At 62.9% G+C, this 85,028-nt stretch carries 61 protein-coding genes and 1 tRNA gene; 35 read left to right on the forward strand and 27 right to left on the reverse strand.

Annotation, left to right across the window (positions count from 1 at the left end):
• Positions 1–183: 183 nt before the first annotated feature.
• Positions 184–1,593: an MFS transporter gene (locus AC1DCM_RS22060; protein WP_477519730.1), complete on the reverse strand. Its 1,410-nt coding sequence runs from the start codon at positions 1,591–1,593 to the stop codon at positions 184–186.
• Between the two features lie 294 nt (positions 1,594–1,887).
• Between AC1DCM_RS22060 and AC1DCM_RS22065 the strand changes: the two genes are divergently transcribed.
• From AC1DCM_RS22065 to AC1DCM_RS22080, 4 genes are all read left to right on the forward strand, one after another.
• Entirely contained in the window at positions 1,888–3,300 is a 1,413-nt protein-coding gene (locus tag AC1DCM_RS22065; RefSeq protein WP_442006354.1) for an MFS transporter, read from the forward strand.
• Complete coding sequence (locus AC1DCM_RS22070; protein ID WP_477519731.1) at positions 3,301–5,544, forward strand: molybdopterin oxidoreductase family protein; 2,244 nt, start codon at positions 3,301–3,303, stop codon at positions 5,542–5,544.
• Complete coding sequence (locus tag AC1DCM_RS22075) at positions 5,541–7,103, forward strand: FAD-dependent oxidoreductase (protein ID WP_477519732.1); 1,563 nt, start codon at positions 5,541–5,543, stop codon at positions 7,101–7,103. The genes AC1DCM_RS22070 and AC1DCM_RS22075 overlap by 4 nt, the downstream gene beginning before the upstream one ends.
• Positions 7,104–7,209: 106 nt before the next feature.
• The gene (locus AC1DCM_RS22080; protein WP_477519733.1) at positions 7,210–7,959 is read left to right on the forward strand and encodes an MBL fold metallo-hydrolase; all 750 of its coding nucleotides are present in this window, start codon (positions 7,210–7,212) and stop codon (positions 7,957–7,959) included.
• Between the two features lie 100 nt (positions 7,960–8,059).
• Here the strand turns inward: AC1DCM_RS22080 and AC1DCM_RS22085 are convergent, their stop codons facing one another.
• Positions 8,060–9,469, reverse strand: coding sequence for an NAD(P)H-quinone dehydrogenase (locus AC1DCM_RS22085; RefSeq protein ID WP_477519734.1), 1,410 nt, complete (start codon positions 9,467–9,469; stop codon positions 8,060–8,062).
• Positions 9,470–9,600: 131 nt separating this feature from the next.
• Between AC1DCM_RS22085 and AC1DCM_RS22090 the strand changes: the two genes are divergently transcribed.
• The 4 genes from AC1DCM_RS22090 to AC1DCM_RS22105 all read left to right on the forward strand — a co-directional run bounded on the left by AC1DCM_RS22090 (position 9,601) and on the right by AC1DCM_RS22105 (position 16,050).
• Positions 9,601–10,401, forward strand: a complete 801-nt coding sequence (locus AC1DCM_RS22090) for a purine-nucleoside phosphorylase (RefSeq protein WP_442016810.1) — start codon at positions 9,601–9,603, stop codon at positions 10,399–10,401.
• Between the two features lie 452 nt (positions 10,402–10,853).
• A complete protein-coding gene (locus AC1DCM_RS22095; protein WP_442006260.1) occupies positions 10,854–12,455 on the forward strand; it encodes a glycoside hydrolase family 68 protein in 1,602 nt (533 codons plus the stop codon).
• 93 nt (positions 12,456–12,548) lie between these two features.
• The gene (locus AC1DCM_RS22100; RefSeq protein WP_477519735.1) at positions 12,549–14,204 is read left to right on the forward strand and encodes a glycoside hydrolase family 32 protein; all 1,656 of its coding nucleotides are present in this window, start codon (positions 12,549–12,551) and stop codon (positions 14,202–14,204) included.
• A gap of 100 nt (positions 14,205–14,304) precedes the next feature.
• Complete coding sequence (locus tag AC1DCM_RS22105) at positions 14,305–16,050, forward strand: phospho-sugar mutase (protein ID WP_477519736.1); 1,746 nt, start codon at positions 14,305–14,307, stop codon at positions 16,048–16,050.
• Positions 16,051–16,071: 21 nt separating this feature from the next.
• Here AC1DCM_RS22105 and nirD read toward each other — a convergent pair whose 3' ends face one another.
• Entirely contained in the window at positions 16,072–16,440 is a 369-nt protein-coding gene (nirD, locus tag AC1DCM_RS22110; RefSeq protein ID WP_477519737.1) for a nitrite reductase small subunit NirD, read from the reverse strand.
• A gap of 282 nt (positions 16,441–16,722) precedes the next feature.
• On the opposite strand from nirD, the gene nirB reads away from it, so the two are divergent.
• The 8 genes from nirB (at position 16,723) to AC1DCM_RS22150 (ending at position 27,734) form a co-directional block, all read left to right on the forward strand.
• Positions 16,723–19,368 (forward strand): nitrite reductase large subunit NirB, encoded by a 2,646-nt coding sequence (gene nirB / locus AC1DCM_RS22115; protein ID WP_477519738.1) that lies wholly within the window; start codon positions 16,723–16,725, stop codon positions 19,366–19,368.
• 8 nt (positions 19,369–19,376) lie between these two features.
• Positions 19,377–20,411 (forward strand): uroporphyrinogen-III C-methyltransferase, encoded by a 1,035-nt coding sequence (cobA, locus tag AC1DCM_RS22120; RefSeq protein ID WP_442006265.1) that lies wholly within the window; start codon positions 19,377–19,379, stop codon positions 20,409–20,411.
• Between the two features lie 10 nt (positions 20,412–20,421).
• Positions 20,422–21,579 carry a uroporphyrinogen-III synthase gene (locus AC1DCM_RS22125; RefSeq protein ID WP_477519739.1) on the forward strand — a complete coding sequence of 386 codons (1,158 nt, stop codon included), beginning with the start codon at positions 20,422–20,424 and terminating at the stop codon, positions 21,577–21,579.
• A 180-nt stretch (positions 21,580–21,759) separates the two neighbouring features.
• Positions 21,760–22,791 carry a LacI family DNA-binding transcriptional regulator gene (locus tag AC1DCM_RS22130; RefSeq protein ID WP_477519740.1) on the forward strand — a complete coding sequence of 344 codons (1,032 nt, stop codon included), beginning with the start codon at positions 21,760–21,762 and terminating at the stop codon, positions 22,789–22,791.
• 140 nt (positions 22,792–22,931) lie between these two features.
• A complete protein-coding gene (locus AC1DCM_RS22135) occupies positions 22,932–24,227 on the forward strand; it encodes a sugar ABC transporter substrate-binding protein (RefSeq protein WP_477519741.1) in 1,296 nt (431 codons plus the stop codon).
• An 86-nt stretch (positions 24,228–24,313) separates the two neighbouring features.
• Entirely contained in the window at positions 24,314–25,276 is a 963-nt protein-coding gene (locus AC1DCM_RS22140) for a carbohydrate ABC transporter permease (protein WP_477519742.1), read from the forward strand.
• A 1-nt stretch (position 25,277) separates the two neighbouring features.
• Complete coding sequence (locus AC1DCM_RS22145; RefSeq protein WP_477519743.1) at positions 25,278–26,165, forward strand: carbohydrate ABC transporter permease; 888 nt, start codon at positions 25,278–25,280, stop codon at positions 26,163–26,165.
• 36 nt (positions 26,166–26,201) lie between these two features.
• Positions 26,202–27,734, forward strand: coding sequence for a glycoside hydrolase family 32 protein (locus tag AC1DCM_RS22150; protein ID WP_477519744.1), 1,533 nt, complete (start codon positions 26,202–26,204; stop codon positions 27,732–27,734).
• A 75-nt stretch (positions 27,735–27,809) separates the two neighbouring features.
• Here the strand turns inward: AC1DCM_RS22150 and AC1DCM_RS22155 are convergent, their stop codons facing one another.
• Entirely contained in the window at positions 27,810–29,258 is a 1,449-nt protein-coding gene (locus AC1DCM_RS22155; protein WP_477519745.1) for a sugar porter family MFS transporter, read from the reverse strand.
• 135 nt (positions 29,259–29,393) lie between these two features.
• Here AC1DCM_RS22155 and AC1DCM_RS22160 point away from each other — a divergent pair, with 135 nt between their 5' ends.
• On the forward strand, positions 29,394–30,410 hold the full coding sequence (locus AC1DCM_RS22160) for a LacI family DNA-binding transcriptional regulator (protein ID WP_442016798.1): 1,017 nt from the start codon (positions 29,394–29,396) through the stop codon (positions 30,408–30,410).
• Positions 30,411–30,432: 22 nt separating this feature from the next.
• On the opposite strand, the gene AC1DCM_RS22165 is transcribed toward AC1DCM_RS22160, so the two are convergent.
• Positions 30,433–31,029, reverse strand: coding sequence for a dihydrofolate reductase family protein (locus tag AC1DCM_RS22165; RefSeq protein WP_442016797.1), 597 nt, complete (start codon positions 31,027–31,029; stop codon positions 30,433–30,435).
• Positions 31,030–31,130: 101 nt separating this feature from the next.
• Here AC1DCM_RS22165 and AC1DCM_RS22170 point away from each other — a divergent pair, with 101 nt between their 5' ends.
• The 11 genes from AC1DCM_RS22170 (at position 31,131) to AC1DCM_RS22220 (ending at position 42,968) form a co-directional block, all read left to right on the forward strand.
• Entirely contained in the window at positions 31,131–31,556 is a 426-nt protein-coding gene (locus AC1DCM_RS22170) for a hypothetical protein (protein ID WP_442016796.1), read from the forward strand.
• Between the two features lie 147 nt (positions 31,557–31,703).
• Positions 31,704–34,445 carry a GMC oxidoreductase gene (locus AC1DCM_RS22175; RefSeq protein WP_477519746.1) on the forward strand — a complete coding sequence of 914 codons (2,742 nt, stop codon included), beginning with the start codon at positions 31,704–31,706 and terminating at the stop codon, positions 34,443–34,445.
• Positions 34,442–36,448: a hypothetical protein gene (locus AC1DCM_RS22180; protein WP_477519747.1), complete on the forward strand. Its 2,007-nt coding sequence runs from the start codon at positions 34,442–34,444 to the stop codon at positions 36,446–36,448. The genes AC1DCM_RS22175 and AC1DCM_RS22180 overlap by 4 nt, the downstream gene beginning before the upstream one ends.
• Complete coding sequence (locus tag AC1DCM_RS22185) at positions 36,445–37,533, forward strand: alpha/beta fold hydrolase (protein WP_477519748.1); 1,089 nt, start codon at positions 36,445–36,447, stop codon at positions 37,531–37,533. The genes AC1DCM_RS22180 and AC1DCM_RS22185 overlap by 4 nt, the downstream gene beginning before the upstream one ends.
• Complete coding sequence (locus AC1DCM_RS22190) at positions 37,530–38,531, forward strand: acetoacetate decarboxylase family protein (RefSeq protein WP_477519749.1); 1,002 nt, start codon at positions 37,530–37,532, stop codon at positions 38,529–38,531. The genes AC1DCM_RS22185 and AC1DCM_RS22190 overlap by 4 nt, the downstream gene beginning before the upstream one ends.
• A complete protein-coding gene (locus tag AC1DCM_RS22195; protein WP_477519750.1) occupies positions 38,528–39,010 on the forward strand; it encodes a hypothetical protein in 483 nt (160 codons plus the stop codon). Before AC1DCM_RS22190 ends, AC1DCM_RS22195 begins: the two co-directional genes overlap by 4 nt.
• Positions 39,007–39,489 (forward strand): hypothetical protein, encoded by a 483-nt coding sequence (locus AC1DCM_RS22200; RefSeq protein ID WP_477519751.1) that lies wholly within the window; start codon positions 39,007–39,009, stop codon positions 39,487–39,489. The genes AC1DCM_RS22195 and AC1DCM_RS22200 overlap by 4 nt, the downstream gene beginning before the upstream one ends.
• Positions 39,486–40,847 carry a patatin-like phospholipase family protein gene (locus tag AC1DCM_RS22205; RefSeq protein WP_477519752.1) on the forward strand — a complete coding sequence of 454 codons (1,362 nt, stop codon included), beginning with the start codon at positions 39,486–39,488 and terminating at the stop codon, positions 40,845–40,847. The genes AC1DCM_RS22200 and AC1DCM_RS22205 overlap by 4 nt, the downstream gene beginning before the upstream one ends.
• Positions 40,848–41,007: 160 nt before the next feature.
• A complete protein-coding gene (locus AC1DCM_RS22210) occupies positions 41,008–41,868 on the forward strand; it encodes an FAD-dependent oxidoreductase (protein WP_477519753.1) in 861 nt (286 codons plus the stop codon).
• A gap of 127 nt (positions 41,869–41,995) precedes the next feature.
• On the forward strand, positions 41,996–42,688 hold the full coding sequence (gene deoC, locus AC1DCM_RS22215) for a deoxyribose-phosphate aldolase (RefSeq protein ID WP_477513762.1): 693 nt from the start codon (positions 41,996–41,998) through the stop codon (positions 42,686–42,688).
• Between the two features lie 52 nt (positions 42,689–42,740).
• Positions 42,741–42,968 carry a hypothetical protein gene (locus tag AC1DCM_RS22220; protein WP_442006291.1) on the forward strand — a complete coding sequence of 76 codons (228 nt, stop codon included), beginning with the start codon at positions 42,741–42,743 and terminating at the stop codon, positions 42,966–42,968.
• Positions 42,969–43,029: 61 nt separating this feature from the next.
• On the opposite strand, the gene AC1DCM_RS22225 is transcribed toward AC1DCM_RS22220, so the two are convergent.
• The 7 genes from AC1DCM_RS22225 to mfd form a co-directional block, all read right to left on the reverse strand.
• Positions 43,030–43,839, reverse strand: coding sequence for a PIG-L deacetylase family protein (locus tag AC1DCM_RS22225; RefSeq protein ID WP_477519754.1), 810 nt, complete (start codon positions 43,837–43,839; stop codon positions 43,030–43,032).
• Positions 43,829–44,971 carry a glycosyltransferase family 4 protein gene (locus tag AC1DCM_RS22230; RefSeq protein ID WP_477519755.1) on the reverse strand — a complete coding sequence of 381 codons (1,143 nt, stop codon included), beginning with the start codon at positions 44,969–44,971 and terminating at the stop codon, positions 43,829–43,831. Before AC1DCM_RS22230 ends, AC1DCM_RS22225 begins: the two co-directional genes overlap by 11 nt.
• A 5-nt stretch (positions 44,972–44,976) precedes the next feature.
• The gene (locus tag AC1DCM_RS22235) at positions 44,977–47,961 is read right to left on the reverse strand and encodes a hypothetical protein (protein WP_477519756.1); all 2,985 of its coding nucleotides are present in this window, start codon (positions 47,959–47,961) and stop codon (positions 44,977–44,979) included.
• Positions 47,962–47,996: 35 nt separating this feature from the next.
• The gene (locus tag AC1DCM_RS22240; protein WP_477519757.1) at positions 47,997–49,427 is read right to left on the reverse strand and encodes a glycosyltransferase family 4 protein; all 1,431 of its coding nucleotides are present in this window, start codon (positions 49,425–49,427) and stop codon (positions 47,997–47,999) included.
• Positions 49,424–50,236, reverse strand: a complete 813-nt coding sequence (locus AC1DCM_RS22245) for a glycosyltransferase (RefSeq protein ID WP_477519758.1) — start codon at positions 50,234–50,236, stop codon at positions 49,424–49,426. Before AC1DCM_RS22245 ends, AC1DCM_RS22240 begins: the two co-directional genes overlap by 4 nt.
• 94 nt (positions 50,237–50,330) lie before the next feature.
• Positions 50,331–51,140: a metal-dependent hydrolase gene (locus tag AC1DCM_RS22250; protein WP_477519759.1), complete on the reverse strand. Its 810-nt coding sequence runs from the start codon at positions 51,138–51,140 to the stop codon at positions 50,331–50,333.
• 4 nt (positions 51,141–51,144) lie between these two features.
• Complete coding sequence (mfd, locus tag AC1DCM_RS22255) at positions 51,145–54,777, reverse strand: transcription-repair coupling factor (RefSeq protein ID WP_477519760.1); 3,633 nt, start codon at positions 54,775–54,777, stop codon at positions 51,145–51,147.
• Positions 54,778–54,970: 193 nt separating this feature from the next.
• On the opposite strand from mfd, the gene AC1DCM_RS22260 reads away from it, so the two are divergent.
• The 3 genes from AC1DCM_RS22260 to nhaA all read left to right on the forward strand — a co-directional run bounded on the left by AC1DCM_RS22260 (position 54,971) and on the right by nhaA (position 57,148).
• Positions 54,971–55,468 (forward strand): DUF2505 domain-containing protein, encoded by a 498-nt coding sequence (locus AC1DCM_RS22260; protein WP_431119148.1) that lies wholly within the window; start codon positions 54,971–54,973, stop codon positions 55,466–55,468.
• 1 nt (position 55,469) lies between these two features.
• Positions 55,470–55,691 (forward strand): SCO4848 family membrane protein, encoded by a 222-nt coding sequence (locus tag AC1DCM_RS22265; RefSeq protein ID WP_442006299.1) that lies wholly within the window; start codon positions 55,470–55,472, stop codon positions 55,689–55,691.
• A gap of 158 nt (positions 55,692–55,849) precedes the next feature.
• Positions 55,850–57,148: a Na+/H+ antiporter NhaA gene (gene nhaA, locus AC1DCM_RS22270; RefSeq protein WP_477519761.1), complete on the forward strand. Its 1,299-nt coding sequence runs from the start codon at positions 55,850–55,852 to the stop codon at positions 57,146–57,148.
• 32 nt (positions 57,149–57,180) lie between these two features.
• On the opposite strand, the gene sufU is transcribed toward nhaA, so the two are convergent.
• The 10 genes from sufU to AC1DCM_RS22320 all read right to left on the reverse strand — a co-directional run bounded on the left by sufU (position 57,181) and on the right by AC1DCM_RS22320 (position 71,999).
• Complete coding sequence (gene sufU, locus AC1DCM_RS22275; RefSeq protein ID WP_442006301.1) at positions 57,181–57,633, reverse strand: Fe-S cluster assembly sulfur transfer protein SufU; 453 nt, start codon at positions 57,631–57,633, stop codon at positions 57,181–57,183.
• A gap of 59 nt (positions 57,634–57,692) precedes the next feature.
• The gene (locus tag AC1DCM_RS22280) at positions 57,693–59,021 is read right to left on the reverse strand and encodes a cysteine desulfurase (protein WP_477519762.1); all 1,329 of its coding nucleotides are present in this window, start codon (positions 59,019–59,021) and stop codon (positions 57,693–57,695) included.
• Between the two features lie 133 nt (positions 59,022–59,154).
• Complete coding sequence (locus tag AC1DCM_RS22285) at positions 59,155–61,662, reverse strand: ATP-binding protein (RefSeq protein WP_477519763.1); 2,508 nt, start codon at positions 61,660–61,662, stop codon at positions 59,155–59,157.
• Positions 61,663–62,131: 469 nt separating this feature from the next.
• Positions 62,132–64,795: a helix-turn-helix transcriptional regulator gene (locus tag AC1DCM_RS22290; RefSeq protein ID WP_477519764.1), complete on the reverse strand. Its 2,664-nt coding sequence runs from the start codon at positions 64,793–64,795 to the stop codon at positions 62,132–62,134.
• A gap of 38 nt (positions 64,796–64,833) precedes the next feature.
• The gene (locus AC1DCM_RS22295; RefSeq protein ID WP_477519765.1) at positions 64,834–67,575 is read right to left on the reverse strand and encodes a helix-turn-helix transcriptional regulator; all 2,742 of its coding nucleotides are present in this window, start codon (positions 67,573–67,575) and stop codon (positions 64,834–64,836) included.
• A 143-nt stretch (positions 67,576–67,718) separates the two neighbouring features.
• Positions 67,719–68,303, reverse strand: a complete 585-nt coding sequence (gene pth, locus AC1DCM_RS22300; RefSeq protein WP_442016781.1) for an aminoacyl-tRNA hydrolase — start codon at positions 68,301–68,303, stop codon at positions 67,719–67,721.
• Positions 68,304–68,442: 139 nt separating this feature from the next.
• Entirely contained in the window at positions 68,443–69,015 is a 573-nt protein-coding gene (locus AC1DCM_RS22305; protein WP_442016780.1) for a 50S ribosomal protein L25/general stress protein Ctc, read from the reverse strand.
• Between the two features lie 305 nt (positions 69,016–69,320).
• Positions 69,321–70,301 carry a ribose-phosphate diphosphokinase gene (locus AC1DCM_RS22310; RefSeq protein WP_159697849.1) on the reverse strand — a complete coding sequence of 327 codons (981 nt, stop codon included), beginning with the start codon at positions 70,299–70,301 and terminating at the stop codon, positions 69,321–69,323.
• Entirely contained in the window at positions 70,298–71,803 is a 1,506-nt protein-coding gene (gene glmU, locus AC1DCM_RS22315; protein ID WP_442016779.1) for a bifunctional UDP-N-acetylglucosamine diphosphorylase/glucosamine-1-phosphate N-acetyltransferase GlmU, read from the reverse strand. Before glmU ends, AC1DCM_RS22310 begins: the two co-directional genes overlap by 4 nt.
• A 124-nt stretch (positions 71,804–71,927) precedes the next feature.
• A tRNA-Gln gene (locus tag AC1DCM_RS22320) sits at positions 71,928–71,999 on the reverse strand.
• A gap of 263 nt (positions 72,000–72,262) precedes the next feature.
• Between AC1DCM_RS22320 and AC1DCM_RS22325 the strand changes: the two genes are divergently transcribed.
• Positions 72,263–72,862 (forward strand): TetR/AcrR family transcriptional regulator, encoded by a 600-nt coding sequence (locus AC1DCM_RS22325; RefSeq protein ID WP_442006309.1) that lies wholly within the window; start codon positions 72,263–72,265, stop codon positions 72,860–72,862.
• Between the two features lie 551 nt (positions 72,863–73,413).
• Here AC1DCM_RS22325 and AC1DCM_RS22330 read toward each other — a convergent pair.
• From AC1DCM_RS22330 to AC1DCM_RS22350, 5 genes are all read right to left on the reverse strand, one after another.
• Entirely contained in the window at positions 73,414–75,243 is a 1,830-nt protein-coding gene (locus AC1DCM_RS22330; RefSeq protein WP_442016778.1) for an ABC-F family ATP-binding cassette domain-containing protein, read from the reverse strand.
• 36 nt (positions 75,244–75,279) lie between these two features.
• Positions 75,280–76,272, reverse strand: a complete 993-nt coding sequence (locus AC1DCM_RS22335) for a 4-(cytidine 5'-diphospho)-2-C-methyl-D-erythritol kinase (RefSeq protein WP_442016777.1) — start codon at positions 76,270–76,272, stop codon at positions 75,280–75,282.
• Positions 76,269–77,150, reverse strand: coding sequence for a 16S rRNA (adenine(1518)-N(6)/adenine(1519)-N(6))-dimethyltransferase RsmA (gene rsmA, locus AC1DCM_RS22340; RefSeq protein WP_442016776.1), 882 nt, complete (start codon positions 77,148–77,150; stop codon positions 76,269–76,271). Before rsmA ends, AC1DCM_RS22335 begins: the two co-directional genes overlap by 4 nt.
• Before the next feature lie 26 nt (positions 77,151–77,176).
• Positions 77,177–78,319, reverse strand: a complete 1,143-nt coding sequence (locus AC1DCM_RS22345) for a transglycosylase family protein (protein ID WP_442016775.1) — start codon at positions 78,317–78,319, stop codon at positions 77,177–77,179.
• 294 nt (positions 78,320–78,613) lie between these two features.
• The gene (locus AC1DCM_RS22350; RefSeq protein ID WP_442016774.1) at positions 78,614–79,510 is read right to left on the reverse strand and encodes a TatD family hydrolase; all 897 of its coding nucleotides are present in this window, start codon (positions 79,508–79,510) and stop codon (positions 78,614–78,616) included.
• Between the two features lie 158 nt (positions 79,511–79,668).
• On the opposite strand from AC1DCM_RS22350, the gene AC1DCM_RS22355 reads away from it, so the two are divergent.
• The 3 genes from AC1DCM_RS22355 to AC1DCM_RS22365 are packed head-to-tail and all read left to right on the forward strand — an operon-like array spanning position 79,669 to position 84,815.
• Positions 79,669–80,757, forward strand: a complete 1,089-nt coding sequence (locus AC1DCM_RS22355; RefSeq protein ID WP_442016773.1) for an AAA family ATPase — start codon at positions 79,669–79,671, stop codon at positions 80,755–80,757.
• A gap of 12 nt (positions 80,758–80,769) precedes the next feature.
• Positions 80,770–82,323 (forward strand): DUF58 domain-containing protein, encoded by a 1,554-nt coding sequence (locus AC1DCM_RS22360; protein ID WP_442016772.1) that lies wholly within the window; start codon positions 80,770–80,772, stop codon positions 82,321–82,323.
• The gene (locus AC1DCM_RS22365; protein WP_477519766.1) at positions 82,320–84,815 is read left to right on the forward strand and encodes a transglutaminase TgpA family protein; all 2,496 of its coding nucleotides are present in this window, start codon (positions 82,320–82,322) and stop codon (positions 84,813–84,815) included. Before AC1DCM_RS22360 ends, AC1DCM_RS22365 begins: the two co-directional genes overlap by 4 nt.
• Positions 84,816–85,028 lie beyond the last annotated feature (213 nt).

The raw sequence follows: 85,028 nt of genomic DNA on the forward strand, positions 1-85,028 counted from the left end.
GTACTCCTAAGACGATCAAAAACTTCGAAGAACGCCTTCTTCTTGTCATGGCCGGACCGATTCGGACCTGACGAAGTACCGCTTAAACGAGACACGGTCGTTGCAACTCCCAAAAATTCTGGGTGTTGCAACGACCGCTAGAACCCAAGAAGGTGCGGGGCCGACGTCGTTAATGCCCGAAGGTCAGGCGACGTTGTTCTCGTAGTCCATGTCTTTGGTTTCCTTGGAGATGAAGAGCGCAATAAGTGTCAGCACAGCCATCGCGCTGAGGTAGACGCCCACCAGGACGGTGCTGCCCTTTCCGACTTCCCACAGCCACACGGCAATGAACGGGGCCACGGCTGCACCCAGGATGCTGGAGACGTTGTAGCTGACAGCCGACCCCGTATACCGAACGTTCGTGGGGAACAGTTCGGGCAGCAGAGCACCCATGGGCCCGAATGTCAGACCCATCAGCGTGAAGCCGATAATCAGCAGCGCCATGGCACCTGCGAATCCTGCGCCAAAGAGCGGCACGAACAGCAACCCAAAGACGAAGATGCCCGCGGTCACTGCCAGGAGCGTCTTGCGGCGTCCGAACTTTTCTGCGAGCGGGCCCGCCACCAAGGTGAAGATGCCGAAGAACACCACGCCCGCAATGAGCATCCACAGGAACTCGTTCCGCGTGTAGCCAAGGCCAGGAACGAACGCCGCGGCCGCCGCTTCCGACAAAGGCTTTCCGGCCTTCTCAGCCGCAGCCTGCGCCCCCGCCAGCGTCGGTTTCGTGCCGTAAGTCAGCGTGAAGGTGGTCATCAGATAGAAGAGCACGTACGTGGCCAACATGATGAAGGTACCGAGAATGAGTTGACGCCAGCTGCTCTTGAAGACACGGCCAATTGGCAACTTGGCAACCTCATTGGACTCGACCACCTTGGTAAAGGCAGGAGTCTCGATGAGTTTGAGGCGAACGTACAGGCCAATGATCACCATGACGGCGCTGAGCAGGAATGGCACCCGCCAGCCCCAGGCTTCGAACGCTTCCGGGGAAAGGGTGTAGTTGAAGACCAGGAAGATGATGTTGGCCACGATGAAGCCGATGGGCGCGCCCAGTTGCGGGAACGTTCCATAAATGGCGCGCTTGTTGGCGGGCGCATTTTCGGTGGCCAGCAGTGCTGCACCACTCCACTCCCCGCCCAGGGCAAGCCCTTGCGCAAAGCGCATGACCACCAGGAGAGCCGGGGCCAGAATGGTCCAGCCGGGAACGGCGGCAGTGGGCAGGCAACCAATCAGGAAGGTTGCGATGCCCATGGTCAGCAGGGACGCAACCAAGGTGCCTTTGCGTCCAAATTTGTCACCAAAGTGTCCAAAGATGATCGAGCCCAGAGGGCGTGCGATGAACGCGACCCCAAACACAGCGAAGGAGCTCAGGAGTTGGGTGGTCTCGTTCAGGCTGGGGAAGAACAACCGGGGGAATACGAGGACAGCCGCCGTGGCGTAGACGTAGAAGTCGTAGAACTCGATCGTCGTGCCAATAAGGCTGGCAACAATCACCCGTCCCCGTGAGTTCACTGGCTTAGTGAACTCACCTTCCTTGGATGGTGCTGTGGAAGACATGTAGTAGCAGCTTTCGTTCACACCGGCCGATGCCCCTGGCGAGCCCGCCCGGCGAAGGATTATTCGAGAGTTCAATAATAGTTCCCGCAGTCCATTGACTGGACAACTAAGTCCACGATGCGGACCGATGGAAAAGTCTCATTCTGTGGTCCGGGCCACAATACCTCACCATTCCCTCACGCGCTGGTGACCCCGCCGATAGGGAAATGTCACAGCACGTTTACAAAGGGCGACGGTCCGCGAAACGCGTGAAACCTACCTTGGAAGAACAACGTCCCCCGAAGGAGGCACTCCGTGACTGTTGACCGCACTGCAGAAGAACTGGCCCCCGCCCAGTCCACTGCTACCGCCGTTCCCACCCTTGAACACCGCCCCGGCCGCTGGATCGCCAACTGGGATGCCGAGGACAAGGGCCAGTGGGAAGCCGAAGGCCGGTCCATCGCCAAGCGCAATCTGTACTGGTCGATCTTCGCCGAATTCCTCGGCTTTGTCGTATGGCAGCTCTGGTCGATCGTTGTCGTCCAGCTCCCCGCAGCAGGTTTCAAGTTCGATACCAACCAGATCTTCTGGCTCATCTCCATCCCCAGCCTCGTAGGCGCCACGCTGCGAATCCCCTACACCTTCATGGTGCCGAAGTTCGGTGGCCGCAACTGGACCATCGTCTCGGCACTGCTCCTCCTGATTCCCGCCAGCGGCCTGGCGATCTGTGTTTCCAACCCGGAAACCCCGTTCGGTGCCATGCTCCTGGTTGCAGCCCTCGCCGGCTTCGGCGGTGGCAACTTCGCCAGCTCGATGGCCAACATCACCTTCTTCTACCCGGCCCGCGAAAAGGGCTGGGCACTGGGACTGAACGCCGCGGGCGGAAACCTTGGTGCCGCCGTCGCGCAGCTTGTGGTTCCCATCGCCATCACCCTGCTCGCAGCTGGAACCGTGAACCTGCCGATGGCCGGCATCATCTGGATCCCGCTGATCCTGATCGCCGCATTCGGTGCCTGGAAGTACATGAACAACCTCACCAGCGCCAAGGGTGATGTGGCTGGATCCGTAGCGGCCCTCAAAGAACCGCACCTGTGGATCATGGCCTTCCTGTACATCGGAACGTTCGGTTCGTTCATCGGCTTCGCCGGCGTCTTCCCGAAACTGATCAAGGACTACTTCCCCGATTTCTCCTCCATCCACCTCGGTGCAGTGGCCTTGTCCCTGGCATTCCTCGGCCCGCTGGTCGGTTCGCTGGCCCGTCCTTACGGTGGCCGCATGGCAGACCGCATGGGCGGCGCCCGGATGACCATCGTTTCGTTCGCCTCCATGGCTGTCATCACCCTGACCATGATCTGGACCCTGCCACTGAAGAACTTCTGGTTGTTCCTGACCTTGTTCCTGGTGCTCTTCGTGGCGAGCGGCTTCGGTAACGGCGCTACCTACCGAATGATCCCGGTGATCTTCGCGACCTCCAGCCGGGCAGCCCGCTCAGGCGCCCCCAGCGCCTCAACGGCACGGTTGGCATCCTCCTCACTGGGCCTGATCTCGGCGATCGGTGCCTACGGCGGATTCGTGATCCCTCAGGTGCTGAACGCGTCGAGCTCATCAAGCGGCTCCTACACCCCGGCGTTCTACGGATTTGTTGGAGCCTACGTCCTGATGCTCGCCGTCTGCTGGGTCTGCTACATCCGCCCCGCCCAGAAGCGCAACACGATCGGACACATCTAGATGCCCAACGGCGCCGATACCCACTGCCCCTACTGCGCGCTCCAGTGCGCCATGACGCTGACCCCGGCTGCCTCGGCCGCCGGGGCAGCGCCCGCGCCCTCGTCCGACGCAGCACCGGCAAGCCCTGCCACACCTGCAATACCCGGTGAAGGTGCCGTGCCCCTGGAAGTTTCAGGGCGCGACTTCCCCACCAACCGGGGCGGGCTGTGCCGCAAAGGCTGGACATCGGCGTCGTTGTTGCGTCACAACGGCCGCGTCACCGAACCTATGCTCAAAGGATCCGACGGCGTCCACCAGCCGATCTCCTGGGACCAGGCCCTCATGCTGATCACCGCCGCTGTGAAGGACACCCAGAAGCAGCACGGAAACGACGCCGTCGGAGTTTTCGGCGGTGGCGGCCTCACCAACGAGAAGGCGTACATGTTGGGCAAGTTCGCCCGCCTGGCATTGCGCACCTCACGCATCGATTACAACGGCCGCTTCTGCATGTCCTCGGCGGCAGCGGCAGGCAACCGCGCCTTCGGCGTGGACCGCGGCCTCCCCTTCCCCGTCACTGACCTGGACTCCGCTTCCGTGATCCTCATGCTCGGCTCGAACGTCGCCGAGACCATGCCTCCGTTCGTCCAGCACCTTCAGGGCGCGCGCGACGCCGGCGGGCTGATCGTGGTGGACCCCCGCCGTTCGGCCACAGCGGCTTTCACGGGCGACGGCGGCGGCATCCATTTGCAGCCAACGCCCGGCACAGATTTGGCCCTCCTTTTGGGCTTCAGCCACGTTGTGGTCCACGAAGGCCTGGCCGACACCAGCTACATCGAGGCAAACACCAAGGGCTATGCTTCCGTGGTTCGCAGCCTCAACCCCTTCTGGCCCGAGCGCGTCCAGTCCATCACCGGCGTCCCGGCCACCCTCATCCGTGAGACCGCCCGGCGTCTGGCACAAGGCGCCCGCAACGGCGGCAGCTACATCCTCAGCGGGCGCGGCGTGGAACAGCACGTGGATGGTACGGACACCGCAACCGCTGCCATCAACCTCAGCCTCCTCCTTGGCCTGCCCGGCTCGGCCCGCAGCGGCTATGGCACGCTGACCGGCCAGGGCAACGGCCAGGGCGGCCGTGAGCACGGCCAGAAGGCCGACCAGCTCCCCGGCTACCGCAAAATCACCGATCCCGCCGCGCGCGCCCACGTCGCCAAGGTCTGGGGCGTGGACGAGTCGCTGATCCCCGGAGCCGGCCTTCCCGCCGTCGAACTCCTCAAGTCACTCGGAAAGCCCGACGGCGTCCGTTGCCTCTTCGTGCACGGCGCCAATGTGGTGGTTTCGGCGCCGGACACCAACGCGGTAACCAAAGGACTCCGCAGCCTGGACTTCCTGGTGGTCTGCGACTTCTTCATGTCCGAGACCGCAGCCGAGGCCGATCTGGTCCTGCCCGTGACGCAGTGGGCCGAGGAAGAAGGGACGCTGACCAACCTTGAAGGACGCGTCATCCGGCGTCGCAAGGCAATCACCCCTCCCCCGGGCGTCCATAGCGAACTGTGGCTGATGGCACGGCTCGCGGAAATGCTCGAGGCTCCGTCCATGTTCAGTGATGACCCCGAGACAGTGTTCGAAGAGCTCAGGCTTGCTTCCGCCGGTGGCCTGGCTGACTACTCCGGTATCGACTACGCCATGCTGGATCGCGGCGAAGCTGCCTACTGGCCGTACCCCGTGGGCAGCCAGGGAACGCCGCGCCTCTTCGCTGATGGGTTCGCGCATGCTGATGGCCGCGCCGTCATGGTTCCAGTTACCCCTTCCAAGCGGGCTGTACGTTCGTTTGCGGACGACTCCCTGGCCCTCGCCACTGGCCGCCTCCTGGAGCACTATCAGTCCGGTGCCCAGACGCGCCGCGTGAGCGAGCTGCTGGCGTCCCAACCTCAGGCTAAGCTCCTGATCCACCCTGGCACGGCCGCAGCGCGTGGCATTGCCGACGGCGATTATGCCACCGTGACCAATCAGCGCGGTGAGGTCCTCTGCCGGGCGGAACTCAGCAACTCGGTCCGCCCTGACACTGTCTTCCTCCCGTTCCACTTCCCGGGCCAGGAAAACGCCAACCGCCTCACTGAGGCGGTCACCGATCCCATCTCCGGCATGCCGGAGTTCAAGACCAGCCGGGTATGGGTCCGGCGGGCAGCGTCCACCACAGTGTCAGCGGCGCCAGTCGCCGTGCCTGTCGGATCCGGGCTGCCCCTGCACGCCAAGGAGGCATCATGAGCGAGCGCATTGTTGTTGTTGGATTCGGCCCGGTTGCTGCGCGACTGGTGGACGAACTGCTTCCCGCGGTCCGCACAGGACTCGTGCAACTGCTGGTGGTCGGCCAGGAAGCTGAGGCCGCATACAACCGCGTCATGGTGGCCGAACTCGGCGTCGGACGGACCACTCCTGAGGCCCTGGCCATGGCTGATGCTGCTGAACTGGAGGCCGACGGCGTCGACGTCCGGTTGGGTGTCAAGGTCAAGAGGATTGACCGCGCACGCCAGCACGTGATTCTCTCCGACGGCACCAACGAACACTACGACCGCTTGGTGTTTGCCACCGGCTCCCGGCCGGTCATCCCCAATCTCACCGGCTTGAACCCTGATCCGGCGGGCCCCGTTCTCCCGGCCGGAGTCACCGCCCTGCGCGATCTTCGCGATGCTGCCGTGCTCCGTGAAGCCGTAGCCGGCGGCAAACGCGTGGTGGTCCTGGGCGGTGGCGTGCTTGGCCTGGAAACCGCCCTCGCAGCCGCGGAGGAAGGCGCCCAGGCAACGGTGGTCCACAACGGGCCCTTCCCTTTGGGCAGGAGCATTGACCGCGGCAGCGGATCCGTCCTGACCAGCAGCCTCCGTGCAGGCGGCGTCCGAATGGCCGGGAACGCAAGGTCTACAGGTGTGGAAACCGCTGGTCCCGGCGGATCTTTCTCTGCTCTCCTGCTGGAGGACGGATCGGCGATCGACGGCGACCTGCTGGTCCTCTCCTGCGGCGTCCGCCCGAGGATCGAACTGGCCGAGGGGTGTGGCCTTCCTGTTGCGGCCGGAATACTGGTGGACCACCATCTCCGGACCTACCACGAGCCACATATGTTCGCGATCGGCGATTGTGCCGAGGTCCGCTGCCCTGACGCTTCCTGCCTCGATTGCCGGACCGCCACCGGCCCCTCTGGCTTAATAGGCCCCGGCTGGCGTCAGGCCGAATGGCTGGCTGAATACCTCGTGGTTCTGGCACAAGACGGCCAGGAAGCCGCGGATGCGCTTGAAGCCCTGCCCACGGAAAAGCCCGGCGTCGTGGTCCTGAAAGCACGGGGCATCAACCTGGCTGTTGCCGGCGATAACCAAGCCGATCCATGGGACGAAGAGCTTCTGGAAGCCGGGGCCACTTCTGGCCGGGCACGCCGCCAGATCTCCCAGTGGGCCGACCCCGAGCACGGCCGCTACGTCAAGATGACCACGCGCGGTGGAGTGCTGGAGGGTTTGGTGGCCGTGGGCATGCCCCGGACTGCCGCTGAACTCGTGGTCCTTTTCGAACGTTCCTCGGAGCTGCCAGCGGACCGTTCCCTGCTGCTTCGCCTGGACGGCCCTGACCAGTTGGATGCCGGCGCCACGAGCAACGATCCCCAGCGCACTGTGTGCCGCTGTGCAGGCGTCAGCGCGGCAAGCATTGAGGATTCCGTGCTGGAGGGTTGCAGCACTGTTGGGGAGGTCTCGAAGGCCACCCGCGCGGGCACAGGGTGCGGCGGATGCCACGAGGATATCAAGGGGCTCATCGAGAAGCACTTCCAAGCGGCTGCCGCCTGAGTGGTAGTTCGCCCGGTTCGCGGGAAAGCTGCGGGTTCGTGGGAAGTTTCCCTGCGTGCTCGCACGCTTCCCGCGTATTCGTTGCCGGGGCTTCTAGACTTTCGGGGTGAAGATCTCCGAACCCGCGCCCGGCGTCCACTTTGTTGAAGGACCTGCGTCCAACTGGGTCATTCTCCGGGATGCCCCGGCCTCCGCGGACGGGCCTGCCTTCCTACTGATCGACGGCGGATACCCCGCCGACCGTGACCTGGTCCTCGAGTCCATCCGCCAACTGGGGCTGGATCCCGCCAATGCCAAAGCCATGCTCATCACGCACGGCCATGTGGACCACACGGGCTCCGCGGCGTACTTCTCGCGGACGTTCGGCACGCCCATCCTGTGTTCCCCCGAGGAACTTGCCCACGTTCAGGGCAAGGAGAAGCACCAGGTCACGTTCGGCCAGGTGCTGGTGAGGGCTTGGCGTCCCCGCGTTTTCCGCTGGTTGCTCCATGTCATCAAAGCGAAAGCCCTCCAGGCGGAGCCCGCAACCCGCGCCGAGCCGTGGGACGAGAACAGGCTCCGGAGCCTGCCTGGCCAACCAGAAGCGATCCTCTTGCCCGGTCACACCCCAGGCAATGTTGCTCTACTGATCCCCGGGGCGCAGGCCATCGCCGTAGGTGACACATTTGCCAGTGGCCACCCGATCAGCACAAAATCCGGGCCCCAGATGCTGCACCGGATGTACCACTCGAATCCGGAGACCGCCCTCGCAGCGGCACGCTCCTTGAGCAGCGTCCAAGCCAACGTGATCCTGCCGGGCCACGGTCCTGCGTTGCACCTGCCCCTCGCCGAAGCCATCGCGAGCCTCCAAACGTAGGAAACAGAAACGCCCGTTTCGATGGCTCGCTGCGCATTCGACGTTTCCAACCATCGAATCCGCAGCAAGCCATCGAAACGGGCGCCACAGGAGCAAGAAGCTACATGTGCACGTGCAAGCGGCGCGCTGCCTCCGAGATGGACCCAGTCAGTGACGGGTACACCGTGAAAGCACTGGCGACGTCGTCAACGTGCAGTTTCTGCGTGACGGCCACGGAGATCGGGAAGATGAGTTCGGAAGCGTTCGGTCCCACCACCACGCCCCCAATCACGGTGCCGGATCCCTTGCGGGCGATGATCTTGACGAAGCCATCCTTGGTGTTGCGCATCTTGGCGCGGGCATTGCTCAGCAGCGAGAGCATCACGACGTCGCCCTGGTACTTGCCGGAGGCGAGATCGGCCTCGGAAACACCCACGGAGGCGATTTCCGGGGACGTGAAGATGTTCGACGCCACCTGGTTGAGCTTGAGCGGCTTCACGCCATCACCCATGAAGTGTGCAACCGCGATGCGGCCCTGCATGGCGGCCACGGACGCCAGCGCGAACACTCCCGTGCAGTCGCCGGCTGCGTAAATGTTGGGGGCAGTGGTGCGCGAGACACCATCCACCTTGATGTGCCCGGACTCCGTCAAGGTCACCCCTGCTTCCTCAAGCCCGATTCCGGCCGTGTTGGGGATGGAACCAACGCACACCAGGCAATGCGAGCCGGTGACCACCGATCCATCGCCCAAGGTGACCTTCACTCCGTCGTCCGTCCGCTCAACCGCGTTGGCCCGCGACCGGGACAACACGCGCACGCCGCGGCGCTCGAAGACGCCTTCCAGCAGTTTGGCGGCGTCCGTGTCCTCACCGGGGAGGACCTGGTCGCGGCTGGAAATCAGGGTGACCTTGGAGCCGAGGCCGTTGTAGGCGGAGGCGAATTCGGCGCCGGTGACACCGGAGCCCACCACGATCAGTTCCTCGGGCAGCTCGTCCAGGTTGTAGATCTGGGCCCAGTTGAGGATGCGTTCGCCGTCGGGCTTGGCAGTGGGGAGCTCGCGCGGGTGTGCGCCCACCGCCAGCAGGATGGCATCGGCGTCGATGGTGCGGACGCCTTCAAGGGTCAGGACCTCAATCGTGTTGTTGTCCAGCAATTTGCCGGAACCGATCACGATCTCCACGCCGAGGCGCTCCAGCCCCGCGCGGATGTCGTGGGACTGTCCACGGGCCAGCTCCAGGACGCGGTTGTTGATGTGCTTCAGGTCGGCGCGGGGCTTGGAGCCGCCGCCGTCGCCGTCGAACTTGACGCCCAACTCGTCCGCCTCACCGACGCGGGTCATGAGGTCGGCGGTGGCAATAAGGGTTTTGGAAGGCACGACGTCGGTCAGCACGGCGGAGCCGCCAAGGCCTGCCCGCTCGATGATGGTGACTTTTGCGCCAAGGGAAGCGGCCACCATGGCGGCTTCATATCCTCCGGGACCACCTCCCAGAATCGCGATACGGGGGGAACTGAAGTCAACTTGGGTGGTCACAATCCTCAATTCTCGCTCATTGCAGCGCAGGCTGCCAGTCAGCCAAGCCTCACCCACGGGTGTCGAAAAGGCGTCCCTACCAAATTGCCGCACACGCAAGGTAGCTTGTACCAGTGAGTAACACTGAGCTGATGAACACAGACCCTTTCGAAGCTGCCCGGGCCGCCGCGGACTTCATTGCCGCAGAGACCGGCGTTGAGTCCCACGACGTTGCCTTGGTACTCGGTTCCGGTTGGGCCGAAGCTGCGGATCTCATTGGTGAAACTACGGCCACGCTGAATGCCTCCGAGGTTCCCGGCTTCCACCAACCTTCAGTTGTGGGCCATGTGGGAACCATTCGCTCCGTCCTGACCAAGGAAGGCAAGCGCGCCCTGGTCCTCGGAGCCAGGACGCACTACTACGAAGGCAAGGGTGTCCGCTCCGTCGTCCACGGCGTTCGCACCGCCGCAGCCGCAGGTTGCAAGACGCTGGTCCTCACCAATGGCTGCGGTGGCCTTAATGAGGATTGGACCCCGGGCACGCCTGTACTCATCAGCGACCACATCAACCTGACCGCCACGTCCCCGCTTGAGGGCGCAACGTTCGTGGACCTCACGGACCTCTACTCCTCACGTGTCCGGCAACTGGCCCGCGAAGTTGATCCGTCACTGCAGGAAGGTGTCTACGCCCAGTTCAGCGGTCCTCACTACGAGACACCGGCCGAGGTCCAGTACGCCAAGCGCATCGGAGCGGACCTCGTGGGAATGTCTACGGCGTTGGAAGCCATCGCCGGACGCCATGCAGGCATGGAGGTCTTCGGCATCTCGCTGGTCACCAACCTCGCCGCGGGTATCAGCCCGGTTCCGCTGAGCCACGCCGAAGTCCTCGAGGCCGGCCAAGCGGCAGGCAAGCGTATCTCCAAACTGCTTGCGGAAATCATCGCGAAGCTCTGAAGGCCAACCTCCAACAATCCCCTCCATTACCGCCAGTAGGCCTCCATCGTCTGTGTGACTTGAACCATTTCAAAAGTAAACACACAGCAAATTCTCAGATTAAATCTGATTTATAACGAAACAATTGATTCCGTCGCGGAGTTGTGGCACGCGCACGCGTTGAGAAATGTAAGCGCTTGCACACAGATGTCTGACAATCCGTTTTGGCCTCTGAAACGTGCTTTGATTTGTCCCGCGAAGCCCGTCTAGCGTGGGAGTCGTTCCGGTAAGTCGACGTGCCGGAGCCGCCGCGGCGAGAACCCTGCAAGGGGTTCGCCGCACCTCGAAACGATGGCGTCCCTCGAAGACGCCATCAGCGGATCGAGCGGACGCTGTAGTAGCGAGCCCCCTCCCGGGGGATCAGGGCATGCGCCCCACTCCACGAAGTCCAACACTCCGCGAGAAGAGCAAGCATGAACACGCACTCAACCCTTCAACGGCCGCGCCGCCGTCTGCGACAGGCAGCCGCCCTCGCAGCCGCAGCCAGCGTGGCCGGAAGCATCCTGCTGGTGACGCCGGCTGCGCAGGCCAACCTGCCGGCTGACCCGCCGTCGAGCACCATGCCGGCACCCACGCCCGGCTTCCCACTGCCCTCCGTCCACACGCAGGAGGCGTACGACCCCGCCGCCGACTTCACGTCCAAATGGACCCGTGCGGACGCCAAGCAGATCATGGCACAGAGCAACACCAACGTTGCTCCGGGCCAGAACTCCATGAGCCCCGACGTCACCATGCCGGAAATCCCCAAGGACTTCCCCGCCATGAACGACGACGTCTGGGTTTGGGACACCTGGTCCCTGACGGACGAGAACGCGAACCAGATCAGCTACAAGGGCTGGGACGTCATCTTCTCCCTGGTAGCTGACCGGCACGCCGGCTACGGCTTCGACCAGCGCCACTGGAACGCCCGGATCGGGTACTTCTTCCGCAAGACCAACGCTGATCCTGCCAAGGACAAGTGGAACTACGGCGGACACCTGTTCCTGGACAACACGTCCATCGGCAACACGGAATGGTCCGGCTCCACGCGCCTCATGCAGGGCAACAAGATCAACGTCTTCTACACGGCCACCACGTTCTACGACGTTGCTGAGCGCAACGCAGGCGGCGGCGGCATCGCTCCGGATGCTGTCATTGCGAAGGCACTGGGCAACATCCACGCCAACCAGGACGGCGTGACCTTCGATGGCTTCGAGCACACCAAGCTGCTGGAGCCGGACGGAAAGATGTACCAGAACAAGGCCCAGAACCCGGGCTTCGCTTTCCGTGACCCGTACACCTTCGCGGACCCCGCCCACCCGGGCAAGACCTTCATGGTCTTCGAAGGCAACACCGGCGGCACGCGCGGCGATTACAAGTGCAAGCAGGAAGACCTCGGCTACCAAGCGGGCGATCCCCACGCCGAGAGCCTGAACCAGGTCAACACCACCACAGGTGCCTGGTACCAGACCGCCAACGTGGGCCTGGCTGTGGCCGACAACAAGGACCTCACCAAGTGGAGCTTCCTGCCCCCGATCCTGTCCGCCAACTGCGTCAACGACCAAACTGAGCGTCCGCAGATCTTCATCCAGAACGAAAACGGCAAGAACAAGTACTACCTGTTCACCATCAGCCACCAGTTCACCTACGCCGATGGCATGCGTGGCCCGGACGGCGTCTACGGCTTCGTCGGCAACGGCGTTCGCTCGGACTTCCAGCCGGTGAACAACAGCGGCCTGGCCCTGGGCTCCCCCACGGACCTGAACATGCCGGCCAACGCGCCGGAGGGTCCGGACCCCCGCCAGAATGGTCGTCAGTTCCAGGCTTACTCGCACTACGTACAGCCCGGTGGCCTCGTCCAGTCGTTTATCGACAACGTGGGCGGCGTCCGCGGCGGCTCCCTGTCCCCCACCGTGAAGATGAACTTCCAGGGTGGCGTGACGCAGGTTGACCGCAGCTTCGGCAAGAACGGCCTTGGTCCGTTCGGCTACCTGCCCACCAACGTCCGCGTTGGCGGCGAAGGACTCTACAAGTAGGCCGCAACACCCCCGGCCGTTAGGCCACGGCAGGGGTGCAGGCTCCACAAGGGCCGGCACCCCTGCCACTCCCCAACCCCAGGATCTCTCCCCATGACTTACCCCAATCCCCGCCTGTCCCGCCGTAACCTGCTGGCCGCAAGTGCCGCCGTCGTGGTCGCCTTTTCTGCTGCCGCCTGCACTGCTCCTGCACCGGAAAGCCCCGGCCTGGCAACGGAAAGCCCGACGTCGGCCCCCATCCCGGGCGGCCACCGGCCATCCGTTTCGGATCCGTGGCGGCCCGCAGCCCACCTGACGGCTGAAAAGAACTGGCTCAACGATCCCAACGGCCTCGTCTACCACGACGGGACCTACCACGCCTTCTACCAGTACAACCCGCGCGGGAACTCGTGGGGCAACATGTCCTGGGGCCACTCCACCAGCACGGACCTGGTGCACTGGGAACAGCAGCCTGTTGCCATGGAGGCGAGCCCGCAGGAGGAAATCTTCTCCGGTTCGATCGTGATGGATAAGAACAACGCGTCCGGACTGGGGTCCGCGCAGAACCCGCCCATGGTTGCCCTCTACACCAGTGCCTACGGAAAGAACGGCGTGCTCCCACAAGGTGCGCAGGCGCAATCCGTAGCCTTCAGCCTGGACAACGGCAGCACCTGGCAGAAGTACAAGGGCAACCCTGTCCTGAACCTGGCGCCCACCAACAACAACTTCCGCGACCCCAAGATCACTTGGTACGAGCCCGGCCGATACTGGGTGATGACCACTGTCGTGGCGGACGCGCAGGTAGTGAAGATGTTCAAATCCACGGACCTTCTCCACTGGGACTTCCTCAGTGATTTCTCCGGAGTCGGCGCCCAGGGCGGACTCTGGGAGGTGCCGGAACTCATCCAGATGGACGTAGAGGACTCCACCGCGAAGAAGTGGGTCATGCTGCTGAGCATCAACCCCGGTGGCATCGCGGGTGGCTCAGGCATGCAGTACTTCGTCGGCGAATTTGACGGCACCCGTTTCACGGCCGAGAACGCCGCGCCCGCGGATGCCCCGCTCACGGAATCCCAGTGGCTGGACCATGGCGCCGACTACTATGCGGCAAACTCGATCTCCGGAGCGCCCGGCGGCAAGCCCGTGCTCCTTGGCTGGATGGGCAATTGGGACTACGCCCAACACGTTCCCACCACGCCCTGGCGCGGATCCATGGCAATCCCCCGCGAGCTCACCCTGGTGCGGGGCCAGAAGCGGTTCGAACTGCGATCGGCCATTGCCGGCGTGGCGAGGGAAGCACTCGAACATGCCGGAGGTGAGGTGAAGAGCAAAAACCTCACCGTCGGGCCGGACGTGCAGGATCTTGGCAGTGATTTCGCCCGTCGTACGCAGCTCATTGAACTCGAAATGGACCTTGCCTCGGCTCGGGAAGCAGGAATTCTCCTTCGTCGATCCGCTGACGGCAGCGCTGGCCTGCGTATCTCCTACAACAAGGAAAAGCGCACCGTCAGGGTTGACCGTTCCAAAGCCGGGACCAGCAACTTCTCCGAGAAATTCAGCCCCTACCACGAGGTTGCCCTGCCCTCCTCCGGCAGCGACAGCAAGGTCCGCCTCCGCATCCTCCTGGATTCCTCGTCCGTGGAGGTCTTCGCCCAGGATGGGGCTGCAGTCATTTCGGACATCTTCTTCCCGGACTGGGACAACACGGGATCCTCTGTGTTCAGCATGGATGGGAACACGGACTTCACCGTCCGATCCCGCGCCCTCTAAAGCAACGCGGGGTCAGATATGGCCCATTGCGACTGGATTTATGGGCCATATCTGACCCCGCGTTGCCTTTGACGTGGGCAATGAGGATAGTTTTGTCCCTATGACATCAAGCGATGCCGCCCTTAACCAGCTGCTCACCGACGCCCGCGAATGGGCTTCCCACGATCCGGACCCCACGACGTCGGCCGCTCTCCTTGAGCTCACCGACCTCGCCAGCGGCGGTGACGCAGGAGCAGTCCAGGAATTGGGCGACAGCTTTAACGGCACCCTGCAGTTTGGCACTGCCGGCCTCCGAGCGGCTCTCGGCCCAGGTCCCAACCGGATGAACAGGGTGGTGGTGCGCCGGGCAGCGTCTGGCTTGGCTGCTTTCCTGACCGAAGTGGTCGCTGCAGCTGCGCCGGGTACCCGGCCCCGCGTCGTCGTCGGCTTTGACGCCAGGTATAACTCGGACATTTTCGCGGAAGAGACGGCTGCGATCTTCACTGCGGCTGGCATCGAGACCTTCCTCATGCCTGCAGCGCTCCCGACGCCGTTGCTCGCCTATGCGGTCAGGGCGCTGGATTGCGATGGCGGCGTGATGGTCACCGCGAGCCACAATCCGCCGCAGGACAACGGCTACAAGGTTTATCTTGGCCGGCACGCCGTGACTGAGAGCGGCAGGGGTTCGCAGATCGTGGCCCCGTACGATGCCCAGATTGCGGAAAAGATTGCGGACGTGGGCACCCTGGCGTCGATCGACCTGGCCGCGGCTGGCTGGACAGTACTTCCCAGCTCCATTGCCACGGATTATGAAGCGGCGATGGCAGGTCTGGTGGATGCAGAGCACTTCCCCTCGCGGGACCTGAAGATCGTCCTTACCCCCATGCATGGTGTCGGCGGCGAAACGGCCGTATCCGTGCTGAACGCGGCGGGCTTCACGGACGTCACCCTCGTCGCCGAGCAGGCCGAACCTGACCCCGATTTCCCCACGGTCGCATTTCCTAATCCGGAAGAGCCCGGCGCCCTGGACTTGGCGCTTGCGGCCGCGGCGGACCTGGGTGCCGACATCGTCCTGGCCAACGATCCCGACGCCGATCGGGCCGCAGTTGCTGCGGTTGACCCCGCAACCGGGGCTTGGCGGATGCTGCGCGGGGACGAAGTTGGTGCACTCCTGGGCGCACACATCGTTGCGCGCATGGCTGCCGGCGCCGGTGAAGAACCCCGGGCAGGCGTCTTCGCCAACTCGATAGTGTCCTCGCGGCTGTTGTCACGCATTGCGGCTGCAGCAGGCTACGCACATGAGGAAACACTCACGGGCTTCAAGTGGATTTCGCGCGTTCCGGGACTCACCTATGGGTACGAGGAAGCGCTGGGATACTGCGTGGCGCCGGATCTGGTCCGGGACAAGGATGGCATCTCAGCGGCAGTGTTGATCGCGGAATTGGCGGCAACCGCAAAGGCTGAGGGCAAGACGATCTTCGACACCTTGGATGAGCTGTACCTGGTGTACGGGCTGCACGCCAGTGACCAGTTGAGCATCAGGGTGGCGGACCTCGGGCTCCTGGATGCCATGATGAACCGCTTGCGGGTCAACCCGCCGGAAGCGTTTGGAGGCTCCGGCGTCGAGATTTTCACCGATCTTGCCGAAGGCAGCGAATCCTTGCCGCCCACGGACGGGCTTTTGTACCTCACGCGGGACCAGAGCCGCGTGATCATCCGGCCCAGCGGCACGGAACCAAAGCTCAAGTGTTACCTGGAGGTCATCCAGGCCGTGGAGTCGGCGGCAGAGCTTCCCGCTGCACGCCAAGCAGCGCGGACATCCCTGGACGATGTCCTTCGGGATGTCCGCGAAGCGTTGGGCTTGTAGCCGCCGGAGTCTGGCGGGTTCTTAGAGTTCTACCTCGATGTAGCCATCCACAAGGCGGGTGGCAAAGGTTGCGAGCTTGAGGTCTGGATCGGTGAAGCACTCACCGGTTTCGAGGTCGTAAACCTCTTTGTGCAGCGGCGACGCAATGGTCGGCCGGCTGCCGCGGGACCCGATAATGCCGCGGGCCATGACGTTGGCCAGGGTAGCCGGGTCCTGCTGTGCGACGGCGAAGACTTCGCCGGGTGCGATGCGGAACAACGCTACCTGCCGGTCCTCGATGAGTGCCGCTTCGCCCCAGGCCACTTCGAGTTCGTCCACCGGACACACACGGTGCCATTCGCCAACGGCGGTAGTAGTCAGTTCGTCGGCACGGTCCAGAATTACGGTCATTTCAGCCCCTCTCACTGTGTCCGGGCGCTGGCAATTTCCACCTTCACTCCCCCGGACCGGGCCACGCTTGCGGCCACTCTTCAAAGCTAGGGCGCGGGTGTTTCATCGGGGGTCCGCATTTGTGTCCGGTGCGTAAAAGAGACCTCACACCCCGCGAAATGCGTTCGTGATGCAGAAGTTAAGATCACGAAACAAAAGGGAAACTGAAGCGAAACTGCCCGTCCCTAGGCTGGAAGCACAAGTTGCGGAGATCCGTCTGCAACATCTGCGAAAGGCCCACCAGTGACCGGACACACTTCAAGTACAGAGAACCCGCGCCGCATCGTTGTCGTCGGAGGCGGCCCTGCGGCCCACCGTTTCGCCGACGCAATGTACAACCGCGGTCTTGAAGGCTGGCAGGTTACGGTGCTCACCGAAGAAGCCCACCTCCCCTACGACCGCGTTGCGTTGAGCAAGGCATTGACGGAAATGGACGTTGACCTCACGTTGGGCGAGGCGTCCATGTGGGACCACGAGGCATTGACGCTGAAGACCGGCGAGCGCGCCGTCAAGATCGATGTCGCCGCCAAGAGCGTCCTCACGGCCGCAGGGAACAAGTACGAATACGACCACCTGGTGGTCGCTTCTGGTTCAAACGCTGCCCGCCTGCCCATTCCCGGCAACGAGCTCACTCACGTTTACCGCACGCTTGAAGACGTCTGGGCCATTAACAAGGCCATCGCCGAGCTCACGGAAAAGCTTGGCCGCAAGGTCAACGCAGTCACGATTGGTGGAGGCCTCCTCGGCCTTGAGTCAGCGGCCGGCACGGAGCAGCTGGGCGCCAACCCGATCGTCATCGACGGCTCGCAGTGGCTTATGGCCACCCAGCTGGATGAAGGCGCCGGCCAGGCGATGGGCCGCCTGATCAAGGCCAAGGGCTTCGAAGTGCACAGCGGCGTCTTCCCTTCCGAGGTGTTGTCCGACGACGACGGCCAGGTCACCGGAGTCCTCATGGCCGACGGCCGCACCATCGACGCAGATATGGTGATCGTAGCCATCGGCGTACGGCCCCGGGATGAACTCTTCCGCGCCGCAGAGGGTGAAGAGCAGCTCTTCTCGCTTGGCCAGCGTGGCGGCGTGGTCATCAACGACTACTGCGCCACAGAGGTGGACGGTATCTGGGCCATCGGTGAAGTGGCCAACTTCGAGGGCATGTGCCTGGGCCTCGTTGCCCCGGCAAACACGATGGCCGAGATCGTGGCGGACCGCCTGCACGGCGGTGCGGCAACGTTCCCGGGATTCGATACCGCCACGAAACTGAAGTTGTCCGGGGTGGATGTCGCGAGCTTCGGTGACGCCTTCGCCCGCACCGAGCACTCGCTCGAAATCGTCTATGCGGACCCCGCCCGCGGCGTCTACCAGAAGATCGTCACCACTGACGATGCCAAGACCCTCCTGGGCGGCATCTTCGTCGGCGACGCTTCCCCTTACATGAGCCTGCGCCCGCTGCTGGGACGCGAACTGCCCGCCGAACCCGGCGCCTTCCTGAGCGCTGCCGGTGGCGGCGAGGCACCGGAAACCGAACTTCCGGATGATGCAATCCTGTGCTCCTGCAACAACGTGTCCGCCGGAACCATTCGCGACACCGTCAACGGTTGCGGTGCCTGCGAGGGCAACGCTCCGGTTCAGGAACTCGGCGAGCTCAAGGGCTGCACGCGTGCCGGCACCCAGTGTGGTTCCTGTGTACCCATGTTGAAGAAGCTCCTCGAAGGCGAACTGAAGAAGTCCGGCATCGAGGTTTCCAAGGCCCTCTGCGAGCACATCAGCCTGTCCCGCCAGGAGTTGTTCGATGCCATCCGCGTCCTGGAACTCACCTCCTTCGAGGAGATCATGGCCAAGTACGGCACTGGTGCCGGTTGCGATATCTGCAAGCCGACCATCGCCTCCATCCTGGCCAGCCAGCACTCCGCTTACGTCCTGGATGCCGGCCGTGGTTCCCTGCAGGACACCAACGACCGTGCCTTGGCGAACATGCAGAAGGACGGCACGTACTCGGTGGTTCCGCGTATCGCCGGTGGTGAAATCACCCCGAAGGGACTCGGTGTCATTGCAGCGGTCGCCGAAAAGTACAACCTGTACACCAAGATCACCGGTGGCCAGCGCATCGATATGTTCGGTGCCCGCCTGGAGCAGCTGCCGGACATCTGGAAGGAACTGGTTGACGCCGGCTTCGAGTCCGGCCAGGCGTACGGCAAGAGCCTGCGCACGGTGAAGTCCTGCGTCGGATCCACGTGGTGCCGTTTCGGCGTCCAGGATTCCGTGGCCATGGCCATCGCCTTGGAACTGCGGTACCGGGGCCTGCGCAGCCCGCACAAGCTGAAGATGGGTGTCTCCGGTTGTGCCCGCGAGTGTGCAGAGGCCCGCGGCAAGGACGTCGGTGTCATCGCCACGGCTGATGGCTGGAACTTGTACGTGGGCGGCAACGGTGGAGCCACCCCGGCACACGCCCAGTTGCTCGCCAAGGACCTGGATGACGAAACACTGCTGAAGTACATCGACCGCTACCTCATGTACTACATCCGTACCGCCGACCGCCTGCAGCGCACGGCGCGTTGGCAGGAAGAGCTCGACGGCGGCATCAAGCACGTCGAGGAAGTAGTGGTACACGACTCCCTGGGCATCGCCGAAGAGCTTGAAGCCGCCATGGCAAAGCACATCGACACCTACGAGGACGAGTGGGCTGAGACCTTGAAGGACCCGGAGCGCCTCCGCCGTTTCCGTTCCTTCGTCAACGCCCCCAACCAGAAGGACGAGTCCATCTCCTTCGTTCCGGAGCGCGGCCAGATCCGTCCCGCGACGAACGAGGAAAAGGGCGGCGTGCTCATCGCCTCCACCATCCCGGTCCGCCGCGAAACTGTCGGCGCAGAACGCGTCGGCGCAGAGAACTAGGGGTACCCATGCAGCTCACCATTGATCTCACAGGCCGCGAAGTCCTCGTCACGGGATCCGAAAAGGCCGCCCGCCAAGCGGTTCGCCGCTACCAGGCTGCCGGGGCCAAGGTGTTCCGTCTCAGCACGCCTGCCGGCGCACCCGGCGACGGTCCGCTGCCCGAGCGTCCGTTCCTGGTAGCAGTGGTGGACGACGGCGACACGGGCTGGGAGCCGTTGGTGGAACGCTGCGGCGGCGCCGGGATTCCGGTTGCCTTCGAGCCCGCACCAGGCAACGAGGGCCATGTAACCCTGGTGGGAGGCGGACCTGGCGCCTTGGATCTCCTCACGGTTGGCGCGGTGGACGCCCTGCGCGATGCCGACGTCGTGTTTTACGATCGCTTGGCCCCGTACCAGGAGCTGGCCGACCTGACGTCCGGCGAGTTGGTGGACGTTGGAAAGCAGCCCGGGCACCACAAGGTCACGCAGCGTGACATTGAGAAACTCATGGTGGAAGCTGCCCTCTTGGGCAAGAATGTGGTCCGGCTCAAGGGCGGCGACCCTTACGTCTTTGGCCGCGGCGGCGAGGAAGTGGCCGCCTGTGTTGCCGCTGGCGTTCCTGTCCGCGTGATCTCCGGGGTCACCAGCGCCATCTCCGTTCCGGCCGCAGCCGGGATTCCGGTAACGCACCGCGAGGTCAGCCACATGTTCACCGTGGTTTCCGGACACGCCCCCCTGACGGAGAAGGAACACACGCACCTGGCAGGACTCGGCGGCACGATCGTTGTCCTCATGGGCATCGGAACCCTCCCGCAGCTTGCCGCCGGCCTGCGCCGTGCGGGCATGGAATCCGACATGCCGATGGCCGTGGTGGAGCGCGGCTACCGCCCGGGCCAGCGCACTACCATCGCCGATCTGGGTACGATCGAAACGGCAGCCACCGGCTGCAGCAACCCGGCCGTGCTGGTCATAGGCGAGGTGGTCCGGGTGGCTGAAGCCAACCGTAATCATGCCGAAGCATCCGCTGAACTGAGCCGACTCGCGGCTTCGCTCCTTGAAGCCTGAAAGTAAATCAATGACTGTTGCACGTGCCTTTGAAATCCAAGACGTCACAACCGCCACGGACGTTTCAGAAGCTACCGAAGCGCCGCTGGACGGGTTCCGCATCGGCGTCACCTCGCATCGCCGTTCCAGGGACCTCATCGAGGCCCTGGAACGCCGTGGTGCGAGCGTGCTCCATGCTCCGGCCTTGAAGATCGCGCCCGTGCAGGAGGACATGGTCCTCATCGAGGACACCCGCACCATCATCGCCGCGAAGCCGGATATCTGCATCGCCACCACGGCCTACGGCATGCGCCGCTGGTGCGAGGCAGCAGACTCCTTCGGCATCGGCGAGCAACTCCTGGAAACACTTTCGGCCTGCCGCATGTTCGTTCGGGGACCCAAGGCCCGCGGTGCCGTCCGCGCGGCCGGGCTTGCCGACGTCGGAATCAGCAGTGACGAAACCACAGCGACACTCGTGGACATGCTCCTGGTGGAAGGCGTCCGGGGCAAGACCGTTGCGGTGCAGCTGCACGGCTACACCGACGTGCGCCAACTGGAGCGGCTGCGGATGTCCGGCGCCAGGGTCCTGACGGTGACGCCCTACCGTTGGGTCAAGCCAGACGGCGAGGACAAACTGCCGCGCCTGATCGAGGCCGTCTGCAACGGCAACCTTGACGTCCTCACCTTCACCAGCGCCCCTGCAGTGGACGCAATGTGGAGCACCGCGCACGAGATGGGGCTGTACCGCCAGCTTATTGAAGCGCTCAAAGGGCCCGTGACGGTTGCCGCCGTTGGGCCCGTCACCGCACAGCCACTGGTCGACGCCGGTCTGACGCCCCTCATTCCCGACCGTTACCGCATGGGCGCACTGATTCGCCTGGTGACGGAGCACCTGTCCTTGAACCATGTGCGCCGCCTGGAAACCAAGAGCGCCACTATCGAACTTCGCGGGCGCTGCCTTCGGATCAACGGCGAAGTGATTGACCTTGCGCCAGCTCCGCTCCTGCTGCTCCGGGCCCTGCTCGGCGCCGGTGGTGCGGTGCTGTCCCGTGAAGCGCTCTCGGACCTTTTGGACCTCCGCGGTTCCGTGCATGCCCTGGACATGACCGTCAGCCGGCTGCGTTCCTCGCTTCCGGACGGCAAGCTCGTGGAAACCGTGGTGAAGCGCGGGTATCGGCTGCGGGCTTAGGTTCGTCCCCCAAGAAAAGCACCGTGATGTCCAGGACGTCGCGGTGCTTTTCACTGTTGACCGTATCTGCGCTGTAGTCGTGGCCTTGTCGTGTGGCAGAGACATTGTCCTTGACAGCTGCAAAACGTTTTAGGTAATGTGATCCAAACAACATCCAAAACGTTTTGCAAAGGACTGTCGATGACGACGAGGGTAGGTATCCGCGAAGTGGCGAAGGCTGCCGGCGTTTCAATCACCACGGTGTCCCATGCACTCAACGACGCCACCAGCGATCGCGTGAATCGCAAAACGCAAGAACACGTACGGGCAGTGGCCAAGGACTTGGGCTACGCCCCCAATCGCCTGGCGAGCGGACTGCGGAACCAGCGTTCGCAGATCATCGGTCTCGTCAGTGATCAAATCACCACCACACCCTTTGCCGGGGCCATGATCCGCGGCGCCCAGGAAACCGCCTATCAGCGTGGCTACCTGCTGATGGTGCTCAATTCGGGGCTCGACAACGATCTTGAGAAACATGAAATCCAAACCCTCCAGCAACACCAGGTGGACGGGATCATTTACGCCCGGATGTATCACCAGGGCGTCACGGTTCCGGAAGAACTTTACGAAGTCCCTACCGTGCTGCTGGACGCGGCCTCCGCTGACAGTTCAATCTCCTCAGTGGTCCCGGATGAAATCGCAGCCGCAGAAAGTGCGGTGGAAATCCTGGCTGCTGCGGGGCATACGAGGATCGGGATGATCAACAACATTGACGACATCCCGGCCACGCACGGACGGTTGGAGGGCTACCGAAACGCCCTCATGCGGAACGGGCTGCCGGAAGATCCCCGGCTCGTCGCCTCTGCGCTCTCGGACACTGTGGGCGGCAGGCAAGCAGCGGCACAACTGCTGTCCTTAGCTGATCGGCCCACTGCCCTGTTCTGCTTCAACGACCGCATGGCCATGGGCGCCTACCAATCAGCTTCCGCAGCAGGCCTCCGCATCCCGGAAGACCTCTCTGTGGTGGGAATGGACAACCTCGAACTCATCGCAGACTCGTTGTGGCCGGGGCTGACCACGGTTGCCCTTCCGCACTACGAGATGGGGTGCTGGGCAGTTACCCGGCTCCTGGACGACATTGAAAAGCCCGGCACGCCGCCGGGGCAGAAAAAACTCGTCTGCCCCGTCATCGAACGGGGCTCGGTGGCACCGCCCCCTGACGTCAACCACTAACCCACGCGAAAGACCACGTCAAAACACGACGTCACAACACCGGATTCCACAAAGAAAGGGACGCAGCCGTTGCAGCGGCTGCGCCCCGAAGGACCCGGGTCAATCATCCACACCCAAAAACAGCAGAAAGATTGAGAATCATGAACACACGATTCACACGGATCCTGGCAACCAGCATAGCTGCGGCGGCCCTCGTCGGCAGCCTGGGCGCCTGCAGCAAGGGCAGCTCCTCGTCCACAAGCGACAGCCCCAAAGAGATCACCATGTGGACGCACGCCGCCGGAAACCCGGAGGAACTGGCGGCAACCCAGGCGATCGTGGACTCCTATAACAAAAGCAGCGGCGCCAAGGCGCAAATCAAGGTGCAGGCTTTCCCGCAGGAGTCCTACAACGATTCCGTCGTTGGGGCCGCGTCATCCGGAAAACTTCCCTGCATCGTGGACATTGACGGACCCAACGTTCCCAACTGGGCATGGGCCAAGTACCTGGCGCCGCTGAAGCTGTCCGCGGACCTTTCCAAGAACCTCCCCAGCACCGTTGCCAAGTGGCAGGGCGAGACCTATGCGGTTGGGTACGGCGACGTCGCCTTGTCCATGTTTGCCCGCAAATCCGATCTCGCTGCGGCGGGCGTCCGGGTCGCCACCCTTGAGAAGCCATGGACAAAGGACGAGTTCCAGGACGCGTTGACCAAACTCAAGGCACTGGGTAAATGGGATTACCCGTTGGACATGGGTACTGCCGGAACGGGCGAATGGCTGCCCTATGCGTACTCGCCGTTCCTGCAGTCCTTCGGCGGAGACCTGATCAACCGCCAGGATTACCAGTCGGCTGACGGAGCCCTTAATGGCGACAAAGCCGTCGAATGGGCCAAGTGGTTCCGCGGGCTGGCGGATCAGGGCTTCATGGCGACCAAGAGCGGGAAAGATTCCACCCAGGACTTCCTGAACAACAAGAGCGGCCTCCTCTACACCGGTTCCTGGGCAGGCGACAAGGCCCGGGCCGCCCTGGGAGACGAGCTGGTGGTCATGCCCAGCGTGGACCTGGGCAACGGTCCCAAGATCGGCGGAGCTTCCTGGCAGTGGGGCGTCACCAGCGGCTGCAACAACATGGATGCCGCCATGGACTACCTGTCCTATTCCTTGAAGCCGGAAAACGTGGCTTCTGTTATCAAGGCAACGGGAGGCATCCCCGCCACCAATGAAGCCGCCGCCCTGATTCCAGCGTTCGCCGAGGGCGGTGCCAACCGTATCTTCATGGAGTTCTCCCGCGAGTACGCCGTATTGCGGCCTGAAACCCCGGCTTACCCGTTCATCGCCACCGAATACGGCAAGGCTGTCCAGGACATCCTGGCCGGCGCGGATCCCAAGCCGGCCCTGGACAAGGCGGTCAAGGCGATCGACGCCAACATCAAGTCCAACGGCGGCTACAAGAACTAGCCGGCGAGCCGAACGGAACGGCGACGGCGGCACTCACCTGCCGTCGTCGTCGGACCTCCGGCCCCAGCTGTCAACGGAGAACCCCCATGACAACCACCCGAATTCCCCCTACTTCTGGCCGCCGCCTGGCGGCCCCCGCCCCCGCCGCACCGCCCAGCAAACCCCATCGCCGGCCGCGCTACGTGCGCGAGCAGATCGCCGGCTGGGGAATGATCGCCCCGGCGGCCGCCCTCCTGCTGCTCTTTGTCTTCCTCCCAGCGATCCTGGGCTTCGGCCTGGCCTTCACCAACGCCCGCCTTGTATCACCGCGACCTGTTGAGTTTGTGGGTGCGGACAATTTCGTCCGGCTCTTCACGGATCCCACGTTCTGGCGGGCATTGCTGAACGTCAGTTACTTCGCGGTTGTGGTGGTGCCCGTCCAATCGGGCCTTGCCCTGGCGATGGCGCTGCTGATCAACAAGAAGTTCCGCGGGGTGAACTTTTTTCGCACGCTGTACTTCCTTCCCGTGGTGACGTCCATGGTGGCGGTGTCCCTGCTGTGGATGTTCATGTACCGCAAGGACGGGCTGATCAATGAGTTCCTGTCCGCGGCCAGCTTCGGCCTGATCGATGGCCCGGACTGGCTCAACGATCCCGCCACGTCCATGCCGGCCATCATCATCCTGTCGATCTGGCAGGCCGCCGGCTTCCACATGATCATCTGGCTCGCCGGCCTGCAGAGCATCTCCGGGGAACTGTACGAGGCAGCCCAGCTTGACGGGGCAAGCCGCTGGCACCAGTTCCGCTACGTGACCTGGCCCGGCCTCAAGCACACCCGCACCTTGATCCTGGTGACCATCACCATCCAGGCACTCGGGCTCTTCGACCAGGTCAGCGTCATGACCCAGGGTGGGCCGCTGGATTCCACCACCACCATCATTTTCGAGGCGGTGCGCTCCGGCTTCAAGCAGCAGGAGACATCCTATGCCTCGGCCATCTCCCTCGTATTCTTCGTCCTGGTGCTGCTGATCTCCGCAGTGCAGCGCTACCTGACCCGAGAGAAGGACTGACATGAAAGAGACACTCACATCCAAGGGTCTCAGCAGTGCAGGCACCATGGTTGTACGGATCCTGTTTGCCGTCGTCGCCGCCTTCCCCCTCCTGTTCATGCTGGTGTCTTCACTCAAGCCGGACCAGCAGATCTTCGGGGACATGTCCTCAGTGGCAGCCTTCCTGCCCATCGGCAACATCTCGTTCGACAACTACACTGCTGTGTTTGACCGTGTGCCGGCCGCCCGCTTCCTGATCAACTCCATCGGGGTCTCGGCCGTGACGGTGGTGATGGGCATCTTCATCAACAGCCTGTGCGCCTTCGCTTTGTCCCGGATGCAGGTCCGCGGCAAGCGCATTGTGTTCACGGCGATCCTGGCCACGCTGATCGTGCCCTTCCAGACCCTGGCGCTGCCGCTGGTGTGGTGGGTGAACCAGTTGCCGTTCTTTGAGCTCAATGGGTTCAGCCTGGAGATCTCCAAGGGCTGGCTGGACACCTACCAGGTCCAGATCATCCCCTTCATCGCCAATGCGTTCTCCATCTACCTCTACCACCAGTACTTTGAGTCGATCCCGAAAGAGCTGGACGAGGCCGCAAGGATTGACGGCGCTGGCTGGTTCAAGATCTACCGCCTGGTGGTGATGCCTCTGGCAGGCCCGGCGACAGCCACGGTGGCGATCTTGACGTTCCTGCCCGCATGGAACTCCTACCTGTGGCCGCTCATGGTGGTCCAGTCCGAGGAGCTCCGACCCGTCATGATCGGCATCCAATACTTCTTCCAGCTCAACGTCTCCTGGGGCGAAGTCATGGCTTATGCGTCCCTCATCACGGTCCCGGTGGTGGTGCTCTTCATCGCCTTCCAGCGCTCCTTCATCAACAGCATCGCCTCCAGCGGCGTCAAGGGCTGACACGGCGTGCCCCTCATGCGAAAGGGAAATGCTCCCATGAATACAACCGCCGACCTCGACTGCCGCTACCGGCCCAAGTGGCACTATTCCGCGCAGCGCAACTGGCTCAACGACCCCAACGGGCTCCTCTACTCCAATGGCGTCTACCACCTCTTCTACCAGCACAACCCGGAGGGCGATACGTGGGGCAACATGTCCTGGGGCCACGCCACCTCGGTGGACCTGCTGCATTGGGAAGAGCAGCCCGTGGCCATCCCCTGCGACGATGAAGAAGCCATCTATTCCGGCTCCGCTGTGGTGGATGTCCGTAACACGAGCGGTTTCGGCACCCTCGACAATCCGCCCCTCGTGGCCATCTATACGAGTGCTTACACCTCCGGCTCGCCCATGGCCGGCCTCCAGGCGCAGTCCCTTGCCTACAGCACGGACGACGGCACCACCTGGACGAAGTATTCGGGGAACCCAGTGCTGGACAGGGTCTCCCCGGACTTCCGGGATCCGAAGGTCTTTTGGTACGACGGCGACGCCGGCAGCTACTGGGTTATGGTCGCCGTCGAAGCAGCCCGACGCGAAGTCGTGCTGTACAGCTCACCGGACCTGCTGTCCTGGGAATACCTCAGCACCTTCGGCCCGGCGAACGCCACCGGAGGCGTGTGGGAATGCCCGGACCTGTTTGAACTTCCGGTGGACGGCGACGTCTCCAACACCCGGTGGGTTCTGGTGGTGAACCTCAGCCCGGGCGGTATCGCCGGCGGCTCCGGCGGTCAATACTTCGTTGGAAAGTTCGACGGCGTGACGTTCCATTCCGAAACTACCGTCACAGAAGGCCTCCAGTCCGATGACACCCGGATGGCCGAGTACGGCTGGCTCGACTGGGGCCGGGACTACTACGCCGCTGTATCCTTCAGCAACGTACCCGACGGACGCCGGCTCATGATCGGCTGGATGAACAACTGGCAGTACGCGGCTGCCACACCCTCCGACGGCTGGCGCAGCGCCATGTCGCTCGTTCGCGAAGTGAAGCTGGTTTCCCACGGCGGGCGTCCCGTGTTGATACAGGATGCCATTGACCCTTTCGAAGGCCATGGAACGGAGATGGCACTGGGCCGGCAACGCCTGGAACCCGGACTGACGTGGCTTCCCCAAGACGTATCCGGGGAAGTGCTGAGGATCGATGCCGAGTTCGAGCCCGGGCATGCCGGAAGGGTGGGCATCGTGCTGCGGGCCGACCCGCAGCGAGGGGCTGCGCCGGGTGTCTTTTCCACAGGCGCAGAGCGCACAGTCCTTGCCTATGACCCGGCAACGTCGGAACTCAGCCTGGACCGCACAGAATCCGGCAACGTCGGATTCCACGAGGCGTTTCCGTCAGTGGATCGCGTTACTGTGCCGTTGGAAGATGGTCGGATACGGCTTCGGATCTTCCTTGACCGCTGTTCCGTCGAGGTCTTCGCTCAGGACGGCACGGCAACCATCACCGATCAGATCTTTCCGGCGGACTCGAGTACCGCCCTTGCCCTCTTCGCAGAAGGTGAAGGCGCCACCCTGGTGAGCTTCGCCGTCGTGCACTAACTAGACCTTCGCAAGAACCGCCCGAAGGGAGCGACGCGTTGAGCGCCGCTCCCTTCTGACGTTCTGGGAAAGTGACTAGTTCTTGTGCACCAGGTAGATGGCGCCGGTGGTCACGTCCTCTTCGAGAGCCTCCAGCGTACGTCCACGGGTTTCGGGGACCTGGGTGTAGATAAACACCAAGGCGAAGATGCCCACAACACCAAAGAGGAAGAACGTTCCCGTGATCCCCATCCCGGCAACAAGTGTGGGGAAGAAGAGGCCCAGCAGGGCGTTGGCGATCCACAGGCAGAAGACGGACAGGCCGATGGCGAAGCCGCGGACGTGCAGCGGGAAGATCTCAGACAGCATCACCCACACCGCAATGTTCAGGAACGTCTGCATCGATCCTACGAACGCAACCACCAGGAAAAGGATCACGAACGGCCTGGCCGCATTGCCCACCGGAAGGACGATCGACGCGATCCCGATGAGGAAGTGGCAGACCGTAGTCAAGGTGAAACCCAGGAGCAGCGTTGTGCGGCGGTTGACGCGCTGCATCAGCGTCAGCGCAATGACACCACCGACGACGGCGATCACACCGGGCGCGATGTTGGCGACGAGCGCGGCATTGGAAGTGAATCCCGCCTCAACGAGTACGGACTGGCCGTAGTACATGATCGAGTTGATGCCCGTCAGCTGCTGGGCAACGCCCAGCCCAATGCCTACAAGAATGATGCGCAGGATCCACTTGTCCTTCAGCGCGCCCCATGAGGTAGCCCTCGACGCCCTTTCTTCGTCCGCCAGGTGCTTCACGTCTGCCATTTCTGCCTCGGCGCGGTCCTCCGAGCGAATGGTCTTGAGCACCGCCAAGGCTTCCGGGTTCCTACCCTTTGAGATGAGCCAGCGTGGAGATTCCGGCATCCGCAGCATCCCAAAGAACAGTGCGATGGCGGGCAGTGCGGCAACAGCGAGCATGATGCGCCAGACTCCGCCAACTTCGCCCCAGACATTGCCGATGATGGCGTTGACAACGAACGCAGCCAACTGGCCAATGACAATCATGAGTTCGTTCCGCCCGGCCAGGGAACCACGGATTTCGTAGGGGGCCAGCTCGGCAAGGAAGACCGGCACCACGGTGGAAGCACCGCCAACGGCCAGGCCCAGGATGACGCGCCCGATGACCATTACCTCGAAGCTTGGCGCCGACACACAGGCCAGCGTACCCATGAGGAACAGCACGGCCAGGAGGATGATCGTCTTCCTACGGCCCCAGCTATCCGAGAGGCGCCCGCCGCCGACTGCTCCGGCAGCTGCCCCAAACAACAGTGAACTGGTGACGATCCCTTCCGTCAGCGGTGTCAGTGCGAGGTCGGCTGTCATTGGCCTCAGCGCGCCATTGATGACACCAGTGTCGTAGCCGAACAGCAGGCCCCCGAACGTAGCAACCAGGGCAACAAGGCCCAGTCGCTTACGATGCGGGCCATTGGTTAGCGGAGGAAGGGCAGCATTGCCGGTTCCTTTGCTCTGCGTTTGCGTAGCAGACATCAGGACTCCTTTGTCGGTGTGTTGCAGGCCATAGTCGCCTGCCCTGAAGTACAGACTAACGCGCGAAAGGCTTAAATGTAAGGTCAAACTAACAAATGACAAATTTTCATTCTTTTCCCCGTGCGAGGATGAACTATGGCTCCTGATTCTCAGCACCGCCCCGCAACGCAAAGCGACGTCGCGCGCGAAGTGGGCGTCTCCCGGACCTTGGTGTCCTTCGCCTTCCGCGGCGCACCCGGTGTCAGCCACGAGACAAAGCAGGCCATCTTCGAGGCAGCCAAGCGTCTCGGGTACCGGCCAAACGCCGTGGCCGCCGATTTGGCACGCAAGCACCGTTCCGCCGTCGGGCTTTATCTGCTGGACATCCGCAACGAGATCTACGCTGATGTCCTCAGCGGCGTCCGGACCGCGCTCCCCCAAGACAACAACCGGCTCATTTTAAGCGTTTCGCGGTCCGTGGACGGCGTGGATCCGGGCGCGCTGGAGTCCCTGATTGAGGCCCGTGTTGGAATTATCATCGCGGCTACGCTGCTGGACTCAGATGAACGAGTGCAAGAAATGGCCCGGATCGTCCCCCTGGTGAGTGTGACCCGGCCGGTGCACGGCGTGGACAGCGTGTACTCCGATGACCTTGCGGGCGCACGAGCGGCAACTGAGCATCTCCTCGGACTTGGCCATACGCGCATCGCCCATCTTTCTGGCCCGGTCTACGACGGCCACGTCGTCCGCCGCCAGAGTTACGAGCAGACAATGCGCGACGCCGGGCTCTCACCGCAGACGGTGGCAGCAGAGGACTTCACACCGGATGCAGGACAGCGCGCCGCCGCGCAGATGCTGAATAATTCCGACCGGCCGACTGCGATTTTCACCCACAACGACCAGTTGGCGCTAGGCGTTCGTGAGGCCGCCTACGCACGGGGACTCTCCATTCCCGAAGATTTGTCCCTTGTGGGCTACGACAATACAAGGACCGCCCACCTGCATGGCATCGACCTCACGTCCGTGGACTTGCATGCTGTTGAACTGGGTCGGACCGCCGGCACAGTAGCCCTGGAACGGCTCAATAATCCGGACGCCCCCATCGCCGACGAACGCCTCATGCCGCAATTGGTGGTGCGTAACTCCACGGCCCCGGTCAGGCGCGCGGGGTAGGTTCGTTTACCGGTAGGTTCGTTTACCGGGGCAGGCGGTACCGAACGTGGGTGACGAGCTTGGTGCCGGCCACTTCCGTAGGCTCAAGCTTGAGACTACCCACGCCGTCCAGCAACCGCTCGCCACCACCAAGAGTCATGGGCGAAATGTGGAGCCGCAACTCATCCATCAACCCCGCTTGGATGTACTGCCGGGCCGTCTGGGCTCCGCCAGCGATGGCCACGTCTTTGCTGCCTGCGGCCTCCCGCGCCTGTGCAAGCGCGGATTCGATCCCGTCGTTCACGAAATGGAACGTGGTGCCGCCCTGCATCTCCAGCGGCTCATGCTGATGGTGTGTCAGGACGAAAACCGGCGCGTGATATGGCGGTTCTTCACCCCACCACCCACGCCATTCCTTGTCCCACATGTCTGGGCCCGGTCCCGCAAACATATTCCGCCCCATGATGAAGGCGCCGGCGGCGAGGATTTCCTCAACCTGGGCCGCGTTGGCTTCGGGCTCTTCAAACATCCATCGGTGCAGAAGCTCTCCGCCGTCGCCCAAGGGCTCCGACATCCGCTGGTTGGGACCAGCAACGAAGCCGTCCAGGGAGATGGTCAAATCGCACGTCACTTGGCTCATTCGCCCATCATGCCACTGGGCAACCTTCGCCAACCAGGGCAGCTCTCGCCAAATCGGCCACCTACGGCGGAAACTGGGGCTACACATCTCAGGAGGACCACATGACATCCGAACTGCTGGAGCGACTCAACATCCTGGTCGGCGAATGGGAGACCACTGCCCCCGGCATGGACGCGGTGGGCCGGACAACGTTCGAATGGCTGCCAGCCGGCGGCTTCCTTATCCAGCGATCCACTGTTGAGAGGCCGGAATTCCCGAATGCCATCTGCACCATCGGCGCTACAGGGTCAGACGGCGCACTTCAGCAGCATTACTTCGATTCCCGGGGCGTCGCCCGCATCCTGGACATGACCCTGGAAGAGAACGTGTGGACCCTTTTCCGGGATGGACCCGATTGGCCGCAACGCTACATCGGACGCATCAGCGAGGACGGGAACACCATCACGGGCCGATGGGAGCGGGGAACCTACCCAGGCGGACCGCTTGAGCACGACTTCGACCTCAACTTCACGCGCATCCTCCCATGACAGTCGGCGAGCAACGCCGGATCAACGGATAACTCCACCTCATGGACAGATCCCCGGCCCGGTGGGAACATAAGGGCGATAGTCCGGAGGCACCGCCGGTCACGCCGGGGCTGCCTTCAGGTCAGCTTTCCTCTGAGAGGAACGGCCATGGGTCGTCTGGGGACCGGGAACAGTGGCAATACGGGTGCGGAACCAGCACCTGATCCGGCACGCCGCATTGCCCGGCACGGGGAACCAGGCATCGAAAAGGTTGACGCCGTGGTGGTCGGTTCAGGATTCGGCGGTTCGGTGGCTGCCCTTCGCTTGGCCGAGGCCGGGCAATCCGTGGTGCTCATGGAACGCGGCAAGCCTTATCCGCCCGGCAGTTTCGCGCGTTCGCCGGCGGAAATGGGCCGGAATTTCTGGGACCCGGATCGCGGACTGTACGGGCTCTTCGATGCGTGGACCTTCCGGGGCACGGAGGGGTTGGTATCCAGCGGCCTGGGCGGCGGCTCACTGATCTACGCCAACGTCCTCCTTCGCAAGGACGAAAAATGGTTCGTCAACGAGTCCCCCATTCCCGGCGGCGGTTACGAGAATTGGCCTTTCACACGGGCGGACCTTGATCCGTACTACAAGGCCGCAGAAGAGATGCTCCAACCTGTCCGTTATCCGTATGACGACACGCCTAAAACCATGGCCATGGAGAAGACCGCCGCAACCCTCGGTCTATCCATCAGCAGGCCGCCCATCGCAGTCACCTTTTCCACGGACCCCACCAAGGAACCACAGACAAACAGGCCACTCCCCCTTCCCGCCTACGGCAGCATCCACGGACCAAACACCGTCCGCACCACATGCACGCTCAGCGGTGAATGCGATATCGGCTGCAATGCCGGCGCCAAGAACACCCTGGACCACAACTACATTTCGGCGGCCGCTCATCAGGGGGCGGACATCCGCACGTTCCACGATGTCCGCGGGATCAGGCCACTTGCCAGGGGAGGTTACGAAGTCCGCTACGTGGTCCACGATCCCGAACGCCAAGGCGAGCTCCTCAAGGAGCGGATCATTCACTGCCGCCGGCTCATCCTTGGCGCCGGCACCTTCGGCACCAACTTCCTGCTCCTGCGCAATCGAAGCTCCCTGCCCGCCCTTAGCGACGCCATAGGCACCCGTTTCAGTGGCAACGGCGATCTCCTGACGTTCATCATGGACGCCAAGACACCGGCCGCCAACGGATCCCCACCCGGAGTGCGAACACTCACCGGCAGCCGCGGACCCGTCATCACCACCGCGATCAGGATCCCCGATTCCAACGACGACGACGGCGATGGTCGCGGCTACTACGTGGAGGACGCCGGGTATCCAGCCTTCATGAACTGGCTCATGGAGACCGCCCAACTCAGCACCACCGTCAAACGGACAGCCAAAGTTGCCCGCCAACTGCTGATGGACAGGCTGTTCGACGCCGGGCGCTCGAACGTCTCCGCCGACCTCGCCGCTGCGCTGGGTGACGGCCGCCTCTCCTCCAGTTCGGTGCCGCTGCTGGGGATGGGCCGAGATATCCCCGACGGCGTCATGACCCTTCGCGACGGAAGACTCGCCATTGCATGGACCATGGCCACGTCCAAGGACTACTTCGGACGGGTCCGTGGAACGATGTCCGAGATCGCCAAGGACCTCGACGGGGACTTCATCGACAATCCCCTCTGGTGGGCCAAACGCGTCATCACGGTCCACCCCATTGGCGGCGCGCCATCGGGCCGCCACCCGGGCGAGGCTGTGTGTGACTCCTACGGCGAAGTGTTCGGTTATCCCGGCCTGTTCGTGATGGACGGGGCGGCCATGCCTGGCCCCGTGGGGGCCAACCCTTCACTGACCATTTCTGCTTTTGCGGAACGCGCGTGCCACCACATCCTGGAGAACGCCCACAGTGCTGGACACAAGGGAATTACCCCCGCTGACGCTGCCGGAAGTGACGACCTGGCCAGTGATGACTCGGCTGGCGCTGATGGCCGGGCCAACGACGTCGACGCTTCGGCTCCGCGCGAATTGGCGCCTGACGCTACCAAGGGCAAGGGCGCGCCCGAGGAGCGGCCTGCGAGCGCGGTCACAGACGGCGCAGCCGCCACGACGGGAGCAAGGAGCCGTGGTCTGGGGCTGCAGTCACACCCGGACCAGGCAACCCTGGACGAGGAAGCCGCTGCGACAGACGCCACCACCTCTGTGCGTTTCACGGAGCAGATGCACGGCTGGTTCAGTCCCGGTCTCAGTGATCCCGAGAAGGGGCGAAGCCTGGGCAGGGACCGGGGCCGCGGGATCATGTTCGAGCTGACGATTACCGCCGAGGACATGGACGCGTTCGTTGAGGATCCGAGCCACCCGGCGAAGGCGGAGGGGTATGTCCTCGCAGATTACTTCGGCGGCCGAATGCCGGTGGAACGGGGCTGGTTCAACCTCTTTGTGGAGGACGTTTCCGACGACGGCAGGCCAGCCAGGCGCATGCTCTACCGGTTGTGGCTGCGGGACCCAGGCGGAACGCCGTTCACGTTCACCGGGTACAAGCTGATCCATAACGAGGCCGGGCTGGATATTTGGCAGGACACGACCACGCTGTACGCCACGATCCTGCGAGGCCACGTTCCACCGTCGGAAGCGGTTGACGTTGATGAGCCAGGCGGGCAGGAGCCAGGCCAGGAGGATGTCTTCGGTGCCGGCATTCTGTACATCCGCCCCTTGGACTTCGCCAAGCAACTGACCACGTTCCGTACCGAGGGCCCGGCACCGGCCGCGGGTTTGGCGTCCTTCATGAAATTGTTCGCCGGTGAGTTGTGGGAGGTCTACGGGCGGGGCCTCAAACGGGTCCCGTTCCCGGTCCGGAGACCACTGCGACGGCCACGCAGATGAAGAGCTGGGAGCTTGCGAAGCACCGTACTGTCCTGGGCTTCACTCCCCAGGCAGCCGTTCGCTGGCTCTCGCCGATGTCGCTGGCACGGACGGCATTGAAAGTCATGGCAGCTACTGTGTTCGCGGACTTCGGTGACAAGAGGGAACTCGAGGGGAGCTTCCCTGCCGATCAATTGCGCCTGGATAAACTCCCGGTCCCCGGCCAACCAGCCCAGCCGCCGGTCACGAGCCGCGGGCTTCCAACCCCCGGAAAGCTTGAGGCATCCCGCACCACAAAGCCCGACGAGCCCTTGAGTCCCGCTGATCTGTGGCTCGATTACACCGCAGATCTTGGCGACGGCTTCGACGCGACCTACTCCGTCGCAATGCTGCTCGCCCAGGACAAGGTAACCGTTCAGGGCCATGAGCTCCCCCGCGGAAGCCTGCTGGTCCTCGGGGGTGATGAGGTCTACCCCGTTGCCTCACCGGCTGCCTACGAGAATCGGATGGCAGGACCGTACCGGATGGCGCTGCCCACCAAGCACAATCCCACACCCATCATGCTCGCACTCCCCGGCAACCACGACTGGTACGACGGCCTGACCTCGTTCATCCGGATGTTCACCCGGCAACGAAGCATCGGTGGCTGGCGGACCATCCAGACGCGCAGCTACTTCGCGGTCCGGCTCTCCGGGAAATCACCCACGAAGGGTTCCGGCGGACCACAGGATGGGACGCCGGGTTGGTGGCTCCTGGGCCTGGACAGCCAGTTGGGGCAGTACATCGACGAACCCCAACTGGACTACTTCTACCGGAACGTCACCCTCCAGCTCCAACCCGGAGACGCCATCATCCTGTGCGTCGCAACTCCCTTTTGGGTTGACGCCGAGCACCCGGAACCGAATGAGTTCAGGCAGGTCAACTTTTTCGAGCAGGACTACCTTCGACGTCGGTTCAATCCTGACACCGGCGTGTTCGAGGCCACAGGCGCAAACGTCCGGCTGTGGCTCACCGGGGACCTGCACCACTATTCCCGCTACGAGGAACAAACGTCCGTGCAAGAACCAAACGGGCGAAATCTCCCACGGGATCCAGGAAGAACACAAATGATCACCTGCGGCCTGGGCGGCGCCTATCTTTCAGATGCCCATTGGCTCCCGGATCACCTCGTCCTTCCCTGCCACGAAAACGCACCGGGCATGTCCTCCAGCGTCACCCAACCCGGAAACCCCCACGGCGACCACGAAGAAGCACCAACCCGGCACTTCACCCGCATGCCCACCCTCTACCCGGATCAGGCCGACTCCCAGTTGCTCGGTCCGAGGCTTGCGAACCCCTTCTCGCAATACTGGCTTCCCATCCGCAACCCTGGCTTCGGTTTGTCCCTGGGCATTGTCCACGTCATCGCTGCACTAACGCTCTGGACAGTCTTCAGCGCATTCCGCGGGGAATCGTTCGTGGACAGCCTCCGCAGCCTGACCCACGGAAACACCCTGCTCCTCATCGTCATCTTGATCCTTGCGATGCCACTCCTGCTCGGAGTCGTGGCACTGCTCGCACGATCGCTCGGGCTGGCGAAGGCAGGAATCGTGGTCTTCACCCGCGGCGCGCTCTACCAGCTGTCCGCCCTTGCGGTGAGTGCCGCCGTCGTGATCCTGCTTCCCTGGCCGGCCGGCTGGCCCGACGTCGTGATTCTGCTGCTGGCGCTCGCGGTGGTGTATCTGGGTGGCTGGGCGCTTGGCAGTGAGGCCTTCGCCCTGTTCATCCTGGCGACGCCAACCGGTGAAGTCTCTACCTGGAAAATGTCCGGGCAATCCATCGAAGACCATAAAGGATTCCTCCGCCTCCACCTCGCCGCTGACGGCAACCTCACTGTCTACCCGCTTGTGGTGGACACAGTCTGCCGCGATTGGCAGCTGGTACAGAACGACGACGGCGCGCGGCTGGTCCCGGAATCCGGCCTGCCCGCCGTGCGGCTGCTTGAAGAACCCATCACCATCACGCGGAAAGGAACCGCACCATGATCATCACCCGTGCCGAGCACCGGACCGAGGTCATCCCGTTCCGTGCCCGGGACAACACCCCTTTGAGCCTGGTCCATGTGACATCGCCCGTGGAAGTGACCAAAGGGCCTGTCATGCTGGTCCATGGTTCCGGCGTGCGGGCAGAGCTGTTCAGGCCTCCGGTCCGGACCACCATCGTGGACGTCCTGCTGGAGGATGGATGGGACGTGTGGATGCTGAACTGGAGGGCGTCCATCGACCTCGATCCCCTGTCCTGGACGCTCGCCGACGCCGCCGTGTACGACCACCCTGCCGCCGTCGAGCATGTGCTGAATGCGACTGGAGCGGACACGATGAAGGCTGTCATCCACTGCCAGGGATCGACGTCGTTCACCATGTCCGCCGTGGCCGGTCTCCTGCCTCAGGTGGACACCATCGTCTCCAACGCGGTGTCCCTGCATCCCGTGGTGCCTGTGTTCTCGCGGCTTAAGATCGACTACCTCACGCCCGTGGTCAAGATCTTCACCCCTTATCTGTCCCCGGCATGGGGCTATAAATCGCAGGGCTACTTCACGCGGGCCATCCGCGGCCTGGTCAAAGCCACCCATCGGGAGTGCGACAACATCGTCTGCAAGATGGTCAGCTTCACCTACGGCAGTGGCCACCCGGCGCTCTGGGCCCACGAAAACCTCGACGACGCCACTCACCAATGGCTCAGCGGCGAGTTCGCCGAGGTCCCGGTGACATTCTTCGAGGAGATGGGCCGCAGCATCAAAGCCGGGCACATGGTGGCTGCCGGAAACCATCCGGAACTGCCGGAGAACTTTGTGGCCGAGGCTCCCCAAACCGATGCGCGGTTCGCGTTCATCGCCGGGCTGGACAACCTCTGTTTCCTTCCCGAAAGCCAGCAACGCACCTTCGAATTCTTCCAAAAGCACCGGCCAGGGAAGGACTCCCTCCACCTCATCCCCGGCTACGGACATCTGGACGTCTTCTTCGGCGAGCATGCCTGGCAGGACACCTTCCCGGTCATCGTGGAGGAGCTCAACAAGGCCCCTTCCAATCCAGCCCAAGAGCCTAATCCAGCCCAGGAGCCAAGGTCATGAAAACACTTACCGAACTGGTTACTCCCCTGCTCAAGCTCATGCCGTCGCCGGTTCCCCGACGCCAGGAACGCCTCCGCGGCCAGCACGCACTGGCCGACGGCATCAAGTACGTCATGCCGGTCAATTCCGACGACTCCCCGGTGCTCATGGCGGCTTTCCCCATCAACAAGAAAGCCGCGGCGGCCGCACTCCCCGGCACCGAGATGAGGCCCTTCAGCCTGGGCGGCAAAGGGCTGCTGGTGGTCACCGTGGTCAATTACAAGTCCACGGACATCGGCAAGTACATCGAATACTCACTGGCCATCGCCATCACCCACGGCAGCAGGCCGGCCCCGCCCATCCTCCCGCTGATCTTCCAGAAAACCTTCAAGCTGGGGCAGTTCGTGGTGGACCTGCCCGTCAGTTCGGAGGTTTCCGTCAAGGGTGGCAAGGGAATCTGGGGCATGCCGAAGCACCAGGCCAACCTGGACTTCGTCGTCACTGACTCCACAGTGTCAGCACAATACGACAAGGACGGCCAGCTGGGTTGCTACATCGAAATCGAGCGTCCCGACCCACTTGGGCTGCCACTGAAGCTTGCTGCGTCGAACTACTGCGTCTTCCGGAACATGCTCTGGAAATCGGACATCTACTTCGAAGCTACCGGAGACATCGCCCTCGGAGCACAGGCCAAGGCACGCCTCATCCTCGGTGACGCGCCCGGCGTCGAGCCTTTGAAGAACCTGCAGGTGGAAAGCAAACCCGTGTTCACCGCTTGGCTGCCGCAAGCCCACGGTGTCCTGGACGACCACTACGAAGCCTGGTTCCTCACCGCACCTACAGAATCCGCCGCAGCAGCCCTTCGCGGAGGCGACATGCTGGACAGCATCGTGAACCTGGGCCAAAGCCAGGAATGGCTGGCACCGCCGGACCGGAGCAGGATTGCAGGCACGGCACCGATGGGCACAGGACACGGCCCCGGCGGCGTACCCCGCGCTACTCCGGGAAGCATCCAATGAACTGGCTACTGCTCATCAACGCGCTCTACTTCCTGTTCGGCGCCACGATGTACGTGGGCACCATGTGGGTCCTCAAGTTCTTCCTGTACCCCACATGGCGCTCGCTGGCCCGCGAGAACGTAGACATGCACTTCGGCATCCCCACCCGCGCAGCCACCAAGTTCTTCACCATCGTGGTGCCCATCATGTTCATCTCGGGTGGCATCCTCGTGTGGTCCGAGTGGGGCACCATCCGTGTCATCCCAGCCATCATCTGCCTGCTGGGAATCATCGTCCTGACCTGGGTGGGCCAAGGCATCATCATCCCCATCAACAAGCGCATCCGCGGCGGCGACTTCGCGGACGACGCCGAGCTCCGCACCCTGCTGAAACGCTGGATGATGCTCAACGACATCCGCTTCTACGTCTCCACGCTGACGTGGGCTTCAATAGTGTGGCTGCTCGTGGACCGTGGACGCCTGCTGGAGTCCTTCGCATGACCGCCCATCAGCCGGCACAACCCACACCCCACTCCCAGCCTCACCACCAAGCGCGACGCCCCGGCTTGCTGGCCTGGGCCACCGCCGATCCACTGCGCGCCATCCTCGCAGCGATCGCCATCATCACGGTGCTGACCGGTGCCGTGCAGGTCCCGTTTGGTGGACAAATATTGCCCTTGATCGGCGCCGACCCCACTCCTGGAATGCGGCAACTGTTCGGCACAGTGGGCATGTTCATGGTGGTGGTTGGCGGACTGCTCCTCCACACCCTGCTCAACGCCGCGCCCTCACCCGAGGTGGTGCTCTGGTCCGGACTGCAGAAAGCCGGGGCGTTCGGCGCCGTCGGCATCGGGGTACTGAACGGCGTCTTCTCACCCATCGCGCTGCTGGTGGCCTTCTTTGACCTCGCGACGGCGGTACTCCTGTTCGTCTATTGGCGCAGGATCGGTGGGGGCATGACCGGAGGAACCGGACTGTGAAAAGGTCACTGGTGCTCGCCGGTGGCGGGATGCGGGTGGCCTGGCAGGCCGGCGTCATGCGGGCGCTCGCCGAAGAAGGCCTGGAGTTCCAGCATGTTGACGGCAGCTCCGGCGGGATCCTGACGGCGGGGATGCTGCTGTCCGGGGTGTCGCCGGAAGAAATGTGCACCCGCTGGTCCAGCGTGAACGTGAAGGACTTCGGCTCGGCGCTGCCGATCGGTGACTACCTCAAGGGCCCGTGGGCGCTGCCAGCTATTGGGGACGCGGACGGCATCCTGAACAAGGTCTTTCCCGCACTCGGGATCAATGATGCGACTATCCGGGGCCGCGCTGCGGAACCGGGCGCCGTCGAAGGTTCCTTCAACGTCGTGGAATTCACCGAAAAGCGCTGCCACGCCATCGATGCCACCGCCATCGACGCGGAGCTTATGGCCGCGGGAATGTCACTGCCGATCTTCCTGACACCGCTGCGCCGGGACGGGAAGATCTGGACGGACGCCGTCTGGATGCGCGACGCCAATGTAGCCGAAGCCCTGCGTCGGGGAGCGGAGGAAGTATGGCTGATTTGGTGCATCGGCAACTCGCCCTATTGGGGTGACGGGCCTTTGGAGCAGTACGTGCACATGATCGAAATGAGCGCCATGGGAGCCCTCCTTGCTGATTTCGAGGCTGCGAGCGCGGCTGGACGCGAGTTTGTGCTGCATGTGGTGCGTCCTGAACATCCGCTCCCGCTCGATCCCGAGTTCTATCTGGGAAGGATCGACGCCGATACCCTGATCGGCATGGGATACCGGGACGCCCGGGCGTACCTGGACACGATGACGACGGCCGGCGTCCCGAAAGATGCTAGTTGCACCGCCATGACAGAACCGGCTGCGGGCGTCCGTTTCAACGACACCTTGCGCGGAGACTTGGACGGCTCACCCCTGACGTTCAAGGCAACCGTCATGCTGCCCACGGCCGGGTCCACTGTGCCCCCACAGTTCACCGGATTCCTGGAGCACCCGCTCTTCGACGGTCGCGTCTTTTTCTCGGATGGACGCGTTGAAACAGAAGGCCACGACATCACGTACCGTGCCCGGATCATGCTCGACGGCGGGTGGCAGGACGTGTCCTTGACCCGCACCTTGCGGGACGATCCCGGTCCGGATGCCTGGACCGACTCGCGCCAGGCAGTATTGCAAGTGGACGGGTTGCAAGTAGACAGCCTGAGCGCCGAGCTGACTATGAGCCTGGCCGACGCGGCTGGGCTTCTGGCCTCTGTGGAGCCAGTGGGTGCGCACGGCTTCGTTGACCGGGCGGAGGCCGTCGCTTCCTTCGCCGCCAACGGTTTGCGGGAGTTGCTGTCACGCTACTGAACTCCACTGTGATCGCTAACTCCGCTGTGATCCACGTTATTACCGGCTGGTAAACAGCGCGCTACCGATCTGCAAAAGATGGCAACAAGGGGGAAACACCCGCGAAAAACCGGCACCCTACGCTGATGATCAACAGGTCACGCCAGCGAAAGGGCCAAACATGTCCTCCACACCCGTTCACATCGTCATTGCAGGCGCAGGTCCCGCAGCCCAGGCTTTGGTGCGGCGGCTGGCCGGCAGCGGTTCAGGTTCCCGGCAACGCCCCTTCGATGGCACCGTCACCGTGCTCAGCAATCGCGACGAATGCCCCGAGGCGCTCCTGGAACTGGCAGAACTGCCGCAGGTCTCGGTCCGGTTCGGGCAGCCGGCAAGCTTCATTGACGCCGCAGCAAAGATCGTCACCACCGTGGACGGCATGGAGTTCTCCTACGACCAACTCGTGATCGCCACGGGTTCAGCTCCAAGCCTTCCGCCGGTCGCCGGGGCCGAAGACGGTCTGAGCTACTCCACCATCGATGACGCCGCGAACATCGGTGAAGCAATCAAGGACGTCACCAGGATCGTCGGTCGGCGCCCGCTGGGAATCCTCGTGGGCAATGGTCCCGCAGCGGGCCAGGCAGAGGCCGTGCTCCGGGCCCGCGGTGTCCGTCCCGTCCGCACCACCCTCAGGCCAGCCGCCGTCGTTCGTTCCACCTCAGGTTCCACGCCAGCGGCGACCGGCATCCTGTTCGAAGACGGCAGCAGCATGAACGGCGACCTCGTGGTCCTCGCCGAGGAACGTATCGCGCGCAGCGAGCTTGCCGAAAGCGCAGGTCTCCTGATTGCCTCCGACGGCGGGATCGCAGTAGGGCGCGATCTCACCACCTCCGTCCCCGGCATTTGGGCGATTGGCGACGCGGCTTCCTGCGACGGCCTCCGACTGGGTCTTCTCCTTTCTGCCGAATCCTCCGCGATGCTGTGCGCCTCGGGGATGCTGTTGGGCGTATGGGGCAGCAACCAGCAGGCCGCGATGGCGGCCTGACTGCTGCTTCTCTTGCCATTGTGGACAACCCCAACCGGCACCCGGACCATATGGCAAGATGGTCCTTTGACGGGCAGTGACAACCCTGCGGCCATCGGGCCGGCCACGCCCGGCACGGAAGGATCCCATGAGCAACGAAGCCGTCGCGCCTGCAAGCATCGCCTCGTACATCGACCACACACTGTTGAAGCCGGAGGCCAGCGAGGCCGAGGTTTTGAAGGTTTGCGCCGAGGCCGTCGAGTACAAATTCAAGTCCGTCTGCGTCAATCCGATCTGGGTCAAGACCGTCACCAAGGCCCTCAAAGGATCCGGAGTCTTGACCTGCTCCGTTATTGGGTTCCCGCTGGGCGCCACACCCAGCGACGTCAAGGCATTCGAAGCCCGCGGCGCGGTGTTGGATGGCGCCGATGAGATCGACATGGTGATCAACATGGCGGCCGCCCGCGCGAATGACAAGGGTGCCTTGGTGGATGACATCACCGCCGTCGCCGAAGCTGTCCACGCCGGCGAAGCGATCCTGAAGGTCATCATCGAGACGTCCATGCTGACCGATGAACAGAAGGTCATTGCCTGCGAAGCCGCCGTGGAGGCAGGGGCTGACTTCGTCAAGACCTCCACTGGTTTCAACGGCGGCGGAGCAACCGTTGAAGACGTTGCCCTGATGCGCAAGACCGTCGGACCTGATGTTGGGGTCAAGGCGTCAGGCGGAGTGCGGTCCCTGGCTGACGCACAGGCTATGATTGCTGCTGGTGCAACACGTATCGGAGCGAGTTCCGGAATAGCCATTGTCAAAGGTGAACAGGGTTCATCGGATTACTGAGGCATCCGCAACCGCCACAGATTTTGAGCCCTGCGGGGCCGAGGAGGAATGAATGTCCAAGAACGCAACAAGCGCCCCCATTGAAAAAGAGAACAACCTCGGCACAAGCATTGTCCTGTTCGTGGTCATGATCGTGCTCTTCCTGGGCGCTATCTACTCCCTGTCCTTCCTCAGCCTGGATAACCCGTGGCCGATGGCCGTCTGCCTGGGCCTGTTCGCCCTCGCATTCTGGATTCCGCAGACCATCCTTGGCCGCTCGGACTCAGCTGGCGAAAGCTAAACGTTCACGCAGTTTTTCAATGGCCCGGGCTAACGCCTGGGCCATTGCTTTTGGGGCGGGCTTAACTGCTTGAGCTTCGGGAAGGATGCGGGACAAAGTAGGTTTCCGCTTTGATGGGAATTACACCGCTGGGGAACAACCCATTTGCTTGTGTGGAGTACTGCCTGATCCGCGGGTGCTTGGATGACAAGCCTTCTTCCCAAATCCACGGTTGATACCCAAGGCGCGCTAACCCTGCCGTATCCGGCGGCGAGACCAAATCGTAGGGAAAGTCCGAGTAAAGGACCAGGTTTTCAGGGTGGCCCTCCCCGGCCTTGCGGGTGATGAGGTGGTCAACATGGCTACCCACACCTACAGGAACGAAGAGCAGTTCGGCCTTGGTCACGGCCATTAGCTCGGCAACATCGTCCTGGAGTTGCCGGATAAGCGTTTTATCTCCCCGCGCTATTCGTCCGAGCGCGATGTCGAATCTATACGTCGAGTAGCGGTGCGTCAGTTCCGGCAGGAGCTTGTTCCACGCGCCTCTGGCGAGCCGCGGTAACTGGCGACGACGGAACAAGGCATCCACGGCACCCAGATGTATGAGCTGTACGCCCATGGCAGCAAGGACAGCCTTGTCCTCTGCTTTGCGGGCCTCGAATAGTTGGACACCATCCTCAAGCGTGGACTGACGCACGAAAGAGCGGGCGGCCCGGGTGTGCGGTGCAGGGGAGGCTTCCGTGAACACAGTTGCCACGATGATCTCCCGTTCCTGCGCCTGCGCCTCGATAAGCGCACCACAGGACAAAACCGCGTCATCAAGGTGGGGCGACAGGAACAGCCAGGGAGCGTCGCCTGCCAAGGATCGTTCGATTTTTGATTCACTTGCCATGCGGAGGCCCTTCCTGTGGATGAGGCCCGGTTGGAGCTGCTTCAGCAACTGCATTGCGAAAGGATGTGGCCTGCATTTCGGCGAGCCGGTCCCAATTGAAGCCTGAAGCAAACGCCCTGCCTTGGGCTCCCACCTCCATCAGTCCGTCCTGTGCGTATCTGCGCGTTATCTCAGCAGCAAGGGCATCTACGTCGAACGCCGGAACCAACCAGCCGGCGGCGTCGGGGACAATCTCCCTCAAGCACGGGATATCGAAGGCAATGACCGGAGTTCCAACAGCCAATGACTCGATGGCCACCAACCCAAAGGTCTCCTGCCTGGAGGGAACAACCACAAGCCGCGCATCACTCATTGCCTGGAATTTCTGCTCCCCGGAGAGCCACCCAAGGAGCCGTACCCGGCTGGAAAGGCCCCTCTCTTCAATGACGGCGCGCAGCTTTCCTTCATCAGGGCCAGCACCTGCAATCAGGAGCTGGCCATCCACGCGGCCCGCACATTCTTCCCATGCTGCCAGCAGCAAATCGAGACCTTTGCCACCGAACTCCAAACGCCCAATGCATAGGATGTCCTGTCCGGGTTTGGGTTCGGGTTTCCAGGCTGCGGGATCCACACCATTACCGATCACCTCCACACGAACGTGGGGGTTCATGGCCGTCAAGCGGTCAGCGATGCCCTGCGACACTGCGATCATCCGCCGGTAACGCCTAACACCCCACTGTTCCACCCAATGCAAGGGCAACCCATATTCACGTGCTTTCTCTCGCGCATGCAGCCACTGGACCAGGCCAACTGTGGGGCGCTTTGTCCAGAGCGGCGCAGCCATGCTGGAAAACGGCGCGAAAAAGTCTTCCACCACCAGATCAGCGGCTCCGCGACGCCGTCGAACCTCAAAGGGCAGCATCAGCACGTAGCCCAGGAGCCGGGCTAACCTGTTCCGCCCATGCCCTATTCCGATCGGCACGTAGTGAACGCCGTCCTGCACACGTTCAGACCACCCGGGGTATCTGGTGGTCAGGACCGTCATTCGGAAGCCGTTGGCAGCGAGCCGACGGTTGATCTCGTGGGTCCGCACTGATCCGCCACCGGCGCCGGGCATGCCTGGGTCTTCGAACCCAAGATGTAAAACCCTCATGATGTTTACCGTTCTGTGCCATGGTCTTTGGACGGGAACCYGATATTCGCCGATGCCGCAACGTCCAGATCCGCTTCCCGCACGAACCAGAGCGTCGTATCACCATTGGTGGGTCCCTCGGAAGTGAAAACAGGGGTTGCGTGCTCCTTTAGCCAGGCGAGCATCGTGGGATTCGCGTAGCCGTATCCCTGGCTGATGGGCAGCGACTGGGTCAGGATGTAATTGACGCCATGCTCTTTCATCAAGGGTGCTGATGGCCAGATTCCGAACCTGGCGTCGTCCCTGAATACCAACTCCCCGGTGCTGTTGGTGACGCTGACGCGCGCATCAGCGGGCAGGTTCGCTGTGACCCACTGCCTCGCACTGGCAAAGCCATTGTCCACAGTGAGTGCCGTGCGCATCCCGAGAAGCACGGTCAAGGCAATGAAGCAGATGGACATCGCCGCGAAGGCCCTTCGACCCTTCGGATATCTCTCAATGAGCTCCACCACGGCCAGCACGGAGCACAGGACCCCTGCCACGATGACGCCATACCCATATTGCTCTTCGAAGGTGCCGAAGATGGCGCTGTAGGCGCCCGCGACACCCAGGGCCAGCCCCGCCAGTCCAACAAACCGCCGCCCTGCATGAAGGCTGAAGCACAAGAGGAGGCTCACTACGGGACACAGTGCCAGGAGAATATAACTGGTGCCAAAGTGACCGCTCTGCTCGATCAACCGGGACACGATGCTCGGCGAGCCTTCCGCCGTGAAACCCGTGTTCTTCTCAACCCCGGACATCCGAAGCAGCCCATTGCTTTTGGCCCACACCCAATCCGGCATTTGTCCCCGCAGCGCTACCACGGCGAGGTAAGCGGCATAGGGAATGGCAGCCACCGCCGCCACCACCGCAGCTTTTCGCCAGGGCAGGGTCTGCTTCCACAACACAGCAACCAGCACCGGAACGAAGGTGCAGATGATGAAGAAGTCCTTGCACAGAACTCCGTATCCCAGAAGCAATCCCGCTACAGCCAATCGCAGGAAAGGGACAGCTTCCTTTGCTCGCTTCGGCGTTCGCAGCAATATCAAAAACCCTGCAAGCACAGCCGCCATGGCCGAGGTCTCGAGGAAGGCATGGCTGTTGTTGCGCAGAATGAAAGGCTCGAACGCAAGTAGCACAGCGCAGAGCCACGCGGGCGCGGCACTGGTGAGCCTTTTGACAAGGAGGAACCCCAAACCCACTGTCAGTGCTCCGAGCGCGGCGTTGAGCCATCGCAACTGCAGTACGACATCCACAATTTCACCAGAGACGTTAAACAGCCTGATGATGCCGGCTTCAAGGATGAAATAACCGGGCGGGTGGAGGAAGAAGGGCCCGTCAGGGAGCGTGGGAAAGTGGCCTGTACTGACAGACTCGCCTAAACGCACGTACAGCAACTCATCCACCCAGAGCTCGAAGCCCCGTTCAAGACCTAGGGCACGAACGCAGAAGGCTCCGGCAACAACGGCGAAGAACGGCATCCAGATGCCCGTGAGTCTCTGAACACGCCGCGCAACTTTGCTCCAGCCGGGCAACAGACCGCGCTGATGTGCCAGTATGGCAGAGCCTGCGCCGGACGCCAGGAGCAGCCACAGCAATGGTTGAAACTGGCTGGCCACGCCCAGCACGACAGCCAGTCCGGCTGGGTAGGCAAACCACCGCCAGGCCACGCCTCCCGGACGCTTGGCGGCGGCAAGAACGGGACGAGCTATAAGGGCCAGAACCACGGAGGCCAGCACGGAACCCGCCGCTGAGCCCACTGCCATGCCGGCAACAGCATTCAGACACCAGCCAGCCCACAACCCACCCACCACCAGAAGGCAAGCGACGGCAAGGCCTACCTGGCATCGCCGGTACGCCCTCACCGCGAGAAGGATGGTGGACAGTACCATCAGCACCGCGTAGCCAAGGCCAGCTACCGCCAACCATGGCAGCAGCTCCAGGGAGCCGTGATACTTCTGGGGCGCAATCAGCCCGGCCAGCGCGTGCGGTGCCGTCGCGATAATGACGAAGGCCACTACCGCCAATTGCCCAAAGGAGGTGAAGGCGGCTCCAAGGATCTTGCGCACGTCCGCGCCTGGGGTGCGTAGCAAGGGGAAAACCACCAAGGCAGTACCAGCCGCCACATACACCGGCCCCTTGGCAACTGACGCCAAAGCTTGGAATCCGGCTGCAGCGGAGGATCCTTCGTCCAGAAATCCAACCACCACAACATCCAGGCCAACCAGTACCGAAACTACGCACAGCACCGATGCGATCTCGATGGTCTCCGCCCACCGCCATTTGTCCAGAAGCACACGCGGACGCCAATGCAGGTCCCGGTAGAAGGAAAGTGGCACGGCAAGTGGAGCTACTGAACCCACAGCAAATCCGAGGACCGCTCCCCCGGCACCCCAGGCCAGGAAGATCACCAACACACTGAACCCGAGCCTGAGGACAACTTCGCCGATGTTTGTCAGGGCAACCCARGTGAAACGCAATTCACCCTGCAACCAGCCCGAGGGTGCCGTCACGATGAAGATGGCCAGCGAACCCAGCGCTACAGCTCCAGCCAGCGCTGGTGTGGCAAAGGCCAGAGTCACCATTCCTGTCACTACGGCTGCCGCTGCTCCCGCCAGGCATGACACAAAAACCGAGAAGGCCAGGCCATCCTTGCGTTCCTCGGAGCCTTCAGGATTGACCGCGACTACATGGGACAAGGGAAGAGGTACCAGCGCTGATGCGACAATCCCCACGATTCCCATCAGCATCGCGGCCGACGCAAAATGCGTGTAGTCGATGGTTGGCAGCATGTTGGCCATGAGTAAACTGCAGGCGTAACTGACTGCACCCACTACACCGGCCGACATCGCCAGGAAGACGCTGTTCTCCCCTACTTTGCTGTTCTCACCTACTTTGTTTCTCCGTCCCGGCAGACTTTCCACACCACCGGGCTTGGTTTCCTGATCCGTTTGAAGCAAAGTGTCAGCCATGTCCACACTCCTGGCCGATTCCGGCCGTATGCGCCCTACAGGCCATCAACGGCGTGGGCAGGCGAAGCAGCGCTTGCGGGTCCGGCCAGCAGGACGCTTCGTCCGGCCGGTTGCAACTCTGCCGAGTCAACTCCGATCTGCTTCAAAACCGCGAAGGCTTCGAACTCATCGCGGCCTTTCATCAGTACCGAGGCTTGGCCGTCGCCCTCCCACACTTCATCGGTGGGACGCAGTATGGCCCGGAGATCGGTGCCTGGCGGTAGTTCGAAACGAACCAGTGTGGACATATCGGAGCGGGAACTGCGTCCACCGGTGGCTTCCAGGCTTTGCGTCTCTTCAAGGACAACACCAGCCAGAAGCGCCGAACTCCGCTCCCACGTAAAGCAACGTGCCCACTCCTGGCATTGTGCAGAGAACTCCTGCGATGCCTCATGGGCAGCCAACGCCTCCAAGGCGGCAACCATGGCGCTCCCGAATTCCTTGGCTGTATCCACCAACCATCCTGTGCTGCCGTCCACTACGGAATCGCGGATGCCTGGAACACGCAATGCAAGGCAGGGAACGCCCCAAGCCGCTGCCTCGATGACTGAACATCCCCAGCCCTCGGACGCCGACGTGGAAGTAGTAAGCCATGCCCGGTTCAGCAGCCTGTTGCGGACCTCGTTGGGCTGATAGCCGTGGAAAGTCACAACGTGGCTTAGCCCCAGGTCCATCGCGAGTTGCTGAAGGCGGCCTCTTTCGGGCCCATCGCCCACGATTTCCAGGCGCAGATTAGGGATACGGGAGGCTGCAACGGCAACCTGGCCCAGCAGCAAGTCCAGTCGTTTGTGCGGCACCAAGCGGCTGACCACCGTAATGGTGGGCTCAGGCGCCCTGGGCCCAACCTCGGCCGGGACGTCGATGGTGCCATTGGGTACTACGTATATAGGACCGGAGAACCCGAGCCTGCGAAGTTCCAACCGTGTGGAGGGTGATACGGCAACAATGGCACGCTGGCCATAGACAGCTTTTGCGCCGCGGCTTTCCAGGAAACGACCGAGGGCAGCCAAGGGCGGAGAGAACCTGCTGCTGAATTGCTCTTGGTGAACGTGATGGATCAGTTGAATGATCGGCGTCCTGCCCGGCATGAAGAGCGGCGAGAAGAACGGGATTCCGTTCTGGCAATCCACCACAGCATCGTAAAGACTGCCTGTTCGCACGAGCTTGAGCGCGGCGTGGGCATAGATTGCCAAGGGACCGCCAGCGCGAAGTATCCGGATGCCGTCGATGACGTCCTCCGCAGCCTGGTTCGCTTCACGTCCGGTAAACCACGTGACTTCAGCCCCGGCCTCTATCCACCTGCGGGAAATCTCGTGCATATATTGCTCGGCGCCCCCGGCCTGGGAATGGCCGACGTCACGCCAGTTCAGGATAAGTACGTGCTTTCCAGCAAGATGTGTCGGCGACATTGGGAAAGCACTGGTCATAGGATCGATTTCTCTAGTTGAAGCACGGAGGCAAAACTGGCGATTCCGTCGTGGAATGGCCGGAAGGTTGACGATTCTCCGTCAGTCCAGGCGACAGGCAGTTCGATGATTCGGGCCCCTTGGTGTTGCAGCCTCAGAAGCAGCTCCACATCAAAGGCGAATCCCGTCGCGCGGCATTGGACCATGGCAGTCGTCAGCGAGGACCGCTCAAAAAATTTGAAGCCGCACTGGGTATCGAAGATGCCCTTCACTTTGGACTTGGTCAGTGCGCGGAAAGCAGTACCGCCGACGCGGCGTCCCAGTTGTTGCGGACGGACAAGGGTGGAACCCGGCGCGTGGCGCGAGGCAATAACTGCTGCAGCACCCTCTTCGAGGTGGGACATGGCAGCAGTCAGCGTATCCAAGGGTGTGGCCAGATCGGCATCAAAGAATCCGGTGAAACGTGACGTACCGCTGAGGAGGCCCCGGCGGACAGCTGCCCCCTTGCCGCGACGGGAACACCCGATCACGGAAATCGGGACGGTGCTCCCTGTCTCACGGCTTCCTGTCTCGCGCGAAATACGGCGGACTACAGCCCCGGTCTCGTCAACGCTGCCGTTATCCACCACCACGATCCTCGAAGACCACGGTTGACTTGCCAGGAAATCGACGGCCTGCAGCAGGGTATTGGGAATCCGTCCGGCCTCGTTGTAGGCCGGAATTATGACTTCAAGATCAACCAAGGAACGGCGCAGTGAATCTGCATGTCGCAGTGCCTGAAGGCCTCCCCTGCTGCCGATGTGCATACTGCGTGAGTGGAGCACAGCCATCTGAACCTCCGTATACGTGAAAACGTAAAAGTTCGTTTTCTCGTAAAGGGAGTGGGCACAGGCCGCGAGACATGACGCCAACTTGGCGTCCCGATCAAGGGGCCTGGATCACACCACCCAATGCCGCTAGCACTCCAGGCCAATGTTGCTGGGCCAGAGCCCAACCCGCTGCCCCCATTCCAACCATGGCGTATCCGCTGACAGGAATCAGCACCAGCCACTCGCGCCGTGATCCAGCCCTGCCCAGCAGCGGAATCGAAAAAGCCCCGTTGGCCCGCCAAATGCCACTGATCAGTGATTTCCTGAGGAATTTAGGTGGCTTGATGACGATCGGCCACAGCAACGGGACGCCACCCACGGTGATCATGTCCCCCACAATGTGGACGACGACACCCGTCAGCATTGACAGCGGCAACCAACCCCATTGATCCGGTGCAAACCAGGTCACCAGGCCAGCCATCACCACAGCGAACAGCCAGTTGGTGATCCAGCCGGACTTCGGAAACAGGTTCAAAGCCTTAGCTGCCAGGTTGATCATGAACATACACAGCAAACCAGCGCCAACAGAGAGCTTCCCTGCCGGCGTGATCATCTGAAATTGAGCTGCCATGGCTGCCAGCACTACAAAGGCCGAGGCTCCCAACAGCGAGTGTGTGCCTTGCCGGTGCCCTCCGCTGGCTTTCTCGATTCCCACTGCAATGACATTCGAAAGCGGCGGCAGCGAATTCGCAATGGTGCTGTGCCGGTGGTCCCAGTCGCACACCAAGGCGGTGCCCGCCGTCGCCATGGCTCCGATCAGGATGCCGGTGGAGTCCAGCGGATACCAGCCCAAGGCGTAGGGGCCGGTCGAGGCAATGGCAATCCACGCCGCGGCTCCCGACGCGGCGTGGTGTCCTCCCATCATTCGCTTAGCCTGCCTTTACGGGTACATCTGAGAAGATCGCTTCGATCACGTTGTTGGCCCAGTGGAGGATCTCGGCGTCCTGCAGATCACGGCCACCGATCCTGGCCGTTTTGGGCTTGGGGATCAGCACAGCATCCAGCGCAGGCTTGACCTGGGAACCCGGGTACATGCGGTTCAGGCGCATGGTTTTGGATTCGGGCAATTGCGCCGGCGAGAAGCGGATGAAGTTGCCTTGGAGCGCGACGTCGGACAGGCCGGCCTCGCGGGCCCCCACCCGGAATCGGGCCACGGCGATGAGGTTCTGCGCCGGCAAGGGCGGCTCACCGTACCGGTCCACGAGTTCGGCGAGGACCTCATCGATGGCCTCGCTGGTCACCGCCGCGGCCAGCTTCCGGTAGGCCTCCAGGCGCAACCTCTCACCCGGCACATAATCATGCGGCAAGTGGGCGTTGACGGGCAGCTCGATCTTCATCTCGGCTGCCTTTTCCTCGGCCTCGCCGCGGTACTCGGCAACAGCCTCGCCCACGAGCCGGATGTAAAGGTCGAAGCCCACTCCCTGGATATGTCCGGACTGCTCACCGCCCAGCAGGTTTCCCGCACCACGGATTTCGAGGTCTTTCATAGCCAACTGCATGCCGGCGCCGAGCTCGTTGTGTGCCGCCACAGCCTTGAGCCGCTCCAGGGCCACCTCGCCCAAGGGCTTTTCCGAAGGATAGAGGAAGTAGGCGTAGGCACGTTCACGGCCACGACCAACACGTCCACGGAGCTGGTGGAGCTGCGAAAGTCCGTACTTGTCGGCGCCGTCCACAATCAGGGTGTTGGCGTTGGAGATGTCCAGCCCGGTTTCAATGATGGTGGTGCAGACCAGGACGTCGAAGCGTTTCTCCCAGAAGTCCACAATGATCTTCTCAAGGCGGCTCTCGGACATCTGGCCGTGCGCCACTTCCACCCTGGCCTCGGGGACCAGCTCGCGGATCTGTGCGGCAATTCGTTCAATCGAGGACACGCGGTTATGCACGAAGAACACCTGCCCTTCGCGCATCAGCTCACGACGAATGGCCGCTGACGTCTGCTTGTTGGTGAACGGACCCACATAGGTGAGTACCGGGTGGCGTTCCTCCGGCGGGGTTGCCAGCGTGGACGTCTCGCGGATACCCGTCAGGGACATTTCCAAGGTACGCGGAATCGGCGTGGCACTCATGGCCAGCACGTCCACGTTGGTGCGCATCTTCTTCAGTGCTTCCTTGTGTTCCACACCGAAGCGCTGCTCTTCATCCACGATCACCAACCCCAGGTCCTTGAACTCAAAGTCCTTGGACAGCAGCCGGTGCGTGCCGATCACAACATCGACGGCGCCGCTCTTGACGCCCTCGGCTGTTTCCTTGGCTTCTTTGCCGCTCTGGAACCGCGAAAGGGGCTTCACCCGCAGCGGGAATCCGGAGAAACGTTCGGTGAAGGTCTCGTAGTGCTGCTGGGCCAACAGCGTGGTGGGCACCAGGACCGCTACCTGCTTGCCGTCCTGGACAGCTTTGAAGGCCGCTCGGACTGCGATCTCGGTTTTGCCGTAGCCGACGTCCCCGGAAACGAGGCGATCCATCGGGATTTCCCGCTCCATGTCCGCCTTGACTTCGTTGATGGTGGTCAGCTGGTCGGGGGTCTCCACATACGGGAAAGCTTCCTCGAGCTCGCGCTGCCAGGGGGTGTCCGGGGCGAAGGCGTGTCCGCGGGAGGCCATCCGGGCCGAGTACAGCCGGATGAGCTCTCCGGCGATCTCCTTGACGGCCTTGCGGGCCTTGGACTTGGTGCTGGCCCAGTCAGCGCCGCCCATCTTGCTCAAGGCAGGGGCGTCCCCGCCGACGTAGCGGGTGACCTGATCCAACTGGTCCGTGGGGACAAACAAGCGGTCCCCCGGAGCGCCACGCTTGGATGCTGCGTACTCCAGCACCAAGTATTCACGCAGCCCTGCATCGGAGGACGACGTACCGGTCACCTTGCGCTGAATGAGCTCCACGAACCGGCCGATTCCGTGCTGCTCGTGCACCACAAAGTCGCCTGCGTGCAATTGCAAGGGGTCCACGGCATTCCGCCGCTTGGACGGCATGCGCCGCATGTCCTTGGTGGAACTGGCGGTGGCGCGGCCCAGCAGGTCCGCTTCGGTCAAAAGGCCCAGTTTGAGGCCGTCAAGGACAAAACCACGCCCGACGGCGGCAGTGGTCACCTCGATGATGCCCGGCTGTGGATCCTTGTCCAGCGAGTCCACGCGTGCACAGGGGATGTCGGCATCGTGGAACAGCTCAACCAGGCGCTGGGCCGGTCCCGGGCCGTCCGTAACAACTACCAAGCGCCACTGCTCGCGGACACGTGAGCCGATGAAGTCCAGCATTTCCGCGACCTCGCCCTGGTAACCACGCGGTTCCCGGGCATGGAGGTTCAGGACGTCGATGTCCAGCACCAGGTCCTCATCGGTCGCGAGCGAGGTGATGGACCACCAGGAAACGCTGTGTTCCAAGGCGGCGGATCGGGTGTCTGTCAGGGAACGGAAGCTCGCGGCGTGCAAGTCAGTGGATGCCTGGGAGGACAGATCAAGGGGCGCGGAACCGCCGTCGGACGCCGTTGACCAAGCAGCTTCCAGGAACTCTTCGTTGGTTGCGGCGAGGTCGTGCGCGCGGGTGCGAACCTTTTCCGGTTCGATGACCACGCTCAAGGACCCGGCCGGAAGCTGGTCCACGAACGGGACCATGGCATCCACCAGGACCGGAGCCAAGGACTCCATACCTTCAACGGCGATGCCACCGGCGATCTTCTCCAGCATGTCAGCCGCCGCCGGCATATCGGCTTTGAGCTTGGCAGCGCGGGACATGACGGAGGGCGTGATCAGGATTTCACGGCACGGCGGGGCGTGCAGTTCCGTGGGGTGGTGGATCCCGGGAGCGGACAGCGAACGCTGGTCGGCCACAGCGAACCACCGCATTTGGTCAACTTCATCGCCGAAGAACTCCACACGGATGGGGTGGTCCTCCGTGGGAGGGAAAACATCCAGGATGCCGCCGCGAACCGCGAATTCACCTCGGTGCGTCACCATGTCAACCCGGGCATAAGCGGCGTCGGAGAGGGCCCGGACAACATCGGTGAACGAGCGTTCCTGTCCTACCTGCAGCGTTACGGGAACGAGGTCGCCCAAACCGGCAACAATCGGCTGGACCACGGCGCGAACCGGAGCAACCACCACACGCAAGGGTGCCGCCGTCGAGGTTTCAGGGTGGGTCAGGCGGCGCAGGACGGAGAGCCTGCGACCTACGGTGTCCGAACGCGGCGAGAGCCGCTCGTGCGGGAGGGTTTCCCAACTGGGGAAAGCAGCCACCGAGTCCGCGGGGAGATAGGAGGCGAGTGCCGCTGTCAGGTCCTCGGCCTCACGCCCGGTGGCGGTGACTGCCAGCACAACAGGGGCGTTCGCGGCGTCGGCTCCTTGGGCAGCAAGGCCATCGGCCATTTCTGCAAGGAGAACTGCCCGCATCCCGGTAGGGGCGCTGATCTGGTAGTCCGTGCTCCGGGCCGAAAAGGGCCGCTGAGCCTCAGTTCGGACGCGCGCAAAAGTCTTGTCCTCCGCCAGTGCGCGGCGCAGACCGTTGAGGCTCATGGCTGAAACTCCTAGGGTGGGTCCAAGGGCAGGCAACACAAATGCCCGGAAATTCGAACGAATGCCGGGTCATTCCAGCCTACCCCTCCCTCAGGGCCCGTTGATGGCGGGACATTTCCGCTGTGGCCACGGACACCCCGTAGGATGTTGGGAGCTAAAAGAGCTTCACCACCAACATATCCACGGAGGACCCATGGCCCTGAGTGCATCCACCACCCTGCCGCACAGCGTTGACCGAGTAGCGGCCGTCTTTGTCGACGAAGACTTCCTGCGTCACACGAGCGAACTGGTGGGCGGCTCCCTGGAATCGTTCACGATCGACGGCGACCCTGCCGGCGCTTTCAGCACCACCACGGTTCGTACTCTGCCCACTACCCGTCTGCCGGATATTGCCCGCAAGTTCGTGGGCGAGCGCCTGACCGTTACGCAGACCGAGCAGTGGGAGGCGCCCGCAGCAGACGGCTCCCGCGCCAGCAAGATTGCCTTGAAGGTCTCCGGCGCTCCGCTTGACGTCACAGCCGTCCAGCGCCTCGTGGCTGAAGGCGCGAACACCCGGATCGAGCTCGAGGGCAACGTTTCCTCGTCCGTTCCGTTCCTCGGCGGCAAGATTGCCGATGCTGCTGAACCGATGGTTGGCAAGGCCCTGAACATCCAGTCCCAGCAGGCGCAGGCCTGGCTCGAAAGCCACTAGCATGCAGCTCCCCGCCATTCTGGGCTGGGTCCTGATCGTTGCCGGCGTATGGTCCCTGGTTGTATGGCCGCAGTTCCTGAAGCGCGTCATGAAGGACCCCCGGGCCCGCGACGCTGCGGGGAAGGCCACAAGGTTCCTGACCGTCCACGTGGTCCTGGTGTCCATTTCCATGGTGCTGGGACTAGCGACGGCGGTCATCGGGATCACGGGGCTTCTCGCCTAAGTTTCGCCCAAGTAAGTCGCAGCAGTGCGCGTTTTGAGAGCTCATAGCGCGCACTGCTGCGACTCACTTGGGTAGAATGGACTTTGGTGTGCCGGGAAGTCTGGTCGGCGGTGTCTTTGCGATGCCTGCCCTTGACTACTCGACCCACAGGAGCCACCGTGGCCAAACAACCCCTGACCACCATTGTTTTCAGCCGCTCCAGCTACCCCGAGTACCGCCGGATCCTCTCGATCCTTCGAACAGAGACCGTGGGCGGCGCTCTCCTTCTGGCCGCCACCGTCATTGCGCTGATTTGGGCAAACTCCCCCGCCGCTGACGGTTACTTCGCATTACGCGACCTCAAAATAGGCTACGAACCTTGGCACCTGCAGCTCAGCGTCGGGCATTGGGCCTCCGACGGCCTGCTGGCTGTGTTCTTCTTCCTCGCAGGCCTTGAACTCAAACGGGAGTTCGTTGCCGGGGAACTCCGGAAACCGGCCCGCGCCGTTGTACCGGTGGCCGCCGCCGTCGGCGGAGTTGTTATTCCTGCCCTGATCTACGTCCTCTTCAACCTCGGCTCCGCCTCGGAGACACTCAAAGGCTGGGCCATTCCCACGGCTACGGACATCGCATTCGCCCTGGCCGTGCTTGCCGTTATCAACACACACCTTCCCGCCGCGCTCCGGACTTTCCTGCTGACTCTCGCGGTAGTGGACGACCTCATCGCCATCGGCATCATCGCTTTCTTCTACTCCACCGGGATCCAGCCCCTCATGCTCCTGGCCGCGCTGGTGCCGCTGACCCTTTTCACGTTCCTGGTCCAGAAGCGGATCCGCAGTTGGTACATCCTGCTCCCCTTGGCCCTGGCCACCTGGGGCTTCGTCCATGCCTCCGGCATCCATGCCACCGTGGCCGGGGTGCTGCTGGGCTTTGCGGTTCCGGTCTTCAACAGCGGGAAAAAGGGTGAGCCGGAGGAAGGGCTCGCTGAGCACTTCGAGCACCGGCTGCGCCCATTCTCCGCGGGATTCGCCGTGCCTGTCTTCGCGTTTTTCTCCGCGGGGGTGGCGCTGGGCGGGTTCGACGGCATGYGGGCCGCGCTCAGTGATCCGGTGGCCGTGGGAATTGTTGCGGCGTTGGTAATAGGCAAGGCCGTAGGCGTCTTCGGTACCACGTTCCTGGTGACCAAAACCACCCGTGCGAGCCTGGATTCCAGCATTGCGTGGATCGACCTCTTTGGGTTGGCACTGCTGGCGGGGATCGGGTTCACCGTCTCCCTGTTGATCGGCGAGCTGAGCTTCGGCGCGGGATCTGCACACAATGACCACGCCAAGGTGGCCATCCTCTCAGGTTCCCTGATCGCGGCGCTGCTGGCCGCCGTCGTGCTCAGGGCCCGGAACCGGCGGTACCGCCTGGTTCAGGCAGAAGAACAACGGGACGACGACGGCGACGGCGTACCTGACGTCTTCAGCCGCGCCTAGCGCGGGGCTGCTCCGCCCTGCTCGATGGGCTGCTAGGCCGTCGCCTGGTTCAGCGCGTCCTCCGCAGCAACCCACGAAATCATGGCGCATTTAACCCGGGCGGCGTAGCGGGCCACACCTTCGAACGCGGCAGCGTCTCCCAGAATCTCTGGATCCGCCTGCACCTTTCCACGCGAGCGGAGGACCTCACGGAAGTTATCGATCACGGCGTGCAATTCCTCTACCGACATTCCCTCGCCGAGGTCGGTCAACACTGAAGCCGACGCCATGGAGATGGAACAGCCTTCACCGTCCCAGCTGATCTGCCTGACCGTTCCATCGGCGACAGCCAGTCGGAGCGTTACCTCGTCCCCGCAGACCGGGTTGAGTTGGTGGGATTGCCCGGTTGACGTGCCCGTTGGGACTTCCGTGCCCGCGAGCCCGCTGCCGTGCCGCTGCTTGGAGTGGTCCAGGATGATCTGCTGGTACAGCTGGTCAAGACTCATGGTGCTGGTTACCCGTTCGTGGAAGTGTGTGGGGAGCGGCTGCAGTTCGGCCGCGTGGGTCAGGCCTGGAAATAGGCCCGAACGCCAGACACGGCGTCAAGGAAGGCATCGACGTCGTCCGTGGTGTTGTAAAGGTACGTACTTGCCCGGGTAGTAGCAGTCAGCCCCAAGCGGCGGTGCAGCGGCTGGGCGCAATGGTGGCCGACGCGGACGGCGATGCCGCGATCGTCAAGGAACTGGCCGACGTCGTGCGCATGGACCCCGGCGACGTCGAAAGCAGCCAGCCCGATGCGTTCCGCACCAGAAGCAGGGCCCACCACGCGGATGCCGTCGATGCCCTCAAGTCCCTTGACCAGGCGCTGACCCAACGTGGCTTCCCAAGCATGGATGCGGTCGATCCCGGTTTCGGACAAGTAGTTCATGGCAGTGGCAAGGGCAACCGCCTGGGAGATGCGCTGGGTTCCGGCTTCGAAGCGCTGTGGGGCAGGCAAATATTCGGCGCGCTCCATGGTGACGGTAGTGATCATGGAACCACCTGTGAGGAACKGCGGAAGGACATCCAGGAGTTCCTGCTTGCCGTACAGGACGCCGACGCCCGTGGGGGCCAACATCTTATGGCCCGAGAACACAGCGAAGTCGACGTCCAGGTCCTTGACGTCAATGGGCATGTGAGGCACTGACTGGCAAGCATCCAGGACCACCAACGCCCCCGCGCGTCGGGCGAGAGCCACGAGTTCGGCAACGGGGTTGATGGTGCCCAGAACGTTGGAGGCGTGGGTGAAAGCCAGCAGGCGGGTGCGCTCCCCCACGATCTCTGCTGCGGCGTCCAGGCGAAGGGTGCCATCGTCAGTGATGGGAATGTACTTGAGTGTGGCTCCGGTCCGGAAGGCGAGCTCCTGCCAGGGGATCAGGTTGGCGTGGTGCTCCATCTCCGTGACCACGATTTCGTCGCCGGGGCCGATCCCCAGCTCCTTCAACGCTGAGCTGCCACGGCCCTGCGCAGCCCACAAAGCGGCGTTGGACAGAGCGTAGCTAATGAGGTTCAGGCCCTCCGTCGCATTGGACGTCCACACGGTTTCCTCGTACTGGGCGCCGATAAAGTCCGCCACCGTCTGGCGGGCATCCTCAAAGGCCTCAGTCGCGCTCACCGCAAGTTGGTGTGCACCACGGTGGACTGCGGCGTTGCGTTGCTCGTAGAACTCCTGCTCGGCCTCGATCACGCTCAAGGGGTTCTGGGACGTAGCCCCGGAATCGAGATAGATCAACGGCTTGCCGTTGACCAGTTGGTCCAGGACGGGGAAGTCGTTCCGGATCCGCAACACCTCCGCATTGTCCATGGCAGGAACCACGGACTGCTGCAATGAGGCGGGAGTTGATACGACTGTCAAGGGGCACTCCTTGGAAATCCTTCGGGGACACTCAATTATCCCACGGCCCGACGTCCCCGGAGATGTGCCGTACAGCACGTCAGTGGCCTGCATTATTTCAGTCTCCAGCAGTCCTTCAATGGCCTGCAGTACGTCAATGGCCTGCAGTACCGGGCAGCCATCCCAGTGGCGGAGCAACATCGCTGTCGAAAGCCCCGTGCAGCCGCTCCATCAAGGTCCAGGCGCGGCGGCTCGCCGCACTGCGGGTCCTTGCTTCATAGCCGCTGGCCGCCCGCGCGTAACAGAGGGCCGCCTCTGCGAATTGCCGGTCTGCAGACAGACTCTTGCCGGCGGACTCAAGCAGCTTGGGATCATTGCCCAGCAAGGCCGATGCGAAGGTTCCCATCGCCGCCGCCCGGGCCCCCTGCAACGAGGCGGCAAGCTCACCAAGGCGGCGCTGCACCACGAGGTCCTCGACGGCGGACTTGCTTGCGTTAAGCGTCATGAGGGTCAACGCCTCGGCTTCCATCAAAGGACTTTGCTGGTCATGGAATGCCTCGGCTACCGCAAACAAGTGCCTCGGTTTGCGCGAAACCTTATCCTGTGCAGCCGCCACGAGCAGAGCGCTCAGCTGGGGCAACAGACCTTCGTCAGAAAAGCCTTCACGAGTTGGGCCGGCGTGGGCGGGACTGTTGTGCGCTGGGCTGGCGGGGGTTTCGCCGGCTGCGTCCTTTCCCGCCACCAAGCTTTGCTGCACCCTTGCCATGGCCTGCTCCGAATCACCGCACAGCGCAGCGGAGTAGGCCAGCATCGCCGATGCCAGCTGAAGAACCGGCGGCAGGCCGGCGTCGTGCAGTTCAGCCACAACGGGTTCCAGCGTTCGCAAGGCGGCCCGGGGAAGGCCCTGGCTGAGCTGCGCATATCCCCGCGCTACTTCCAGGCACCACGCGAGGTGCGCTGGTACCGCGTAGGCCCACGGGCAATCCAGGAGGGCGTCCACCTGGCTCCATGACAGGTTGTGCCGCAGGTGGAAAACGTGGCGGAGGAGGACCCCTGGCCGGAACATTTCCAGCGCCGGATCGGCGTTGATGGCGGCCAAGGCAGCAGAAGACTTTTCCAACGCTTGTGGAGCGTCACCGGACAGCAGGAGCTGTTCGGCCTCATGGACATTCCACATGACCCGGGCGGCTGGATCTGAGGGTTCCTCCAGCCCTTGCGCCCCGCCGTCGGGCTTTGGCGGCATGGGTGAGGCCGCTCCCAAAAGGCTGAGGCCCATCAAGCGGGAAGCAGCCTCGGCCTGCACCTCCGCCGGCACTCCTGCGCCCACCAACTCACGCAGCTCCGGTGCTGCTTCTTTGAGCTGTCCTTCGGCAATGAGTGCCCTGGCACGGAGCAGTCTGGCTTCATCTCGGTGACTTGAACCGTTGATGCCCACGGAAGCCCGGATAGCCAGCTCAGCGGTGGACGGTTTATCAGCGGCAGGCGCTGCGGCGAGGATGAGTTCGTCGGAGAGGCTCAGCCCGCAATCGAGGGTCCACGTCATCCACCGCAGCATGGCGGGTGCAGAATCCGCCGTGAGTGCCGGCTCCTCGATGCCAAGTCGGAGCGCCGTGCTGCGCGAGTGGGGAACGGACAGCCGGATGCCCTCGCCCCTCAGCCAGGAACTCGTACGGACAAGCGGCGGCCTTCCAGGCAGCACCCGGATGTCGTGTGAGTCAAGAAGGTGTTCCACGGCTTTCTGGCCGAAGTGGTGCTCAACAACATCCAAGGCCAGGGGCTCGGCGAGCGCAATAACCTCCAACGCCTTCAGTTCTTCCGCAGCATGCTGGGAGATGTCGGCCCGGACATGCTCAACCACCCCTGGCCATTGGCAATGTGCCCGTACGTCCATGGTCCAGTAACCGTCGCGCTCCACCAGGAGGTGGGCGTTGCGTGCATCCTGGATGGCGAGGCAAAGGAGTCCTACGTTGAATCCGCACATCGACGCCAGAAGACTGCTGGCGCGCCTTTGAACCTTTCCGCCCAGTACGTCCTCGGACAGGGCCTGTGCCTCGCTGAACGTAAAGGGAGCCAGGAAGTACTGCTCGAGAAATCCTTCTTCCCACAATTGGTACAGATCCGGCGGAAGCGGGCGGCGGCTGTCCGCCGTCGCCACCAAGGTGGCTCCGAATCCCGGCATCAGCTGCAGCAAAACCGCCAGGGATGCAGGATCAACGAAGTGGATGTCGTCCACGAGGAGGACCAGTGGAGGCCGTTTAGGCTCAGGGTGACGCTTGCCTCGACGCCGCGCAAACGGTGGTGTGTACAGGTATTCCGCTGGACCCAGGCTTTGGGTGAGCGCCCGCAGGACATGAAGTCCGGGGAGGGCCGTTTGTTCGCCGGAGGGCTCTACCGGTGCGCTCAAAGCACCGTAGACGATTGTCTGGAGTTCCGGTTTGCCGGCGAATGTGCGAACGTCCACGGAGTCCGGGAGTCCTGCTTTGATGGAGAGCAACAAATGGCTCTTTCCAGATCCCCTGTCGCCGGTCACAACTATGCCGTTGCTGGAAGGAGATGGTACTGCCGAAAGGATCAGATCCAGGATCTGCTTCCGGTCCGGGAATGTTGGCGGCCTCAGCCCGACTGTGACAGTGTCTTGGTCCAGCCAGGGGTCCGGCAACATGCGCACTCCAATAGCAGCAGTCCCTTGGTCCGGGAGAATTTAGGCTTCCGCGAGTTTGCGGGATCCCTGGCCTAGAAGCCGGCGACGGCTGGGGGGAGAGTCTCGGTCTCAGAAGACTCTGTCGCCGCCGGCTTCGTCCAGGGCCGGACCGCCTCTCGACGGCCGGAGCACCGGCTAAAAGAGACCACCGATGCGGTATTTCGATATGGAATTCGGGGGATGCTTGGGGCTTTCCTTCCTTCCAAGATCAGTTAACCGCGTGCCGGAAATCAGAACACCAGTAATCGGTACTCGATTAGTAGGGCGGTTTCCAGGCCCCGATACTCTGTTGTACTCAGTACCTTGGAGGGGCACTACTTGGTCCCGTCGGGGATAGGGCCCGGGTTACTCCATTGATTGGTGGTAATAGGTGCAATACCGCGTCCACGTGGTGCTCGCGGGCGTCGGAGGCTACTCAAATTGCCGTGCGTCAATTGCGGACAGCAGCCCCAAGGTCCTCGCGCCGGCGGATGCCCAGCTTGGCATAGCTGCGGTACAAGTGGCCCTCCACCGTGCGGACGGAGACCATGAGTTTCTCTGCGATCTGACGGTCAGTGAGTCCGGAAACGGCCAGCGCCACAATATCCTGCTCCCGCCGGGTCAGGGGCACGGACCGGTCTACCTCGGTGTGGGGGTCGTGGAGCTGTGTGTCCCCAAGGCTGGCCTCGCTGACGTCGCGCAGCACGGCCGCCTGCCGCGCCTCCGGGCGCTTGCCCTCGGCATCAAAGGCGATGGCGGCCTTGTCGAAAGCTGTGGCCGCTGGCCCTGGCATGCCTCCAGCGGCCAGCAGATTGCCCGCGTTAACGAAAGCATCGCCGGCGCCGTCCACCTGGGCGGTCGCCAGCATGTGCCAGCCGCCTGCCCATGCCCCAGCCATTGACGAGGCAGTCTCCCGGATCGGGTCCATTACGTGCTGGTCCCCCAGCTCTGCCCTGAGGACCAGGTTCTGGAGCAGGACGCCCGGAAGTTGATGCAAATGCGTGGAATCAGGGAGGCTCCGCAGCTTCTCCAGCCCTGTTCCTTTATTCAAATGCTCCTTGGCAGCAAGGGTAAAGATCTCAGCCAGGGCTTCAACATAGGCGCCACCGGCAGCCGGGACCACTACCGTATCCACGGACAGGCGTTGGGCCAGTTCGTTATTTCCCGACCTGGCGGCAGCATAAAACGCAAGCGCGTTGCCCAGACGGCGCAACCTCTGCGGGTCCTTCACACGGAGGGCCTCCACCGCGGGCGTCAGCACAGCGCTGGCTTGTTCCAAACGTCCCTGCCGGAGCAAGGACACTCCTTTGAGCGCCTGGATGTCGCCGCCGAACGTTATAAGCCCCATGGCGGAGCTGGCGGCATAGCGGTTCAGCGCGGCTTCGGCTGCCGCCCAGTCACCGGATTCCAACGCGGCCAAGGCATAGCGGACCAGGATGAAGTCAGTGAAGTACAGGAGGTCGTCATGGTGTTCATCCAGCAACACCAGCGCTTCCCTGCCCATCTCCAATGCCTGCACCGCCTGGCCCTCCACCATGAGCAACTCGCACTGCATGGCCAGCAGGAAAAGCTGGTTCATGACGAAATCCGGCTCGTCCACGGCAAGACCGGCCGGGAACGTGGCAAGTCCCTCGCGCAGCTCCCCATAGCGGCCGTCATGGGCCAGCGCCGCCAATTCCAAAGCTGCAGCATGCCGGCGAATTTGCTGGACCACAGGGTCCTGGGCGTTGTGGCCCGCCACTAGCGCGTCAGCGGCCGAGTGAGCGTCCGCCAGGATGTCACCCGAGCTGTCCCCCATTGCGGACCTTGCAGCCCCCCACAGCAGTCCGGCACCCAAGGGCCCGGACGGATCGGCGTCCAGGAACCCTGCATCTTCCCCGAGCAACTGCACGGCACTGCGGTAGTCGCCGTCGTTGTATTTGACCATTGCCATGACGGCACGGGCACGGGGACGCAGCGCTTCGGAGCGAACCTTGGCAGCGGCCTGCAGCGCGAGTGGATTCTGCAGGAGTTTTGCGGCGAGGAACGCCGCCCGCAGCAACTGTTCGTCCTCGACGTCGGCACCACAGTCCAGCGCCCAACTCACCATTCGAAGCAGACCCTCCGCCGTGGAGGGTTCCGCGGGCAGGTGCTGGACCATACGCTGGCGGATCTGGAGGCTGCGGGCGGGCGAAACGATGTGGCGAAGCGCCTCACCATACATCGGGTGCCACATTTTCACCGGGCTACCGGCGCCATTACTGGAAGTCACGAGCCTGTTGTCCATCAGCGACCGCAGCGTATCCCTGCCCACAAGCGCGTCGAGTACAGCGGCGGGCACGGGTTCGGAAAGGGCGATGATGTACATCGCCTCCCGTTCAGCCTCGCTGGTTCGCAGGACTTTGTTCCGAACCACTTCAGAGAGGCCCTCGCCGGCGCCGGAGAGGGCACTCGTGAGGAACCAGACGCCATTTCGGCGCACCAGGTTTCCGTCAGCCTTTGAGTCTTCCAGGAGGCAACGGAGCAGCAGGGGGTTGCCCTCCGAAACAGAATGCAAAACATCTGTGGTGCTTGCCATGACCGACCCACCCAGGGTTTTCCCTGCGAGCTCGGCCACTTCTTCCTTTTCCAGGGGATGGAGTTCGAAGCGCTCTGCCAAGCCGTCGTACCAGAGCTGGAGCAGGGCAGGAGGCAGTCCGGGCCGTGGCCTGCTGGTAGCCACGAGCCGCGCCCAGCCAGCCGTCACCAACTCGGCCAGAATCTGGCTGCTGGCCTCATCGAGGTCATGGGCATCGTCCACTACCAAAAGGAGCCTTGCACCTTCGCTTCCGCGCCTTTTCTCGAACTGGGACCAAAACTCGCGGAGGATAGCCACTGGCGACGTGGCCTGTTCCACGGGCAGGTCCAGGAGATACGGCGCCAGGACACCGAAAGGAACAGCGGACAGGGCGGGGCTGCCATGGATCCGCATCACCACCATTTCGCCTGCCAAGCGGGCGGCGATCTCTTCGGCCATGGCCGTTTTACCGATGCCGGGGTCGGCAAGGAGCAGGACGGCGCCCGCCCCCTCCTGCCTCAATATTTCAGTCGCCAGGTCCAACTCCGCGTCCCGGCCAACAAGGTACTCAGCCTGCATGGGCACGCACCCGGTTGACGGAAACTACACTCCTCAACTCACAGGAGACCATTGAGCTCGCCTCGCGATGAGACGCCGAGCTTGGTAAATACTTGGTACAGGTGTCCTTCAACGGTCCGCACAGACACCCCAATATCCATAGCGATTTCACGATTGCTGACACCCTTTCCGGCCAGTTTGGCAATTTGCCGTTCACGCTCGGTCAACACCGGTGCGTCGCTTCGTGGTTGGATGGGCAACGCCGAGACCGATTGTTCCAGACGCTCAAGCCTAAGCTGGGCGGTCCGGGCAGCCGTGGTTTCACCGGCATTGCGGGCAAAGTCCAAGGCCATGGCCACGCACCTGGCTTCCACCACCAACAAATCCAGTGCAGCTGCGGCGTCGGCGGCAGCCAGGAGAGAACGCGAACTCCGTTTCAGGGATCCCCGGGCAAGGTCGCGGGCGATCTGCGCCAAAGGGCCTTGACGGTTCTCGGCAATTTCCTCCAGCAATTTGTACTCGGCGTCCGTGCCCTCCACTGTGGCGCCAAAAAGGCAAATCCCGGCCGTTGTAAAGCGCCGCTTGTCGATGTCCTGCTGGACCCTGGCCAGCAGCCGCGGCTTGACGTCCGGGTCCCCCATCCATCGCCCTGCCATTTCAGCGCAGAACTCGGCAACGGACTCGGAGAAATATGTCCCAACACCCCGGCAAGTGCGGTACAGGTCAAGGTACCGTCCGGCTTCGAGTGAATTGCCCAGCTGTGCATAGGCAAAGGCGGTAGCAGCGTAGGCAACCTTGACCATGTTCATGGCCGGGCGAAGCTCAAGCTGGGCGGCGGCGGAGCGCAACGGTTCGATCGCGCTGGAGGGCTTCCCGGCGTAAGCGTAGGCAAGGCCCACGCCCAGTTCGGTGATTGCACCGCGATACTGCAGGCGCGAAGGTGTGGAGGGCGTCCGCCGCATGAGCTCGATGCATTTCCGCCATTGTCCGGAGAGCAACAGCACTCCGAAAGCCTCCCGGGCGAAGGACTCCTCCAACTGCGCCGGCCTGTCATTGTTCCCCAGCTGCCGGGACACGGTACGTGCCAGTTGCTGCGCTTCCAGTTCCCGGCCCATCACGCATCGGGTTTCCATGAGGCAGAACGCAGACTTCAGCCAGTGTTCCCGGTCACCGGCCGGGTCCTTGACCAGTTCCTTTTCCAGGTCCTCGGCCACAGCTGCGTACTCGCCCATATACGCCTGGTATTCGTAGTTGCAAAGAAGGAGCCTGTTCCGGGCCCGCGTGATCAGCTCCGGCGCGTAGGCCTCCGGATTCGAAACCATGGCCTCCAAGGTTTCACTTGCCGCCGTGATAACTCCGGGCACCATTGCCGAGCGGCCGTCAATCCATGTCATGGCCTGGCATTTCGCAGCTGTTACTTCTGCAAACTCCATGGGGTCCAAAGCTGCAATGTGCGCCTCTGACACCTCATCCAAGGCCTGGGCAGCGTGCAGGGGAAGATCCAGCATGAGGTAGGCAGCTGACTTCAGTCGCTGCCCCGCCACCCACTCGGGGTCCTTCGGATCCAGTGACAGYGTGCATTGGATGGCAAAGTTGGGATCGTAATCATCCAAGGCAGCCCGTCCTGCTGCCAGAGCATGCCCTGGTGACGGAGACGGTTCGTCCTCACAGGCGTGCATCCAAGCGGCGTAGCTCAGCAGATCCTGTGGAGCCAACCCACCCAGCTCCGGCTCCTTGGGTCCAAGAAGCATCAACCTCAGCTCGCGACGCCGCCGCGTACTCAGCCAGCCCCGGACAACCTCACCGACGTAAGCATCGCGAAGGGAAACCCAGTGTTCGCCGTTCCGATCAACGGTGAGCAGCCCGGATTCCTCCATCTCCACAAGCACTTCAGTGCCAAAGATTGCAGCCAGATCCACCAGTGTCGCGCGCTGCGCGCAGGCCAGGACCTCGACGACGGTCCGGTTGGCCTGCGGTTCGCGCGCCAACCTGGAACGGACAAAGTCCTCCACAACGGTGGCGCCTTCAAGCTTGATACGGTCCCTGAGCGTCCACACGGAATCGTTCAGGACGAGGTTGCCGGAATGGCGTTGCTCATCCAACAGCGCGTGCAGGAGCATCGGATTCCCACCGACGGCGGAGTGGAGTGAGCCCACCAGCGTGGAGGAGACGTAGTGGCCCAGTACCGAACCGAGAACCTGCTTCGTCTGTTCTTCACTAAGCGTATTCAGGTGGACCTCGCCCAGTTGCTCCTCAAGCACCAGCCGATGAAAATCAGCGGGGAGATCGCTGGAGCGTTGAACAGTGGCGATCACCTTTGCCGTTCCAGTGGCCATCAGATTCAGCAGCACGCCTGTACTCATGGGATCCATACCGCCAGCATTGTCCACGATGAAGACAGTCTGGCGGCCCGCAGCTTCTGCACGGATCAGGGACGTAATCGCATGGAGAATGCCCGTGGGTGAACTGACGGCCTCGGACGGCAGTCTCGCCAGGAGGAATCCGAGGCACCCGTAGGGGGTCTGGCCATTGGCAACCGTGTTGCGCAATTGCAGGCTATGGATTTTGGGGCCAAGGGAAGAAATTACTGCCCGGGCCAAGCCCGACTTGCCAATTCCCCGTTCGCCCGTGAGCACCACGCCGTACGATTTCGGGGACTCAAGGTGCTTGGTGGCCCGGGAGAGATCCTGGCTCCTGGCCAGCAGTGACCATGTTTGCCGATCGGATGGACCGCCCACAAGGTCCGGAGCCGCAGCCCTCGCTGCGCCTCCACCGCCTCTGTTTAGCAACTCCGCCGACATTCGCATCCTTCGCTACAACATCCGCGACAGTCCCCCACCGCTTACCTGCGTACCATGCACACTACCTCCGGGCGCCGACAGTTTGGTAGGGCTAAGGGCGCCTCGAATCATCAGGCTTTCCTCAGGCTTTCCTCAAGATTTGCTCAAGTTCTTGCGGCATGATGCTTCTGCTGCGCCGCCAACAGCCCCTCATTGACCAGCAGTTCCACCGCGTCAGCCGCCTCGTCCAGCAGAAACGGCAATTCCTTCTTCTCGGCCGTTGCGAAATCCCGCAGCACAAAATCAGCGGTATCCATACGTCCCGGAGGCCTGCCCACCCCTACCCGCACGCGCAAATAGTCCTTTGTTGCCAGCGCCTTGGAGATGTCGCGGAGGCCGTTATGACCACCCTCACCGCCACCTATCTTGAGCTTGACCGTGTTGAAGGGAATGTCGATCTCATCATGGACGGCAATAACGTGGTCCGGCGCGATGTCGAAGAAATTGCTCAAGCCCGCCACAGGACCACCGGAAACGTTCATGTAGGTCATCGGCTTGGCCAGTACTACGCGGGGTCCGCCTATCCCCAGCCGACCCTCTACTACCTGGGCCCTGGCCTTGTGGGTCTTGAACTTGCCGCCCATCCGCGATGCCAGCTCGTCAAGCACCATCTGGCCCACGTTGTGCCGGTTGTTGCTGTACTCACTGCCGGGGTTGCCGAGGCCAACTATCAGCCAAGTGTCACTCATGGTCTCATCCTAGGGAGTCTTGTCAGGGAATCGGGTCAGCGATGGGGGTCCCGGAGTTGCGTGGGACGGAAGAAGAAAGTGGCCGGGACCCAAGGGGTACCCGGCCACTCAAAAGGCGTTTGCCTTACATAGTCAAAGACTACTCAGCTGCTGCCGTGGTTTCTTCTTCAGCTTCAGAAGCGGTCTCGGAGATACGGACCACCAGGGTGTCGCCTTCAGTGAGCAGGGTGGAACCCTTCGGCAGGACGAGGTCCGATGCGTGGATGTTCTCCCCAGCCTTGCGGCCTTCGATGTCAACCTCGACGGCGGTAGGCACGTGGGTTGCCTCGGCCTCAAGGGAAACCGTGGTGGCTTCGAGGCTGGCAACAGCACCCGGAGCAACTTCACCGGAAACGTGGATGGCGATGTCAACGGTAACCTTCTCGCCAGCCTGGACGGTCTGGAGGTCAACGTGCTCGATGATCTGCTTAACCGGGTCGCGCTGGATGTCCTTGACGAGCGTCAGGTGCTGCTCGCCGTCGACGTCGATCGCCAGCAGGGCGTTGGAAACGCGGACAGCCAGCGTGGTGGCGCGGCCGGGCAGGTTGATGTGGATCGGCTCTGCGCCGTGGCCGTAGATGACAGCCGGGATCTGGCCGGCCATGCGTGCACGGCGGGCAAAACCCTTGCCGAATTCGGTGCGCAGTTCTGCGGTGAGCTTCTGCTCAGACATGTGTACTCCTTGATTACTGTGGCGTCCGGGAAATTCCGGACAAGTCGATCAGCAAGGGCGGAGGTCTGTGGACCTTCTACGCCCGGCGATCGTTGCTGTCCAGCAGCAAAGCCCGCCTGTGTCGAAGGAGATGCAGACCCAGTCGATAACGGAGACCCGCAATTCCGGTTCAAAACGCGCACCGGATGTGCTCTCCCTCGCCAAGGTATCCCCAAGAGTTTACCAGCGGATGCCTGCATTACTGAAAACGGGCCATCCGCACGCCCTGGAGGCAGCGGATGACCCGTGATGTCAGCAGTCCGGCGTCAGGCTTTGCCGTCGAACAGGCTGGTGACGGAACCGTCGTCGAACACTTCACGAATGGCGCGCGCGATCAACGGTGCGATGGACAGCACCGTGAGCTGCGGGAAGCGCTTCTCTGCCGGGATGGGCAGGGTGTTGGTGACAACAACTTCGCGTGCGCCGGAATCAGCGAGGCGCTGCGCTGCGGGGTCCGAGAAAACGGCGTGCGTGCACGCGATGATGACATCCTTGGCGCCAGCGTTCTTCAGGACCTGGACGGCGCCGGAGATGGTTCCACCGGTGTCGATCATGTCGTCAATAAGCACGCAGGTGCGGCCTTCAACCTGGCCAACAACGGTCTTGGAGACGGCCTGGTTGGGCACCGTGAGGTCGCGGCTCTTGTGAACGAATGCCAGCGGGGCACCGCCCAGTCGTTCCGCCCACTGTTCGGCCACGCGGACGCGGCCGGTGTCCGGCGAAACAACGGTGATGTTGTCCGCCTCCACCTTGGTGCGAATGTAGTCGGCAAGCAGCGGGATCGCCATCAGGTGGTCAACGGGGCCATCGAAGAAGCCCTGGATCTGGGAGGTGTGCAGGTCCACGGACATGATGCGGTCCGCACCGGCGGTCTTGTACAGGTCCGCTACCAGGCGGGCGGAAATGGGCTCGCGGCCGCGGCCCTTCTTGTCCTGGCGGGAGTACGGGTAGAACGGTGAAACAACCGTAATCCTCTTGGCAGAGGCGCGCTTGAGGGAGTCGATCATGATCAACTGCTCCATGAGCCAGTTGTTCAACGGGGCCGGGTGGGCCTGGATGACGAAGGCATCCGTGCCACGCACGCTCTCGGCTGAACGGACATAGATTTCCCCATTGGCGAAGTCATAGGCGTCGATGGGCAGGAGCTCGGTCTCCAGCTCCTTCGCGATTTCCTGCGCCAGCTCCGGATGTGCCCTTCCGGCGGCGAGAATCAATTTCTTCTCGCCGTGTGCGGTAATTTCGCTCATGCCTGTTTGCCCTCTTCTGTGGTTGCTGGAGATTGTGAGGATGTGGGGGCGGGGGTCAGCAGGGAGTCCTGCGCGGCCTGCGCCAGCTTCGCGGAGACAGTGCCCGGGCGGTTGTCTTGCACCCAACCTTCGACGTTTCGTTGTGCGGCCAGGCTAAGGGCGAGGGCTCCCGGCGGGACGTCTTTGCGGACGACGGCACCGGCGCCGCTGTAGGCGCCATCACCCACAGTCACCGGAGCCACGAAGACAGTGTTTGAACCAGTCCGCACACCCGAGCCGATCACCGTGCGGTGCTTCTTCTCGCCGTCGTAATTCGCGGTGATGTTGCCACAGCCGATGTTGGTGTCCTCGCCGATTTCAGCGTCACCTGCGTACCCGAGGTGGGAGAGCTTGGAACCACGGCCGATGGTCACGTTCTTGGTTTCGTAGAAGGCGCCGATCTTGCCTGTCTCCCCCAGTACCGTGCCGGGGCGGAGGTACGTGAACGGTCCAACGCTTGCTTTGGCGCCGATAGTGGAACCTGAGCCATGCGTGCGGGTCACTTTGGCCCCTTCGCCAACGTTGACGTCCGTCAGCGTCGTATCGGGACCCACGACGGCGTCCCTCGCCACCGTGGTGGAACCGTGCAGTTGCGTATTGGGCAGCAAGCGGACGTCTTCATCGAGCGTCACCGTGGAATCGATCCAGATGGTGGAAGGATCCACCACGGTCACGCCCGCCCGCATCCAGGACTCGATGATGCGGCGATTCAGCTCGGCGCCTAGCGCGGAAAGCTGGATGCGGTCGTTGGCGCCCTCAACCTGCCAGCGGTCCTGGGTGACGACGGCGGCAACCCGACCACCGGCGTCGCGCGCCAGGCCGAGGACATCGGTGAGGTACATCTCGCCCTGCGCGTTGTCAGTGGTGACCTGCTTCAGCGCGTTGCGGAGCACAGCGGCGTCGAAGGCGTAAATACCAGAGTTGACCTCAAGGATGGTGTGCTCGGCTTCGCTGGCATCCTTGTGCTCGCGGATGCCGGTGACTGTGCCGTCTTCGGCGCGAAGGATGCGGCCGTAGCCCGAGGCGTCGTCCAATACTGCGGTGAGCACCGTAACGGCGTTGCTCTGGGCTTCATGCGTGGCCACGAGTTCGCCCAGCAATTCGCCGGTCAGGAGGGGCACATCCCCGTAGGTGACAACCACAGTGCCGGTGAGCTCCGCTTCGGCGTCGAGGGCCTTGAGGGCAACCTCCACCGCGCGTCCCGTACCGGGGATCTCGTCCTGGTCAACGATCACGGCTTCCGGATCCAGCGCGGAGACGTGTTCTGCGACGCGATCGCGCTCGTGTCGGACAACTAGGGCCAGCTTCAGGGGCTTGATGGAACGGGCGGCGAGGAGCGCGTGACCCACCATGGAGAGGCCGCCGATTTCGTGGAGAATTTTGGGAGTCCGCGACTTCATTCGCGTTCCGGCACCTGCAGCCAAGACGATGACTGCTGCGGGACCGGTGGTTTCGGGGCTCACGTACTGGCTCTCCTTGCTCGGTTTTGTCCCGGGTAACCCGGCTTCGGAATGCTGCCATTCCAACTATGGACCCAGGCACCGTTCGAGCTGTTCCAGGTACAGAGTGGAGCGCATTTTCCGACCGTTCCGCCCATAGGATTCGAACCTATACTCCACGGCTCCAAAGGCCGGGGTGCTGCCATTACACCAGAGCGGACCGCGCATGCTTGCACCCCCAGGCGGCAGGGCCTGACGGTTTCCCGGATCACCGGGATGCACACACAAGAATCTAGTTTGCCATGACCTTTGCATGGTTCGCGACTTGACCCGCTGCGACGGGTCTCCAGATGCCCTGTTACGGCGCTTCCCGACCAGCCGTGCGGCGGGTTAGGGCATGATGGACACGTGAGCAAGCGCACTGAACTTTCCCGGCCCCCAGCCGGCCTCAAGCCCCTGGGAGACCGCCCTGTACGGTTGCGGATGACGGGACAACAGCGCCGCTCCCAGCTCATCGGCATTGGCCGGGCGCTCTTCGCAGCGAAGGGCCTGGACGGCACCACAATTGAAGAAATTGCCGCCAGTGCGGGCGTCTCCAAGCCCGTGATCTACGAGCACTTTGGGTCCAAGGAAGGCCTCTACCGGCAGGTTGTCGAAACCGAATTCCGGATCCTACTGGACTCCATCACCGAGGCACTGAGCACGGAGGCCAAACCCCGCGTCCTGGTGGAGCGGGCAGCATTGGCACTCCTTGGCTACATCGAAGACCGCACCGACGGCTTCCGGATCCTCATGCGCGACGCACCGCCTTCCCAGCCCGAAGGCGCCTTCTCCACGTTGCTCTCCCACGTCACCGCCCGGGTGGAACACCTGCTCTCCGACGAATTCGCCCGCCGCGGATTCAGCGCTGCCGACGGCGCAATGTACGCTCAGATGCTCGTGGGAATGGTCGCGATGACAGGCCAATGGTGGCTGGACAGCCGTGTGCCGGACAAACGCGCGGTGGCAGCTCACCTGGTGAACCTGGCGTGGAACGGACTGACGGGGCTGCAGAAGGAGCCCGAGCTCCGCTCCGACGGCTGACCCCCATCCCTCTCTCACATCCTGCGGCGTTTTTCCCCACGCTCTCTCACATCCCCACGTCTTTCGCCCCACGCTCTCTCACAACCCCACCCGTCTCCCCCCACGCTCTCTCACATCCCCACCCGTCTCCCCCCACGCTCTCCCACATCCCCACCCGTCTCCCCCCACGCTCTCTCACATCCCCACCCGGGGCCGCTGCGGTCGGACTCTCGTCGCTGGCTTGGGGAGTGTCGGATAAACGGTGGATCCAGGGGTTGGCAGAGGCAGGCCCTATGCGGGAAATGAAAGAGCATCCGCCAAAAATGGGCAGGACGTGAGAGAGCATCCGCCAAAAATGGGCAGGACGTGAGAGAACGTTCAGGGGCGGGGCGGCGGGTATCCGGAAGCGTGCGTCAAAGCGGGGTACGAACCAGCCCAATACCCCCCCAACCCCCGCCGCATCTGAACCGACGGCGGGCAGCATCGGCGGCTGTAAACATCCGGCAGCGTGCGTCAAAGCGACGAAGGAGCAGCACGCAGAGGATGTTTACAGCCGGCCCCGCGCTACGAAACTACTCGCCGAGGGTTTCGGCGGCCTCCAGCCATTCGAGCTCCAGGCCTTCTTTCTCCCCCAGGAGTTCCTGGAGCTTTGCGTTGAGTTCGCTCAGCGCGTCGAAGTCGCCGGATTCGGACTTCGCGGCCATTTGGGTGTGCAGCTTTTCCTCCTGCTGTGCGATCTTGCCGAGCTGGCGGTCGATCCTGTTGAGGTCCTTGCGGGCTTCACGCTTTTCGGCTTCGCTGGCGCCCGAAGCAACAGGTGCAGAAGCACCGCCACTCGCAGAAGTGGGAGCACCCGAGCCGCCGCCAACGGCGCCGGAAGCCAGCGCCGCCTCGCGCAGTTCGAGGTACTGGTCCACACCGCCGGGCAAGCCGCGGAGTTTGGCATCGCCAAGGAGGGCCATCTGGTTGTCCGTGACGCGCTCCAGAAGGTACCGGTCGTGGCTGACCACCACCAGCGTTCCGGGCCAACCGTCCAGGACATCTTCGACGGCGGCCAGGGTGTCGGTGTCGAGGTCATTGGTCGGCTCGTCGAGCATCAGTACGTTGGGCTCGCCTACCAGAAGCCGCAGGAGTTGGAGTCGACGGCGTTCACCACCGGAGAGGTCGCTGACGGGTGTCCACTGCTTTTCCTTGGTGAACCCGAGCTGCTCCACGAGCTGGCCGGCGGTGAATTCCTTACCGCCTACGCTGAAGGAGCGTTTTTCCCGCTCAATGACCTCAATAACGCGCAGGTCCGAGACGTCGTCGAGCTCCTTCACGTCCTGGGTGAGCACGGCGGTGACCACGGTCTTACCGCGTTTGACTTTCCCGGACGTGGGCTGGATTTCGCCGTTGAGAAGCTTGAGCAGCGTGGACTTGCCAGCCCCGTTGACGCCCACCAAACCAAGTCGTTCGCCAGGGGCGAGCCGCAGGGTGATGTTGTCGAAGAGTTTCTGCCCGTCCGCCCCGTCGACAAAATCAAGGGTCACGTTCTCGAGGTCCAGCACATCCTTGCCCAGCCGCGCGGTTGCCATCTTGCTGAGGGCGACGGAGTCCCGGGGATCCGGTACGTCTGCAATGAGGTCGTTGGCGGCTTCGATCCGGAACTTGGGCTTGGCAGTCCGGGCCGGGGCGCCGCGCCTGAGCCACGCCAGTTCCTTTTTGACGAGCTGCTGGCGTTTACCTTCGACGACGGCGGCCGTCCGGTCGCGCTCTGCGCGCGCCAAAACGTAAGCGGCGTATCCGCCGTCGAACATGTCCACCATGGCGTCGTGGACTTCCCAGGTGTAGTTGCAAACTTCGTCAAGGAACCAGCGATCGTGGGTGACCACCAGGAACGCGCCTTGGTTGGCGCGCCAGCGCGTCTTGAGGTGCTTTGCCAGCCAGGCCACGCCCTCGACGTCGAGGTGGTTGGTGGGTTCGTCCAGCATGATGACGTCGTGGTCTTCGATGAGGAGCTTGGCCAGCGCGACACGGCGTTTCTGCCCGCCGGAGAGGGCATGGACGTTGGCGTGCCAGTCGACATCCCCTACCAGTCCGCCCATGACTTCGCGGATCTTGGGGTTGGCCGCCCATTCGTGGTCCGCGCGGTCGCCGACGATCGCAGCGCCGACTGTCAGGTCGCCGTCGAGCACGTCGCCTTGGTCGAGGTAGCCGACGTTGACGTCCCCGCGTTTGGTGACGCGGCCGGAGTCGGGCGTCGAGCGCAAGGCGAGCAAACGCATGAGGGTTGATTTTCCGTCACCGTTGCGGCCGACCATGCCGATGCGGTCGCCATCCTCCAAACCGAGGGTGACGCCGTCGAGGACAGTGCGGGTCGCGAACGAAACGGTGAGGTTTTCGCCGCCAAGCAGGTGGGCCAATGGGTACTACTTTCTACTGCTGGAATGCGGGAGCTACTAAAGGAGGGTATCGGAGATGATCCGGGCGCCGGGCACGGGTCCGTGGACGGCGACTGCTGTGTGGCCTCGATGGGTCAGCTCTTCAGCGAGGACGCTGGCGGACACCGAGTCCCTGGCAAGCAGTGCGATGGTGGGCCCGGACCCGGACACCATGCCTGCCAGGGCGCCGCGAGCTTCGCCCAGGCCGATGGTGTCCCGGAGCTGTGGGGCCAGGGCGATGGATGCCCGCTGGAGATCGTTGATCAGCACCCGGCTGAGGGTCTCGGGATCGCCGTGGCGCAGGGCCTGGAGGATTGTGGGGTCAACGTCTACGGGTTCGGGGATTTCCACGCCTTCGGAGTCGCGGAGTCCGTCCAGCGTGTGAAAAACGTCGGGCGTGGAGAGGCCGTAGTCGGCAAATACCAGCACCCAATCCATTTGTGCCTTCGCAAGCGCGGGTGACAATTTGTCGCCAACACCGAGTCCGACGGCGGTCCCGCCCAGGAGCGAGAACGGAACGTCCGCGCCCAGTTCGGCTGCCAGGTGGGCAAGTTCCTCGCGGGAAAGGCCGCTGTTCCACAGGGCATCGCAGGCAAGCAACGTAGCGGCGGCGTCGGCGGAGCCCCCACCCATACCTCCGGCAACCGGCACGCGTTTGGTGATTTCAAGGTGGACGCCGGTTGGTTTCTCGGACAGCTCTGCCATGATGGCTGCGGCCTTGTAGGCCAAGTTGCTTTCGTCCAGGGGAATGTCGACGCCGTCCAGGTCCAGCGTGCTTTTGGGGCTGATGCTGACGGTAATTCCCTCAGCTTCGGTGCTGGTGGCCGCCACTTCCTCGTACAAGGAAACGGCCAGGTAGACGCTTGCCACGGAGTGGTAGCCGTCAGGGCGCAACGGACCAACGCTCAGGGAAACGTTGATCTTCCCCGGCGCTTTGACCCGGACAGTTCGGGCATGGAAGCGATCGCCTGCGTATGGCAGGCCGCTGGGTTTGCGGGTGTTCGGACTCATGCGTCCGCTGGGTGGCGGGCTTCGGCGATCCGGACGTAGGCAGCGATGTCCAGGACCTCGCCCCGGGCTGTGGGATCAACGCCTGCGGCAACGAGGCACCGTTCGGCCTCTGCCGCACTGCCTGCCCATCCAGCCAAAGCGGCACGGAGGGTCTTACGACGCTGGGCAAACGCGGCGTCAATGACAGCAAACACTTGCTCCCGGGTGGCGTGGGTGGCGGGTGGGTCATGACGCGTAAAAGCAACGAGTCCTGAGTGGATCTTCGGAGCGGGCCAAAACACGTTCATGCCGATCACGCCGGCCTTGCGCATGTGCCCGTACCATGCGGCCTTGACCGAGGGCACGCCGTAGATCTTGCTTCCAGGAGTTGCTGCCAGGCGGTCTGCGACCTCATCCTGCACCATGACCAGGCCATGCTGCAGGCTCGGGAAGTGTTGCAGCAAGTGAAGCACCACAGGGACGGCCACGTTATACGGGAGGTTGGCCACCAGTGCTGTCGGTTGCACTGGCAGTTCCGTGACCCTCATGGCGTCCGAGAGGACCAGGTGGAAGTTGTCTTCAGCCTCGGGCCGCCATGCACGAACAGTTTCGGGGAGCTTCCTGGCGAGCACGGGATCGATTTCGACTGCAACAACAGTGCGCGCCGCGTCCAGCAGGCCCAGCGTCAGGGAGCCCAGACCTGGACCCACCTCAAGGACGGTTTCCCCGGCGTCGATATTGGCGGCTGAGACAATCCTGCGGATCGTATTACCGTCAATGACAAAGTTCTGGCCCAAGGTCTTGGTAGGGCGGACACCGATTTCCTCGGCTAACCGTCGGATGTCTGTGGCGCCCATCAAAGGCACGACGGCGGCGGGTTCGGAATTCGGTTCAGTCACCTAGGTATCGTATCGCCTGTGCGGGGTCAGGCTGCGTGCGCGCAGCCCCAGTCGCTGAGGCCGTTCCTGGCGTAGAGGCGGTTGGCGATATCAATCTGCTGTGCTTTGGTCGCAAGGTTGGCGGTGGGGGCGTAGGCGCCGCCCCCATTGGCCAACCACGTGGGGCTGGAGAACTGCAGCCCGCCATAGTATCCGTTGCCGGAGTTGATGGACCAGTTCCCGCCGGACTCACACTGGGCGATCCTGTCCCACATGGCTTCGTTCGGGGCGCCGGTGGGACCACTGGAAGTGGCAACCTTGGCAGCGACGGGGCGGGCCTTGGTTCCGACCGCGATCTTTTCGGTGACAGGCTGGGTGGTGACATTGCTGGATACAAGGGTGCGGGAAGCTTCCCGGCCATCCACCAGGACCAGCTTGAACGTCTTCACAACGGAACCTGCAACGCCCTTTTGGGTCACTTTCTCGTCGCCCTTGTAGAGATCGGCACTATCGGTGCTGACGCTTTCGAACGGCACTTCCTCAGTGGCGTCGGCGGTCTTGCTGGTGTCCACGCGGGAGACCTTGATCACCATGTCCTGGATGACCGGTGCGTTGCCGGGCTGGGAGACGCGGTCGCTGGCACCCAAGGTGACTCCGGCGTCCTTCAGGACGGTTGCGACGTCGGGCGCCGTCGTGGTGGTGCTGGTGTCCTTGCCGTCAGCTACCAAGCTGATCGTCTTGGGCGTGGAGATGGAAACGAAGGAGCCGGTAACAGCCAGGGAGGCGTCCTTCGGCTGGGAGATTTCGGAGGAGCTGGCGACTCCCAGTTCACTCACCAGGCCGGCGACGTCCGGCGCGTTGGTGTTGACGGTCTTGCGGGCGCCGTCCAATTCGATGGAGACGGCCTTGGCGAGGTTGATATTGACCACCGAGCCGTTTTCCACCTGGCTATCAAGGTCCGGTGAAACACGGTCTGCGTCCTTCAGCTCGACCTTGGCTGCTTTGACCACTTGGTCAACTGTGCCGCCGAAGGTCTGGATGGAGCTCACCTTGCCATCAACATTCAAGGTGATTGTCTTGTTGTTGCCGACGAAGGCGACTACACCGACCACCAGTGCTACAACAACCAGCAACTGGGCACCGACTTTGAGAAAGCTGAACTTGCCATCCGTTGTGAAGAACTTGATCACGATTGCCCATAACTCTCAGACCATCCGGGCACGGGGAAAAGCGCAAAAAATAATGCCAGCCGCAAAACTGAGGGGCCAGGCAAAAAAGCCTGGTCCCACCCTCTGCTGCCGGCATCTGCGCCGCCAAATACATTCAACTAAAGAGCCCGGACGGATCCGGGCCAGTTGTCCGAAGGCCTTCCCCGACCCCGGCTACTTGTTGTACACAGTAACCGATCCGTTATAAACGGACCAAGAATTCTACATACCGGGTATTCATCGCCGTCAGTCCCAGAGGGATTCGAACAGCCCGTTTCAGCCCCACGATCCGTAGGCATTTACGGTATTTTGAGCAAGCCTGGCGCAAAGTTCTGAAAGGTCATCTTCTGTCACTTCCGCCATCGAGCGAACGGTGTATGGCACCATGTAGCTCGCATTTGGCCGGCCACGGTACGGGTGTGGCGTGAGGAATGGCGAATCTGTTTCCACCAGGATCCGGCTGGGCTCGGCAATAGCCAACGCTGCCCTGAGGTTGCCCGCATTCTTGAACGTCATGGTCCCCGCAAAAGACATGTACCAGCCATTGTCATTGCAGATGCGGGCCAGTTCCTCGTCGCCGGAGAAGCAGTGGAAAACCACCCGCTCAGGGGCGCCTTCCTCGTTCAGCACCTGCACCACGTCATCGTGGGCGTCGCGGTCGTGGATCTGCAGCGTGAGGCCAAGCCGCTTGGCGATGTCGATGTGCCTCCGGAAGGAATACCGCTGATGTGTCAGGCCCTCACCGTGGGTTCGGAAGAAGTCCAATCCTGTCTCGCCGATGGCACGGATCCGTGGGTGGCCGGCCAGTTCCTCGATCTCTGCCAGCGCCGATTCCAGTTCCCCCCGCCCCGCGTAGGCGGGTGCGTCGTTGGGGTGGATGGCAACGGCTCCCAACAAGCGGGCATCGGCCTGGACAGCTTGCACTGTGAAGCGGGACGATTCCAGGTCGCAGCCAACCTGGATGGCCCCTTGGACACCAACAGCCTCGGCGGCATCCATGGCATCCGCAACGCCGACTTCGATCAATCCATGCCGGAAGTCCAAGTGCGTGTGATTGTCCATCACCGGTACGGGAAGCGGTTCCGGGGGTGGCGGGTACTCTTTGCGGGAATCCGATGCTTCTGTTGCACCAGAGGACGCGCGGTAGGGAGCGGGGGCGAGGGAATTGCACATGTTCCCACCTTAATCGGACCGCGGTCCCCCATGCTTGGAGACAAATTCCAGTTGGCACATAAATTCCCGGAGCACTATGTCAGGGACGGCCAAAGTCTGGGTAGTCTGGAACGGACAGACGGCCGACACCGGCGTTGGCCACGGCTGAAGGGCAATCCATGGAGTCCAAGCGACAAGTCACCGTTGAACCTACCCGACTTCAGGGCGAGGCGTACAGTGCGCTGCCCCGGGACGCCGCGGCGCTCAACGGACACAAGCCGCAGGTCATGGACGCGGAACGTTTCCACGATGCCAGCGAGCGCATCCTGGCATCCATCAGCAAGGTCATCGATGGCAAGGCAGATGCAGCAAAGCTTGCACTGACGGTTCTCCTGGCCCAGGGCCATCTCCTGCTGGAGGATGTGCCCGGGGTTGGCAAGACCCTGCTGGCAAAGACACTGGCCCGGACCGTGGACTGCACAGTGTCCCGTATCCAGTTCACCCCGGACCTTTTGCCCTCTGATGTGACGGGCGTGTCCATCTACAATCAGTCTTCGCGGCAGTTCGAGTTCCGGCCAGGTGCCGTGTTCGCGAACATCGTGATCGGCGACGAAATCAACCGTGCCTCGGCCAAGACCCAGTCCGCGCTCCTGGAGTGCATGGAAGAGCATCAGGTGACTGTGGACGGGCACTCGTACCAGCTGGGATTGCCGTTCATGGTGGTGGCAACGCAGAATCCCATCGAAATGGAGGGCACCTATCCGCTGCCCGAGGCCCAGCGCGACCGCTTCATGGCCAGGATTTCCATGGGCTATCCGGATAGGGATGCCGAGATCGAGATGCTGGAAACGCATCAGGCGTCCTCTCCTTTGATCAACGTAACCCCGGTGGTCACAGCGGCCGATGTGGCAGCCATGATTGCAGCCGTCCAGCAGGTTTACGTGTCCACGGCCATCAAGGAATACACGGTTGCCATTGGCCGGGCCACCCGTGAAAGTGTCCGCCTTCGACTCGGCGCCAGTCCCCGCTCCTTGCTGCAGTTGCTGCGCGCCGCGAAGGCCACGGCAGCGTTGGATGGACGCGATTTTGTTCTTCCCGACGACGTCGTGGACGTTGCCGAATCGGTACTCGCCCACCGCATCATCCTGGACCGGAAGGCCGCGAGTTCCGGCGATACTCCCCAAACCGTCCTGCGGGGCATCCTCGCTTCCCTCCCGGTCGCCCAGGAACCGCCTGGCGCGTGGCGCAGGGACAAGCAAAGCGCATAGGAGACAGCGGGCATGGCACTCGTGGATCGGCTCCCCAAGCATTTGTTTACCAGCCGCGGATGGGGATTGCTCGCCGCCGGGGTCCTCTCGCTCGTATGTGCGTACATTATGGGCAGGCGCGATCTCCTGACTCTGGCCGTATTTTTGTTGATACTTCCCTTGGTTGCGCTGGCCGGAGTCCGGGTGCTGAAACCCAAGTTCCAGGTGTACCGGGAATTCAATCCCTCCACCGTGGAAACGTCCACCGCCACCACCGTTCGCCTGGCTGTTGCCAGGTCCACGTTCTCCACAGGCCACGTGATCATGGAGGAACAGTTGCCTCCACGGTTCGGCGATCCGCCGGCTTTCCGCTTCCCGGCGCGGACTGCAACAGGCGGCACCAGCCGCTACGAATACCATCTGCGGTCCGGCAAGCGGGGACAGTTCCGCATAGGTCCTGTTACTGCCGAGTTCAGCGACCCCTTCGGCTTGTCGTTGCGGCGTCATGCCATCGACGACGGCGACCTCCTCACTGTGACGCCGGCCGCCGTCGAACTTCCCGTAACGGGACTCGCCGGGGCGCGTGGGAACGATGGCGTAACGGCCACCCGTATCAGGGCGAATCCCAGCGACGACGACATCATGACGCGCGAATACCGGCATGGGGATCCCATGCGCCGCGTCCACTGGCCCGCCACGGCGCGGCACGGACAGCTCATGGTCCGCCAGGAGGAATCGGTCACCACTCCGGAAGCCACCATCATCCTTGACCAACGTTTCGCGGCCTTCGCCTCCGGCAGTAGCTCGGTTTTCAGCTCGCACGACGACGACTCCGACCTCGTGACCAGCCCGAATTTTGAGTGGGTTGTAACAGCGGCGATGTCCATCAGCGCGCACTTGGCCGAACGGAACTACTCGCTGCGCGTCCTGGACGCCTTCGGTAGCCCGGCCTTCATTCGCTCGCCGTCGGCACCGGACCCGGGCGTGGAAGAGTTCAGTGGCGTCGCCGGCCTTCATGCCATTGCCGAAGGCTTGGCCGCCATTGAGTTGAGCGGACCAAAACACCACTGGGTTGACCACCACAGGGCTGAACACCACCGCACGGGAGAAGGTAGTCCGGAGCATGAACAGCGCTCCCGTGAACCCTCTGGTTCTACGGTTCACCGTCTAAATGGGGCAGCGGAGGTACCGGGCCAGGAAAACGTTGATTCCGTCTTCGACGACCGCCTGATGGACAAGCTCGCCGCACATCGTTTGCGCGGCCCGCTCCTTGCCTTGCTTGGCAACCTGACCCTGGCCGAGGCCAAGGCCCTTGCTCCCGCGGCCGGCTATGGCGCCAATGCCTTCGCGATAGTAGTCACGGACCCTCAAAGCAATAACGAGTCCCGCAACCCGGACTCCCGCAACCATGACTCCCGCAACAAGGACGATGTCCTGGAAACCTTGAGGCAAGGCGGCTGGAAAGCTGTCTCCGTCACGTCGAAGACGCCACTGACGGCGGCCTGGTCCGGCTTCGACGAAGGCGGAATAGTCCTAGCCGCCAGTGCGGCAATGGACGTACGGCGCGGAGCGGCGGTGCCACGATGACCGCCACGTCCCATCGTGGGTCCCCCTCAACGTACCCGCGAGGCCTACCGCAACAGGGGGCTGGCGGAGACGCCCCCACTCCTCCCCCACAGCGAGCCCAGCCGCCCGGCCTCTACCCGTGGATCATGGCCGGTTCGGTGGCCGTGGCCGTTCTCGGTTCAGCTCTATCACTGAATGGAGTGTTCAGGGGTTGGGCCTGGTTCATGCCCCTGATCACCACCGTTGTGGCTGTGGCCCTGACGCTGGCCATCCTCAGGACCCTCCGGATCCAGCCTCTGCTTACCACGTTGGGCTCCTTGGCCGCGTTGGCCGGGATACTCAGTTTCACCTTCTGCCGGCAGGACAGCTTCCTGGGCTTTGTCCCCACCACCGGGACGTTTACCGCGGTAGGCCGGCTCATCAAGCGCGCCGCAGAGACAGTTGTGTCGGAGAGTGCTCCAGTGGCACCCAACGCTGGGATTGTCTTCGTCACCTGCGCCTGCCTGGGACTGCTGGTGATCCTGATTGACGCTCTGGCAGTGCCGCTATCGATGCCGGCAGCCAGTGGAATCGGCCTCCTCGCCGTCATGGTGGTTCCGGCAACCATCAAGCCGCAAAGCGTAGGTGTCGCAGGTTTTGTTGGGGCCACCGTGGGATATCTGCTGGTTCTTGGTTGCAGCCATTGGTTCGCCCCTGATGCGAGGCTGCAGTCCGGAGCACCACGAAGTTCCGGCCAGATCAGGCGCTCCCTGGTGACGGGCGCACTGGCACTGGGTTTGGCGTTGGTTGTTCCATTGGCGATTCCAGGGTTTGAAACCGGCACCTTCCCGCAAGGTTCGCGGCTAAGCCCCTGGGGTACCTCGAACGGCCTGAATCCGATGATCACCCTGGGTAACAGCCTGCGGAGTCCCACGGGGGCAGGACGCATCACGTACTCCACTAGTTCCAGCGCCGCCACTTACCTGAGGTCCGTCACCATTGACCACTTCGACGGCGAAACCTGGGCTCCCGATGACCGCTCCGCGTCAAGGCGGAGCGGGGTGGACCGGATAGAGCCGGGCTACTCCATCCAGGGAGAAGTCGTGAATGCGGTGACGTCCATCAACGCGGGTTTGTTCACCAGCCCTTACTTACCGGCACCGTTCGCCCCCGTCTCCGTTAATGGGCTGAACGGCCGTTGGACCTGGGATCCAGCCACCCTGAGCATCATGAGCACCGAGACCAGCACACTGGCACAACGGTATGTGGTCTTCTCGGCCGCACCCAAGATCACGGCACAGGCACTGTCCCAAGCCACGGGTAAGCCAAAGTCCATTTCGGAGGATTTCCTCCGCGTTCCAGGGAACCTGCCAAGCATTGTGCGCCAGACTGCGGAGCAAGTGACGTCTTCAGCAGGCAACAACTACGCCAAGGCGCTGGCCATCCAGAAATACTTGCGCTCCAGTGAATTCACGTACTCCCTTCAGGCTCCGGTCCAAAACGGCTATGACGGCAACGGGCTGTCTGTGCTGGCGGACTTCCTGGCGGTCAAGAGCGGCTATTGCGTCCACTTCGCCTCCGCCATGGCGGTCATGGCCCGAGTGGAGGGCATCCCCAGCCGCATCGCAGTGGGATACGCGCCCGGCCGGCTTACGGGCGAAACTGTCGCCTTGGTAGGTCAGGGATCGTTCCCGGAGTATGAGGTAGACGCCCGTGACGCCCATGCATGGCCCGAGCTCTATTTTGAAGGACTGGGGTGGGTACCCTTTGAGCCGACCCCATCGCGCGGCGTTGTTCCGGAGTATGCCACCGAGTCCTCAGTCCCGGGCGGCCTGAGCACCAATGCTGACGAGAAGGACGTTCCAGGCACCGCAGTGACGCCTCCTCCGACCACTGTTCCGCTGCCGGGAGGCGACGCGCAAACTGCCGGCTCTGCTCCAAGTGACCCCCTGCCAACGGTTATTGCCACGATTTCGTCAGTGCTGTTGCTCGCGGCTTTCCTTGGCTCGCCGAGGCTGAGCAGGGTAATCCTGCGACGCCGCCGGCTAAATCCCAAGGAACCAGCGGATCGGGCATCACGGGGTCACCATGATTCCGCTGCCCTCGCATGGGCAGAGTTGCAGGACCTCGCCACGGATTATGGTGTGCCGTCCACGCCCAGTGAGACGCCAAGGCACTTTTCCGCCCGGCTCCGTTCAAGTTCCATTCTGGGTGAGGCCGGAGGTCTCGACGACGCCGCCCATGCCGCCGTCGCTTCACTCACCGCGGACTTCGAACGGCAACGTTATGGTCGCCCGATGAAGGCGGCCTCGCCGGCGGCGGCCAGGATCGCCGTCGTGCGTGAATCGTTGCGGAACAATACCAGCTGGCTGGTTCGCTTCCGCGCCAACTGGCTGCCGCCGTCGCTCATGCGCCGGTGGTTCCACGCACTCGGTGCCCCCTTCCGCGCTGTGGGGTCCCTGTTCCGGCGGACGGGGCGAGGGATTGCCAGATCCGGCCGCGCAGTCAGGGGACTTCTTCCGCAACGCCGCTAAGACCGCAAACACCACAACGGCTCGCCCGCGAACAGCAAAGGGCCCGACTCCGGAACTTATGGTTGGCGGTTTCTAGGGGTCGTTGCAACACCTGTTGGTTAGGTGGTTAGTAGTAAATCACGTAAACGCTCGGCGGGAGTTTTCCAGCCGAGCGTTTTGCGTGGGCGGCCGTTGAGTTCCTGGGCAACGTGTTCGAGGTCTTCCGGACCGTGG

Source organism: Paenarthrobacter sp. 10N417, from assembly GCF_056394745.1.

What these genes read in the sequence shown, in the direction of transcription:
- AC1DCM_RS22170 (WP_442016796.1), top strand. Translation starts at nt 31,131, where the DNA reads ATGACATCCGAACTGCTGGAGCGACTCAACATCCTGGTCGGCGAATGG.
- AC1DCM_RS22100 (WP_477519735.1), top strand. Translation starts at nt 12,549, where the DNA reads ATGACTTACCCCAATCCCCGCCTGTCCCGCCGTAACCTGCTGGCCGCA.
- AC1DCM_RS22325 (WP_442006309.1), top strand. Translation starts at nt 72,263, where the DNA reads ATGACGGGACAACAGCGCCGCTCCCAGCTCATCGGCATTGGCCGGGCG.
- AC1DCM_RS22365 (WP_477519766.1), top strand. Translation starts at nt 82,320, where the DNA reads ATGACCGCCACGTCCCATCGTGGGTCCCCCTCAACGTACCCGCGAGGC.
- AC1DCM_RS22180 (WP_477519747.1), top strand. Translation starts at nt 34,442, where the DNA reads ATGAAGAGCTGGGAGCTTGCGAAGCACCGTACTGTCCTGGGCTTCACT.
- AC1DCM_RS22240 (WP_477519757.1), bottom strand. Translation starts at nt 49,427, where the DNA reads ATGACCAGTGCTTTCCCAATGTCGCCGACACATCTTGCTGGAAAGCAC.
- AC1DCM_RS22160 (WP_442016798.1), top strand. Translation starts at nt 29,394, where the DNA reads ATGGCTCCTGATTCTCAGCACCGCCCCGCAACGCAAAGCGACGTCGCG.
- AC1DCM_RS22200 (WP_477519751.1), top strand. Translation starts at nt 39,007, where the DNA reads ATGACCGCCCATCAGCCGGCACAACCCACACCCCACTCCCAGCCTCAC.
- AC1DCM_RS22125 (WP_477519739.1), top strand. Translation starts at nt 20,422, where the DNA reads ATGACTGTTGCACGTGCCTTTGAAATCCAAGACGTCACAACCGCCACG.
- cobA (WP_442006265.1), top strand. Translation starts at nt 19,377, where the DNA reads ATGCAGCTCACCATTGATCTCACAGGCCGCGAAGTCCTCGTCACGGGA.
- sufU (WP_442006301.1), bottom strand. Translation starts at nt 57,633, where the DNA reads ATGAGTCTTGACCAGCTGTACCAGCAGATCATCCTGGACCACTCCAAG.
- mfd (WP_477519760.1), bottom strand. Translation starts at nt 54,777, where the DNA reads ATGAGCCTCAACGGTCTGCGCCGCGCACTGGCGGAGGACAAGACTTTT.
- AC1DCM_RS22350 (WP_442016774.1), bottom strand. Translation starts at nt 79,510, where the DNA reads ATGTGCAATTCCCTCGCCCCCGCTCCCTACCGCGCGTCCTCTGGTGCA.
- AC1DCM_RS22140 (WP_477519742.1), top strand. Translation starts at nt 24,314, where the DNA reads ATGACAACCACCCGAATTCCCCCTACTTCTGGCCGCCGCCTGGCGGCC.
- AC1DCM_RS22185 (WP_477519748.1), top strand. Translation starts at nt 36,445, where the DNA reads ATGATCATCACCCGTGCCGAGCACCGGACCGAGGTCATCCCGTTCCGT.
- AC1DCM_RS22355 (WP_442016773.1), top strand. Translation starts at nt 79,669, where the DNA reads ATGGAGTCCAAGCGACAAGTCACCGTTGAACCTACCCGACTTCAGGGC.
- AC1DCM_RS22195 (WP_477519750.1), top strand. Translation starts at nt 38,528, where the DNA reads ATGAACTGGCTACTGCTCATCAACGCGCTCTACTTCCTGTTCGGCGCC.
- AC1DCM_RS22190 (WP_477519749.1), top strand. Translation starts at nt 37,530, where the DNA reads ATGAAAACACTTACCGAACTGGTTACTCCCCTGCTCAAGCTCATGCCG.
- AC1DCM_RS22135 (WP_477519741.1), top strand. Translation starts at nt 22,932, where the DNA reads ATGAACACACGATTCACACGGATCCTGGCAACCAGCATAGCTGCGGCG.
- AC1DCM_RS22335 (WP_442016777.1), bottom strand. Translation starts at nt 76,272, where the DNA reads ATGAGTCCGAACACCCGCAAACCCAGCGGCCTGCCATACGCAGGCGAT.
- AC1DCM_RS22360 (WP_442016772.1), top strand. Translation starts at nt 80,770, where the DNA reads ATGGCACTCGTGGATCGGCTCCCCAAGCATTTGTTTACCAGCCGCGGA.
- AC1DCM_RS22290 (WP_477519764.1), bottom strand. Translation starts at nt 64,795, where the DNA reads ATGCAGGCTGAGTACCTTGTTGGCCGGGACGCGGAGTTGGACCTGGCG.
- AC1DCM_RS22145 (WP_477519743.1), top strand. Translation starts at nt 25,278, where the DNA reads ATGAAAGAGACACTCACATCCAAGGGTCTCAGCAGTGCAGGCACCATG.
- AC1DCM_RS22225 (WP_477519754.1), bottom strand. Translation starts at nt 43,839, where the DNA reads ATGGCAAGTGAATCAAAAATCGAACGATCCTTGGCAGGCGACGCTCCC.
- AC1DCM_RS22150 (WP_477519744.1), top strand. Translation starts at nt 26,202, where the DNA reads ATGAATACAACCGCCGACCTCGACTGCCGCTACCGGCCCAAGTGGCAC.
- AC1DCM_RS22075 (WP_477519732.1), top strand. Translation starts at nt 5,541, where the DNA reads ATGAGCGAGCGCATTGTTGTTGTTGGATTCGGCCCGGTTGCTGCGCGA.
- AC1DCM_RS22155 (WP_477519745.1), bottom strand. Translation starts at nt 29,258, where the DNA reads ATGTCTGCTACGCAAACGCAGAGCAAAGGAACCGGCAATGCTGCCCTT.
- AC1DCM_RS22165 (WP_442016797.1), bottom strand. Translation starts at nt 31,029, where the DNA reads ATGAGCCAAGTGACGTGCGATTTGACCATCTCCCTGGACGGCTTCGTT.
- deoC (WP_477513762.1), top strand. Translation starts at nt 41,996, where the DNA reads ATGAGCAACGAAGCCGTCGCGCCTGCAAGCATCGCCTCGTACATCGAC.
- AC1DCM_RS22285 (WP_477519763.1), bottom strand. Translation starts at nt 61,662, where the DNA reads ATGTTGCCGGACCCCTGGCTGGACCAAGACACTGTCACAGTCGGGCTG.
- nirD (WP_477519737.1), bottom strand. Translation starts at nt 16,440, where the DNA reads ATGACCGTAATTCTGGACCGTGCCGACGAACTGACTACTACCGCCGTT.
- AC1DCM_RS22060 (WP_477519730.1), bottom strand. Translation starts at nt 1,593, where the DNA reads ATGTCTTCCACAGCACCATCCAAGGAAGGTGAGTTCACTAAGCCAGTG.
- AC1DCM_RS22250 (WP_477519759.1), bottom strand. Translation starts at nt 51,140, where the DNA reads ATGATGGGAGGACACCACGCCGCGTCGGGAGCCGCGGCGTGGATTGCC.
- AC1DCM_RS22070 (WP_477519731.1), top strand. Translation starts at nt 3,301, where the DNA reads ATGCCCAACGGCGCCGATACCCACTGCCCCTACTGCGCGCTCCAGTGC.
- pth (WP_442016781.1), bottom strand. Translation starts at nt 68,303, where the DNA reads ATGAGTGACACTTGGCTGATAGTTGGCCTCGGCAACCCCGGCAGTGAG.
- AC1DCM_RS22305 (WP_442016780.1), bottom strand. Translation starts at nt 69,015, where the DNA reads ATGTCTGAGCAGAAGCTCACCGCAGAACTGCGCACCGAATTCGGCAAG.
- AC1DCM_RS22130 (WP_477519740.1), top strand. Translation starts at nt 21,760, where the DNA reads ATGACGACGAGGGTAGGTATCCGCGAAGTGGCGAAGGCTGCCGGCGTT.
- AC1DCM_RS22310 (WP_159697849.1), bottom strand. Translation starts at nt 70,301, where the DNA reads ATGAGCGAAATTACCGCACACGGCGAGAAGAAATTGATTCTCGCCGCC.
- AC1DCM_RS22210 (WP_477519753.1), top strand. Translation starts at nt 41,008, where the DNA reads ATGTCCTCCACACCCGTTCACATCGTCATTGCAGGCGCAGGTCCCGCA.
- AC1DCM_RS22245 (WP_477519758.1), bottom strand. Translation starts at nt 50,236, where the DNA reads ATGGCTGTGCTCCACTCACGCAGTATGCACATCGGCAGCAGGGGAGGC.
- AC1DCM_RS22090 (WP_442016810.1), top strand. Translation starts at nt 9,601, where the DNA reads ATGAACACAGACCCTTTCGAAGCTGCCCGGGCCGCCGCGGACTTCATT.
- AC1DCM_RS22220 (WP_442006291.1), top strand. Translation starts at nt 42,741, where the DNA reads ATGTCCAAGAACGCAACAAGCGCCCCCATTGAAAAAGAGAACAACCTC.
- AC1DCM_RS22105 (WP_477519736.1), top strand. Translation starts at nt 14,305, where the DNA reads ATGACATCAAGCGATGCCGCCCTTAACCAGCTGCTCACCGACGCCCGC.
- AC1DCM_RS22230 (WP_477519755.1), bottom strand. Translation starts at nt 44,971, where the DNA reads ATGAGGGTTTTACATCTTGGGTTCGAAGACCCAGGCATGCCCGGCGCC.
- AC1DCM_RS22095 (WP_442006260.1), top strand. Translation starts at nt 10,854, where the DNA reads ATGAACACGCACTCAACCCTTCAACGGCCGCGCCGCCGTCTGCGACAG.
- AC1DCM_RS22260 (WP_431119148.1), top strand. Translation starts at nt 54,971, where the DNA reads ATGGCCCTGAGTGCATCCACCACCCTGCCGCACAGCGTTGACCGAGTA.
- AC1DCM_RS22265 (WP_442006299.1), top strand. Translation starts at nt 55,470, where the DNA reads ATGCAGCTCCCCGCCATTCTGGGCTGGGTCCTGATCGTTGCCGGCGTA.
- AC1DCM_RS22175 (WP_477519746.1), top strand. Translation starts at nt 31,704, where the DNA reads ATGGGTCGTCTGGGGACCGGGAACAGTGGCAATACGGGTGCGGAACCA.